Origin of the sequence: Butyricicoccus sp. AM27-36 (assembly GCF_003480945.1) — a bacterium.
In the GTDB taxonomy this organism is placed as follows: Bacteria; Bacillota; Clostridia; order Oscillospirales; family Butyricicoccaceae; genus Agathobaculum; species Agathobaculum butyriciproducens.
The window spans coordinates 1-93,334 of record NZ_QUJR01000011.1 but is presented as its reverse complement, the minus strand read 5'-3'; the positions used below and the strand labels follow the sequence as shown (position 1 = coordinate 93,334).

General features: G+C 55.5%; 78 protein-coding genes and 3 tRNA genes. 52 read left to right on the top strand and 29 right to left on the bottom strand.

The features are described 5' to 3' along the window. The 4 genes from DW724_RS13645 to prfA all read left to right on the top strand — a co-directional run. On the top strand, positions 1–709 hold a 709-nt coding region (locus DW724_RS13645), incomplete at its 5' end, for an HAD family hydrolase (protein WP_330426319.1). A gap of 159 nt (positions 710–868) precedes the next feature. After that, on the top strand, positions 869–2,797 hold the full coding sequence (gene abc-f, locus DW724_RS13640; protein ID WP_118761851.1) for a ribosomal protection-like ABC-F family protein: 1,929 nt from the start codon (positions 869–871) through the stop codon (positions 2,795–2,797). Continuing rightward, positions 2,794–3,549, top strand: coding sequence for a YdcF family protein (locus tag DW724_RS13635; protein ID WP_158580365.1), 756 nt, complete (start codon positions 2,794–2,796; stop codon positions 3,547–3,549). Before abc-f ends, DW724_RS13635 begins: the two co-directional genes overlap by 4 nt. Positions 3,550–3,598: 49 nt before the next feature. After that, on the top strand, positions 3,599–4,663 hold the full coding sequence (prfA, locus tag DW724_RS13630; RefSeq protein WP_118761849.1) for a peptide chain release factor 1: 1,065 nt from the start codon (positions 3,599–3,601) through the stop codon (positions 4,661–4,663). A 167-nt stretch (positions 4,664–4,830) separates the two neighbouring features. Here the strand turns inward: prfA and DW724_RS13625 are convergent, their stop codons facing one another. Beyond that, positions 4,831–5,223, bottom strand: a complete 393-nt coding sequence (locus tag DW724_RS13625) for an HIRAN domain-containing protein (RefSeq protein WP_118481051.1) — start codon at positions 5,221–5,223, stop codon at positions 4,831–4,833. Positions 5,224–5,334: 111 nt separating this feature from the next. On the opposite strand from DW724_RS13625, the gene DW724_RS13620 reads away from it, so the two are divergent. The 10 genes from DW724_RS13620 to DW724_RS13575 all read left to right on the top strand — a co-directional run bounded on the left by DW724_RS13620 (position 5,335) and on the right by DW724_RS13575 (position 12,438). Beyond that, the gene (locus DW724_RS13620) at positions 5,335–5,772 is read left to right on the top strand and encodes a hypothetical protein (protein WP_118761848.1); all 438 of its coding nucleotides are present in this window, start codon (positions 5,335–5,337) and stop codon (positions 5,770–5,772) included. A 24-nt stretch (positions 5,773–5,796) separates the two neighbouring features. Further along, positions 5,797–6,822 (top strand): L-threonylcarbamoyladenylate synthase, encoded by a 1,026-nt coding sequence (locus tag DW724_RS13615; RefSeq protein WP_118761847.1) that lies wholly within the window; start codon positions 5,797–5,799, stop codon positions 6,820–6,822. A 1-nt stretch (position 6,823) separates the two neighbouring features. Next, positions 6,824–7,756: a restriction endonuclease gene (locus tag DW724_RS13610; RefSeq protein ID WP_118761846.1), complete on the top strand. Its 933-nt coding sequence runs from the start codon at positions 6,824–6,826 to the stop codon at positions 7,754–7,756. A gap of 16 nt (positions 7,757–7,772) precedes the next feature. Then, positions 7,773–8,357, top strand: coding sequence for a dephospho-CoA kinase (gene coaE, locus DW724_RS13605; RefSeq protein WP_118761845.1), 585 nt, complete (start codon positions 7,773–7,775; stop codon positions 8,355–8,357). Positions 8,358–8,383: 26 nt separating this feature from the next. Next, positions 8,384–9,778 carry an aminopeptidase gene (locus DW724_RS13600; RefSeq protein ID WP_118761844.1) on the top strand — a complete coding sequence of 465 codons (1,395 nt, stop codon included), beginning with the start codon at positions 8,384–8,386 and terminating at the stop codon, positions 9,776–9,778. 24 nt (positions 9,779–9,802) lie between these two features. Beyond that, positions 9,803–11,068, top strand: coding sequence for a dihydroorotase (locus DW724_RS13595; RefSeq protein ID WP_118761843.1), 1,266 nt, complete (start codon positions 9,803–9,805; stop codon positions 11,066–11,068). Positions 11,069–11,233: 165 nt separating this feature from the next. Next, positions 11,234–11,309 (top strand) — tRNA-Asn (locus DW724_RS13590). 6 nt (positions 11,310–11,315) lie between these two features. Beyond that, positions 11,316–11,391, top strand: a tRNA-Trp gene (locus DW724_RS13585). Between the two features lie 2 nt (positions 11,392–11,393). Continuing rightward, positions 11,394–11,469: transfer RNA gene (locus DW724_RS13580), tRNA-Thr, on the top strand. A gap of 66 nt (positions 11,470–11,535) precedes the next feature. Beyond that, positions 11,536–12,438, top strand: coding sequence for a DMT family transporter (locus tag DW724_RS13575; RefSeq protein WP_118761842.1), 903 nt, complete (start codon positions 11,536–11,538; stop codon positions 12,436–12,438). Between the two features lie 268 nt (positions 12,439–12,706). On the opposite strand, the gene DW724_RS13570 is transcribed toward DW724_RS13575, so the two are convergent. Then, positions 12,707–13,405 carry a ClpP family protease gene (locus DW724_RS13570; RefSeq protein ID WP_118761841.1) on the bottom strand — a complete coding sequence of 233 codons (699 nt, stop codon included), beginning with the start codon at positions 13,403–13,405 and terminating at the stop codon, positions 12,707–12,709. 649 nt (positions 13,406–14,054) lie between these two features. Here DW724_RS13570 and DW724_RS13565 point away from each other — a divergent pair. The 9 genes from DW724_RS13565 to DW724_RS13525 all read left to right on the top strand — a co-directional run bounded on the left by DW724_RS13565 (position 14,055) and on the right by DW724_RS13525 (position 23,532). Beyond that, positions 14,055–14,573, top strand: a complete 519-nt coding sequence (locus DW724_RS13565; protein WP_110435791.1) for a peptidylprolyl isomerase — start codon at positions 14,055–14,057, stop codon at positions 14,571–14,573. Between the two features lie 19 nt (positions 14,574–14,592). Continuing rightward, complete coding sequence (locus DW724_RS13560; protein ID WP_118761840.1) at positions 14,593–15,327, top strand: hypothetical protein; 735 nt, start codon at positions 14,593–14,595, stop codon at positions 15,325–15,327. Positions 15,328–15,990: 663 nt separating this feature from the next. Next, positions 15,991–17,325: a hypothetical protein gene (locus tag DW724_RS13555; protein WP_118761839.1), complete on the top strand. Its 1,335-nt coding sequence runs from the start codon at positions 15,991–15,993 to the stop codon at positions 17,323–17,325. Positions 17,326–17,392: 67 nt separating this feature from the next. Continuing rightward, on the top strand, positions 17,393–18,082 hold the full coding sequence (locus tag DW724_RS13550) for a response regulator transcription factor (protein WP_110435794.1): 690 nt from the start codon (positions 17,393–17,395) through the stop codon (positions 18,080–18,082). A gap of 574 nt (positions 18,083–18,656) precedes the next feature. Beyond that, positions 18,657–20,207: an ATP-binding protein gene (locus DW724_RS13545; RefSeq protein WP_118761838.1), complete on the top strand. Its 1,551-nt coding sequence runs from the start codon at positions 18,657–18,659 to the stop codon at positions 20,205–20,207. Then, complete coding sequence (locus DW724_RS13540; RefSeq protein ID WP_118761837.1) at positions 20,204–21,139, top strand: DUF1385 domain-containing protein; 936 nt, start codon at positions 20,204–20,206, stop codon at positions 21,137–21,139. Before DW724_RS13545 ends, DW724_RS13540 begins: the two co-directional genes overlap by 4 nt. A gap of 5 nt (positions 21,140–21,144) precedes the next feature. Further along, the gene (locus DW724_RS13535; protein WP_118761836.1) at positions 21,145–22,110 is read left to right on the top strand and encodes a tRNA-dihydrouridine synthase family protein; all 966 of its coding nucleotides are present in this window, start codon (positions 21,145–21,147) and stop codon (positions 22,108–22,110) included. 19 nt (positions 22,111–22,129) lie between these two features. Further along, positions 22,130–23,017 (top strand): peptide chain release factor N(5)-glutamine methyltransferase, encoded by an 888-nt coding sequence (gene prmC, locus DW724_RS13530; RefSeq protein ID WP_118761835.1) that lies wholly within the window; start codon positions 22,130–22,132, stop codon positions 23,015–23,017. A gap of 38 nt (positions 23,018–23,055) precedes the next feature. After that, positions 23,056–23,532: a pyridoxamine 5'-phosphate oxidase family protein gene (locus DW724_RS13525; RefSeq protein WP_118360910.1), complete on the top strand. Its 477-nt coding sequence runs from the start codon at positions 23,056–23,058 to the stop codon at positions 23,530–23,532. Here DW724_RS13525 and DW724_RS16270 read toward each other — a convergent pair. The 7 genes from DW724_RS16270 to DW724_RS13490 form a co-directional block, all read right to left on the bottom strand. After that, a complete protein-coding gene (locus DW724_RS16270; RefSeq protein ID WP_256372148.1) occupies positions 23,504–23,629 on the bottom strand; it encodes a hypothetical protein in 126 nt (41 codons plus the stop codon). The genes DW724_RS13525 and DW724_RS16270 overlap by 29 nt on opposite strands. A gap of 201 nt (positions 23,630–23,830) precedes the next feature. Beyond that, a complete protein-coding gene (locus tag DW724_RS13515) occupies positions 23,831–25,600 on the bottom strand; it encodes a PHB depolymerase family esterase (protein WP_118761834.1) in 1,770 nt (589 codons plus the stop codon). A 17-nt stretch (positions 25,601–25,617) separates the two neighbouring features. After that, a complete protein-coding gene (locus DW724_RS13510; RefSeq protein WP_118761833.1) occupies positions 25,618–26,988 on the bottom strand; it encodes an MFS transporter in 1,371 nt (456 codons plus the stop codon). Between the two features lie 215 nt (positions 26,989–27,203). Next, positions 27,204–29,651 (bottom strand): GH39 family glycosyl hydrolase, encoded by a 2,448-nt coding sequence (locus tag DW724_RS13505; RefSeq protein WP_118761832.1) that lies wholly within the window; start codon positions 29,649–29,651, stop codon positions 27,204–27,206. Between the two features lie 303 nt (positions 29,652–29,954). Then, positions 29,955–39,314, bottom strand: coding sequence for an InlB B-repeat-containing protein (locus DW724_RS13500; RefSeq protein WP_118761831.1), 9,360 nt, complete (start codon positions 39,312–39,314; stop codon positions 29,955–29,957). Further along, entirely contained in the window at positions 39,311–39,709 is a 399-nt protein-coding gene (locus tag DW724_RS13495; RefSeq protein WP_118761830.1) for a hypothetical protein, read from the bottom strand. Before DW724_RS13495 ends, DW724_RS13500 begins: the two co-directional genes overlap by 4 nt. After that, the gene (locus DW724_RS13490) at positions 39,706–40,059 is read right to left on the bottom strand and encodes a response regulator transcription factor (RefSeq protein WP_118761829.1); all 354 of its coding nucleotides are present in this window, start codon (positions 40,057–40,059) and stop codon (positions 39,706–39,708) included. The genes DW724_RS13495 and DW724_RS13490 overlap by 4 nt, the downstream gene beginning before the upstream one ends. A gap of 237 nt (positions 40,060–40,296) precedes the next feature. On the opposite strand from DW724_RS13490, the gene DW724_RS13485 reads away from it, so the two are divergent. From DW724_RS13485 to DW724_RS13475, 3 genes are read left to right on the top strand one after another with little or no spacing between them, the layout of a single operon-like run. After that, positions 40,297–41,019: a LytR/AlgR family response regulator transcription factor gene (locus DW724_RS13485; protein ID WP_118761828.1), complete on the top strand. Its 723-nt coding sequence runs from the start codon at positions 40,297–40,299 to the stop codon at positions 41,017–41,019. Continuing rightward, positions 41,016–42,695, top strand: coding sequence for a hypothetical protein (locus tag DW724_RS13480; protein ID WP_118761827.1), 1,680 nt, complete (start codon positions 41,016–41,018; stop codon positions 42,693–42,695). The genes DW724_RS13485 and DW724_RS13480 overlap by 4 nt, the downstream gene beginning before the upstream one ends. After that, positions 42,692–44,608: a sensor histidine kinase gene (locus DW724_RS13475; RefSeq protein ID WP_118761826.1), complete on the top strand. Its 1,917-nt coding sequence runs from the start codon at positions 42,692–42,694 to the stop codon at positions 44,606–44,608. The genes DW724_RS13480 and DW724_RS13475 overlap by 4 nt, the downstream gene beginning before the upstream one ends. Before the next feature lie 124 nt (positions 44,609–44,732). Here DW724_RS13475 and DW724_RS13470 read toward each other — a convergent pair whose 3' ends face one another. Next, positions 44,733–45,209: a tetratricopeptide repeat protein gene (locus tag DW724_RS13470; protein ID WP_147358672.1), complete on the bottom strand. Its 477-nt coding sequence runs from the start codon at positions 45,207–45,209 to the stop codon at positions 44,733–44,735. Then, positions 45,154–45,462 (bottom strand): hypothetical protein, encoded by a 309-nt coding sequence (locus DW724_RS15480; RefSeq protein ID WP_147358671.1) that lies wholly within the window; start codon positions 45,460–45,462, stop codon positions 45,154–45,156. The genes DW724_RS13470 and DW724_RS15480 overlap by 56 nt, the downstream gene beginning before the upstream one ends. Positions 45,463–45,894: 432 nt before the next feature. Here DW724_RS15480 and DW724_RS13460 point away from each other — a divergent pair, with 432 nt between their 5' ends. From DW724_RS13460 to DW724_RS13430, 7 genes are all read left to right on the top strand, one after another. Continuing rightward, positions 45,895–47,388 (top strand): sugar ABC transporter ATP-binding protein, encoded by a 1,494-nt coding sequence (locus DW724_RS13460; RefSeq protein ID WP_118761823.1) that lies wholly within the window; start codon positions 45,895–45,897, stop codon positions 47,386–47,388. A 15-nt stretch (positions 47,389–47,403) separates the two neighbouring features. Beyond that, positions 47,404–48,348 carry an ABC transporter permease gene (locus tag DW724_RS13455; protein WP_118360888.1) on the top strand — a complete coding sequence of 315 codons (945 nt, stop codon included), beginning with the start codon at positions 47,404–47,406 and terminating at the stop codon, positions 48,346–48,348. Between the two features lie 92 nt (positions 48,349–48,440). Then, the gene (locus DW724_RS13450) at positions 48,441–49,406 is read left to right on the top strand and encodes a sugar ABC transporter substrate-binding protein (protein WP_118761822.1); all 966 of its coding nucleotides are present in this window, start codon (positions 48,441–48,443) and stop codon (positions 49,404–49,406) included. A gap of 137 nt (positions 49,407–49,543) precedes the next feature. Further along, positions 49,544–51,127, top strand: a complete 1,584-nt coding sequence (locus DW724_RS13445; protein ID WP_118761821.1) for a response regulator transcription factor — start codon at positions 49,544–49,546, stop codon at positions 51,125–51,127. Between the two features lie 9 nt (positions 51,128–51,136). Then, positions 51,137–51,955, top strand: coding sequence for a sensor histidine kinase (locus DW724_RS13440; RefSeq protein ID WP_118481024.1), 819 nt, complete (start codon positions 51,137–51,139; stop codon positions 51,953–51,955). Between the two features lies 1 nt (position 51,956). Further along, the gene (locus DW724_RS13435) at positions 51,957–53,390 is read left to right on the top strand and encodes a hypothetical protein (RefSeq protein ID WP_118761820.1); all 1,434 of its coding nucleotides are present in this window, start codon (positions 51,957–51,959) and stop codon (positions 53,388–53,390) included. A 195-nt stretch (positions 53,391–53,585) separates the two neighbouring features. Then, complete coding sequence (locus DW724_RS13430) at positions 53,586–54,563, top strand: TraX family protein (RefSeq protein ID WP_118761819.1); 978 nt, start codon at positions 53,586–53,588, stop codon at positions 54,561–54,563. A 247-nt stretch (positions 54,564–54,810) separates the two neighbouring features. Here DW724_RS13430 and DW724_RS13425 read toward each other — a convergent pair whose 3' ends face one another. The 3 genes from DW724_RS13425 to DW724_RS13415 are packed head-to-tail and all read right to left on the bottom strand — an operon-like array spanning position 54,811 to position 57,869. Then, complete coding sequence (locus tag DW724_RS13425) at positions 54,811–56,304, bottom strand: AAA family ATPase (protein ID WP_118761818.1); 1,494 nt, start codon at positions 56,302–56,304, stop codon at positions 54,811–54,813. A 12-nt stretch (positions 56,305–56,316) separates the two neighbouring features. Beyond that, a complete protein-coding gene (locus DW724_RS13420) occupies positions 56,317–57,117 on the bottom strand; it encodes a tRNA lysidine(34) synthetase (protein WP_118761817.1) in 801 nt (266 codons plus the stop codon). Beyond that, a complete protein-coding gene (locus tag DW724_RS13415) occupies positions 57,114–57,869 on the bottom strand; it encodes an SDR family NAD(P)-dependent oxidoreductase (RefSeq protein WP_117751914.1) in 756 nt (251 codons plus the stop codon). The genes DW724_RS13420 and DW724_RS13415 overlap by 4 nt, the downstream gene beginning before the upstream one ends. 213 nt (positions 57,870–58,082) lie before the next feature. Between DW724_RS13415 and rnr the strand changes: the two genes are divergently transcribed. Both rnr and aguB read left to right on the top strand, forming a co-directional pair. Continuing rightward, positions 58,083–60,353: a ribonuclease R gene (gene rnr / locus DW724_RS13410; protein WP_118481019.1), complete on the top strand. Its 2,271-nt coding sequence runs from the start codon at positions 58,083–58,085 to the stop codon at positions 60,351–60,353. A gap of 183 nt (positions 60,354–60,536) precedes the next feature. Then, positions 60,537–61,406 (top strand): N-carbamoylputrescine amidase, encoded by an 870-nt coding sequence (gene aguB / locus DW724_RS13405; protein WP_110435811.1) that lies wholly within the window; start codon positions 60,537–60,539, stop codon positions 61,404–61,406. Positions 61,407–61,477: 71 nt separating this feature from the next. Here the strand turns inward: aguB and DW724_RS13400 are convergent, their stop codons facing one another. The 9 genes from DW724_RS13400 to yedF all read right to left on the bottom strand — a co-directional run bounded on the left by DW724_RS13400 (position 61,478) and on the right by yedF (position 70,068). Continuing rightward, entirely contained in the window at positions 61,478–63,331 is a 1,854-nt protein-coding gene (locus tag DW724_RS13400) for a polysaccharide deacetylase family protein (RefSeq protein ID WP_158580363.1), read from the bottom strand. Between the two features lie 11 nt (positions 63,332–63,342). Next, positions 63,343–64,884 (bottom strand): MBOAT family O-acyltransferase, encoded by a 1,542-nt coding sequence (locus DW724_RS13395; RefSeq protein ID WP_118761853.1) that lies wholly within the window; start codon positions 64,882–64,884, stop codon positions 63,343–63,345. Beyond that, on the bottom strand, positions 64,884–65,111 hold the full coding sequence (locus tag DW724_RS13390) for an acyl carrier protein (protein ID WP_110435814.1): 228 nt from the start codon (positions 65,109–65,111) through the stop codon (positions 64,884–64,886). Before DW724_RS13390 ends, DW724_RS13395 begins: the two co-directional genes overlap by 1 nt. A gap of 14 nt (positions 65,112–65,125) precedes the next feature. Beyond that, entirely contained in the window at positions 65,126–65,902 is a 777-nt protein-coding gene (locus tag DW724_RS13385) for a GNAT family N-acetyltransferase (RefSeq protein WP_117751911.1), read from the bottom strand. Continuing rightward, the gene (locus DW724_RS13380; RefSeq protein ID WP_158580361.1) at positions 65,889–67,409 is read right to left on the bottom strand and encodes an amino acid adenylation domain-containing protein; all 1,521 of its coding nucleotides are present in this window, start codon (positions 67,407–67,409) and stop codon (positions 65,889–65,891) included. Before DW724_RS13380 ends, DW724_RS13385 begins: the two co-directional genes overlap by 14 nt. Positions 67,410–67,478: 69 nt before the next feature. Continuing rightward, on the bottom strand, positions 67,479–68,039 hold the full coding sequence (locus DW724_RS13375) for an alpha/beta hydrolase (protein WP_118761814.1): 561 nt from the start codon (positions 68,037–68,039) through the stop codon (positions 67,479–67,481). 30 nt (positions 68,040–68,069) lie between these two features. Then, the gene (locus DW724_RS13370; protein ID WP_118761813.1) at positions 68,070–69,203 is read right to left on the bottom strand and encodes an aminotransferase class V-fold PLP-dependent enzyme; all 1,134 of its coding nucleotides are present in this window, start codon (positions 69,201–69,203) and stop codon (positions 68,070–68,072) included. An 11-nt stretch (positions 69,204–69,214) separates the two neighbouring features. Then, on the bottom strand, positions 69,215–69,457 hold the full coding sequence (locus DW724_RS13365) for a DUF3343 domain-containing protein (RefSeq protein WP_118761812.1): 243 nt from the start codon (positions 69,455–69,457) through the stop codon (positions 69,215–69,217). Continuing rightward, on the bottom strand, positions 69,457–70,068 hold the full coding sequence (yedF, locus tag DW724_RS13360) for a sulfurtransferase-like selenium metabolism protein YedF (protein ID WP_118761811.1): 612 nt from the start codon (positions 70,066–70,068) through the stop codon (positions 69,457–69,459). The genes DW724_RS13365 and yedF overlap by 1 nt, the downstream gene beginning before the upstream one ends. A gap of 355 nt (positions 70,069–70,423) precedes the next feature. Between yedF and DW724_RS13355 the strand changes: the two genes are divergently transcribed. The 3 genes from DW724_RS13355 (at position 70,424) to DW724_RS13345 (ending at position 73,667) form a co-directional block, all read left to right on the top strand. Beyond that, positions 70,424–71,929 carry a Y-family DNA polymerase gene (locus DW724_RS13355; RefSeq protein WP_118761810.1) on the top strand — a complete coding sequence of 502 codons (1,506 nt, stop codon included), beginning with the start codon at positions 70,424–70,426 and terminating at the stop codon, positions 71,927–71,929. 203 nt (positions 71,930–72,132) lie between these two features. After that, positions 72,133–73,215, top strand: coding sequence for a GGDEF domain-containing protein (locus DW724_RS13350; protein WP_118761809.1), 1,083 nt, complete (start codon positions 72,133–72,135; stop codon positions 73,213–73,215). A gap of 17 nt (positions 73,216–73,232) precedes the next feature. Then, positions 73,233–73,667 carry a hypothetical protein gene (locus DW724_RS13345; protein ID WP_118761808.1) on the top strand — a complete coding sequence of 145 codons (435 nt, stop codon included), beginning with the start codon at positions 73,233–73,235 and terminating at the stop codon, positions 73,665–73,667. A 45-nt stretch (positions 73,668–73,712) separates the two neighbouring features. Here DW724_RS13345 and DW724_RS13340 read toward each other — a convergent pair whose 3' ends face one another. Then, on the bottom strand, positions 73,713–74,357 hold the full coding sequence (locus tag DW724_RS13340) for a CatA-like O-acetyltransferase (protein ID WP_118761807.1): 645 nt from the start codon (positions 74,355–74,357) through the stop codon (positions 73,713–73,715). A gap of 136 nt (positions 74,358–74,493) precedes the next feature. Next, positions 74,494–75,792: a sedoheptulokinase gene (locus DW724_RS13335; protein WP_118761806.1), complete on the bottom strand. Its 1,299-nt coding sequence runs from the start codon at positions 75,790–75,792 to the stop codon at positions 74,494–74,496. 175 nt (positions 75,793–75,967) lie between these two features. Here DW724_RS13335 and DW724_RS13330 point away from each other — a divergent pair, with 175 nt between their 5' ends. After that, positions 75,968–76,336, top strand: a complete 369-nt coding sequence (locus tag DW724_RS13330; protein WP_117751899.1) for a hypothetical protein — start codon at positions 75,968–75,970, stop codon at positions 76,334–76,336. Positions 76,337–76,726: 390 nt separating this feature from the next. Here the strand turns inward: DW724_RS13330 and DW724_RS13325 are convergent, their stop codons facing one another. Together DW724_RS13325 and ruvX are read right to left on the bottom strand one after the other, a co-directional pair. Next, positions 76,727–78,067 carry a Na+/H+ antiporter family protein gene (locus DW724_RS13325; RefSeq protein WP_118761805.1) on the bottom strand — a complete coding sequence of 447 codons (1,341 nt, stop codon included), beginning with the start codon at positions 78,065–78,067 and terminating at the stop codon, positions 76,727–76,729. A 199-nt stretch (positions 78,068–78,266) separates the two neighbouring features. Beyond that, positions 78,267–78,683 (bottom strand): Holliday junction resolvase RuvX, encoded by a 417-nt coding sequence (ruvX, locus tag DW724_RS13320; protein ID WP_118761804.1) that lies wholly within the window; start codon positions 78,681–78,683, stop codon positions 78,267–78,269. A 294-nt stretch (positions 78,684–78,977) separates the two neighbouring features. On the opposite strand from ruvX, the gene rpmG reads away from it, so the two are divergent. The 7 genes from rpmG to uraA all read left to right on the top strand — a co-directional run bounded on the left by rpmG (position 78,978) and on the right by uraA (position 83,584). Further along, a complete protein-coding gene (gene rpmG, locus DW724_RS13315) occupies positions 78,978–79,127 on the top strand; it encodes a 50S ribosomal protein L33 (RefSeq protein WP_110435831.1) in 150 nt (49 codons plus the stop codon). Between the two features lie 18 nt (positions 79,128–79,145). Next, on the top strand, positions 79,146–79,376 hold the full coding sequence (gene secE / locus DW724_RS13310; RefSeq protein ID WP_110435832.1) for a preprotein translocase subunit SecE: 231 nt from the start codon (positions 79,146–79,148) through the stop codon (positions 79,374–79,376). Between the two features lie 17 nt (positions 79,377–79,393). Continuing rightward, the gene (nusG, locus tag DW724_RS13305) at positions 79,394–79,930 is read left to right on the top strand and encodes a transcription termination/antitermination protein NusG (RefSeq protein ID WP_110435833.1); all 537 of its coding nucleotides are present in this window, start codon (positions 79,394–79,396) and stop codon (positions 79,928–79,930) included. 104 nt (positions 79,931–80,034) lie between these two features. After that, entirely contained in the window at positions 80,035–80,460 is a 426-nt protein-coding gene (gene rplK / locus DW724_RS13300; protein WP_118481005.1) for a 50S ribosomal protein L11, read from the top strand. A gap of 98 nt (positions 80,461–80,558) precedes the next feature. Continuing rightward, entirely contained in the window at positions 80,559–81,254 is a 696-nt protein-coding gene (gene rplA / locus DW724_RS13295; RefSeq protein WP_118360867.1) for a 50S ribosomal protein L1, read from the top strand. Positions 81,255–81,433: 179 nt separating this feature from the next. Further along, a complete protein-coding gene (locus DW724_RS13290; RefSeq protein ID WP_118761803.1) occupies positions 81,434–82,276 on the top strand; it encodes a patatin-like phospholipase family protein in 843 nt (280 codons plus the stop codon). A 45-nt stretch (positions 82,277–82,321) separates the two neighbouring features. Then, positions 82,322–83,584 carry a uracil permease gene (gene uraA / locus DW724_RS13285; protein ID WP_118761802.1) on the top strand — a complete coding sequence of 421 codons (1,263 nt, stop codon included), beginning with the start codon at positions 82,322–82,324 and terminating at the stop codon, positions 83,582–83,584. Positions 83,585–83,633: 49 nt separating this feature from the next. Here the strand turns inward: uraA and DW724_RS13280 are convergent, their stop codons facing one another. After that, positions 83,634–84,500, bottom strand: a complete 867-nt coding sequence (locus DW724_RS13280; protein ID WP_118761801.1) for a hypothetical protein — start codon at positions 84,498–84,500, stop codon at positions 83,634–83,636. A gap of 119 nt (positions 84,501–84,619) precedes the next feature. Between DW724_RS13280 and DW724_RS13275 the strand changes: the two genes are divergently transcribed. Both DW724_RS13275 and DW724_RS13270 read left to right on the top strand, forming a co-directional pair. Then, complete coding sequence (locus DW724_RS13275) at positions 84,620–84,922, top strand: helix-turn-helix domain-containing protein (protein WP_330426318.1); 303 nt, start codon at positions 84,620–84,622, stop codon at positions 84,920–84,922. 114 nt (positions 84,923–85,036) lie between these two features. Next, positions 85,037–86,014 (top strand): D-2-hydroxyacid dehydrogenase, encoded by a 978-nt coding sequence (locus DW724_RS13270; RefSeq protein WP_158580359.1) that lies wholly within the window; start codon positions 85,037–85,039, stop codon positions 86,012–86,014. A 74-nt stretch (positions 86,015–86,088) separates the two neighbouring features. Here DW724_RS13270 and DW724_RS13265 read toward each other — a convergent pair whose 3' ends face one another. Continuing rightward, positions 86,089–86,466 carry a hypothetical protein gene (locus DW724_RS13265; RefSeq protein ID WP_118761799.1) on the bottom strand — a complete coding sequence of 126 codons (378 nt, stop codon included), beginning with the start codon at positions 86,464–86,466 and terminating at the stop codon, positions 86,089–86,091. A 412-nt stretch (positions 86,467–86,878) separates the two neighbouring features. On the opposite strand from DW724_RS13265, the gene DW724_RS16125 reads away from it, so the two are divergent. From DW724_RS16125 to DW724_RS13245, 4 genes are all read left to right on the top strand, one after another. Continuing rightward, positions 86,879–90,181, top strand: a complete 3,303-nt coding sequence (locus DW724_RS16125) for an S-layer homology domain-containing protein (RefSeq protein ID WP_243105761.1) — start codon at positions 86,879–86,881, stop codon at positions 90,179–90,181. A 121-nt stretch (positions 90,182–90,302) separates the two neighbouring features. Continuing rightward, the gene (locus tag DW724_RS13255) at positions 90,303–90,998 is read left to right on the top strand and encodes a DUF554 domain-containing protein (RefSeq protein WP_110435842.1); all 696 of its coding nucleotides are present in this window, start codon (positions 90,303–90,305) and stop codon (positions 90,996–90,998) included. A gap of 103 nt (positions 90,999–91,101) precedes the next feature. After that, a complete protein-coding gene (locus DW724_RS13250) occupies positions 91,102–91,539 on the top strand; it encodes a MarR family transcriptional regulator (protein ID WP_118761798.1) in 438 nt (145 codons plus the stop codon). Further along, the gene (locus tag DW724_RS13245; RefSeq protein ID WP_118761797.1) at positions 91,526–92,860 is read left to right on the top strand and encodes an MATE family efflux transporter; all 1,335 of its coding nucleotides are present in this window, start codon (positions 91,526–91,528) and stop codon (positions 92,858–92,860) included. Before DW724_RS13250 ends, DW724_RS13245 begins: the two co-directional genes overlap by 14 nt. The last annotated feature ends 474 nt before the right edge of the window (positions 92,861–93,334 follow it).

The following is a 93,334-nucleotide window of genomic DNA, read 5'->3' as shown; positions in this document are numbered from 1 at the left end:
ACGCCTACATCTAAGCAGCAACGAAAGTTGCTGCTTTTTCTATACTACTGAGAGGAAAACGCCGATGTATCAGTATATTTTATTTGATTTAGACGGTACGCTCACCGATTCCCGCGAGGGCATCACCAAATCGGTGCAGTATGCGCTGGATAAAATGGGCATCCACGAGCCGGAGCTCAAGCCGCTGGAGCGCTTTATCGGTCCGCCACTGTACGACGAATTCCGCCGCAGCTACGGCTTCGATGACGCCGAGGCAAAGCAGGCAATCGAGTTCTACCGTGAGCGATTCGGCGTGATCGGTTGGAAGGAGAACATGCTCTACAACGGAATTCCGGAGTTGCTGAAGACCCTGACGGACGCCGGAAAGACTCTGTCTACCGCATCGTCCAAACCGGCGTTTTTCATTGATAAAATCGTCAAATACTTTGATATTGCGCAGTATTTCACCGTGGTTTCCGGTGCAACGCTGGATGGCACGATCGGCACAAAGGCACAGGTCACACAGCAGGCGCTCGACCGTTTGCAGGTGCAGGATCTGTCACAGGCTGTGCTGGTCGGTGACCGCCTGCACGATGTGGAAGGTGCGAAGCAATGCGGTATTGACTGCATCGGCGTGACGTTCGGCTTTGGCGGCCGAGAGGAGCTGGAGGACGCAGGCGCGAAGCATGTAGTCGACCGTGCGGAGGAACTGCTGCCGCTGCTGCTCTGAATTTCCATAAAAAGCTGTCTTTTGAGACAGCTTTTTTGCGTTTTCGGGCAGAGAAAACCGCGCAAAAATCTGCAAATTATGCAGGTTTTCTCTCCTATTATGGGGCACATTGTGCTATAATATAAGCTGAATAAAAGTGCATTGAAAGGAGTTCTCTCCGTGGCAGATATTACCGTACAAAACCTGACCAAATATTATGGTGACCGCCTGATCCTCAAGGACATCTCGTTCGACATTCAGCCGGGCGAAAAGGTTGCTATTTTAGGCGCAAACGGCGCCGGAAAGACCACTTTGCTTAATATTTTGACCGACCGGCTGTCGTATGACGGCGGACACGTTGCGTTCGGACAGGGACGAACCGCCGGTGTCATTGACCAGATGCCGGATTTTCCGCCGGAATCGACCGTGGAGGACATTCTCCGTCTGGCGTTCAAGGAGTCCGACGAAGTTGCGGCAGCAATGGACGCGCTGACCGATGAAATGACGCGCAAGCCGGATGACGCATCGCTGCTCAAGCGTTACGCACAGCTGGAAACGCGGCTGGAAATCCTCGGCGGCTACAACCGAGATTATGAGATCAACCGCGTGTGCAACGGTCTTGAAATCGCGCAGGAAATGCGCTCGCAGAAGTTTGACCTGCTCTCCGGCGGCGAAAAAACGCGTATCAACCTTGCCCGCATCATTCTCGAGCAGACCGACGTACTGCTGCTTGACGAGCCGACGAACCACCTCGACATGGACGCTGTGGACTGGTTGGGCAATTATTTGGAGAATTACCGCGGCACCGTGCTCATTATCTCGCATGACCGCTGGTTTATCGACCAGTGCTGCGACCGCGTGATTGAAATCCACGATTGCACCTGCGATTTCTACAACGGCAATTACTCGTACTATGCGGTCGAGCGTGAGCGTCGCCGTGAGGAGCAGCTTAAGCACCACGAGCACGAGCTGGCGGAGAAAAAGCGTCTGGAGGCGACTGCGCGTTCCATGCACGAGCACGGCACCGAGCATCTGGCAAAGCGTGCCGCGTCCATCGAGAAGCGCATTGCGCGTATGAAGGTCACTGACCGGCCCAAGACCGACAAAAAGATGACCGTCACGTTTGGTGACCCGAACTACGAGACCGAGGAAGTGCTCAAGGTCCGCGATATTACGAAAAGTTATGACGGACGAGAAATATTACACAATGTATCGTTCAACATCCGCAACCGCGAGCGTGTCGCGCTGCTTGGCGCAAATGGCGCCGGAAAGACCACTATGCTGAAAATCCTGCTTGGTGAGGAAGTGCCGGATGGCGGTGTAATCCGCAAGGGCGTTGGACTCAAGCCGGCGTACCTGCCGCAGCAGGTGTATTTTGCCAATCCGCACCGCAACCTCATCGACACGCTCATCTACGACAAGAACGTATCCATGCAGGTGGCGCGAAACCGGCTCGGTTCGTTCCAGTTTACCGGTGAAACCCAGCTGAAAACCGTAGATATGCTGTCCGGCGGTGAGAAAAGCCGTTTGCGCCTGTGTGAACTGATGTACGATCCGCTCAATCTGCTCATCCTCGACGAGCCGACCAACCACCTTGATCTTGCATCCCGTGAGTGGATTGAGGAGGCGGTTGAGGCGTTCGACGGCACGCTGCTGTTTGTTTCGCATGACCGCTACTTCGTCGAGCGCTTTGCAACCCGCGTGCTCTACCTCGAAAACGGTTACCTGACCGACTTTATCGGCTCGTACAGTGCGTTCCTTGACTGGCGAGCCAAGGGCGGCGGCGCACTGCCGGAAGCGGCTCCTGCACCGGCGCCCAAGAAGAAAAAGGCCGCTGTGCCGACGCTGGACGATGTGCCCAAGCCGCCTGAGAAGCCCAAGCGCACCGGCGGCACCAAGAATCTGCAGAAGCTGCTGAACACGCTCGAGCGCGAGATTTCGCAGCTGGAAACCCAGTCGTCCGACCTCGAACAGCAGATGGTGGACGCGGCATCGGATTCCGGCAAGCTGCTCGAGCTGATGACCGACAAGGAAGCCTGTGACGAAAAACTCGCCGCAAAAATGGACGAATGGGAAGCCGTTGCGGCCGAGCTGGAGGAACTGCAATGAAAGAAAAAAGGGTATGGATAGGGCTTGCGGTGCTGTTTGTTGTCATTGGCGTGCCGCAGCTGTTCTGGAAGCCGTCGCGGTTCGGCGGTATTTTTCTGCTGGCGCTCGCCATCGGCTGTATGGGGGAATGGCTGATGCTTTGCGGACGCGAAAAGCATAAGGCGTGCCGCATTTTGTCGCGCGTGGGACGCGTACTGTTTGCATTGTTCGTGCTGTCGTTTGCGGCGGTGCAGGTGTTTGTGATCGGCATAGCATTCGACGAGGATGACCCGTCAGCTGCGCCGCAGGCGGATTACTATCTGGTGCTGGGTGCGCTCGTCAATCCGAACGGACAGCCGTCGGCGGCTCTGGCGGCACGATGCGATACGGCGATCGCAGTGCTGAACGTCAATCCGGGCAGTTATGCCATCCTGTGCGGCGGTCAGGGCGGCGATGAGCCGCGCACCGAGGCCGAAGCCATGCAGGATTACATGGTCGCGCACGGCGCAGACGCAGAACGGCTGATCCTGGAGGACAAGTCGAGCACAACCATCCAGAATATCGCCAACGCAAAAAAGCTGCTGCCCGAGGGCGCAGCGGTTGCCGTAATTACAAATGATTATCATCTTGCCCGCGCACGCCGTCTGCTGGCGCATGCCGGTCTGGGCGATGCAGGCGTTCCCGCGAAAACGCCGTATCCGGGGCAGTGGATGGCGGTAAGGTGCCGCGAATACTGCTCCATCATGGGCTTGATGTTCACCGGACGCTGGTAAACGCAATTTTGATGAATTTTCCGTGCTTCACACGATTTGGAGATAGAATATGTTTGAAAAACTGAAAGTCTTAGCGGCGCGGCTGGACGAGCTGGAAATGCGGCTTTCCGCGCCGGATTTATACGACGACCCCGACCGGGCGGCCAAGCTGCTGCGCGAGCGCAACGAACTCGAGCCGATCGTCACCGCGTTCCGCGAATACGAGCAGGCACAGTGCACGCTTGCGGACGCGACCGAAATGCTGTCCGACCCGGACATGAAGGAGCTGGCGCAGGAGGAGCTGCAGCAGGCGAAAAGCGACATTGCCCGTATGGAGGACGAACTGAAAATCCTGCTGCTGCCCAAGGACCCGAACGACGAGAAGAATATCTACGTTGAGATTCGCGGCGGTGCAGGCGGCGAGGAAAGCGCGCTGTTTGCCGCTGACCTCTACCGCATGTATACGATGTACGCCGACAAGCGCGGCTGGCAGACCGAGGTCATGAACAAATCCGAGACCGAGCTGGGCGGCTACAAGGAAATCGTGTTCCGCGTGGCAGGCGATAAGGTGTACTCGCGGCTCAAATTCGAGAGCGGCGTACACCGCGTGCAGCGTGTGCCCGAAACCGAAAGTCAGGGCCGCGTTCACACCTCGACAACCACCGTGGCTGTCCTTCCCGAAGCGGAGGAACTCGACTTCTATATCGATCCGAAGGATTTACGCATCGACACGTTCCGCGCCTCCGGCGCGGGCGGTCAGCACATTAACAAGACCTCGTCCGCCATCCGCGTGACGCATATCCCGACCAACACGGTCGTCGAGTGTCAGGACGAGCGCAGCCAGCACAAGAACAAGGAGAAAGCGCTGTCCGTACTGCGTTCGCGGCTGTACGAGGCCGAGGTGGAAAAGCAGCGTGCGGCCATCGCCGCCGACCGAAAAAGCCAGGTCGGCACCGGTGACCGCTCGGAGCGCATCCGCACCTACAATTTCCCGGAGAATCGCGTGTCCGATCACCGCATCAAGCTGACCATCTACAAGCTGGATCAGTTCCTGAACGGCGAAATGGACGAGATTTTAGACGCGCTCATCGCGGCTGACACAGCGGAAAAGCTGAAGGAGCAGAGCGAAATGTAGCCTTGGGGCAACACCGCACAATTAAAGCTGCGGTGCTTTGCGGAAATTTTGTGTCCTGACTTTGTTGCAGTTTCACGGTAATACATCGAGTATTACCGCAAAACTGTGCCTCGCCAGTACGCAAAATTTACTCGCAAATCACTCTTGTTCAATTATGCGGTATTGCCTTAGAACTGGATTTCGTCATCCTCATCGTCCCAATCGTCCCACTTGTCCTCGGTCTGGCTCTCCAACTCAGCATTCAGATCGGACATATCGCCGAACTCTACGCGGCATATAATTTTCGTGCAGGTGGTGAACAGCACGCGGACGTAAAACCGCTTGGGCACGCGCTCGTAAATGCGCGATGCGCTTTCCGTGCCGCCGGCCTTGGTCTGCGGGCTGTTGGCAATGTAGCCGACCTTGCCGATGTACGGCAGAAACGCGCGGATGGCATCGCTGTCGTACGGATTGCTCGGCTCCTTGGCACAGCGGATGAGATTGCCGATCTGGAACGGCTCACGTCCGTAATAGTGCTGAAAACCGGTGATCGTGACGAAAATGTTCTTGTTCTTTGCCATGCGAAGCACTCCTTTCTTTTATAATTGGAGTATAGCATGGTGAATGTCCGATAAACCTCTCTTTGGTGGGAAACAAGGGTCATAGACCCTTATAATAAAAGGAGGATTTTCATGTTAAGAAGTGGTGTAATTTTACTTGTTCTGGGCATCGCCGTATTTCTTGCGGCGAGCGTGCAGCTGTTTCGGGGCAGGACGAAGAAAGCCCACTGGTGTATTTCGTGCGTGCTGGCGATGCTGCTTGTGGGAAACGGCATCTGGAACGCAAACCGTTATTTTGACCTCGGTATCGGCGTGCCAAAGACGTTTTCTGCGGAAAACTGGGCGAAAACCGCACCGGCACAGCGGCATTTCATGGACAGCGACCTGCAAAACAGCACCGAACTTGTCGGTATGAGCGCGGACGAGGTGCGTGAGCTGCTCGGTACGCCGGACTATGCGGACACCGATACCTGCCTTTCGTACCTCATTGCACAGCCGTTTGATGAGGTAACGCTCGACCTGACACTGGAAAACGGCATCGTTACCAAAGTGGAAGAAAAAGACCATTGATACCATAAATGGAAGTGTAAACTGATGAAAACAACTCTTTTGACACCGGAAACCGACGAAAACGCGGTAAAAACCGCCGCAGAACTCATTCGAGCGGGCGAGGTCGTCGGCATGCCGACCGAAACCGTGTACGGTCTTGCGGCGAATGCGCTGAACGGCGAGGCGGTAAAGAAAATTTTCCTCGCGAAAGGCCGTCCGCAGGATAACCCGCTGATCGTCCACATCGCGGATTTCGAGCAGATTTACGACCTGTGTCCGGCGGTTCCGCCGCAGGCAAAGCAGCTTGCAGACGCGTTCTGGCCGGGTCCGCTGACCATGATCGTGCCCAAAGGCGGTTGCATTCCGGACGAGGTTTCGTGCGGACTGGACACAGTGGGCATCCGCCTGCCGTCGCACCCGATGGCGCGTGCGCTGATTCGGGAGAGCGGCGTACCGCTGGCGGCTCCGTCCGCGAATACGTCCGGCAGACCGTCCACAACCACGGCGGCGCACGTCATGCATGATATGGACGGCAAGATTGCGGCTGTATTGGACGGCGGCGCGTGCGGCGTCGGCGTGGAGAGCACGGTAATCACACTCGCGCTCGAGCGTCCGCGTCTGCTGCGTCCGGGCGGCATCACGCTCGAGCAGCTTCGCTCGGTGCTCGGCGAGGTGGATGTTGACCGCGCGCTGTACGAGAAGATCGGGGATGACGTGAAGGTGTCGGCGCCCGGCATGAAATACCGGCATTACGCGCCGAAGGCGCCCGTAACGGTCGTGCGCGGCAACCCGCAGGACACGGCGAAGTACATTGCGGAGCGTATCGGTGACGCAACCGGTGTGCTGTGCTTTGATGAGTACAAGGATATGTTCCCGAACTGCATTGTGGAGTGCTTCGGCTCGAGGGACGATCTCGGCGCACAGGCGAGGGAAGTATTCGACCGCCTGCGGGCGTTCGATGATACCGAGGTAACGCAGATTTGGGCGCAGTGTCCGTCGGATGAAGGACTCGGTCTTGCAGTGGCGAACCGGATTAAGAAAGCGGCGGGATTCTCGGTAATTGAGGTGTAAAATGGCCATTCCGAAATATGACGAGATGTATGCGGATTTTTTGCGTGTATTAGCAGATAATCGAATACATAGCCTATCTGATATACAGGATGCGATTGCTAAAAAACGTCATCTGACAGGGGATGAATTGGCGGAGAGGGCACCTAACAAACCGGGAACTGTGTTCAGCAATAGAGTAGCTTGGACAAAGGCATATCTGATGAAAGCAGAGTTGATTTGTTCTGCGAAGCGTGGTTATTGCCGAATCACAACAGATGGGCAAAAACTCCTTTCCAAACGCTTGAAAAAGATAGATAATACGGTTTTAAGCCGCTATAAAGGATTTACAGAATATCTGAATTCTGAAAAAGTTCAAGATGAAAATGTTGAATTACGTTGTGAAAGTCCCCAAAGCGACGTACAACCTTTGATAGATGAAGCACCGGATGAACTGATTACAAAAGCAGTTGATACACTAAACAAATCGCTGGCCGATGAATTGCTTCAAGAGATTATGGAACAAACGCCGGCATTTTTTGAATGGTTGGTGCCATACTTGTTGGGTAAAATGGGATATGGCGTTTCAGAACGAGATCTCAGCAAAATAAGCCATCAATCGCGTGATGGTGGCATAGATGGCGTGATTCGGCAAGATAAATTGGGCTTTAGTAAAATCTATATTCAAGCGAAAAGATGGGACCCGCAGGTGGTAGTAGGCCGCCCGGAACTGCAAAAATTTTATGGTGCCTTACCGAGCGGGACTGCACACGGATTGTTTATCACAACAGCACGGTTTTCGGATGATGCGAAAAAATATGCTGAAAATAGAGGAAACATTGTTTTGGTGGATGGGATACGCTTGGTCAATCTGATGATTGAACATAATGTTGGCGTTTCGGTTGAGACACAATATGTGATAAAAAAGATAGATTCGGACTTCTTTAAGGGAGAATAATCAGGAAGTGAAACTAATGAAAATCATCGGCTTGACCGGCGGCAGCGGCACCGGCAAAGGCACGGTTGCCGCGCGTATGCGCGCTCTCGGTGCAGGCTGGGTGGACGCGGATGCCGTCTACCGCACGCTCTGCGCGGAGAACCGCGAAATGCTGTCCGCACTCGACGCCGCCTTTGGCATCGTGACTGATGCAAACGGTGCGCTTGACCGTCCGAAACTTGCGAAAATCGTGTTTTCCGACCCCGCAAAGCTGCAAACGCTCAACGAAATCACCACTCCGTATATCCGCAGGGCGTCTCTCGACGCGATTCACGCACAGAGCGAGTGCCCGGTCGTGCTGTACGATGCACCGACTCTGTTTGAAGCCGGTGCGGACGACTTCTGCGACAAAATCGTCGCTGTGCTCGCGCCGCACGACACGCGCGTTGCCCGTATCATCGAGCGGGACGGTCTGTCCGATGAAGCCGCACGCGCCCGCATTGACGCGCAGCCGAACGACGCGTTTTACCGCGAAAAATGCGATTTTATCATCGAAAACAACGGCGATCTCGATGCACTCTATCGGGACACCGATGCTTTATACAGTCAACTCATTAAGTGATTCGGATTAAAAAAGGAGAATGCAACATGACTTCCGAACAGCTTTTTTACGACAAAAAGACCGGCTTTGACCGTTTGACCGACGAGGACAAGCAGGGCATTCAGACCTACGCCGAGGGTTACAAAAAATTCCTTGACGAGAGCAAAACCGAGCGTGACGCCGTGCTGGAAATCGCCCGCATGGCTGAGAGCAAGGGCTTCCGTGCCTGGACGCGCGATGACACGCTTCGTCCGGGTGACAAGATTTACCGCATCAACCGCCACAAGGGCATTATGCTGGCTGTTATCGGCAATCAGAGTCTGGCCGAGGGCGTGCGTCTGACTGCTGCTCACCTCGATGCACCGCGCGTTGACATCCGCACCGTGCCTCTGTATGAGGACAACGGCATGGCGTTCTTCAAGACCCACTACTACGGCGGCATCAAGAAGTATCAGTGGACCGCAATTCCGCTCGAGCTGCGCGGCGTTGTCTGCGTCTGCGAGAACGGCGAGGTCAAGCGCGTACAGGTGCGCGTAGGCGACAAGCCGACCGACCCGAAGTTCGTTATCACCGACCTGCTGCCGCACCTTGCCACCGAGCAGATGACGCGCAAGGCGACCGAGGTGATCAAGGGCGAGAGTCTGAACATCCTCATTGGCTCGGTTCCGAGCGAAACCGTGGACGAAAAGTGCAGCGAGAAGATCAAACTCGCCATTATGGAGCACCTTAACCGCGAGTACGGCATGACCGAAGCGGATTTCCTGTCTGCAGAGCTGTGCTGCGTTCCGGCGTTCAATGCCTGCGATATCGGTTTTGACCGCTCGTTTGTCGGCGCGTACGGCCACGACGACCGCGTTTGCTCCTATCCGGCAGCAACCTCTCTGTTCGACCTGACCGAGACTCCGGCACATACCGGCGTCTGCCTGCTGGTGGACAAGGAGGAAATCGGCTCGGACGGCGTGACCGGCATGCAGTCCCGCACGTTCGACACCTTTATGGCTGACCTCTGCCGTGCGCAGGATGTGCTGCTCGACGAGTGCTTCGAGAACTCGGTCTGCCTGTCTGCCGATGTCTGCAACGCCTTTGACCCGAACTATCCGGAGGTCTCCGAGAAGCGCAACGATGCGCGCGCAAACTGCGGCTTTGCACTCGTCAAGTACACGGGCGCACGCGGCAAGTCCGGCACCTCGGATGCAACCGCTGAGCTGATGGCGCGCATCCGCTGCATTTTCGACAAGGCGGGTGTTATCTGGCAGACCGGTCAGCTTGGCAAGGTTGACCAGGGCGGCGGCGGCACGGTTGCCATGTACCTCGCAAACCGCAACATTGACACCGTAGACGCAGGCGTTCCGGTGCTCTCCATGCACGCACCGTTCGAGTGCATTGCCAAGCTGGATCTGTATATGGCATACAAGGGCTTTGGTGCGTTCTACCGCGATTAAACGAGATAAAACGGAGGTTTTACCATGCTGTTGATTCAAAACGGACGGGTTCTCGACCCGTATACGCAGATGGATGCGTTGTGTGATGTGCTGATCGGTGACGACGGCGTTATCGCGCAGGTGGCTGAGCACATCGACGCGCCCGCGGGCTGCACGGTGTATGACGCGAGCGGGCTGACGGTATCTCCCGGCTTTGTGGACGGCCATGTGCACTTCCGCGATCCGGGTCAGACCCAGAAAGAGGATGTGTTGACCGGTGCGGCGGCGGCAGCCGCGGGCGGCTACGCCACGGTAATCTGCATGGCGAACACCGTGCCGACCTGTGACACACCCGAGATCATCCGCTACGTTACCGACAAGGCGAAGGACTGTCCGGTGCAGGTTTTGCAGGCAGGCTCGGTCACCAAGGGCCTGAAAGGGCAGGAGCTGACCGACTTTGACGCACTGCTCGAAGCGGGTGCGCCGTGCCTGACCGACGACGGCATCAACCTGACGAGTGCGGCGCTGTGCCGCACCGCCATGGCGGAAGCCGCCAAGCGCGGCACGCTGCTCTCGTTTCACGAGGAGGAGCCGTCACTCGTGCCGTCTCCGGGTGTCAACTACGGCTCGGAGGCCGCCAAGCATTTCGGCGTACCGGGCGCAATGGCGAGCGCGGAATCTGCAATGATCGGCCGTGACATTGCGCTGGCGCTCGATACCGGTGCGCGCGTGCTGTTCCAGCACGTTTCGTCCGCGCAGTCGGTCGCGCTCATTCGAGCGGGCAAGGCGATGGGCGCGAAGATTTACGCCGAGGTTACGCCGCATCATCTGTCGCTGACCGAGGATGATGTGCCGGCACACGGCACTTATGCGCGCATGAATCCGCCGCTCCGCAAGGAGGCTGACCGTCAGGCGCTGATTGCGGCTCTGGCGGACGGCACCATCGACATGGTGGCAACCGACCATGCACCGCACACCGCGGAGGAGAAGGCCCGCGAGTTCGCAAAGGCGCCGTCCGGTATCACCGGCTTGGAAACCGCATTCTCGGTGTGCAATACTTACCTCGTTCAGACCGGCAAGCTCACGCCGATGCAGCTTGTTGACCGCATGAGCAAGACTCCTGCCGAGATTTACGGTTTGACCGACCGTGCCGTGCAGGCAGGCAATTTCGCCCGTCTGGTGCTGCTGGACTGGGATACTGAGAGGGTATACGAAACGTATAAATCAAAGGGAATCAACACACCGTATACCGGTAAAAAACTCACCGGTTCGCCGAAGGCGATCGTTACCGGCACGAAAGTTACCGAATAAAGCCTAAAAGGGACCCGAGAGGGTCCCTTTTTGACATTCTGCGCGGAAGCAAAAAACTTGCGAAAAAATTTTGCAAAATCTATTGACAAATAAGCTGTATCCGCGCTATAATATACAAGCTGATTGCGATAAACCATCCAAACAGCGTGTACCAGCATTTTATATTCCTCAATAGCTCAGTTGGTAGAGCATGCGGCTGTTAACCGCAGGGTCGTTGGTTCGAGTCCAACTTGAGGAGCCACTTTATAGGGGTATAGCTCAGCTGGTAGAGCATCGGTCTCCAAAACCGAGTGCCGTGGGTTCGATCCCTACTGCCCCTGCCAATGCTGCTATAGCTCAGTCGGTAGAGTGCATCCTTGGTAAGGATGAGGTCACCAGTTCAAATCTGGTTAGCAGCTCCATGAAGAACCGCTTATAGGCGGTTCTTTTTTTATGAAAAATTCTGCAAAATAAGGGAGAAAACAGGTATGAAGCTGCGAAACTCTTTGTTTCTGCTGCTGACGGCCACGATTTGGGGTGTGGCGTTCGTGGCGCAGAGCGTCGGCATGCAGTATGTCGGCCCGTTCACCTTTGTGTTCGCGCGCAACGTCATCGGCGGACTGGTCCTGCTGCCGGTCATCGCGGTGTTGGGCAAAAGCGGCGGCCCGCATCCGAAGCAAGCGCCCGAGGAGCACCGCAAAGCCCGCAAAACGCTCGTTATCGGCGGTATGTGCTGCGGCACGGCGCTGTGCGCGGGCAGCATCACCCAGCAGTTCGCGCTGCTGTATACGCCAGTCGGCAAGGCCGGATTCCTCACCGCGTGCTACATTCTGATCGTGCCGCTGCTCGGCATGCTGTTTGGCCGCAAGTGCGGACTCAAGCACTGGTGCGGTGTTGCGCTGGCGCTGCTCGGCATGTATTTCCTGTGCATGGCGGGCGGTAGCTTCGGTTTCGCGATGGGCGACCTCATCGGTCTGTCGTGTGCGCTGCTGTTCTCCATCCATATCACAGTCATTGACCATTTTTCACCGATGGTGGACGGCGTGAAGATGTCCTGCATCCAGTTTTTCTTCTGTGCGATCTTATCGGGCATCGGCATGCTGATTTTCGAGCAGCCGAGCTTCGCGAACATCCTTGCCGCGTGGAAGCCGATTCTGTATGCCGGTGCGATGTCGTCCGGCGTGGGCTATACCCTGCAGATTGTCGGTCAGAAGGGCATGAACCCGGCGGTAGCATCGCTTATCATGAGTCTGGAGTCGGTTATCTCGGTTATCGCAGGCTGGCTTATTCTCGGTCAGGCGCTGTCCGGCCGAGAAATTTTCGGCTGTGTGCTGATGTTTGGCGCTATCGTGCTGGCACAGCTGCCGGAACGGAAAAAACAGAGCGTATAATGCAAAAGACAGATTTCTATTTTGTGCTGCGTGCGACAGCACGCATAAAATAGAATTTGCGCAGCAAATTCATAAAAACCGGGGGCGTGGTCCAGACCACCCTCTCTTGCCGCTATGCGGCAATTCACCTTGTGTACCTCGGTTTTTATACAAGGGAAGAAAAAATGTGTCCGGAGGACGCGGTTTTTCTTCAGCATTCGATCGAAAGCGTGGTTTCGATCGAGAGGCTGCTCGAAAAACGATAGTTTTTCGACAGCCTCAGAGACGGTTATTTACCGTCTCTTTTTTGCGTTTTGTGCTCGCCAATCATCGTATAGAGCGCTTCCAGCGCATCCGAAAGCGTGCCGACCTCATCAATCAGTCCGAGTGCGGCGGCCTGATTGCCGGAGATCACGGTGCCGACATCGGCGGTCAGCTGACCGGTTTCGCGCATAAGCTGCTGCAGACGCTCGGCGGTGATATGTGAGTGCGAGGTGATGAAATCCACAATGCGCTCCTGAATTTTCGCCAGATACTCGAACGCCTGCGGCACAGCAATGATCGTGCCGTTCATCCGCACCGGATGAATGGTCATGGCGGCGGAAACGGCGATAAAGCTCTTTTTGGCGGCAACGGCCAGCGGTACGCCGATCGAATGCCCGCCGCCGAGCACGAGCGACACGGTCGGCTTTTTCATGCCCGCGATCAGCTCAGCGATGGCAAGTCCGGCTTCTACATCGCCGCCTACCGTGTTGAGCAGCACGAGCAGACCGTCGATTTCGTCGGCCTGCTCCACTGCCGCAATCTGCGGGATGAGGTGCTCGTACTTGGTGGTTTTGTTCTGTGCGGGCAGTTCCATGTGGCCCTCGATCTGGCCGACAATGGTGATGCAGTGTATCGTTCCGCGCGATGTTTTTGCCGTAATCGAGCCGGTTTCAGCGATGGCATTCTGTTCCGGTGCGGCAATGGACGGGGTTTCTTCGGACATAGATGATCCCTCCTGAAGTGGTGAATTTGCCCTGATCACAAGTTTTCCACAAGGTGCGGTGGATTATGCAGCGGTAGTTTTTCCACAGCCGATATTACAATGCGTAGTCGAAAAAACGAGATATACGGCGGCTTGCGAGGGTGTATACAAAAAGTTATCCACTTTATGCACAAGGTTATCCCCAGATACCCTGTGGAAAGTCCTGTGGATAAAGTGGATTACCAGTTTTTGTGACAGGTTTTTACAGCGGTATCCTGCGGAGCGGTCGCCGCTCTCTGATTTGCGCCAGACTATCTAACAAGGAAAAGGTCGGAGTTCAAAAAGGAAGGGCACTCATTTAATCCGCGCACGGCGCGGAAACAAGGTTTAGCAGCCTACGGGCAAACCGCAGGTGTCCCTTCCTTTTGTCCCCGCCGTGGACATGGCAATTCCCTGCTGAATTTCAGCGAAAAACACCATGCCTGGACAGGGTGAACCGCCTGCACGGTTCAAGTGCCCCAGTTGATCAGCGCAAAATAATGGACAGCTGCCGCTGTTCGACAAACACCACTTGCCGTTCTACTCCAAATTTGTTACAATAGAAATACATATATGTACAGCTCGGCTGTGTATATGCTGCAAAATGATAAAAATTATGGAGTTGATACCAATGAGCAATCCTATCGTTACGATTGAAATGGAAAATGGCGGCGTAATCCGCGCAGAGCTGTACCCGGAAGTTGCACCGAACACGGTTCGCAACTTTGTTTCTCTGGTGCAGAAGGGCTTTTATGACGGCACGATCTTCCATCGTGTCATCCCGGGCTTTATGATTCAGGGCGGTGACCCGGAAGGCACCGGCATGGGCGGCCCCGGTTATGAGATCCGCGGCGAGTTTACCGCAAACGGCTTCCAGAATGACCTGAACCACACCCGCGGTGTTCTGTCGATGGCGCGTACCGCTGCACCGGACTCCGCAGGCAGCCAGTTCTTTATTATGACCGAGGACGCACCGCATCTGGACGGTCAGTATGCTTCCTTCGGCATGGTTATCGACGGCATGGATATTGTTGATGCCATCGTCAACACCAAGCGCGACTGGCATGACCGTCCGCGCGAGGAGCAGAAGATGAAGTCCGTTACCGTGGATACGCAGGGCGTAGAGTACGAGGCTCCGGAGACCCTGTAACAGAGGGAGAGGATCGGTATTGTACTATACCAATAAGGAGACTTTTGTCCTGTCTGCGGACGGCTGCATGGATACCGAACGCGGCGGACTGGAATCCATTCTGGCCGGCAACGACGAGGGCGCAAAAGGCTGCTGTTTTTCGGTTGCCATGTCATCGGACGGTATTGCTGTGCTTTCGTCGGACGGCTGTGTTGCCGCGCCCGACGGCACGAGGCTGCCCGTCCGCGATTACAGCTACGCGGAGCTGCATCAGGCGGCGCCGCAGCTGACGCCGGTTAGTCAGGCGATCGAGCTGGCACGCACCTGTCAGGGCAAGATTGCCATCACCGTGCACGATCAGACCATGCTGCGGCAGCTGCGTATGACGCTGCGGTATGCGGATTGTCTGGATGACACGATCATCATCGGTCTGGGGCTGGTGGAAGCGGCTCGTGTAGCGTCTGCCAACCCGGATTTACATATCATGGGTGAGCTGCCCAATCTGCCGAGCGAGATTGACGCGCTGGTCAATGCCGCGCAGACAACCGGCCTGTTCGGTCTGCGGGCCGAGCCAAAGGATTTATCCGAGCGGCTGGTTTCGGCGTGCCGACAGGCGGGGCTGTTCACCATGAGCCGGTGCACGGACGATCCCAATACGCTTGCGGAACTCATCCGCAAAGGCGTAAACTTTATCGAAACACGCCGGCCGGACATCACGGCGGCGCTGCTGCCTGTCGGTGAGGCTGAACCGCACGGTATTCCGCTGAGATACTGATGAAATCCCGTAAAAGGACGCACATAGTGCGTCCTTTTCAGCTTGTCGAAAAAGTCAGATTTCTATTTTGTGCTTCGTACGACAGCACGCATAAAATAGAATTTGCGCAGCAAATTCATAAAAACCGGGGGCGTGTACCTCGGTTTTTATACAAGGGAAGAAAAAATGTGTCCGGAGGACGCGGTTTTTCTTCAGCATTCGATCGAAAGCGTGGTTTCGATCGAGAGGCTGCTCGAAAAACGATAGTTTTTCGACAGCCTCAAAGGACGCACATAGTGCGTCCTTTTAAAGTTAATTCGCGCGATAGCGCACATCAAATAGGATTTGCTGTGCAAATTCTAAAAATCCGGGGATATGTGCCACGCAGCGCGACCGAGAAGCCGCGCAAGGATAGCGTTCGGATTTTTGACTTATAGAGCGAGAAAATTTCGGCCGACAAGAGGAACGGTCTACGGTCCGTTCCTCTTGTCGGCAAAGCTGTAGTTTCGCGACAGCCTGAGGGCGGACCTTTGGTCCGTCCTTTTTCTATCCCTTTCTGCTTGAAATCCTGCAAAATTTGCGTAAATTTCAGTACCACACGCTGCTTGAATGTGCTATACTTAATATGTATAGGTGCCTGCACCTGTCAACCAATATTTGTATCATTTTAGGTAGGAGAGCTCCATGAGATCACTGCGAATTTTACCGGCGCTGCTGTTCCTTTTGCTGCTGGGCGGCTGTGTGTTTCCATCGGGCGATGAGCTGTTAGCCGCGCCCAAACCATCCAGCAATTACCAAAGTCTGCAGACTGAGCTGGAAAAGCAGCTTGCGCAGGGCGTATCCTACGCCTCGCCAAGCGAGGGTGAAAACCGTTCGTCTATTCAGCTTGCCGATCTGGACAACGACGGCGTAGAGGAGGCCATCACGTTTTTCCGCGGCGCCACCTCGGCGACGAGCAACAAATTTACGGTAGCTGTTTACCGCAAGCAGGGTGACAGCTACGTCTGCACCGGCACGATCGACGGCCGCGGAACGGCATTACGTTCGGTCGAATTTCCGGTACTTGAGCCGAGCGGCAAGCGCGGCATGGTTCTCACCTGGCGTCTGCCGGGCGACGGAACAGGTGCGCTTACCATGTGCGATTTTGACGAAAACTGCACGCCGGGTATCATTCTCGAAACCGAATATACCGCTATGGAGCTGACCGATCTGACCGACAACGGTGCAAAGGATCTGCTGCTGATCACGAGTGACACCTCCGGCAAGCGCGTGGCACGCCTGTACCAATATGACAGCGGCTCCATGCTGCCGGCCGGTGAGACGGCGACCAGTCAGGGGGCGGCTGCGGTTGAGCACATGCAGTCCGGCCGTGTGCAGGACAGCAAGACCGCTGTGTTTGCTGAGGAAAAGGTGGCGAATGGCGCCGGTCTGACGACGGATATTTTTGTCTACTCGAACGGCACGCTGCGCAATCTGGCACTGGACGGCGAGGATACCGCCAGCCACAGCACCTATCGTCCGGTGGCGGTCTACGCGAGCGACGTCAACGGCGACGGCATCACCGAGCTGCCGCGTGCAGTGCTGATGGCGGGCTATAAGGACACATCCTCGTCCGATGCGGTGTATATGCTCGACTGGTATGCCTACGGCATCGGCAAAGTTCCGACCAAGGTTGCAGCCACTTATCAGAACATTTCGGATGCGTGGAGCCTGTTGATCGACCAGAAATGGCATGACCGCATTACCGCGATCAAGGCAAACGACGGCGGACTCAGCTATGTGGAATTTTTTGAGTACCGCAAGGATAAAATGTCCATCCCGCTGTTTAACATTTACTGCGCGACCGGCTCCAACCGTGAATACTACGCCGAGCGCACCGATCTGATCCAGCTGGGACAGACCACGCAGGCCATCTACTTCGCCAAGCTGACAAACGAAGGCGAGCAGAGCGAGCTGGCGCTGACCGGAGACGAGATCAAAGCCCGATTCTCGCTGGTCAACCAGGCGTGGAACAATTAAGAATCATCAAACGCCGCAGAAACGCGGCAGTTACCAATAAGCGCTAAAAGTACAGGAGGATATTACAATGAAGCGCAAAATTCTGGTTTTGGAAGATGAAGAAAATATCCGCTCCTTTCTGGTTCTCAACCTGAAACGCAGCGGTTATGAGGTAATAGAGGCCGAAACTGGCGAAATAGCACTGGAAAAGTACCATGAAAATCAGGATATCGCGGTTGCGGTGCTGGATGTTATGCTGCCCGGCATTGACGGCTACGAGGTCTGCCGCGCCATGCGCGGCGCGGGCTATCAGGCGGGCGTTATCATGCTGACCGCCCGCACGCAGGAAGCGGACAAGGTAACCGGCCTGATGAACGGTGCGGACGATTATGTCACCAAGCCGTTTTCGGTTATTGAACTGGCGGCTCGTGTGGACGCGCTGTACCGCCGCGTATCCGGTTCGCCGTTCTCCGAGGACGACGTGATCAAGTCCGGTCCGTTCAAGCTCAATCTGCGTGCCCGCGAGGTGCTCAAGAACGGTGTGAAGATCGAGCTGACGCAGATCGAATACGGTCTGCTCAAGGCGTTCATGCAGAACATCGGCAAGGCGCTTTCGCGCGATGAGCTGCTCGAAATGGTCTGGGGACACCACTATGTGGGCGAGCTGAAGATTGTGGATGTGAATATCCGCCGTCTGCGGATTAAAATTGAGGATTCGCCGGCGGACCCGACCCATATTGTAACGGTCCGCGGCTACGGTTATATGTGGGAGGGCTGATATAGTCAATCGCCGCACCCGCGGCGGGGGAACGGCGGCGGTTTCGCTGCGGAAACCAAAAGGGTAGACACCTGCGGTTTCTACCCTCTTGGGACTCCCGTTTCCCTTTGTTTCATGGTCTGGCGCAGACCAGAGACCGGCGACCGCTCCGAAATAGGGGAACGGCAGAGGATTTTTTCCACCGTAGGGGAGCACGGAGTGCTCCCATGTCCCCAACGATACGCAGTGTCAGACAGCATACTGCTACACAGGCGGTTTACTCCACGCAGAGAGCGGCACAAGGTGAATTGCGTGGAGTAAACCGCATGTGTAGCAGTCAGAAAACAGCTTGAGCGGCTGAGGTTTCGTAATGGGCAGTCAACGGCCGCACCTACGGAAGATGAACAGTACGCCCGTTCCCCTATAGTCTCAGTTATGAATTATCGCCGTGCCCTCTAAGGGAAAGAGGAAGATTCACAAGAAGGAGGAAACCGTAGGTTGCTTCCTTCTTGTGCCCCGCCGGGTAGGCGAATTCCCGCGCGGCGTCAGCGCACATTCTGCCGCTTGGTAAGCGGCATCAGAAAGGTCATGTTCTATGACAAATCGCAAGCAAAAACGCAAACCGGAACCGCCTCCGAAGTCGGAGGTACCAAAGGTACAGCACTCGCCGGGCGGCATCAAGGGCCGCTGGCTGGTGAACTCTTTGTCCTTCGTGCTCGTTATTCTGGCCGTTGTGGTTATTTTGATCTCTGTCGGCGTTTCAGGGTATTACTATGCCACCGTGCGCGACAACCTCGCGTCACGCGCGGCGACCACGTCGGACACATTCCGCAAATACTTCACCGATACCTACGATCAGTTTTACACGCAGGCGGAGGCAACCGTCACCACATTTCAGGATCAGGACAAGTTTGAACAGCAGTTTCTGGACGCAAACGGCCGCATTCTGCTGTCCACCTCGGGATTATCCGGCGGCGGCGTTGCTTCGACCGAGGATGCGTCGCAGGCGCTTTCCGGTCGGAAAACCGCGGTTTTCACCGGCAGAGACCCGCTTTCCGGCGAGCGCGTGATGAGCGTCACAGCGCCGCTGCTGAGTGCGCGCGGCGATCTGGTCGGCGGCGTGCGGTATATCACCTCGCTGCGTATCGTCGAACGGCAGATCTGGATGATCGTCGGCTTCTCCCTGCTGGCGTGCCTGCTGTTCCTCATGCTGGTTGTGGCGTCGAACAGCTATTTTATCCGGTCGATCGTCGATCCGGTGCTCAAAATCAACACCATCGCCAAGGAGATCGCGGCCGGACGCTACGGCGTGCGCCTGCAGAAGACCTACGATGACGAGATCGGTGAGCTGTGCGATACCATCAATTATATGTCGGACGAGATCAGCCGCGCCGAACGCATGAAAAACGATTTCATTTCTTCGGTTTCACACGAGCTGCGTACACCGCTGACCGCCATCGGCGGCTGGAGTGAGACGTTGCTGGCCGGCGGCGGCGAGGACCCGGAGGAGGTTATGCAGGGCCTGACTATCATCCAGAAGGAGGCGGGCCGTCTGACCCGCATGGTCGAGGAGCTGTTGGACTTTGCGCGCATCGAATCCGGCCGCATGAAGTTGGAGATCGAGACGTTTGATATGTCCATCGAGCTGTATGAAGCGGTTTATATGTATGAAAACCTGCTCAAAAAGAGCGGAATCCGCCTGCTGTACGACGAAGATGTGGATGCAAACTACTACATCAACGGCGATCGCCACCGCATGAAGCAGGTGTTTTTGAATATTCTGGACAACGCCGCGAAATACGGCGGCGACGGCAAGCAGATTGATATTGACCTTAAACGTGACGGCGGCAACATCGTTGCGTCTGTGCGCGACTACGGTCAGGGTATTCCCGAAGCGGAGCTGCCGTTCGTCAAGGAGAAATTCTACAAGGGGTCATCCAAGCAGCGCGGCAGCGGCATCGGCCTTGCCGTGACGGAGGAAATCGTTTCCATGCACGGCGGTACGCTGGATATCGCGTCCGAGGTCGGCAAGGGAACGACGGTTACCGTCACTATGCCGTCCGCCAAGTCCGAGGAGGCGCTCGGCATTACCGGTGCCATTTCGAAGGCACCTGAAACCCCGTTTACCGAAGGAGAGCATTCATGACAACGCAAAAGAAAACCACCATCGGTGGTCAGGCAATCATCGAGGGTATTGTAATGAAGGGACCTAAGAAGTCCTGCACGGTCGTGCGTAAGGCGAACGGCGAGCTTGTCAGCAAGACCGAACCGACGCCGAGCCGTGCCCCGATTTGGGAAAAGCCGATTTTCCGCGGCGCGTATACGCTGTTCATCGCTATGAAGGAGGGCATGCAGGCCATCAACTACTCCGCGTCCTTCTTTGAGGACGAGGAAGCCGATGTGCCGCCGTCCAGGTTTGAACTCTGGCTGGAAAAGAAATTCGGCTCGGAGGGTCTGAACAAGGTTATCCTGAGCATTTCGACTGTCATCGGCATTGCCCTGCCGATTGGCCTGTTCATCCTGCTGCCGAGCTTTCTCGGCGGTTTTGTGCCGAAAACCTGGGGTGTGCTCGCGCGCAATGTGCTCGAGGGCTGCGTGCGCGTTGTGCTGTTCCTGCTGTTCATGTGGTCGGTGTCGCATATGAAGGATATTCGCCGCACGTTCGAGTACCACGGCGCAGAGCACAAGACCATTTTCTGCTACGAAGCAGGCGAAGAACTGACCGTTGAAAATGTTCGCAAACAGGGCAAATACCACCCGAGATGCGGCACCAGCTTCATGTTTGTGCTGATTATCATTGCGACTATCGTTTCGTCGATCGTCTTTTCCATCATCGACATTACCAATCCGTTCCTGCGTATGCTCGCGCATTTGATCCTGCTGCCGCTTGTTGTCGGCATAAGCTACGAGTTTAACCGCTACGCCGGCCGCTCGGAGAGCCTGCTCTCGCGTGCACTGCGCTGGCCGGGATTGATGGTGCAGCACCTGACTGTATTTGAGCCGGATGATTCCATGATCGAGGTTGCGATCACCGCGATGAAGGCGGTCATTCCGGACGACGGTTCGGACGAGTGGTAAGCGCCATGCACTATTATTTTGCGCCGATGGAAGGCGTGACCGGTGCGGTCTATCGCCGGACGCACCACGAATTTTTCTCAGGTGTGGACAAGTATTTCATGCCGTTTATCACACCGACCACGAATGAAAAGCTGACGCCGCGGCAAAAGCGCGATGTCCTGCCGGAGTACAACGAGGGCGTGCCTGCGGTTCCGCAGCTGCTCACCAAGTCTGCCGCGGACTGCATCTGGGCGGTGAATGCACTGCATGACCTCGGGTATCCTGAGGTCAATCTCAACCTTGGCTGTCCGTCCGGCACGGTAACGGCCAAGGGAAAGGGAGCCGGATTTCTCGCACATCCGGACGAGCTGGACCGGTTTTTTGACGAAGTTTTCGCAAAATGCGAGGGGATTTCGGTAAAAACCCGTCTCGGCGTGCATGAGGCAAGCGAGTTTGACAAGCTGCTCGAGATTTACAACCGCTATCCCATCACCGAGCTGACCATCCATCCGCGCGTACGGCAGGATTTCTACAAGGGAAGGGTCCGGGAGGCAGACTTTGCGGCGGCGCTGCCGCGCTGCAGCATGCCCGTATGCTACAACGGCGATCTCATCACCGAGCGGGATGTGAGCACCGTCAGCGAACGCTATCCCGATTTACCGGCGGTGATGATCGGCCGTGCGCTGATCGCCGATCCGTCTCTCGTGGCGCGCATGACCGGCGGCAAGGCCGCAGACGCAAAAATGCTCGAGACCTTCCACGATACATTGTTCGTGCGCTACTGCGAAGCCTTCGGTGACAGCCGGATTGCCATGCTCCGCATGAAGGAAATCTGGTTTTACCATCTGAATCTGTTTGAAAACAGCGAAAAAACGGGCAAAGCAATTAAAAAAGCCAAAAATGCCGCAGAATTTCAGGCAGCGGCCGCAGCCGTGTTCCGCGATTGCAGGGTGCGGGCGAACGCCGTGCCGCTGTGGTTCAAACCCGCGTAAATTTAGGAGTTGACCCTGTGTGACTAAGACTATCAACGATGTTTACATGCAGCTTTTCCGCCGCTTGAAAGAGGGCGGTGACCCGATGCCGCAGCTGACCGCGCGGGAGATCACTGCCTACGCCTGCAAAGCAGACAAAAAGCAGACTGCCGGCTGGTCCCATTTCTACGTTGAGGATACGACCGTGGATTACGCCAGTCTGCTGTGCGACCGCTGTCTGGACGGCGAGCCGCTGGCGTACATTATCGGCGAATGGGATTTTTACGGCCTGACCTTCAAGGTGGATCGTTCGGTGCTCATTCCGCGCTCGGATACCGAGCGCCTGTGCGAGCTGGTCATTGAGCAGGCCAAAGAGCGGGTTTCACCGCGTATTCTCGATTTGTGCTGCGGCTCGGGCTGTATCGGCATTGCGGCGGCGCACACGGTCGAGGATGCCCGCGTGACCGCGATCGACCTGTCGGACGGTGCGCTGCACATTACCCGCGAGAACGCCCGTGATCTGGGCGTGAGCAGCCGTTTGCTGACCATGAAGGCCGATGTCATGCACGCGCCTCCGCGCGGACTTGGGCAGTTTGATATTATCGTTTCCAATCCGCCGTACGTCACCGAGGACGAAATGCAGATGCTCGACCGCAGTGTAGCCGATTTTGAGCCGCATGAGGCGCTTTACGGCGGCGAGGACGGTCTGGATTTCTATCACGCCATCTGCGACAGCTGGGGAGAGCTGTTGGTGCCGAACGGCAGGCTGCTGTTCGAGTGCGGCTGGCAGCAGGCCGACGACGTGACCGGCATCATGCAGCGGCACGGCTACAAGGATGTCACTATCACCGAGGATTACAGCGGTGTCCCGCGCATCGTGTATGGCACGAATAACCGTCCGGATGTGGATTTGACGAGGGATGCGTAAATCGGGATTTGTATCAGCGTAAGAAGGAGAGCAATGTCATGTTCAGAACAATTCGTAAAAAGAAAAATGAAATCAGCATCGACACGGCAAAGGCTCTTTTGCAGTCCAGCCGACGTGGCGTTCTTGCCGTAAATGGAGATGACGGATATCCCTATGCAATTCCTATCAACTATATCTACGATGACGATGCGCAGAAAATTTATTTTCATGGAGCACGTGCAGGCCATAAAGTAGATGCACTGCGTGCCTGTGACAAAGTATGTTTCACGGTATATGGAAATGAAACCATCAAAGAAGAAGATTGGGCACCGTTTTTGCAGAGCGTTGTGGTATTCGGCAGATGTCACCTCGTAGAATCCGGTGCAAGAGCAACAACTCTGTTAAAACGATTTGCAATGAAATACTATCCCAGCGAACAGTTAGTTGATGAGGAAATTACCCACGCAGGAAAGGCTGTGCAAATTTTTGAAATAGAAGTGGAGTACCTCAGCGGTAAGGAAATACAGGAACGATAAATTCCAGCTCGGTTGCCGCTTCTGCAGACGGAAAGCAGGCGGCTTCTGTCGCGGCGATGGCAGCAATGTCTTTTTCTTCTGCATAGGTGATCTTCATTCTGTATTCCTTCTCAACGGATAGGGAGAATATCCGCTGCATGTTACTTTTCTCTCAGCATACCACGCTTTTGAGCGCGAAACAAGAAAAAATTACTATAAATTTCATCATGATCAACAAAGCGACCGCGCTTCAAACGAAAACTTGAAGCGCGGTCGCTTATCAATAAGGGATATGTAAAGGGGAGTAGTAGATGAAATATCAATCGCGGGAGAATTTACTGAAAAATTCTTCCCAAATGCGGAACGACATTTCCGGCATAGTAGCATGCGGCATGTAGTCCACCTGCGTGAACTGCACGGGAGCCGTGCCCTCACGGTCGAAGTAATGATCTTTGAAGCGACCATTGACCGTGTTGGCGCACTGTGCCCAATCGGCAGGGATCATATCAGCCTTACCATTGCGTTTGAGCCACAGCTCGACGGTCAGACCGGTTTCGTTCTCGTGGGTGGGTTCACACGGAATGAGCCATTCCTCATTCATGCCCCAGAACATCCAGATTGGAAGCTGTACGCCGTTTTCGGCGGCATACGGCAGGGAAGTCATTTTCTCATACGCACCGCCGAAGAATGCACCCGAGCAGGGGGCGACAGCGGCAAAGCGCTCGGTCAGTCCCAACGCCAGCATTTCGGTCATCAGCGAGCCCCACGAGTGACCGGTTGCGAACACGCGGTGCTCGTCCACCGGATACTCGGCAATCATCTTGTCCAGCAGGAACGAGAAGAATTTCAGTTCATCCGGGCGGTCGTCCTCAAGGAACACGTTCCATGCGTTGAGCGGCGCCCAGTCGGGCATAAGCCCCTGCTCAGGCATGTCAACCTTGGCGTGCAGTGCGGACGGAAACACAACAATGAATCCGTATTTTTCTGCGACATCGCACCAACCGCTGTTGCCGGCGTAGATTTCACCGGTACAGGTGTAGCCATGCATCGCGAGCACGAGCGGCACCTTCTTTTCGGGATTTTGCCGTACCGACTGCGGAATGTAAACATACCATTCTCGCATCCAGCCGTCAAATTCCTTGTAGTGGTACTCCATGCCGAGATCGCGGACCGGATCCTTTGTCACGCGCAGTTCACCGCCGGGACTGCTCATCCAGCGACGCTGACGATAGAGAAAGTCCTTCCAGATACGGCGCTGCAGGCGTTTGGCATACTGCTCGGATGCACCGGTAATACTGCTGTGGCAGACACGGTACGCTTCCTTCTCCTGATTAGGCGCGTAAGGTGTTTCCTTCACGCGGTAATACTCGTACTGATCGGGAGACAGCTGACGGCCTTCTTCGGCTTCACATGCATTGCGCCAGTAGGTGAGGATAGCGTCGCCAGTACCGATAGATACGGTCGGATCGTCGATAATCCACGCGGGCATCGGGATATCCTGCTTGTGAATGTCCTTGCGATGTTCCGGATCCTCAAAGCCGTCCAGATTGAGGGCATACGCCTGTCCGCAGTCGGTCAGATACTGCTCGGAAACTGCCGAGCCGCCGACCGAAGCCACACCTGCGAAGAACGCCGGATCGTAAGCCGCCGCCATATTGGCGAGCACGCCGCCTTCCTTACAGCCAACCAGATAGAACTTGGATTCGTGGACACAGAACAGCTTGCGGTCTGCGGCGGCAAGGGCTGCTGCGTTGATATACGCAACATCGCCATCCGGTGTGCCGTAGGCTTCGTTCGTGTTCCATGCGCCGTTTTCCGGCTCAAGGAAGAACACGATCAGACGTTCCTTGCACTCCTCGGTGTCCGCGATCTCACACCAGCCGCTGTGCTCGAGCAGATCATCGGCGGTCTGGCCGTTTTCTCCCAGCACAAGAATACCGGCGGTGGATTCGCGGATATCATGCGGTACATAGGCCAGCATGCGGCGCTTTTTGCCCGCGTATTCCACCGGCAGCTCAAACGTGCCGGAGAACTTGGGGGCGTAGGGATTTTTCGGGTCGCATATGTCTAAAATTTTATGGGTATACATGTTGTTCACGCTTTCTGTTACGCCGTACGGCCGGTGAGATCCTTCATAATGCCGTCGTATTCCTTATCCAGATGGTAAACCAGCATAAGGATGATAACCAAGGCCCATGCGATCATGTTGCCGTAAATGTAAAGGTTCTTGACCATGCTTATTGCGGAGGGAATCTCCACTTCCAGACCGGTAAAGCCGGAAACCTCCATCAGCTGACCAACAAGCCAGCCTGCAACGCCGCCGCCGAACTTCTGGCCGACGGTGAATGCGGAGAAGATGAGGGCCTGCACACGGATACCGGTCTTCCAGTGACCGTACTCGATAACATCAGCCAGCATGGTGAAGATGCAGCCGTAGAACGGGGCTTCGCCGATACCACGCATAACAGCAGCGGCCATAACCATGGTCATATTCTGCGGTGCAAACAGGACAACGACCTGACCGAGCACGCAGAGCACTGCGCCGAACAGAACCAGATTGCGCTTGCCGAACTTCTTGATGAATGGGGCAAGACAGATGATAGCAATAATCTTCGGAATGTTCTCGAAACTCTGCATAACGCCCATGACTTCGACGTTACCCAGCATATACTGTGCGTAGTAAGTAGCAACGGTGCCGTTTACGTTCTGGTACAGAGCAACGGCTATCATCGTGAGTGTAAGTACGATGAAATACTTGTTCTTCAGGGTAGCCTTCAGGCGCTGTGCGAACGGCATAGCCTCGGCTTCCTTGGCTGCATCAGTGTGGAAACGCTCCTGACAGCCCTTGTAGCAGAACAGCAGCATGAAGAAAGCAACGATGGAGTAAATCGCGCAGACCGTGATCCATGCCTGCTGACCGCCGCCGAGCATGTTGATGAACGGCAGGGTGAGTGCGGTAACGATCAGGTTACCGATCGGGGACATGGCCATGCGGAACAGATTGAGTTTAGCAAGGTCATCGTCATTGCGAGTCATCATCGGTGCCAGATTGGAATACGGCAGGTTGAGTGCGGTATATACGCCGGTGGTGCACAGGTTATAGGTGATGAATACATAGATCGCCTGCACCATCGTGCTTGAATGCGGCGGCACGCAGAACATCAGCACGGAGGCAATACCGTAAGGTGCGGCCATCCAGAGTATCCACGCACGAGCCTTGCCCTTCGGGGAGTTTACCTTGTCTACAATCTGGGCGATCAGCAGGTCGCTGATACCGTCAAATACACGAGATGCTAACAGAATCGTTCCGACAAGTGCCGCAGACATGCCGATTACGTTCGTGTAGAAGTATACGATCAGACTGGAGGTGATTGCAAATACGACGTTGCAGGCGGTGTCGCCCATGCCGTATGCGATTTTTTCCATCAGACTGGTTTTGAATGAGGTGTCATTCATTGAAAGCTGTTTTTTCGTCATTTTCCTTACCACCTTTTCGTTCAGAATCGGCTGCGCAGCGTTTCTGTTTGGGATTTGACTATAGTATAGTACGAAAAGAACGAAGAAAATACGGGATATTCATTTTGGACATAGCAATATATTTTGTATTTACTCGGAGGAGAAACCGTGCTTTTGTCGCATAATATGAAATGACAGATAGAAAAAGGTCAAAAAACAGATATTTTAGAAAAAGCTTATGTAAAATTCATCTTTCTGATGCGGAAAAGCCGTACCTCAAGCGGCTGCAGTGTTGTATCGAGCCGCAGAGCGGTATCCACCTGTTCGGTGGTCAGTGTGCGGTGTGCGGACGCGTGCTCGGCCAGATATTGCAGGAAGGCTCGGTCAGGGGACGGCGGTGCGCCGGCGGCAAGCCACAGGTCGAACGAGGAACCCGAGGTGCGGGTGATGTCCTGCTGCTCAATCTGGTACAGACCGCGTCTGAGAGCGGGAAATGTGATCTGAAACCGCACGACCTTGCCGCTCTCGAATACCGAATAGGCGTCTTCCGGATGCTCCAGACGGCGGTAGCGATAGCGGTAAATGTTATCGTAATGGGTGTAATTATATAGAATCAGCTGCCATTCCCGTTCACTTTGGGTGAAATACCAGCCGTCACCGGAGGCAATGCAGCAGTTGCCGAGCTGTCCGAGCAGGCGCAGTGCCTCATAGCCACTCTTCGGCACGCCGTTATAGGTGAACAGACCGTAGCCGCCGTGGTACATGGAATCGAAGTTCGCACGCTCGTCCATCAGATCGGAGATTGTCCAGTAGCCGAAGGCGGATACGGTATCCATATTTTCGCAGATGTTTTTGGTCAGCCAGACGGATTTGTAGCAGGTGTCGCTCGAAAGGTCGCGCTGCCATAGCGTGGAGTTCCATTCCTCGATGAAAATGTCCATGTCGGGCAATTCAAATTCGCGGCATATACCGTTAAGGTCATAGAGGAAGGTTTTAACGAAATTTGTATCCTTGGATAATACGGATGGGATAGACTGCTGACTGAGCGTATAGCTCATAAAATTTGCATCGGCGGACGAAGATTCATGCGGATAGCTTTGCACGGTCAGGAAATCCGGCAGACAGTCGTGGGCTGTGGCATACTGCAGAAAGACACGCATACCGCGCGGGTCCCATACCACACTGGACATGGCGCCCGGTCCGCCGAATTGCAGCCGTGTATCGACAGCTTTGACCGCATGGTACACGCAGTCATACAGTTCGAGATATTCATCCATGGTCATGCAGTCGAAGAACACATAGTTAATCTGAAAGGTAGAGAACTTCCACTGGGATACCTCGTCCCAGCCGTATCGGCAGATTGCATGCCGCAGAATAGCTTCAACCAGTGCGCCGAATGCTGTGCAGTCCGCACATGCAGCGGTGATCGAGCCGGTCTCGAAGATGCTGGTCGGTGCTTTCGCCAGTTCCCGGGGAATAAAGCTGAATTCCAGGAACGGGCGCAGCCCCTGCTCGAGCAGGAAGTCGATGACCATATCGAAGTAGGTGAAGCAGCACTTCACTTGGCCGTTTTCCATACCCTGATAGATGTGAAGCTCCTGATCGAGCATGCCGTGGAACCGCAGATAGCGGAAGCCGATCTCCTGCTGGATTTTGATAATCTGCTGTTGAACAGCGGCGGTCAGCAGATGCTTGGCGTATCCGGCGTTGAGCAGGGTTTTCCACGTATGACGAAGCCTGCGCGGCTGTACATTCTCATCAACCGTGATGTACCGCGTTTCGTGCGGCAGCTCGCGCTGCGGATCGGGCGGAACGGCAAACTGCAGCAGATAGGAAACGCCGTCCTGCAGTAAAGTTTCCTCGCCGGATGGGTCAGCGGCGGCTTTCTGGGTGGCATGCTGGCGGTATTGCCGCGGTGTCTGGCCGTGTTTCTGACGAAAATGTTCGATGAAAGCACTGGCGTTGTGAAATCCGCAGTCGTAGGCGATCTGAGTAATGGAGTGATCCGTGCTGCGCAGCTGCTTTTCGGCGTGTTCCAGACGCAGCCCCATGACATACTGGGAGTAGGTCATATCCAGATTCTGCTTGAGGAATCGGGACAGATAGCCTTCGGACAGAAACTCGCGTGCAGCAAGCTCGCGCAGGGAAATATCCTCATTCCAGTCGGACTGAATATGATCCATGATGCGCTTCATGCGGCGCATGGTTTCCTCGCGCTTGGTATTGTTTTGGGGCACAGCGGAAATGAGAAAATGCGCTGTCAGCAGATCAACGAGCTTGAGTACATTGGTGACAATACCGGAGGCGTTCTGCTCCGGGTTCTGAAAGAAATCCTGAAAAATCGTTGCAAATAATACGCGGATGGTCTGGTACTCCTGCTTTTCATTCTGGCTGGAGGCGTAGCAGAAGCAGACATTCTGTCTGCTCCAGTTGGCAAGCTGCAGCAGATTTTCGGGGATCTGCATGGCGATCATCTCGGCATTTTCCGAGCAGTTCACCTGATATAATTCAAACGGGTTGACAACCAGCAGCGCGCCTGCGGGCATGGAGTACTCGGCGGACTGGTATCGGATTGAGCTGTTTCCGTGCAGTCCGAAAAACAGCGTCAAACCGCTGCTGAACTCTGATCGGCAGATCTGGTCATGAAATGCCTGAAAGATAATCTGTTCCCGTTTGGTGCGCATGGCTGTTCCTGCTTTCTGTCGAATGTAGTGGTTTTATTGTAGCATACGGCTTCGGAAAAGTACAAGTGCGGCCTCGTGCGGAGCATAGAGACGGCACAAGTCTATTATAAAAAAGCTGCCCATGAGGTAGCTGTCTATAAAGCAGGTTTTGAGAAACAAATACTATGGCAATTGCCGGACAAGGGTTGCTGACAAAAGGGATATGTACCGTATGATATACTATCTAACAGATGGGGTGATTTTATATGCCAAAAGGAGCAGTCATAGACTGCTCCTTTTTCATGCTATCCGGCGTATTTGGTTTTACTTTTGAACGATTTTCTCGCACCAGCGCTGCATGATTGCGGCGATCTCGGCACGAGTTGCGGTGCCGGTCGGGGCAAGAAGGTTGCCGCTCTTGCCATTCAGCACGCCTGCGCCGACAGCCCACTGCAATGCGGGAATTGCGTACTCGCTTGCCTGCAGGGCATCCGCGTAGCTGAGAATGTTGGTGTCCTCGCCTGCGCTTACGTCAATGCCCTTGCTCTGTGCGTAGCGGTACAGGATTGCTGCCGCTTGTTCACGGGTGACGGCTGCATTCGGTCGGAACGTGCCGTCCGCGTAGCCGGTTACTACCTTGTTTGCCGCTGCCCAGCCGACCGCCTTGGCGTACCATGCGTCCGCCTTAACGTCGGAGAAGCTTGTCGAAGCGCTCTGCGGCTTGCCCTCCAGATTGAACAGAATCTGCACAAGCATACCGCGTGTCAGATTGCTGTTCGGTGCAAAGGAAGTGCCGGAAACGCCGTTCATTATGCTGTGCGTCAGCACATAGTCGATGGATACATGATACCACTTACCGGTGTCAACGTCCTTAAACGGTGCCGACGGACAATCCTTGCCACCGTCACACGGCTTGGTTTCGCCGGACGCGGCAAACGCCACATTGACCTTGGAGGACGGCATCTTGAAGGCGTATTTGCCGCTGCCGAGGTCGGTCAGCGCAACGGACTTGCCGTTCGCGTCCGTAACGGTCAGCGTACCCTCGCCGGAAACGGTCAGCGTTACAGTGTCGCCTGCCGCCGCCTTAGTCTTATCCGCCTTGACGATGTTCACCAGCGCAGACGGGATAACGATATCATAAGTGGTCGGCGCAACGGTACCGCCGCCGCCACCTGCACCGCCGCCGCCACCGGTGCCACCGGTGCCACCGCCGCCGCCGGAGGTACCGCCGGTGCTCTTAAAGCTTGCGCTGACGGAAACCGCTGCCGCATCGACCTTGTAAGTGCCGCCCGGCTGCTTGGTCGCGCCGGAAACGGTCAGCTTATCGAGCGTGTAGCCGGTTGCCGGATCTGCGGCAATGGTGAGTATATCGCCTGCCGCCAGCTTTGCGCCGTCTGTCAGAACGGTGTCGCCCAGCTTGACCGTCAGTGTGCCGTTTTGCGGTGCGGTAATGGTCAGAGGAACCATCGAATAGATGTCGGCCTTAAACGTAATAGTGCTGACAACCTTTTCCATGCGGATGCTCCAACTGCCGTCTGTCTGCAATGCGCAGCGCGTTACCGTACCGCCTTGGAAATCCAGATTGCGGATCAGATATCCATCTGCGGGGCGCATTGCAAATTCGATCGTGCCGCCTTTGCGAATCTGACGTTCCGTGCCGTAATCATTGGGTGTTCTGGAACTCGTGCGGAAGGTATACTTTGCGTTGTCGGCAGGCAGATCAAACAGCGTTACATTTTCAAAATCCACCTGCACCTTGCTGTTTTCGGTCGGAGTGAGCGTGAAAGTGTTGGAGAGCTCATCTGCTGCCGTGCCGTTTACCGTCCACGCCTGAACCATCTTACCGGAATCCGGTGCGGCGGTCAGCGTCAGCGGAGCACCCTTGGGTACCTGAATGCCGCCGGAGGCGTCAATGGTCGTGCCATCCGCGCGTTTAACGGTCAGCTTGCCGCCGTCACCGCAGACAGTCGTAAGCGTCACCATCTGGCTGACGCCGAATGCTGCGTCAATGATGTGGTCCTTCGTCACGTTGTTCAGGTTGAGTGTCAGCGCGTTGCCTTCTGCTGTGCCATCCAGCGTCCAGCCGGTCAGATACGCACCGCTGCTCGGCTGTGCGGTGAGAACAACCGCCGCATGGTGCGGAACGGTCAGCATGCCGCCAGTAATAGCAACGTCTGCACCATTTACCTTGGCGGAAACCGCGCCACTGCCGCTGATATTGACGGTGACGGTGTGTGTCGGAATCGGCACAAAGCGGACGTAAACCGAGGTGTTGCCGGTCAGCGGGTCAATGACATAGGTTGTGCTCTCCTCCGTACCGATGGCAGTGGTGCCTGCCGCGTCTGCGTACCAGTTTTCGACCATATAGCCCGTATCGGGCACTGCCGTAAACGCAACGCGTGTACCGGATTTTGCCTTGCCGTCTGCGTCCGGACCGGAAACCGTCAGCGTGCCGTTATCCGCGCCGCTGGTCGGGATCACGCCGTAGGTTACGGTGTATTCCGCGTCCGCGATTTCGTAGCACGCAATGATTTCGGTGTCCTCGGTGACGGTCAGGGTGTAGGTCGTTGCATCGGTTTTGTGTATCGTGCCGTTTACCTTCCAGCCGATGAAGGTGTAGCCGCTTGCCGGTGCGGACGCGGTGAACGTGATTTCGGTATCGCCCTTGACCGTATCGCCGCTTGTCAGCGATTTATCATTCGTAATGCCGCCGCCGGTCTGCGCCGAGAAGGTCACTTCGTAGGATTTGCGCTCAAGCTTTACGCGGATATCCGCGCCTTGTGTTGCCGAAACGTCACAAGCGAGGCTGTTGCCGGTATACGGCTTGCCGTTTTGCTCGTAAGCGGCGCCGTTCAGCGTCCAGCCTGCGATTTTGTAGCCGTCACCCAGATTTTCGACCGTTACGGTCAGCTTGCCCTCGGCGGTGACGTTGTTGCCGCTGGCAATGGCATCGGGTTGACTCATGCCGGCACGCAGGAAGGCGGCGGACAGGCTTGCACCATGACCGGTGTCGCTGTCTTCGGCAATGCCGAAGGTAACAGCACTGCTGATCTCGGTGAACTGCACCTTGACCTCGTGTGCGGTATCGCTATCCGTGATGTTGAGCGTCGGCGCGCCTGCCTGCTCCTTGCCGTCCAGATACCATCTCTGCACCTTGTAGCCCTGATTGGGCTGTGCGGTGAACGTGATTTTCGAGCCGCTGAGGACATGATTGCCGCTTGTCAGCACGGTATTCGTGCCGTTGCGGGTCGCTACAGCGGAAAGCGTACCGTTTTCGCCGGAATTGTCGTCCTCCGGTGTGGTATCCACAACCGAGAAAGTGATTTTCGCGGTCGGGATTTTCTCAAACGCAACGGAAACAGTCACATCCTCGGTGATTCCGTCGGCGTTCGGTGTATAGGTGTACGTCTGGTTATCCGAGTTTACAACCGCCGAACCGGAAACATCGTTGCCGTTTACCGTCCAGCCTGCAACGCGATAGCCGCTCTCCGGCTGCGCGGTGAAGGTCAGCGCGTCCTTGCTGCCGCAGGGCAGATAGAAGCTGCTGCCGGTATGCGAGTCGCAGGTCAGCGTGCCGTTTTCACCTGCCGAAAGCGTGATTTTCGGCTGCTGACGGAAGGTTACGACCAGAGCGGCGTTGCCGTTCAGCGAGGGGATTTGATAGGTACCGCTTGCGGTCGGCGTAACGGTGTTGCCGTTCAGCTTCCAGCCGGCAATCTCATAGCCGGTGTTCGCCTGGGCGGTGAACTGAATGGTCGAGCCTTGAAGCTGGCTTTCGCCGCTCGTCAGCGCACCTGCGCCCAGCTTGACCGCCGATACCGTACCTGCCGCATTGGTGATTGCGGAGCCGTCCGCCATCTTGCCCTGAAAGGCTACGGTATAGCGGTTGAGTGCGGTGCATTTTACAACGAAGGTGGTGTCCTGGCGCAGATCATGCAGCGCCATGACGCGGTTATCGGTGCTGAGCGTGCCTGCTGTGTCAGGTGTTGCCGTCCACGAATCCACCAGCAGACCGTCCGGCGGCGTTACGGTGATGACCGGATTTTCACCGGTGTGTGCCGTATAGGTGAATACACCGTTCATGCCGGTCAGCTCGGTGCCGCCGACCGAGACTTTTGCGCCGGTCAGCGGATTGCCGTCATTGTCCACCGGCTTAATGGTCACAACCGGCTGGCTGTTTGCGACAAAATATACGGTTACTGTCACATTCTCGGTGAATTTATCGAATGTATAAGTGCTGCCGGTGTAATTGTGCGTGCCGTCTGCGGTTTTGAGCGTTTCGCCGTTGACCTCCCAGCGATCGACCGCATAGCCGTCCTTGGGCTGCGCCGACACGCGGATAGTCTGACTGTAATTGACGTTTCCGCCCGAGATAAACGCACTGCCGAGTGCACCGTCCGTCAGGTAGTTAGCAGAAACCGTACCCATGGTATCGTTATTCGATTGATAGGTAAACGCGCTGGCTCCGGCGGTAAATTCTACGGAAACATCGGTATCTGCGCCCAAATTGCCAATAGTATAGCTGATATTGTTGTAATATGTGCTGCCGCTGTCTACAACATAATCCGTGCCGACCTTCCAGCGGCTGACGGTGTAGCCTGCCTTGGGCTGTGCGGTGAACGTCACCTTGCTGCCTTTGGGCAGGCTGCTGCCGCTGGAAACCGGAAGCACTGCGCTCGCGGCATCCGCCTGATAGGTGATGGAAACCGTGCCGTTGGTATCGCCCTTGGCGTTTACGGTGTAGCTTTCGCCGGAAAGCGTGTAAACCGCGTTTTTCAGCAGGATATTGTACTTCTCCTGCAAGGATTGAATCTTTTGCGAATCCTTTAGCGCGATATAGATGGGGTATTTACCCGGAAGGGCTGCGGTGGTGCCTTCGGAGGTCAGCGTGTAGTCCGTACCCGCCGTTAGGGTGTCGTTGTCCCATGCCGCAAGACCGGAAAGCACTGCGGCGTCAGGCGTGCGGGTGTCGTTCAGCGCCTTGCTCGTATCGGCAGCGGACAGCGTGAGCGTGCCCTTGCTTACGATAATAACCTTGGAATCGGTAAGATTCTGACGGGTTGCGGTAATGCGGTAGTTCGTCACCAGTTTGGGCGTAAATACGTCGTTTTCGAGGGTATAGTCTGTGGCGGATACTGCCGAAACGTACTTGCCGCTTACCAGCTTTTCCACCGTATAGGTAGCTGCGACATTCTGCGAAGTGCCCTTTTGACTGGTCAGCGTTGCGGCGAGATTTGCGCTCTCGCCGTAGGTGACGTTCGCGGGTGCGGTCAGCGACAGCACCGAGCGGTCTGTCTTGTTCAGCACGAAATAGACATTCACAGACGCGGTGCTCGGCGCGTAGACGTCATCGCCGGAGTACATGGCGGTGATGGTTGCCGCGCCTTCGCCCTTGGGGGCAAATTTATCGAGAAGTGCGGTGAACTTGTCCTGGCTTTCGCTGACAGGTACGGTAAGGGTCTGTCCCTCAATGCCCGCACCGGAAATGATAAAGGTGACGGTGCCGGTCATGCCGGTCGGCTTGCTGCCGTTTTCCAATACCGAGGCGGCAAGTGCGTAGGTCAAACCGGTGATATTTTCGGTTGTCGTGTTCGTGCCGGTGGTTTCGGTCGCCTGATAAACTGGTGCCAGCGTGTTGACGTCCGTTCCGTCGACAAGAGTGCTCGCATAGCGCAGCGTAAACGGCAGGTAGGTCGTGCCGCTGTCCTTGGTGTACAGATATGCGATTTCGCCGTTTCCGTTCGCCTCGTAGAAGGTGTAGCCGGAATACGCGCTGTCGGTCGGCTGGAATTTGTGTACAGCGGTGTACGATACGCCATTATAGGGAATAGAGGTGCTGTCACTGACCGGATTGCCGAGCGCCAGCGTTTTCGTATCGGTTTTGCCGTCTGCGTCCGTTTCGGTGATGATCGCCTGTGGTCCTTCGGATTGAATATCCAAAGCGCTGCCGATTTTGTCGACGGAAAGCGCCGTGTCCTTATCCAGCAGACCATTGCTCAGCGTCGGCGGGGTACCGTTATAGGCGTAATACGCCGCACCGTTAAACCAGAAAAATTGGTTGCCGCCAGAGAGCAGGGAATAGGTCTTATCACCGCTCGTCAGCGTTACCGCCTTCTGACCGGTGACAGTGGTTCCCTCACTGGTCGTCAGCGTGCCGCCGGACAGCCAAACGGTGCCGTTCTTCGGTGTGATTTGAATGCTGGTCGGCACGCGAGAAACGTCCAGTGCTGCAGATTTGGTGTACAGCGAACGGTTTTTCACATACACGCGGCAGCGGTATGCATAGCCGTTCATCTCCTCTGCAGCGGTGATGGTGAGCGCCGGGCCGTTCGCGCCGGAAACACCGGTGCTGTTTTTCAGTTCGCGCCACTGCGACTTGCTGTCGGTCGTTTTCACCTGCCACTGATAGCTGACCGGCTTGGCGCCGCTGTCATCGGTGAAGGTCGCGGCGGCGGTGAAGGTCGCAGTTTTACCTGCGGCAGTCGAGGTGTCCTTCGGGTGGGTGGTGATCTCAAAATTCGCCGTACCGTTCAGCGTAGTAGCGTAGGCGATTGGGCTGTCGATACTGCTGCCCTTGGTTGGACTGACCGCGCGTACGCTGAACCGGTAATCGGTGTTGGCATCGAGGTCGGTCACCTGATATTGTGTTACCGTATAGGGGACTGTTGCGATCTTGTTGTATTCGCCATGCTGGTCAATCATGCTGATCTCGTAATATGCTGCGCCGCCGCTGGATTCCCATTCCAAATCCACCGTGCTGGTGCTGACCTCGGTAACGGTCAGATTCTGGGGCATTCTGGGTGGCTGCGTGACGTTTATGACCTCGTAGCCAACGATCCAGACCGGTGTTCCGCCAAGCTGTGCATTGTTGACGATCAGCTTCCAGTCGAAGCCGTACTGCGTTGCCTCAGCAGGCAGGGAATCGACCGTACCGGAGAACGCCGTTCCTTCCGCGCTGGACTTGCTCCAGCCGCCGCCTGCGCCGGTGCTGCCGGTCACGCCGACATAGCCCTTGTTGCCGAACAGTGCGCCGCCGCCGCCAACCTTGTAGTTCAGCTCCAGATTAAAGGCGTGGCTGTGTTCTTTGCCGGTCGTCTTGGTGATCTCCTGCGTGGTATCGGCAGTGGTGCTGCTTGCGCCCGTGTGCGCATAGGCACCGTTAAAGGTAAACTCGCGCGTACCGGCGGGTTGATTAGCATAGGTTTCCGGTTCACCGGGCGTGGAGTAAAGCAGATTGCCGGAAATCGGCTCCAGCCCCTTGGTTTCCGCGGCGATCTCGTCATAGCTTTCCACATCGAGCACCGCAACGGTTGGATCGAGCGCTGCGGGCAGGATGGTAGTGCTCCACTGCTTACTGTCCGGGTCGTACATCTCATAAATATAGTACTGATACGGTATGGTGTACACAACAGCCATATCGCCGCCGCCTGCCTGCGCGTTGTAGGTGACGGAGTGCTCGATTTCGGTCGATTCTGCGTAGTCATAGCTGTAGCTTGCGGACAGCTCAACCTCGTATTCGCCGCCGGCGAGCGCCTGTACCTCGAGCGAGTGATATACGCCGAGCGCCTGCGAAACGCTTGCGGTTTTGGTGTCGCCGGTGGATTTGCTTGTGCCGTAGGCGGTGCCGCCGTTGCCGATGTAGTCATACGTTTCGTTGAGGTCGGCAAAGTATGGCGTCGCCTGCAGGACTGCGTATACCTCGGGATTGGTGTATACCGTATAGTCGGCAACGTAGCGCATGGTGATCGAGTCGTTGCCGAAATCCGGCAGTGCCAGACTGACGAACGTGCCCGTATTGTCGTTGCGGCGGCTGGATTCCGCGATAACGCCCTCCTGCGTGCTGTAGAATATGTGGTTTTTGGTGCTGTCTGATGCGCCGCTCTTTGCGCCGGTCAGATATGCCGCACCGAGGTCCATCCAGTAGTAATCATCGCTGCCGTTGACCGGCTCCTTGCGGTGTACGCCGGCAACATAAACGAAGGATTCGCGCCATTTGTTTTTCTGATCTACCGCACTGTTGCCGGATGGGTTGCTATCCACTACGCCCGCCTGCACATCGCTGATCCAGACCTGTTCCTTGGTCTTGTTCTTGCCGTTGATGTTGACCTGCGAGGTGCACACGCTGACGGACGAAAGCTGGGTCGTGATACCGCCGGTGGTGTCAAAATCGTAGATTTCTCCGCCGAGCAGTACCTCATCGTTGCTGTTGTTTGCACCGATGCCCTCCATATCCGCGCAGCCGAGCGCGATAGGCGCATGGACCGGACGGTAATAGCCCTTATTCGGGTCATCAATGTAGCTTTCCGCGATTTTCTTGCCGCTGTCGCCGAGTTCCTGTGTGCGGTACTCGGACAGCTTGAATTTTTTCGACTGCGGATCGTAGTAGGCAAAGCGGTACGCAGCGGTTTTGTATGCGCCGGAGGTGTGGTCGGAGGTTTTGCCATTGCTCTGATAGCCCGCCGCGATGAGCACCGTACCGGTGATACCGGTATCCGGCAGGGAGAACGTGCCGAACGTGCAGTTTGCGGATACCATCGCCTGTTCGCCATTGGCAAGCGATACGGTATTCAGACCGCTGACCGGCGTGAGCTTGCCGGATTTCTCGGTGAATACGGTCAGGTGCGCCGCCGAGGCCACATTGCTGTTGTCGGTCGGTGCGGATGCGGTAACGGCAATTTCCTCCTTGCCGTCGCGGTCAAGGTCGCCGCCGGCGAGTGTGACCACCGGAATCTTCTCAATCTGCCACTGCCACTGCGTTGCCTGCTGATACGAGGATGATTTACCGGCATTGATTTTTAACTCGTTAATGCGTTTCATGGAAGTGGTGTTGAATACATCCACATAGGCGTAGCGCATGCCGTTTTCGTCTTTCCAGCGTCCGGCGTAGACGAACAGCTCGTCCTTACCGTCGCCGTTTACATCTGCTGCGGCAACGTCCATAATGGCGTCCATTTCCTGCACATAACGGCGGGTGAAGTACGCCATGCCGTCGCCATAGGTCATTTCTGCGGTAGCGGTCGGGGACAGCGTATCGGCAGAGGAGCGCTTGCCGTTATCGTTTACCTTAAACAGTGCGAGTTCGAATTTACCGTCGTACTTTTTGCTGCCGATGGTGGTTTTTTCGCCGCGACCGTAAGCACGAAGCTCGGCAACGTAATTATCCTTGCCGTCGCCCTTGTTGAACGCGGTGCTGGTGGCATAAATGCCGGAAAAGTCGTTATTGTTGTAATCGGTCAGGTTGCTGCTGTTCGAGCTGAGCTTGCTGGCGTAGGTGTTGCCGTATTTGCCCAAGCCGAGCCCGTAGCCGTTGACGGCATAGCGGATATACGCGCCGTCCAGATTGCCCTTGACATCGCTTCCGCCGATTGCGGAATCGCGGTTGTTGGTCTCCATGCGGTCGAAGCCGTCCCGGATGAGGTAGCGGTTCGCTTGCGAACCGCTCGCCGCAACATAGACCTCGCTGGCGGTGAACGCCTGCGAAACGTGCTCCTTGCTGTACGGCGCTGTCAGAGACGCGCCCTTGTCCTCGGCATTGAGCGACAGACCGAGCGCCGCATAGGTGCTGCTGTCGATCTCGCGCTCCGGTATATTGGCTGCCGCTGCCTTTGGCAATACGATCTGCGGCAGCATTGACAGCAGCAGCGCCGCTGTCAATGTCAAGCTGATCCCTCTTTTGTATTTCATTCTGTTATGCCTCCTTTATTGTATTCCGGCTGCTGCCGCAGCAGGCGGATGAGCTCCTGTGTGATTTGATTGGGTGGGACGGTATCGGGCGGTCCCACGGGATAGAAGTGTACGCCGAGTCGTCGTGCTTCTGTGGAAAACTCGGGTCGGCGGCACAGCCACAGTATGCGCTCTCCGGGCAGATGGCTGCACAGAAAATCGCACGCGGTCAGTCCCGCCGCGCCTTGATAACCGACTACCGCCAGCCGGATCGGTACGCCGTCCCGCAGGGCATAGGCAAGCCGAACGTCGCCGCGCCGGTCGGGTGCATCGGCAAAATACAGCACCGGACAGCCACACGCCTGTTCTGCTGCGTGGAATTGCTCGCGGTCGATGCCGCAGCAGGCAATATTCATGCAGATTCCCTCCTCATGGTGTTGATCGCGCTGCGCAGTGCCGCGGTTGAAGCATCGCGCAGCAGGAATGCCGTCACGCGATATCGGAATGCGAACACCGCGTATTCCATCTCATCTGCAATCCAGAGGATAGGCAGCAGCGGCGCCCGCTGCCGCAGCTCGCGTACCGCTGTCAGACCGTCCGGACCATCCAGTGCCACAACTGCCGCATCGTAGGCGGCGGTGCAGCCGGAGAGCGCGGAAAGCGCGTTGAATTCATCAACCGGCAAAGGCTCTTCGGGAATAGCAGCGCACAGCCGCGCCTCCCACAAGTCACCGTCCAGATATCGTGCCAGCAGTGCCAGATGCATATGTTCTCCTCCTCATCAGTACGCAAAATTTACTCACAAATCGCTCTTGTTCAATTATGCGGGATTGCCATAAAAAGCCGGACTCCGTATCGAGTCTGGCTGATTATAGTAAACTACGCTGTCCCGCCCGCGGCAAGCGATTTTACCGAACGGCTGCTTTTAGCGACCAAACGGTTGCTCGACCGCGTTGTTTTTGTGCTATAATGAAACTGGAATAGTTTATTCAGGAGGCGTTGTATGCTGCGTATCGCAATTATAGATGATCTGTCCGCCGACCGCGCGGTTCTGCGGGAGGCGCTCGAGCGGGAGCTTGCACCGCGCAGCGCTGCGTTCACCATCGAGGAGTTTGCCTCCGGCGAGGAATTTACCGCCGCGTTCGTGCCCAGACGGTATGACGCCGCATTTATTGATATTTACATGGGCGAGGTCAGCGGCATGGAGGTCGCGCGGCTGCTGTATCACCGCGACCCGGCTTGCCGGATCATTTTCCTTACCACCAGCCAGGAATTTATGTTGGAAAGCTATGCGGTGCGCGCCACCTACTATTTGGTTAAGCCCTTTGCCGAGGAGCGCCTGCGGCAGGCGTTGGATTTCTGCTTTCCTGCGCCCGATCCGTCCGATCTTTTGACTGTACCCACCAAAAGCGGCGTGCAGATGCTTTCCCGGCGGGAGATTGTGTGCATCGAGTCGATCGCACGGCGTGGCGTGGTGCGCCTGTGTGAGTACAGCATTGAGAGTGCAGCGACCTTTGCCGAACTGACCGCGCCGCTGGAGACGGACAACCGTTTTCTCGGCATCGGGCGCGGTATTTTAATCCAACTCGGGCATGTAGCCGCGCAGGAGGGCAGTGATTTTATTATGGATAACGGACTTCGTCTGCCGATTGCGCGGCGCTGCCGCAGCGAGGTGCTGCGCAGCTTTCAGGCGTTTGCCCTGCGGGAAATGGAGAGGGGATTATGAGAGCATATGCGAAGCTGATTTTACCGCTGCTGTGCGCGGCAGCGTGTACCGGCGCGGCATTGGCGGACGAACAGCCGGATCTGCCGGAGCACGGCGCGGAGCAGCCGCCTGCCGTTGTGGAAAATCAGCCTGCCGATACGGAAACCATCGAGGAAACGCCGGAAGTATCGGACGAAAATGAGGAAAACGGCGCGATTCAGCCGGCAGAACCCGATATGGACAGCGGCTTTTGGATCGAGCCCGAACCGGAACCCGAACCGCCCGAATCCACGCCCGAACCGGAACCGGAAACCATCGTGCTGACGCGCTTCGACACACAGGTAAATGTTGACGTAGCCGCGATTGCCTGCGGAGATGCGGACGCGCTGCACGCCTTTTTCCGTGATGCGAGAGACGGCTTGTGCGGCTATGATGCGGATGGCACACCCTATGACTTTTTCACCGGAGCGTGGGAGCTGTCGGCGGTCGATTGGAATACGCCCGGCGTGTATGATGCTGTGGCGCCGCTGCTTTTGGTCGATGGGGAGGACAGAGCGTGCTTTTCGCTTGCCGAGGGCGTGGAAGCGCCGATGATTCGCTGTCGCGTGAGCGTACAGCAGACCGGAAAGCCGGAGATCGGTGAGTTCATCACGGCACGCGGTCAGATGATTTTTCCGTGGGTGCTGACCGAGGAGCAAAAGGCGCAGCGCGACCGGTTCACGGTATGGCTTAAGCGGGAAAACGGTGCATGGGAGGCGCTGACGCGCGGGATTTCAGTCGGGACGGACGCGCTGAAACTTTATCCGCAGACCTGCGGACTGACATCGGGAACGACCTGTGCATTGCAGGTGGAATATCCCGGAGGGCAGACCGGCATTCTGACCTTTACATACGACGTCGCTCCGCTCAAGCACGGCTACAGTGCGGGCAGCCGCGACGGCGGCGGTGAGGATACCTATCTGCCGGATATTATTCAGCCATCGCCCGGCGGCTCACATTCGGGCGGCTCGCATCATCGACCGAGTACCTCCGAACCGGCAGCGGACGAGCCGGAAACGCCGTCCGAAGATGCCGCTCAAGTACCCGAGCCTGACCTGCCCGCAGACGATGAATCGGAGACGCCCGCAGCACCGGAGAAGCCGGAAACGGCAGTCCCCACCGTTTCTTTCATTGCTGCGCCGTCAAGGCTTGAGAACGAGGCAACGATACCGATGCCGCCGGTGCTGCGCGGTCAGACCGAGAGCCGACAGCCGGTGCAGCGGCAACCCGCTGGCGCGCCGTCCGGCGAAGTCAAGCAGTCGGTTGCGGCGGAGCCGGCCGCGACTGTCCTTGAGCAGGACACCGCAGACGGTGCGGTGCTTTCCGGTACGCGCCTGCTGGCGCTGATCGAGCTGGACGAGCCGTTGACGCTGAATAAAAACGGTATTGCCTTTTCGCTTCCGGTCGATACGCTGCGGGCGCTGGAGCTGACCGATGCGGATACTCTTGCGGTTACGCTCACTCGATCGGCAGAGGGCAGGGCACAGGCAGAACTGCGGCTGAACGGAGAGAAGATCGACCTGCCGGACGGTATGACGCTGACGACCGATGAGGCAGAAGCACCTGCCGAACCGGAACAGAAGCTGCCGTTTGCGGCTGCAGGCGCGGCCGTGCTGGCGGCAGTTTTCGGTCTGATGTGGTGGAGGAAACACCTGTGAGCCGGTTCTTTCGCCGTTTGCTGACGGCTTTGCTGGTATTTACGGCGGCATCTGCGTTCTGCCTGCTGTTGTACCACTATGACAACAAATATACGCAGTCTGCGCCGCAGGCAATCGCCGGAACGCTGTTCGTTTCTGAGGACGATTTGGAGGCGTATCCGGTGCGCAGCCTGTGGAACGGCTGGAATTTCTATCCCGATGTGCTGCTTTCCCCGAAAACCTGCGAAAACCGCGATAAAAGCACCGTTCGTTCCGTGCAGATTGGCGCATACAGCAATTTTGCTTTCGGCAGAACGGAACGGACGCCGCATGGCTGCGGCACCTATATGCTGACGCTGCTGCTGCCCGAAGCGCCGCGGCGGTATTTGATCGAGCTGCCCGAGATCTTTTCCGCTTACCGGTTTTATATTGATGACGAACTGGTGCTCTCCGCGGGCGAGACGAACGCCGAGCAGTACCGCTCAGGGCTGCAAAACCGTGCGGTCAGCTTTGAGGGCAGCGGCACGGTGCGCCTGCTGCTGGCGGTGCGAGATGAAAGCTGGATATACAGCGGTATGACCTATCCGCCGGCGTTCGGCACAGCGCTGGGCGTGAATACCCAGCGTGCGGTGCGCGTGTGCATCTCCGCCGCTATGCTGACACTTATGCTGCTGTTTGCGTCCTTTGCACTGTGGCTGTGTCTCGGCTCCATGCGGTGCCCGCCCAATTCACGGCTGTTTCTGCTGCTGAGTCTGAGCGCGGCAGTGCTGCTGTCCGGTCCAGTCGTTCATGCGCTGAAGGCGCTGCCGGTGCAGCCTTGGTACACCATCGAGCTGGTCAGCGGCTACCTGACCACGCTGCTAATCGTTCTGCTGCATGGACGTATTTGTGCGCTGCCGAATGCCGTGCGCAAGGCGGCGGTTCTGGTCTGCGCCGGCATATGTGGTGCGGCGCTGCTGTGCGGTGCGTGTGCCGCGCACCTGTCCGAATGGAGTATCCGCGCATTTTCCAATCTGACGGTGCTGTTTCGGCTGGCGGTGACAGTCTATCTGCTCGGCTCGTCCCTCTATGCGGCGCGCCGACGGGAATGGCACGCCGGAGCGCTGTTCTGCGCGGATATTTTCTACGGCACGCTGTTTTTGTGGGACTGCCTGCTGCCTGCCTACGAGCCGATTCTCGGCAAATGGTTTTATGAATGGGGCTGCCTGCTGCTGGTGTGCGTGCTGGGCGCGGTGTTCTGGCAGGATATCGCACAGGGCTACCGACGCAGCCTGACCTTTACGGAGGAGCAGCGGCAGATGGCGCGGCAGCTTGCCATGCAGAAGGCGCATTTTGCGCAGATTTCGGAGAAGATTGAGGAAAGCCGCCGCCAGCGGCACGATTTCCGACAGCATCTGCGCACGATTGCGGGTATGGCGGGCGATTCGGAGGCGCAGCTCGCGTATATCAGCCGCATTACTGCGCTGTCCGAAGCGACCCGACCGGAAAGCTACTGCCACGATCCGGCGGTGGATGCGATGCTGTACTATTATGTCAGCTCTGCGCGGCGCACAGGAATTCGGGTGTCGGTTCGCGCCGAGCTGTCCGAGGATACTGCTGCGTTCAGCGTGCAGTTCTGCACCATACTGGGAAATCTGCTGGAAAATGCGCTGGAGGCGTGCTGGAGACTGCCCGAAAGCACGGAAAAGTCCATCTGCCTGCACATGAAGCAGCAGTTTCGGCGGCTGTATGTGGTGCTCGAAAACAGCTATGACGGCGAGGTGCACCGGCGCGGCGGTGCGTTCCTTTCGCGCAAGCATACGGGCAGCGGAATCGGAACCGCCTCGGTGCGCGAACTGACTCGCCGTCTTGGCGGAACGGTGGAGTTCGAGCCGCAGGAAAGCATATTCCGCGTGGTGCTCATCCTGCCGGAACGTGCGGATGAAGAAGAATAACGAGGAAAATACCTGCTTGGACGTAGCCCCATGTCCTATTTGTGAAACAGAACAAGAACCCGATACCGTGCTTTACACCGTATCGGGTTCTTGTCATCTTCGTTATTCGCTGCGGCTCTCGGACTTACTCCTCGTTTTTCGGCTTTTTCTTCTTCGAGGCAGTCTGCGTGCGCAGATATTGATATGCCCACTGGCTGAAATACGGCGTTGCATTGAACAGATAGGTCGGGTTCAAATACGCGTCTACCAGTTCTTCAATGGTGCCCGGCCGATAGCCGTACATTCCCTGTTCCATACGCAGGCTGTACCCATCGTGCTTCGCCTCCAGACGCATGAACTTCTTTGTGTCTCGGTTTACTTTAGCAAGGCGGTTCAAATAGTCTTTCGCCTTGTCGAACTGGTTCTGCTTGTAGTACAGAATGGCCAGCGGAAGCAGCATCTGCGTTTCCTCATATCCGCCGTACTTTTTGTGCAGCGCCAGCGCGTGCATTTCGTCCTCGGTATAGGCGTACAGGTGCATCAGCTGATAACGAACGCCGAGGCTATCACCCTCGGACAGCTTCAGAAGGCGTTCTCCCTCGTTGATTGCGCAGCGCATCATGCCGCACTCGATCAATGTTTGAAAATAGGTATAGCAGACCCGCATATACGGTCTGGTTTCTATAGCTCGCCAGCTCCAGATAATCGGATGCGTCTTCCGGCTCGGTCTGTTTCGGCTGCAACTGGCTGTTGTGCTGCGACATAAAGGCCATCGCCAGACGATGCATGCTGTCCTCATCGGTGATTTCGTCCTCATGCTCGCGCAGGAACTGCTGAAGCTCTCTTATCGTCTTTTCTGTATCTCTGCTGCTCATAAGCTGCACCTCATCTTTTCATTTTGCCGTTGGGTTCACTGTTTCTGCATCGAAACGGTGAAAACAGGTTATCCGCATATGGCTCTCCACACTGCCGTGATGTATAAGCTCTGCTCAGATGAGCGGTTTCTCACTCCGATGGAAATCTTCACTATAATTGAACAAGAGCGCTTTAATTGTGCGGTGTTTCCCAAGGTCTCTGCACAGGAAATGCACTGTGCAGGGACCTGCTGCTCTGCGTACATTTGAATCGGTGTACACAAAAGATATTGTCAATCTGCACAATTTGAAATACAGTGTTTTAAGCAAAGTGCCGTATTTGTAAAAAAACTAAAAATTATCACCCCTAATGTGAAGATTGTGTGTTTTCTAATTTCGGCGGCTTTGATAAAATTATCACAAAGAAATGACACATGAGGAGGGAAGAGCAGCATGGAGTATGTACTGGAAATGAAAGATATCAGCAAGTCTTTCCCGGGCGTAAAGGCGCTTGATCATGTGCAGCTTCAAGTGAAGCCGGGCGAGGTTCACGCGCTGATGGGCGAGAACGGTGCCGGTAAATCCACCCTGATGAAAATTCTGATGGGCATTTACACCAAGGACGAGGGCGGCGAGATCATCTTCAACGGTGAGCCATACCATGTGAACAACCCGAAAGAGGCCATGGACCACGGTGTTGCGATGATCCATCAGGAGCTCAATCCAATTCTGGATATGTCCGTGTATGAAAACATCTTCGTCGGCCGTGAACTCCGCAAAAACGGTCTGGTCGATGCAAAGGCCGAGATCGCAGAGGCCGAAAAGCTTATCAAGGAATGCGGCCTGCACGTTTCCCCGAAAGAAAAGCTGCGCAACCTCACCGTTGCACAGTGCCAACTGATCGAGATCATCAAGGCAATTTCCATCAACGCCAAGGTCATTGTCATGGATGAGCCGACCGCCGCTATCACCGATCGTGAGGTCGAGCTGCTGTTCGAGCATATCCGCAGCCTGACGGCAAAGGGCGTTGCGATTATCTACATTTCGCACCGCATGGACGAGATCTTCTCCATCTGCGACCGCGTCAGCGTTTACCGCGATGGTCAGTACATCGGCTCGGGCGATACTAAGGATTTGGACGAGTCGCAGCTCATCAAGATGATGGTTGGCCGCGAAATCACCGATGTATTCCCCAAGCTGGATGCGGAGATCGGCGATGTGATCTTTGAGGCAAAGAACATCGTTCGCGCCGACAACAAGGTAAAGGACGTCAGCCTTTCGGTTCGCCGCGGCGAGATTCTCGGCATCGGCGGTCTGGTAGGCGCAGGTCGAAGCGAACTGGTGGAAGGCATCTTCGGTATGCACGAGCTGTCGCAGGGTGAGATTTTTGTCAAGGGCAAAAAAATCAAGGTCCACTCTCCGAAGGATATCATCAAGGAGGGCGTGGCCCTTATTACCGAGGACCGTAAGGTCACCGGTTTGAACCTCAGCGGTTCGGTAAACGACAATATCGCCATGGTAGCGATCAAGAAGCTGCTCAGCCATGGCCTTTATAACAAGGGCAAGGCACGCGCCGCTTCCATGGAGTACATCAAAAAGCTGAATATCAAAACTCCTTCCGGCGACCAGATCGCGGGCAACCTGTCCGGCGGCAACCAGCAGAAGATTGTTATCGCCAAGTGGCTGCTGAACGATCCGGACGTCATCATTCTCGATGAGCCGACCCGAGGCATTGACGTCGGCGCTAAGCGCGATATTTATCTGCTGCTCGGCAAGCTGGTGCAGCAGGGCAAGGCGGTTATCATGATTTCGTCCGAGATCCCCGAACTGATGGGCGTCTGCGACCGCATCATGGTAATGTGCGAAGGCAATCTCTCCGGCGAGGTGAAGCGCAACGAGTTCTCGCAGGAACGCATCATGACGCTGGCATCCGCGCTTGAAGTATAAAGGAAGGGGAACAACATGAAACAGAAAAATCTTAAAGGACTGATCAGTGAATACTTCATCTTCCTGATCTTTATCGTACTGGTCGTTGCGCTGACCATTCTGAAGCCCAGCTTCATCAGCCCGAACAACCTCGTCAACATCCTGAAGCAGGCTTCCATCAACGGCATTCTGGCGTTCGGCATGATGTTCGTCATTATTGCGGGCGGATTTGATATGTCGGTCGGCTCCACCGTCGCATTCACCGGCATTCTGGCCGCGCTGCTCGGCAAGGGCGACCTGCCGCTGATCGTGCCGCTCGTTGTTGCGATGCTGGCCGGTCTGGCTGTCGGCATGGTAAACGGTATCGGCGTTGCCATCGGCGACCTGCCGCCGTTCATCATGACGCTCGGCTCGATGACGGCTGTGCGTGGTCTGGCGCTGCTGACCTCCAACGGCAAGCCGATCACCGGCATCAGCAAGGGCTACAAGGCGGTCGCTGCATCTTCTATCGCAGGCATTCCGATGCTGTCCATCTTTCTTGTAATCGTTATCATCATCTGTGCATTTGTTTTATCTAAAACGGTTTACGGACGACGTGTTTACGCTTGCGGCGGCAATCTGCAGGCAGCCCGCGTTTCCGGCATCAACACCACTGCCATCCGCATCTCCACATTTGCTATTGCAGGCCTGCTGGCTGGTCTGTGCGGCTTCCTGATGACCTCCCGCGTTACCATCGGTCAGCCGACCGCAGCCGAGAGCTACGAGATGGACGCCATCACCGCGTGCGTAGTCGGCGGTGTATCCATGACCGGCGGCGTAGGCAAGCCGTGGGGCGTTGTCATCGGCTGTCTGCTGATCACAGTTATCGCAAACGGTCTGGATATTATGGGCGTATCGTCCCACTGGCAGAAGATCGTCAAGGGCGTTATCATCGTGGTAGCCGTTCTGATCGACGTAAAGGGCAAGACCAAGAAAAACTGATTTCCATTGTTGACTGTGAGGACCGCAGGAGCGTGCGAACGCTCCTCTCTCCTCCTATCATAACCACAACTTCTCTAAGGAGGAAAAAGAAAATGAAAAAGAGACTTCTCGCTATGCTGCTTACCGGTGCCATGACTCTGAGTCTGGCTGCCTGCGGTGGTACTTCCACCGGTTCTGATGCAGGAACCGATTCCGGTGCTGATTCCGGCAGCGATTCCTACAAGATCGCCCTCATCCAGCAGCACCAGACCAACGCATTCCAGATTGCCGTATCCGAGGCTGCTGAGGCCAAGGCTGACGAGCTGGGCGTTGACCTGACCATTCTGAGTGCCGATCAGGACGCCGCTACCCAGATCAGCCAGATTGAGCAGTGCGTATCCGAGGGCTATGATGCCATCCTGTTCGAGCCTGTTGATCCGGACGGCCTTGCTGATGCTGCAAAGTCCGCAGCTGATTCCGGCGTTGTTATGATCAACATCATCTCTGCCTGCACCGACTGGCAGAACAACGGCATCTCCGCTGTTTCCTACGGCAACAACGTAAAGGCCGGCGAAACCGAGATGGAGCAGGTTGCAAAGCTCCTCAACGGCAAGGGCAACATCGCTATCCTGACCGGCCCGTCCGGCGATGCAGGCGGTCTGCAGCGCATGGAAGGCTATGAGAACATTCTGAAGAACTACCCCGAGATCAAGCAGGTCGTTGCTCCGGCTGACTGCCAGTGGGATACCGCAAGCGCACAGTCCACTGTTGAGAGCTGGCTGTCCGCTTACGATCTGGATGCTATCGTTTGTGAGAACGACGGCATGGCAGTAGGCGCCGGCAACGCGGCAGGTGCAAACTCCGGCATCGTTATCACAGGCGTTGACGGCACGCCGGACGGCTTTGAGGCTATTCAGGACGGCCGCATCACCGGTACCGTTTCTCAGAACGGCGGCGCTATGGCTGCAAACGGCATCGAGGCTGCTGTTAAGCTGCTCAAGGGTGAAACCCTCGACACCACCGAGATCGTAACCGACAACACCTGGATCGACTCCAGCAACGTTAAGGATTACGAGTAATTTCTTGAAAATACTTTGCAAATCCTTGCAAACAGTGTTATTATGAATAAGAAAAAGGGAAAACGGTTACGTTTTCCCTTTTTCCTATCAACAAGCAAAATCTGTTTTCCTAAAATTACCTTCAAAGGGGAATATGTATGTTAAGGGTCGTACTGGCAGATGATGAAAAAAAGGTCCTGCTGCTGATGCGCAAGCTGATTGACTGGGAAGGTCTTGGCTTTGAGATTGTCGGCATGGCGAGCGACGGTATAAGCGCACTCGATCAAGTGCGCGAAAAGAAGCCGCACTTGCTGGTGACCGATATCCGCATGCCCGGCTGCGACGGCATTGACCTCATTCGGCAGGCAAAGCAGATTCAGCCGGGACTGCATTTTATCATCGTCAGCGGCTACCGCCAGTTTGAATATGCGCAGAATGCGCTCAAATACGGCGTAGAAGGCTATCTGCTTAAGCCGCTCAAGCAGGAGGAAATGGTCGATCTGCTGATCAGCCTCAAGGAGAAGATGGGCGAGGAAGCAGCGATAGAGTACCGCTTGAAAAAGAGCAGCGAGCGCGAGCAGGAGCGCATCATCGACACCCTGATGACTGAGGTGCGCGGCGGTGTACGCACCTCGAGCACCGTGCGCTCGTTTGATCTGGAGCGCGGTCTGTCCGAAGGCGGCAGCTACTTTGCGGCTGTTATCAAGCCGAATATTCCGTCCGCGGCAGAAAATCAGGACGGCTTCCGTGCCATGCAGAAGCACGCGCTCGAGATCGTCCGGCAGGAGCTGGGACAGATGGACTGCGGCTTTGTGGCATCGGCACGCCGCGAGGGTATCGTGGCGGCCGTGTATACGCCGGAGTATCAGCCGGTCGAGGTCAAGCGGTGCTTCACCAAGATACGCAAGGAGATCGAAAAGCAGCGCGACCTGTTCTGGGGCATTCGCGCCGCCGTCTGCCTTGGCAGCCGGCAGAGCACCGCAGAAAAGCTGTCCGTTTCGCTGAAGGAGGCGCTTTGGCTGTGCATCGACGGTTTGTGCCACACACCAAACTGGCGGGACGCCGAAGCCGAAACACCGGATTTTTCCCTGCATTATACGCTGGACGGCGCGCAGAAGCGTCGCTTTCAGGAGGCTGCCGCATGTCTGAACACCGAGCAGTACGCCGAGGAGCTGGAGGACAGCTACCGCGCAGTTATGTCTATGCAGCCGCTCTGGGGACAAATGTTGGAGGACTGGTTCCGGCAGATACTAACTGCGGTGCGCTACGGCTTGCAGCAGGACGGCAGCGCCGATGAGCAGTTCTATCAGCGCATGGAGGACGGACTGTGGCAGTGTACCAACGCACAGGAGCTGCTTCGGCTGCTGCAGGACGGCGTCAGCGGTGAGCTGAACCGCCTGCGCCGGGAGCGCTCTCAGCGCGAAGCACGTCCCATTACGGACGCAAAGCACTTTATCCAGCAGCATTATCAGGAATCTCTGCGGCTCGAGGACGTCAGCAATGCGGTCGGCTTCAACGCGACCTACTTTTCCGCCATGTTCAAAAAGGAGACCGGACAGAATTTCATGGATTATCTGACCGAGCTGCGCATGAATAAGGCGAAGGAATTGCTGTGCGGCGATGAATGCTCGGTGCAGGACGTTGCCGAACAGGTTGGCTACCGTGACCTGAAATATTTCTCCCGCCTGTTCAAGAAAACCACCGGAATCAGTCCGTCGGACTATAAAAAGCTGTACAGGTAGGTGAAGGGCATGTGGCTGAAAACACAATGGAAGCTGCGCCGGGCGCTGCGCCGCTATCGGCGGGACGGCAATCTGGATGCGGTGCTGCACGAGGATTGGAGCCGCTGCCGCGATATTTTTGCCTTTTTCCACGAGATCGAGGATCGTCTGCACGGCGAGGAGATCACCCGCCTGCGGCAGAAGCAGGCGGAGTATCTGGCGCTGCAAAACCAGATCAATCCGCATTTTCTGTACAATGCGCTTGAGGCGATCCGTTCAGATGCGCTCTTGGCGGATTGCGAGGACATCGCGGAGACGACCGAGGCACTGGCGACTTTTTTTCGCTACACCATCTCCAATGTGCAGGAATATGTCACCTTTTCGGACGAGTTGGACAACGCCGAGAACTATTTCACCATCCAGCGCTGCCGATTCGGTGACAAGCTGGATATGGAACTGGAAATGGAAAACGAGGACTTGCTCGAGGCGCGTATGCCCAAGCTGATCCTGCAGCCGCTGGTGGAAAACGCCGTCGTGCATGGTCTGGAGGGCAAAATAGGGCAGGGAACCGTACATATTTCGGTGGAAAACAGCGAAAACACGCTGTTCCTGCGCGTCAAGGACGACGGAATCGGTATTTCCGAGGAGCAGGTGGAGCAGCTGAACGAGGAGTTTGCCCATGGCAGCGCGAACGCCGTCAGCCGCAAACGCGGCGGCATTGCGCTGCGCAATGTCAACAGCCGTATACGGCTGATGTTCGGAGAAAATTACGGTCTGCGGATATTCAGCGCGAAGGGAATCGGTACCGAATGCTGCGTTACACTGCCGCTGCTGCTGCAGGAGGAGTGACATGAAGGAAGAACTGATACGCATTGAGCATGGTGTATTTCGCAGCGATACCGGCGAATACCGGTTTGATATCTCGGTTTCCTGTGGCGAGTGCATCGGCGTATATGTGGATGAGTATTTGACCTCCGGTACTGCATATCTGGATCTTTTCAAGGGACGCCTTGCACTGACGGACGGACGCGCCTTCTGCTGCGGCAGCAAGACAGGCGCCGCAGTGATCGAGCACTGGATCCGGCAGAACACCATGCTGGTGGACAAATCCCGCTTTGCGGGCAGGGAGTTGACCATGCGCGATTTTGTGCTGGCGCTTGGCAGAACGACCTCGTACCGGCAGAAGAACCGCAGTGCGGCACGGCTGAAATCGCTTGCCGCGACCGATATGCTGCGGCAGCTTGGGCTGGAGCATTCGTGGGAGACGCGCCTTGCCGACCTTTCGGTGCTGGATTATTACCGACTTTCGGTGTTCCGCGCATGGTTCACCGGCTGTCGGCTGCTCGTCCTCGATCGGCTGACAGAGGCACTGCGCCGGCAGGATCAGGACCGGCTGATGCAGTGCGTACAGCTTCTGCTCGGGCATGGCATGGCGGTGCTCCTTTTCGATATGGATGAGATGTTCATGTTCCGCTATGCCGGCCGCATTGATGTGATTAAGGAGCGCCGCACCTTTTTCCGGCTGTATCCCGAGGAATACGGCCCGCGCCTGTTTGAGCTGCTCGGTTGGGAGCGTGCCAGCCGTCCGGCATGGATGGAGCGCACAGCGCCCGCAAAGGGCAAGACGGTGCTTTCCGTATTTGAACTGTCCCTGCCGCCACTGCCGCCGCTGTCCTTCGAGGTATGCGCCGGCGAGATCGCCTTTCTGCACGATGAGAATTACAGCACCGGACGCCGTCTGCACGACTGCTTTCTGGGGAATCAGGGCTGGCAGAACGGCATTTTCCGGCTGGACGGCAGAATTTACGACCACAGCGAGCTGAACCGTATCATCGGCACCGAGATCGGCATCCAGATTGAGCAGCCCGACCGACCGGGCGGCGTGCTGTTTGACAACATGACCGCGCTCGACAATCTGTGCACCTGTCTGATTCCTAAGGCAGACAAGCGGCTGATCCGCAAAAAGCTCGTCTCCAGTATTCTGGAGGAGGCGACTCGCTGGTTCCCGCGCGAAATGCTGCTGCGTCCGCTCAGCGCATGGTCACTGCCCGATCGTCTGCGGTTTTCGTATTATCGGTGGTATCTGCTCAATCCCAAGCTGCTGATCTGCTTTTTCCCGTTCGCGGGACAGGAATCGGCGCATCACAAGATGATCATTGATATGCTGGTGCTGTGCGCGCGGCGCGGCATGGCGGTCTGGATCATCTCCTCCGGCATTGACGCCATCTGCGAAAAAACCGATAACGAAGAGTTTCTGCGCCGTCTGCGCTACATCAAGGAATGATGTGTGCAGGCGGCGTTTTTCTTATCCAATCTGCACGACAACCGACCTCCGACCTTGTGGGAATTCCACATTGTGACAATCTTCGGAAACCGATATAATAGAACTGTAAAAGCATAGGAAACAAAGCGGCATTCGATCAGCGTCAATGCTCCTCCGGATGCCGCTTTCCGCAACAGTCGGAAAGGAGGGACTGTTATGACCGAACTGATGCTGAAGCTTGCCGCGTTCCTTGCGATGGTGATCGACCATGCGGCGGCGTGCCGTCTGGACAGGGTGTTTTTTCCGGGGTTTAGCAAGGTGTATATGATTTCCAGAGCAATCGGACGCATGGCGTTTCCGATTTATGCCTTCTGTCTGGTCGAAGGATTCCGCCACAGCCATGATCTCCGCCGATACGGCGGGCGTCTGCTGCTGCTCGGGGTCATCTCGCAGCTTCCGTATGCGTTTACGCTCAACCGCTGGTATCTCGAGCCCGCGTTCGGAGAGGTGTTTCCCATTAACCCGAGTCGGGCGTTCCGAAGCTTAAATATTCTGTTTACGCTGTTTATCGGGTTGGTTCTGCTGGTTTTCTTTCGTAAAAAGCCGCTGGCGCGGGTGATTCAGTCCAAAGGGCTTGCGGTGCTCCTGCTCGCCTGCGGCGGCTTCGCGGTCTATACGGCGGAGCCGGAGTTTGACTCGCGCTTCCGCCGGCTGTGCACCGTGCTGCTCCTTGCCTCGGCAATCGCGGTCGCGCTGCTGCACGTTTGGCGAAAGCACCTTGCCCTGCGGGATTGGCTCGCGCGGTTTGCGGTGCTCGTGTTTGTTGTGCTGCTGTTTGAGCGGTATCCGCTTGCGCATCTCCGGTGCAATATCGACTACGGTGTATGGGGAATTTTGCTGATTTTGTGCCTGTCGTATGCCGAGAGCCGATGGAGTCGCGCGCTTGTTGTTTTACTCTGGGGTGCGCTGTTTTATTCCTCGCTCGGTATGCCGGATTGGGGTTCGATCTGCGGCACGGCGGCGGCAGCGCTCCTTCTGCTGCTGTACAACGGCGAGCGCAGCCGGAAACCGCACCCGAAGCTGAACAAAGCCTTTTATGCGGCGTATCCGCTGCACCTCGCGGTGATCTGGGCGATGGTGATTGCAGCGGAAGGTCCGCTGACGCAGCTCAAGCTGTTGAAGTATTATTTGTAAATCGCAAAAAACAGACCGACAGAGTGAATGTCGGTCTGTTTTTTGCAGGCTTTAAGCGGAAATTTTGTATTCTGATTTTGGCTTCGGTTCCTTGCGTGAGTTCCGTCCGCGCCTTATCAGTATGCAAAATTTATTCGCAAATCGCTCTTGTTCAATTATACGGTATTGCTTTTACAATTTACCTTCTCTACATACGCCGGAAACCCGGCTGCAGCCTAATGCGCAACCGGGTTTCCGGATAAACTGTTCATGATTCTTCGTTTCTTGCGGATTCAATATCCTGCAGAAGCTGTTTCTGCGTATCATCGAACAGCAGGCGCTTGTTATGCGCGAAATACGCATCGCACCCGAAGTTCTGGATAAACCACGAGGTAAACCAGTTCGCGGTCAGTTCGGTAGCGAACAGCACCAGCTCCTGCGAGTCCGGAATGGCGGCATCGAGGAAGGCAAATGCGTTTGCCAGTTCGGCATCGGTCTTGTCTGCGGCGGCTGCGCGTGCGTCCACATCGGCGGAGAAAAGCGCCTTCAGACGGTCAAACTGCTGATCCTCGGGTACTTTTTCAAGCATGAGTGTCTGCCGGTAGGCATCCAGATGCTCCACCTCGCGGGAGGAGACATAGAGCGCGTCCTTGTCGGACGAGCCGCCGTTTCGCTTGTCTGCAAGCGCGGCACGCTTTTCATCCGGCAGGGAAGTGATGGCTTTTTCGCCTTCGCGGATGGCGAGCAGGTCGGCATGAAGTGCGTCGGTCAGCGCATCCAGACGGTACGCGTTACGGGCACCGTCTGCCAGCCGGCTCAGCAGCAGACCGAGTACGCCCAGCTTTTCGTCAAACGGCGCGTCTCGCAGTTCGGAAGCGCGAACCGGCTCCCAGGTGCCGGAAAGCAGCTCATCCACGCGGTAAACCTGCTTGTATTTGTCATAAAGCTGCAGATAATTCGCAAAATCACTTGCCACCTGCGGCAGCTGCAAATACTGCTCCACAACCTGACGATCAACCGGAATACCCAGCGACTCGTACACCTGCATCAGCTCAGATAAATCCTCCCAGCCGCGTGCGGTGACAAACTGCAGTCCGTCGGCGGTGGCCTCTACGCGGTAAAAATGCTCGCGCCGGATCTCGAGGTAGGACAGAATCGCGCCGTGGATGCCGCGTCGGTACGCGTACTCCTTCCACACACCAAAATCCTCTTCGATGTCGATTTTTTTGACGCGGTCGAGTGTTACCACGTCAAATTCCCGCACGGATTTGTTGTATTCCGGCGGATTTCCGGCTGCTACGACCACCCATCCGGCAGGCAGCTGCTGGTTGCCAAAGGTCTTGCACTGCAGAAACTGCAGCATCATCGGCGTGAGTGTCTCGGAAATGCAGTTGATCTCATCGAGGAACAGAATGCCCTCTTTTACGCCCGTGCGTTCCATTTCGCGGTACACCGAAGCGATAATCTCGCTCATTGTGTAGGCGGTGACGGTGCGTTCCTCGCCGCCGAGCATTACCTTGTCGATGAACGGCAGACCGAGCGCGGACTGGCGCGTGTGGTGCGTCAGCGTGTAGGAGACAAGACCGACGCCGGTCTCCTCGGCGATCTGCTGCATGATCTGCGTTTTGCCGATGCCCGGAGGTCCCATCAGCAGGATTGGCCGCTGCCGAATCGGCGGAATGCGGTACGCGCCGAATTCATCGGTCGTGAGATACGCCTTGAGCGCATTTTTGATTTCGTTTTTTGCTCGTTTGATGTTCATAACTGCGCCTCGTTAGTCAAATTGATCCAGAAAATTATGTTTGCCGTTCGCATCGCGCCAGCCGAGCAGCTTGGCGGTATCGACGTTCTTGACCGCGTTGAAGATATTCGCCTCAATCTGCGGGTTGTTTGCCGCAAGAGACGCGATCAGCTGCTTGATTTCCGCGCGCTTGGTGTCGCTTTCCAGCTTTTTCGCCGGACAGTCGCACGGCAGGAAGGTCAGACTGCAATATTCCGCCCAGTCGAGGACACTCTGCTCGCGCGTGAAATACAGCGGACGGATCAGCTCCATGCCCTCGTAATTCTTGGCCTTGACGCGCGGCAGCATGGCCTGCACCTGACCGCCGTAGATCAGTCCCATCAGCACGGTGCCGATGGCATCATCGTAGTGATGACCAAGCGCGATTTTATTGCAGCCGCGCTTGCGTGCTTCGGTGTACAGATAGCCGCGCCGCATTTTTGCGCACAGAAAGCAGGGGTGCTCGGCAGAGTGTACCCCTGCCACGCGCAGTACATCGGTATCGAAAATTTCAAGCGGAATGTCCATCCGTTTCGCGTTTTCCTCGAGGTGCCTGCGGCCCTCCGGCGCATAGCCCGGGTCCATTGCAAGGAACACGAGATCAAAATCCACTGTATGCTGTAAATCCTGCAGCAGCAGTGCCAGCAGCATGGAATCCTTGCCGCCGGAGATGCAGACCGCGACTTTATCGCCCGGTTTTACCAGTTCATATGTCTTTACCGCGTCTACGAACGGCTTGCGCAGTGTACGCACAAATTCGCTTTGCAGCGTTCTTTTTATCTCTTTTGCAGTCATTTTGCGCCCTTCTTATGCTGAAAATGATAGGTGATACGGGCAAGAATGCTGTCCGGCGCGAAATGCCGCGCCAGTGTCATGGCCTTCATGGCTGCACCCGGAACGACAACCGCCTTGCCCGCAAACAGGCCGTCAACAGCTTCGCGCGCCACACGCTCTGCCGACAGACCGGAGAGCGAAAACCGCACGCCTGCGACTTTGTTGAACTCGGTGTCCACCGGTCCCGGACAGAGGGCGCACACACGCACCGGAGAGCCGGCGCGGCGCAGCTCCTCGCGCAAGGCTTCGGTCAGGCGCAGAACATAGTTTTTGGTGGCGTAATAGGTCGCCATCAGCGGTCCCGGCAAAAATCCCGCCGAGGACGATACGTTGAGAATATAGCCGCGTCCGCGCTGCACAAAATCCCGCACAGCCAGCTTGGTGAGAATGTGCACGGCACGCACATTGGTGTCGATCATGCGCAGCTCCTCATCCAGATCGGCGGTGACAAACTCGCCGAACAGACCGAACCCCGCGTTGTTGATCACGACCTCCAGTTCCTCGCTCTGTACCGCCTCGTACAGCAGGCGGCATTCCTGCTCGTCCGACACGTCCGCCGCGATGACGCGGCACGGTACCGGCAGCTCTGCCGCCAGTTCGCGCAGGCGTTCCTCTCTGCGGGCGCACAGGATCAGCTCGTAGCCGCGTGCCGCCAGCAGGCGCGCCATTTCGCGTCCCAGTCCAGAGGACGCACCCGTGATGAGTGCTTTCATGCAAATTCCCTCCAAATCACTGTGATAACTTATTATATAGTACCATGCGGACTTGTCCGCGTCAATTCATGTTGTTCGTCACATTCTGTACAAATTTGCGGATGGTGATGGGTTTACTTGGTTTTGGCTTTTCAATAAGATTTGAGAATGGTATAATAACAATGAAATAGTGCATTGATTTTTCGCCAGAAGCCGAAGATTGGAGGGGCGAACATGAAAAATAAAGAAGCAGACACCGAATTGGAATCCAGACTGTTGGAAATTCTGGTGCACCCATGCCGCATTGAGGACATCCGGCGCGAGCTGCCGAATGCAGGCAAAAACAATCTCAAAAACGCGCTGGACGCGCTCATTGCGGACGGCAGGGTGATGAAAAATAAGAAAAATCGCTTTGCGGTCTCCGCGCACTACGGCTGTGCGGCCGGAACCTATCTGGCTACCGAGCGGGCATTCGCGTTTGTCGCGCCGGATTATCCGGAGGGCGAAGCCAAGCCGGATGATCTGTTCATCCCGCCGAATGCGTCCGGCGGTGCGTGGCACGGCGACCGCGTGCTCGTCAAGGTGAGTGAGCGCAAGAACAACCGCGGCCGCAAGGAAGCAACCGTTATTCGCGTGCTGGGACGCGCCGGCAAGGAGCTGACCGGCGAACTCGTGCAGCGCGGCAAGGCATTTTTTGTGCAGCCGACCTCGAAAAAGTATCCGGAGATCGCGGTGGACAAGCATGACCTCGGCGAAGCCGCCGTCGGTGACTGCGTGGCTGTTTCAATCTCGCACTACGGCGATGAGCAGTTTATGCCGCAGGGCGTTGTTCGCGTGGATTTGGGTGAAAGCGGTACAATGGAGGCCGCTATCGCGGCTGTTCTGCACGAAAACGGTGTGTACGATGTATTCCCGAACGAGGTGCTCGAGCAGGCGCTCGCCATTCCGCAGGAGGTCGATATGGGCACTGCCGGCAAGCGGCTTGACCTGCGCGACAAGCTGATCTTTACCATCGACGGCGATGACGCGAAGGACTTTGACGACGCGGTTTCGCTCGAAAAGCTGGAAAACGGACACTATCTGCTCGGCGTACACATCGCGGACGTGAGCCATTACGTCACGCCGGATTCGCCGCTTGACGCCGAGGCGTTCCGCCGCGGCACGTCGGTTTATTTCCCGGGACACGTTGTGCCGATGCTGCCGTTCGCGCTGTCCAACGGCATCTGCTCGCTCAACCCGAAGGTGGACCGTCTGGCGTTCTCCGCGCTGATGGAGGTCGATAAGGACGGCCGCCGGTATGGTGCGAAATTTGCCAAGTCGGTCATCTGCTCCAAGGCCCGCATGACCTACAACAAGGTCAACAAAATCCTCGCGGGTGACAAGGGGCTGCGCGAGGAATACGCCTTTCTGGTCGAGACTGCCGAGACGATGAACAATCTGGCGCACGCGCTGTACAAGCGCCGCATTGAGCGCGGCGCACTCGAGCTGGACATTCCGGAGGCGGAAATCCGCGTGGACGAGAACGGCAAGCCGGTTGAAATCCGGTTCCGTGAGCGCGGCGAGAGTGAAAAGCTGATTGAGGAATTCATGCTGCAGGCCAACGAAGCGGTTGCCGAGTATATGTGCAAGCGCGAGCTGCCGACCGTCTACCGTGTGCACGAGAATCCCGATCCGGACAAGCTGCGCGTGTTTGCGTCGTTTGCGCGTCCGTTCGGCTACCGCATCGACCCGTCTAAGCCGGAGGATACGGCGCAGTTCCAGACCGTGCTGCGCGGCGCAAAGAACGACCCGAAGCAGCGCGTGCTGCCGACGCTTCTGCTGCGCTCGCTGGCGCGTGCTCGCTACGCGGATGAGTGCATCGGCCATTACGGCCTGAAGGCGAAGTTCTACCTGCACTTTACCTCGCCAATCCGCCGTTATCCCGATCTGGTGGCGCACCGCATGCTGCAGAAGGCGCTGCTCGGTGAAGAATTTACCGCGGCAGACGAAACAATGTGCGAGGAAGCCGCAGACCAGTCCACCAATCGTGAGCAGGCTGCCGACAACTGCGAACGCGACATCGACAAGCTGTATATCGCGTCCTACATGCAGCAGTTTATCGGTGAGGAATTTGACGCGGAGGTTTCCGGCGTGCAGTCGTTCGGCGTGTTCGTTGCGCTGGAAAACGGCTGTGAGGGTCTGATTCGTGCAGAGCTGATGACCGGCGACTTCTACCAGTACGACGAGGAGCACATGGCGATGGTCGGCCGCCACACCGGCAAGCGGTTTACGATCGGCACGCCGATGCGTGTTAAGCTGCTTGCTGCAAGCGACACCACCGGTCAGATCGACTTTGCGCCGGCAGACGGCTCGCTTCCGGTTTCGGAAAAGCTGGATCGTCCGCGCCGTGAGGACACCGACCGTGCTCCGAGAGGCAATCGCGCGGAGCGCCGCCGTCACAGCGGTAAGGGGCGCGGCGGTAAGCCCGGAAAGGGCAAAAAACCGCCCACGCGCAAGAGAAGATAAGGCAATACCGCATAATTGAACAAGAGTGATTTGCAAGCAAATTTTGCGTTCTGCTTAGGCGCGGTTTTGCGGTAATACTTTGTGTATTGCCGTGAAATCGCAACGACAGCAGAGCACAAAATTTCCGCAAAGCACCGCAGCTTTAATTGTGTGGTGTTGCCGCTATAAAGGAGAGAATCTTTTATGTCCAATAAAGTAACCGTTGCTGCGATTCAGATGACCTATGGTCTGGAAGAAGCCTGTGAGAAGGTTCGCGAAGCGGCATCTCAGGGTGCGCAGATCATTTTGCTGCCCGAACTGTTTGAAAACTGGTATTTCTGCCAGGAAAAAAGCTATGAAAATTACCATTTAGCGACAACGCTCGAGGAAAATCCGGCGGTTCGCGAGATGCAGACCATTGCCCGTGATTTCAAGGTCGTCATTCCGGTCAGCTACTACGAGCGGGTCGGTGAGACCACGTTCAACACGGTGGCTGTCATTGACGCGGACGGCACGATCATGGGTCAGTACCGCAAGACCCACATTCCGGATGACCATTTCTATCAGGAAAAGTTCTATTTTACGCCCGGAAATACTGGATTCAAGGTCTGGGATACGGCTTATGCGAAAATCGGCGTCGGTATCTGCTGGGATCAGTGGTTCCCGGAGTCCGCGCGCTGCATGGCGCTGCAGGGCGCCGAGCTGCTGTTCTATCCGACGGCTATCGGCTCCGAGCCGATTCTCGACTGCGATTCCATGCCGCACTGGCGGCGCTGCATGCAGGGTCACGCGGCAGCGAACATTATGCCGCTGATCGCGGCAAACCGCATCGGCACCGAGACCGTCAAGCCGACCGAGGATAACCAGCACCAGTCGTCCTCGCTGACGTTTTACGGCTCGTCCTTCATCGCGGATGAAACCGGCGCGCTTGTCGAGCAGGCTGACCGTGAAAACGCAGGCGTGCTGACGCATACGTTCGATCTGGATGAAATCCGTGAGATGCGCCGTTCGTGGGGTGTCTACCGCGACCGGAGACCGGAAATGTATGGTGCAATGCGCGGCTACGGTTTATAAAATGGAAAATTCCATTCACAAAAAACGCAGACTGAGAATATTCTCAGTCTGCGTTTTCTATATCATAGATATTATTTTGCGAGTTCCGCCAGAAATTCATCCATGTTGGTGTCTTCCGTCATGGTGATGCGGTGCATGCTGTACAGCGTCTGCGGCAGACCCTGCACGACCGCATTCACGCCCGGCTGGGTGGTGAATGTCAGCTCGATGCCCTGGATGCGCAGCGCATCCATCGTCAGCGTGCCGTATGCGCCTTCCGGATAGGACAGCGCGTTGACCTTCTCACCGGTGATCGGCTCGATGGCCTGCTGGCTCTGCTGGATGTCAGCCCTGACAGCGGCCTCATAGTCCGCATCGCTTTCGCCGGGAAGCTGCGCGAGTGTTTCCCGAACACGGTCGTTTCCGTCCTCGAACGGCGGCCACTGGTGCATGTCATAGGTGTGGCTCTGGATGGAAATCAGGCCGGAATCCACCATTTCCTGCATCTCAGCCGCGCCGAAGTGCGGTGTCATGACGTGGTCGGTATCCTTGTAGGTGTCCTTGCCGATGGAAACGCCGATGGCGAAAATGGTCGCCTTCATGTTGTATTCCTTGAGAACAGGGAATGCATCCGCGTAGTTGCTCAGATAGCCGTCATCAAACGTGAGGACGATGGGTTTCTCGGGCAGCGGTGTACCATTGTAGACGTAATCGCGCAGCTGCTCGAGCGAAATCGCGTTGAAGCCGGCATCGGAAAGCGCCTGAATCTGTTTGCGGAACGCCTCCGGCGAAATGGTAGCCGAGCCGCTGACCTTCTCGGTCAACTGGTGCCACGTCAGCACCGGAACCTTAACGGCGGTATCGTTGTCCGTGCGCGGTGCAGGACGCTGCGTGAAATAGTCATGCGGCGTGTCAGGGGTCACATAAGTGCCGAAATCCGACGGAATTGCGGTGATAGCAGGCGTAAAGTCGGGATACTCCTTCTCGGCAATGCGGGTTGCCATCATCTCGCCAATGTTGTTGCGGAAGTGCGTGCTGTCGTAGAAGAAGCGTGGCTCGCTGCTGACAGACGAGGACGAAAAATCCCAGTAATCGGTCACTTTGGCAAGAGATTCGTAGAAATTCGTGATATCCTCGTCGTAAAAGTTCTTGTAATAGTCGGTGTACACCGGAGCGGTCAGCACAATGAGATTAACGCCGTTTTCCTCGCAAACCTTGCGGATTGCGGCCACCGACTGCATGCAGGCTTCGGTCTTGTACAGGTGCAGCGGATCGTGGTTGGGATAATTGGTGAATACCGGATAGGCGTTCAGATAATCCGCGGTAGAGCCGATCGGCTCTACATCACGCACGCGCTTGTCATACGCACCGGTCTGCTCGTCGAATACGTCGAACGACTGCGGCATGAGCGTGTCCTTGCTCTTATTCACCAGCTTCTGATAGCCGTACCGCGGATCTGCGAGGAGAAACCGCGAGTAATACGACAGCGCGGACATATCCGGGTCGGTTTTGTAGTGCAGGCTGTGGGTCAGCTTGTTGGACTCATCATCGTAGGTCAGGCCATTGTCCAGATACACATTCAGCACCAGATTTTTGACCGTGTAGTTGTCGATCAGGTAGTTTGCAATCTTTTCGCAGTCCTTCATATCCGCGCCGTACATGATCATGTTGTAGAATCTGGCGTTCAGCATCTCGTTAAACGACTCGGTCGGCAGCGAGCTGGTGGACGAGCAGCCGAGAAAATACGAGTCGTACTCGTCATGGTGCTGCTCGAGATAGGAGATCTTCGCCGCACGCGGATTGTTGGTCTCGTCATACGAAAACCACTGCATAAACCGGTCACCGAATGCGCCGAACGGGTCAGTGACGTAGTTGAATCCGGCCAGCAGAACGGCCAGAATCAGCGCGATAACGGGCAGAGAAAGCACCCATTTTTTTGCGTTCATGCTCTGCCTCCTTAAAATTGCTTGTAGATGAACTCGGACGAGATGTATCCGGCACGGAAAATGCCGAACAGCAGCAGGACCACGAGCGAAACGGTCAGCACGGTCAGCTGCACGAGCGCCGGGCGCTCGTTGAGCCATGCCTGCACATCCGTGCCGCGTTCCTCAAAGAACTCCACACCGTGGACGATGAGAATGCCGACAAAAATGATGATAAAGTCGGAAACACCCAGTCCAAGCGTCGGCACAACCGACGAAAACTCACTGAAATGCGGGTGCAGCACGGTTGTGCCGAGCAGCGCGAATACAGTCTTGAGACGCGGTGCGCGGGTGAAATAACGGCCGATAAACACCAGTCCGAACGTGCGGACGGTCATAAAAATACGCCAGCCGGTGGATTTATCGTTGATGTGCAGCTTTTCCTTCCACGAAAGGAAGCGGCGTTCCATCAGCAGGGAAGCGGTAATGAGGATACCGTTCCACAGGCCGAACGCAATGAAGCGGAAGTTGGCGCCGTGCCAGATGCCGATGATCAAATACACGATAAACGTAGCGGTCGAGGTGGCACAGATCTTGCCCATCATGCCCTTGAAATGCTTGCGCGCCCACTTGCCGAGCTTGCCGAACGGCTTGGAAAACGCCAGAGGATAGAACACATAGTCGCGCATCCACGCGCCGAGTGTGATGTGCCAGCGGCGCCAGTAGTCGGTGAGCGAGGTGGAAAACAGCGGTCGGCGGAAGTTGATGGTCATATCAATGCCGAACATGCGCGCGACGCCGCGTGTGATGTCGATGCCGCCGGAAAAATCGCAGTACAGCTGAATGCAGTAAAACAGAATACCGAGCGCAATGACAGCACCGCCGTACGGACAGTTCTCCATGATGACGTTGTTTACCAGAACAGCCGCGCGGTCAGCGATGACGATTTTTTTGAAGTACCCCCAGAGCGCCAGCTGAATGCCGATCTGCAGGTCATCCCAGCACAGCTTGCGCTCTGCGGTAAGCTGCGGCGCCAGCTGATCGAAACGGCTGATCGGTCCCTGCACCATCTGCGGGAAGAACGATACGAACAGACCGTAGCGCAGCGGATTGCGCTCGGGCGCATATTTGCCGCGGTACACGTCAATAACGTAGCTCATGGACTGGAAAATGAAAAACGACAGACCGAGCGGCACGACAAAATCCCATCGGGGAATGTGATTGCCGAGCGCGGACGGCAGCAGCTCGAGCGTGAAATTCCAGTATTTCATCGCGTAGAGCAAGCCAAAACAGCAGACCGCACAAATTACCGCGATCTGCCTCTTTTTGTGCTGTATTTGGGCCTTTTGCGCCTTGTCGGCAGGCTTGATGGCGTTATAGCGCCCGAGAATGAGTCCGGTTACCCAGGTCATTCCGGCCACCAGAACCACCCACGCAAACGCCTTGACCGAGCCGGCCATGTAAAACGCCGCACTCGCCAGCAGCAGGATGCACCACTGTGCCTTTTTCGGTACAATATAGTAGAGCAGCACGCTCGCAATGGTAAGTACGATAAACGAAGCGGAAGTAAAAGCCATTAGTCCTGCGCGTTCTCGATCAGTTCAACGATGGCGTCAACCGAGTTGAAGTTCTCCGGCGTCAGGTCGTTGACACCCAGCTGAACGTCAAACTCCTCCATCAGCTCGGAAATAACGGCTACGATGTCGAGGGAATCGATGATGCCGTCGTCGATGATGGCAGTTTCGTTCTCAAAGTCGTTGCCCGGGCAGATCTCATTCAGAATTTCGATAATTTTTTCTCTCATGGTCGATTTCTCCTTTAATTATATTGCAGCACGGCGGAAGTCCATCCGTCGGGCCGATAGCCGTGTTGTTCGTAAAAATGCTCGGCCGGAGCATTGCCGGTCCGCGCCCATACCTGACTTTTTACGCCGTCTGTCACACGCAGGTAGGCGGTGAGCAGTTCGCCTGCCAGTCCGCGTCCGCGGCAGTCCGCACGCACGGCAAGGTGCCGAATCTCGGTCGAGGCGCGGGAAACCGCAAAATGCAGCACACCGGAAACACCCTGTTCGTCCCGGGTGATAACGGTTTGACCGTTTGCGAGGTTTTCGCGTAAATCGCTCTCGGTCGGCAGACAGCCGGTGAGAGCGGAGAAGTGCTCGCTTAAAAAGCGGGAAATATCCTCGAAATCCTCCGGATTTGCAGGAACTGCGGTTGTTTCCACCGGAAATGCTTCCGGTTTGCGGGTGCGCCGTGTGCGGCGAAGCACCTCACGAAAACCGAGAGCGCAGAACTGCTCGGCGGCATTGGCCATCGCCTCCGCGTCCTTGGCGCGGCAGGACAGCTCGGTCACAACCGGCCTGTCCGTCTCCGGCAGGGAAAGCACCGCGTTCGGGTGCAGATAAAACGTCATCACAAGGTGGTCGCCGCGTTCGCGGAACAGCAGCAGTGCGCCGCCTGTCTCGTGGATGTACAGTCCGTTTGCGATTTCGCGCGTGTAGTCATCACCGCGCAGAAAGTTATTGGTGAGGACACCGCGCTTGAGCTGTGCGTTCAGCAGATCGGAAATCTGTGCGAAATTCTCAATCTTCCGCATGGATAAATTGCTCCTTCAGCTTGACACGGTCGATCTTGCCGTTGGCGTTCATCGGCAGTGCGTCCAGCTTTTCGTAGATGTTGGGCAGCATATACTTGGGCACCAGCCTGCGCATGGCACGCGCGAGTGCCGCGGCGTCCGGTTCGCCCTCGTAGATGCAGACAATGCGGTCGCGGCTGCGGTCGAACAGGCAGGCTGCGGCGGCGATGCCGTCCACGCTGTGCAGCGCGGTCTCGATTTCGCCAAGCTCGATGCGGTAGCCCATGTGCTTGATCTGGCCGTCCTGCCGCGACAGGAAATACAGCAGACCGTCGTCCTTCTTGACGGCGATATCGCCCGTGCGGTACAGAATATCGCGGAAATACGGGTTTGTCGGGTTCTGGATGAAGCATTCGTTCGTCTTTTCCCAGTTGCCGAAGTAGCCGCTGGCCAGTCCGCTGCCGCGCACGCAGATCTCACCGGCCTCGCCGTCCGGAACGGGATTGCCATCCTTGTCGAGCAGCATAATCTGCATGTTGCGGCAGGCTTTGCCGATCGGAATGGCTTCATCGTCGCGGTAGTCGCGGGTGAGATGGAATGCGGCACAGTCCACGGTGGTCTCGGTCGGTCCGTACATGTTGACAACCGCAAGACCCGGAATCGCGGCCTTCCACGCGTTCACATAGCGCGCCTGCAGCGCTTCACCGCCGAGAGCGGCTTTGCGCAGCGTGGGCGGCGCGCACTTGCTCAGTGCACCCGAGCTTGCTACAAAGTGGAACGCGCTGGTCGCCCAGTTGATGGCGGTCACGCCGACACGCTCCATCTCCTTGAGCAGCAGCATCGGGAAGGTAAACAGCTTTTTCGAGAAAATATGGCAGGTTGCACCGAGCGAAAGGGTCTGGTACAGATCCTTGCACGAAAGATCAAAGTAAAACGGCGCCTGATTGCCGAAAATATCATGCTCGGTGTAGCCGCAGAACTCGCTCATCCAGTCGGTGAAGTCGATGACCGCACGGTGCGGAATGACGATTCCCTTCGGCGCACCGGTCGAACCCGAGGTGAACAGCAGGTAAACCGGGTCAATATCCAGTACGCTCTCACGGATGGACTGCAGCAGGTTTGCGTCAGCCGGTGCTGCAAAGCCCTCGTCCATCGAGATGAGCGGCGCACAGTTGGCGAGCGGCTCGGCCTGCTTACGGTTGCCCTCAGCGTAGACGATAGCGGCGGGATGAACCTGCTCGAAAATACGGCGGATACGCGCTTCCGGCATGTGGTCATCGATCGGAACGTAGCAGCCGCCCGCATACAGCACACCCTGCATCGCGGCAACGCTTTCGGCCGTGCGGCCGATCAAAACCGCGACCGGCTTGTGCAGCGTATCGACGGTTTTGGCAAGGTGGGTGCCCAGACCCTGTGCGGCCTTCAGCAGCTCGCCGAAGGTGAACACGCGGTTCTCATCGCAGAACGCAGGCTTGTCCGCGTGCATTCGGGCAGAGGATTCCAAATATTCGAGTACATTTTTTCTCATAGACATACTTCCTCATTATGATAGTCTATTTTATCATAGAGGGCGGAAAAAGTAAACGGAAAACGGCGGTCACGTCGGAGAATCCATCCAGTGTGCGGTTTCATCCATAATATCGTGCAGAATAAAAATATCGTGCAAGGTATCGCCGGTTTCCATTGAGTGGTTGGCATTTTCGGTCAGATAGAGCGGAATGCCGATCTTCCGGCAGCCGTTTATGATCATCTCGGTGTCCGCCCACGGATCGGCGGTGCCGTGAAAGGCGATGCCGGTCGGGTCGAGATAGGGCAGCGCCTGTTCAATCGGCGTGTAGTATACCTGCCGCGGATGAATGTTGCGCTGAACAGCATACCGGGCGGCAATCGCAGTGCCGATGCTCTTCGAGAGGAAGAAAACGCGGTCGTAAGCGGTCCAGTCGATGGCGGTAAGCTGTTCCTCTGCGGCAGAAAGCGCAGTCTGCACAGCCTGTTCGATTTTTTCGGCGTGCCCCCGCAAACCGGTCGGCAGAGCCGGATACTGCACCGCGAGCAGGTCGCAGCCGCGTGCGCGTGCAAGTTTGGCGCTGTAATACAGCAGCGGTTTGTCGATATGGTAGCCGATGCCGGGGAACAGCACGGCAAGCTGGTTGCTCATAGGTAAGGCTCCTTTGGGGAAAATGCAGGATTACTCCGCCAGCTCCCGCACGGCGGCAATTGCGGTATCGACCTCATTTTTCGTGTTAAAATACGAAAAGCTGAAGCGAACCGCGCCCTGCTGCACGGTGCCGAGTGCCTCGTGCATGCGCGGCGCACAGTGTGCACCGGCGCGTGTGGCGATGTCATAATCGGCAAACAGCGCGTCCGCGACCTCGGCGGAGTCATAGTCGCGGATGTTAAGCGCGACAACAGCAGCGCGTTCCGACCGGGAGAAATCACCGTAGACGGTCACGCCGTCAAGGTCCTTCACACCGTCGTAAAACCGCCGCATGAGTGCGCGTTCGTGTGCTCTGATGGCCTGCACGGTCTGTTTTTCGATAAATTTCAGCGCGGCATGCAGTCCGGCGATGCCGTGCGTATTGAGCGTGCCCGCCTCGAGCCGTGCAGGATACGCCTGCGGCTGTTCGCGGTCGTAGGAGTGAATGCCGGTGCCGCCGCGGAGCAGCGGCCGAAGCTCTATGCCCGGCCGGATGCACAGGCCGCCGGTTCCCTGCGGACCCATCAGGCCCTTGTGGCCGGTGAAGCAGAGCACGTCAATGTTCATGCGCTGCATGTCGATCGGTACCGCACCTGCCGTCTGCGATGCATCGACAACCAGAAGGGCACCGTGTGCGTGCGCCATTGCACCGATTTTGGCGATATCGAGCAGGTTTCCGGTCAGATTGGATGCATGTGTGCAGACAACGGCCTTGGTTTTCGGTCGAAAGAGCGTTTCCATATCCTCATAGCGGATATTGCCCTGGCGGTCCGCCGGTACAAAATCCACCGATACGCCGCGCGTCTGCAGATCATACAGCGGACGGAGCACGGAATTATGCTCCAGATCAGTCGAAATGACGTGATCGCCGGACGAAAACAGACCGTAGAGTGCAATATTCAGCGCCTCGGTGGAGTTCGCGGTGAATACAACATGGTCCGCACGCGGACAGCCGAACAGCTTCGCCAGCTTGCTCCGCGTTTCGAACACCATGCGTGACGCGGAAAGCGACACGCCGTGTGCGCCGCGCGATGCATTTCCTGCGGTAAGAATGGCGTTTTTGACCGCCTCTGCGACTTCAGGCGGCTTGTGCAGCGTGGTCGCTGCGTTATCCAGATAAATCATGATTTCCTCCGTCAGTCGAACAGTTCGACGAGAGCGTGCGTCTCGAATCCGATGCCGGTTTCACACAGAGCGTCGAGGAGCACCTGTTCCTCACTTGTTTCGGTCTTCCATGCCAGTCCGCAGCCTGCGCTCACCTGAGAGGGAATCGGGATCATGCGTCCGGGCAGACCGCGCTGCGTGAACATGACTTCTGCCGCGAGTGCTTGCTCGGTGGACGCGAACGCGATGACCGCAAACGGTCGTTTGCGCCGCATCACGGGCGCAGAATGAGGTCAGCCTGCATCTGCTTCTCTGTGATGACATACATGTTGGTCACGTCACCAACTGCGAGCTTGTCGGTCAGGCCATAGTGGTTGAGACAGGTACCGCAGGTCAGAATCTCCACACCGAGCGATGCCAGGTTTTTCAGATCCTCGAGCGATGCCGAGTCTTCGCAGGTCAGGCGTGCGCCGCCGTTGTAGAACAGAATCGTGCTCGGCAGGTGCTCCTGCTGGGTGAGAGCAAAAATAAAGCCCTTGATGAGAATGCGGCCCAGCTCCTCATCGCCCTCGCCCATGTGGTCGGCGGAAATGACAACGACCGTCTTTTTCTGCGCCGCCGGTACGGTGCAGGCAATCTGCTCATCGGCTTCTGCCTTGCCGACGGTGTTTTCGGTCGTGATCGTCACGCAGAACTCCTTGTCCGAGCGTTTTTCGGTCGTGATCGAGCAGCCTTTGCTCTCCGCAAGGCGGGTCAGGTTCTGCACCGCAATTTCGTTATCTACCAGCGTCTGAACCGTGCCCGCACCGTTTAAATCCTGCAGCGCGTGCAGCGTTTTGATGACCGGAATCGGACATGCGTCACCGATCGCATTCACTTGTACCATAATAAAGTTCCTCCTTTTGGGGATGTTCTGTGGATAGTATAGCACAATAGAGCACGGAAGACCATAATTTATCCACAGGCTCGCGGAATACTGGGAGGAGAGGACGGTTTTTCTTGACGGTGTTCTCTTAAAAAGGGTAAAATTACAGTGTATTTTACAAATAATAAGGATAGATGAATTATGCGATAAACGATAATTAGCTATCCGTAACCTTATATAGAACACATTTACAAATATTACTTACTTATTTGAACTGTGTTACCGGAAAATTATCTATGGATAACCCGAATATCCAATATCTGATACAAAATCGTTATCTGATTGACTGACACGCTGAAAGGAGGCATAACCAACCATGCAATCCCGCACCTATCTTGCCATCGACCTGAAATCCTTTTATGCCTCCGTGGAGTGCCGGGAGCGCAGGCTGGATCCGCTCGACACGCACCTTGTTGTCGCGGACGAAACCCGCACGGACAAGACCATCTGTCTGGCAGTCACGCCGTCGCTGAAGAGCTACGGCATTTCCGGCCGCGGACGGCTGTTTGAGGTACGTCAGCGCGTTAAGCAGGTCAATGCCGAGCGGCAGCGCTGTGCGCCCGGGCATACATTCACCGGCGCGTCTTACTCTGCTGCGGAACTGCGGGAAAACCCGTCTCTTGCGATGGATTTCATCATCGCACCGCCGCATATGGCACATTATATGGCGTACAGCAGCCGGATTTATGCCATTTACATGAAATATGTCGCGCCAGAGGACATGGTTGTGTACTCCATTGACGAGGTGTTCATGGACGTGACCGGCTATCTGCAGACCTACGGCCTGACCGCGCGTGAGCTGGCACGGAAAATCATTCTCGATGTGCTGAACACCACCGGCATCACGGCCACAGCAGGCATCGGCACCAACCTGTTTCTTTGCAAGGTGGCGATGGATATTGTCGCTAAGCACGTTCCCGCCGACCGCGACGGCGTGCGTATCGCCGAGCTGGACGAGCGCAGATTCCGGCACGAGCTGTGGTCACATCAGCCGCTTACCGATTTCTGGCGCGTGGGACGCGGCACCGCGAAAAAGCTCGAGCAATACGGCATGTGCACCATGGGCGATATCGCGCTGTGCTCGGAGAAAAACGAGGATCTGCTGTATAAGCTGTTCGGCAAAAACGCGGAGCTGCTCATCGACCATGCGTGGGGATGGGAGCCGTGCACGGTCGCGGATATCAAAGCCTACAAGCCGAGCACCAACAGCATCAGCACCGGGCAGGTGCTTGCGTGTCCGTATACAGCGGACAAGGCACGTCTGGTTGTCCGCGAAATGGCGGATCAGCTGGTACTCGATCTGGTGAGCAAGGGCTTTGTCACCGACCGGCTTGTGCTGACCGTCGGGTACGATATTGATAACCTGAACGATCCGGCACGGCGGATTAACTACCACGGCAAGACCGAGACCGATCGCTACGGGCGCACGCTTCCAAAATCTGCACACGGCACGCAGAGTCTCGGAGAACTGACCTCGTCTACGCGAAAGCTCATGGACGCAGCGACCACGCTGTTCGACCGCATTATCGACCCGAATCTGCTCATCCGGCGCATGTATCTGGTGGCAGATCACATCCTTCCGGAATCTGACGCGCCCCAGCCGACTTGGTGTGAGCAGCTTGACCTGTTTACCGACTATGCTGCCGAGCAGGAGCGCCGGAGGGCAGAGCAGGCCGCACTCGAGCGGGAACGAAAGCTGCAGCAGGCGGCGCTTGCCATCAAGAGCAAATACGGCAAAAATGCGCTGCTCAAGGGCATGAACCTTGAGGAAGGTGCGACTGCCATCGAGCGAAACGGAAAAATCGGCGGGCATAACGCATAATCGGAAAAACATGCTAAGGCAATGTAAATGAATTGCCTGATTCTGCCTCTCCACTGACGTTCTATGTCGAAAATTCGACATTTCAGGCAGTCATCCTTGTATATGGCAATCAAAGGAAATATAATATATTCATAATAATATGAGAAATATATCTTTTCTGGAAGGATTGCGAAGCCGCAAGGCAGCTGTATACGGAGAAGCTAATGAAAATTATCTGCGAAAAAGGCTATCACGCCGGAAATGTCCTGCGTCTGGTAGCGGAATATTTGGAAAAACGATATCCGGATGATATGATTCTGGATGAAAATATGGAAATCACGCTTTCACTCAAGAACGGTGAGAACGGTCAGCCCATCGTGCTCGGTGAGGAGGAACTGCAGCTGTCGCACCATACAGCTGACCATTCCGAGGACTACTATAATCATGATGTGCTGACCCATTTGTACACGCGCTGCAAGTACGAGCACGACCTCAAGGTCTTTCAGCTGGCGAATTATGCGCGGCTGACCTGCATTTATATGGATGCCGTCGGCCTGCATGAGATCAACAACCACTTGGGACATGAGGCTGGAGACCACATGCTGTGCTCGATTGCGGACGGGATTCGAAAGTATTTCCCGGATGACTGCGCGTATCGTATCGGCGGTGACGAGTTTGTCCTGCTGTGTCCGGCGCGTCAGCCGGAGGAGCTTGCAGAAAGCCTTGCGGCGTTCCGTCACACAATCCGTGAGATGGGTTATGAGGTCTCGGTCGGCGTGTCTGAGAGCACGGACAGACAGACGCTGAACGAGACGGTCAATCGGGCTGAAACGGCCATGCGGCATGATAAGATGGAGTTTTACCGCAATAACGGCGGTATCCGTCAAATGCGCATCATAGATGACAAGCTGGAGCAGCTGCTCATCAAAAAGCAGGATGTTACCCGTTTTCTGCAGGCCATCGCACCGCTTTACAGGGGAGTGTACATGGTCAATGCCAAGCAGGATACCTGTCGGTATATCTATGTTCCGCCGTATTTTAAGACCATACTGGAGAATAATCATCATGCGTTTATGTCTTCCGTGCGTGAGTACTGCCGCGAACTGGTTCATCCGGAGTATTATGACGAATTTGCAAAGCTGCTGGATTACAGCTATATAGAGGAGCAGATTGCGGCGCATGGTTCGCTGGAGATGACCTATCAGATACGGGACGGCAGCCGGGTACATCTCAAAATCACCATGGCCGACCGGAGTTCCGCAGAGGCCCATGAGCTGCTGTGGATTTTTCTGGACGAAACGCAGTAGAAGAAAGCAGGTGAAGTATGTCCGCAATCGACAATCGAAAATACGCCGGGATTATGAATCTGCCGCATCATGTCTCCCCAACCCGTCCGCAGATGCCCATGAGCGACCGTGCGGCACAGTTTTCACCGTTTGCGGCGCTGACCGGGTATGCCGGTGTTATCCGTGAGACAGCGCGGCTGACCGACCGTAAAATCGAGCTGGATGAGACCATGCTGACCGCGCTCAACGAGCGGTATCAGCTGCTGCTTTCTGTGCTTGATGCAGAACCCGAGGTGGAGATCACCTATTTTGTGCCGGATGAACGCAAATCCGGCGGTGCATACCGCACAGTTTCCGGTGTGGTCAAAAAGGTGGATGAGTTCACGCGGCGGCTGATCCTGACAGACGGCACGGTGATTCCGATGGAGGATGTGCTGATGTTGGATGGGGCAATATTTGGACAGGATGAATGAGAAAATCCACGCTTTTCACAAAGAAAAGCGTGGATTTTTGTACATTCAGTGCAGAGCATCCAGTTCCTCCTGCAGATACCGGAAGAACAAACCGGCGTGGTATCCATCTGCCACCGCATGTGCAATGGTGATATTGACCGGCATATTGACCTTTTCGCCGCATTTTTCGTATCTGCCCATGACAACGATGGGAAAGTACGCCGGCTGTCCGTCCGCGACGCGGCTGCCGCAGCCGGTAAACGCCGTCCACGGCGTACAGGATATGCAGTAGAAATTCGCAGGCTGATTCGGCTTGGTCTTGATGCCCTTGACATCCTTATAGGTCTCCATATCTGCGGTAATGGCGTTGTAAAACGTGGGGAAATCCTCGGAAAAGTCCGTCCAACAGTCGGAAAACGTGCAGTCATCCGGATGAAAGAACGTGAAACTCGGTACGATTTTATCCCAGACACAGAGTTCGTTGTCCGCGTTTTTGAACATGCGGAAGTTCTCGATGCGGCCCAGCGCCTTGGTGACGCAGTAAATCGCCGCCGCGTAGAATTTACAGCCGTGTGCATGACAGAAACGGAGCAGGTTTTGCACATCCACCGGCGCCGTCATATTGAATTCAACCTTGAGAGCCTCGGTATAGTAGCGGTAGTGCTCACGGCGAGGCCAGCTTTCCATATCGACTTTTTTGAAGGCTTGCATAGCGTTCCATCCTTTCCGAATCCTGCAGGTACACGCCCTGACTTTTTGGCATTTGCAAAGCAAACGCTATTCATGCGCACTAACGCGCGAAATTCAAAATATTGATGATACGACTTGTTCAATAATCTTGCTGCTGTCAAATCTGCTGCTCCGCAGCGAACTGTGCCGCACCTGCGGCAGCTTCCTCGCGGCCGTCGGACAGCGTGAGCGGACAGCCGAAGGCAGACTCAAAGCGCTGCTGCAGATACCGGTTCTGCCGCAGACCGTTGCCCGAGCCGATTAGCCTTTTCGGCGTGCCGCCGGCCTGCCGGTACGCGGTGTACATTCGATTCAGCTCGTCGGCCATGCCGTCCATCACGCCGTAAATCAGGTGTAAAGGCGTGAAATTGTGCGTTGTAAGGCCGGAAATACTGCCGGTCAGGCTGCTGTCTGCGCGCGTGCCTTCAAACAGGGTGCAGACGGCAGGCACATCATCCGGACGCGGATTTTCATCCAGCAGACGCGCCATTGCGTCGTAGCAGCTGTTCGTTCCTGTGCCGAGCATGGACGCGGTGGAGCGGAAAAACTGCTCGAGCAGCGCGTAAGCGCGTCCGCCGCACAGCGAAGCACCTGCCAGAAGATAGCCGCTGCCCGGCATGGGGCGGGTCTCCAAGTCGTCTACCTGCAGATAGTGCGGCGTAAACACGGAAAACTGACTGCCGGTGCCGACATTCACGAGCATTTCAGCGGTTTTGTCGCGCACCGAGCGCAGAAAGCTGGCCTGATTATCGCCGATGGCGGCACAGACAGCCGCATTTTGGAAGTGCCCGATTACCGGCTCGGCAGCAAGCTGCGGGACAAAGTTCGGGTCGATACCGGCTTTTTGCAGAGCGTTTTGGTCGAAAGCACGGCGTTCCGCGTCGAAAAAGCCGATGCTTGCGGCATTGCTGGCATCCATGCGCGGCGCAGCCAATCCGCACAGCCGCATGGCAAGGTAGTCACCGATGGTGCAGCAGGTGACGGCGGCGGGCGGCACAAGTCCGGCGGCAAGGTTGTACGCGTGCGTTGCCAGACCGTAGCCTGCCGCGGCAAGGTATCCGGTCACGCGCGTGAGATACTGCACCCAGCTTTCGGTTTTGCTGTGCGGCAGGCTGCCGCGTGCATCCTGCCAGGTGTACAGCGGACTGACGGCGTTACCGTCCGCATCCACATACAGAATGCCGTGCATTTGCCCAGTCACGCCGATGGAATGAATATCCGGATAGCGTTCAAACAGCGTTTCGATAACAGAAAGTGCGGTTTGCGTGATCTTTTCCACGTCCTGCTCGCGTGCGCACGCCAGTGCAGACGGAATAAAGGCACCGTTTGCCCGCGTTTCGCTGGCGAGGAATTGCTCGTCCTCGAGCACAGCCGCGCTGATTGTTGTGGTGCCGATGTCAATGCCTAATGTTGTCATGCTGGGTCCCTCGGTTCGCCTGATGGTTCTGTCAGCAGTATAGCACAGCGGAGCGTGTATGAAAAGGAATTGCGCACAAATTTGTCCACAAGTTTGTGGATAATTTACCGACTTGAAAAACGAGTTGCACATGCTATAATAAAGTCGCAGAACAGAGAAAAGGGGAGCGAACAACATGGACCGAAATTTTCTCAAGCAGAGCATTCGGCGTGAGCTGGACTATTACAAGGACGGCCTGTTCAACGAGGATGAGGACGAATACTGGGAGCGTGCATGGGCGGCGCCGGACGATGATGACAGCATGGCGGAAAACGGCTTTCTCAATGTAGCGATGGCGCACCTGCAGGGCGATGAATGCGACGAAATCGTGCTGCTCGGCACGGAATACGGCTATCATGAGCCGGATTACGACAGTTATATCGACATCGGACACGCCTTTGTCAACGATATGGGCACCGGATTTCTGCAGACCGAGGGCACCGAGGATGATTGGGAACAGCTGGTTGACGATATTGCGGAAATTCTGGCTGGAAAGACGGAGTAGCTTTCCACCAAGTTATCCACATTGCTGTGGATAAAATAAAAAACGCTCGAGTAATCTCGAGCGTTTCAGTCTGTCGAAAAAGTCGTATGGTCAGCATTTTTCAGCATTTCGCGCGGCAGCGCGCATGAAACAGCATTAGCTCTGCAAATGCTCAAAAAGGGGGAGCATGTATCACCCTTTTTGAACTTCTGGAGGGAGAAAGTTTCTGTATAGGAACTTTCGGACGACTTTGGAACGGTCTACAATCCGTTCCTGCTTGTCGACGAAACTGTAGTTTCGCGACAGCCTCAAACGCTCGAGTAATCTCGAGCGTTTTTTATCGTTACGGCGGAGAAAAGGCGCAGCTGGAGGCCGCGCCTTAAACCTTAATATTATTGCAGGGGTGTTATTTTACAGCACCTGCGACATCAAAATCGCGCAGATCATAATCGGAATATTAAACGCAATAAACGTTGGGATACAGGTATCGCGGATATGGTCGTGCTGACCGTCGGCGTTGAGACCGGAGGTTGGGCCGAGCGTGGTATCGGACGCGGGCGAGCCTGCATCGCCAAGGGCAGCGGCGGCCGAAATGAGCAGGATGGTAGCCGGAGTGGAGAACCCAAGCGAGCTGCACATCGGCACGAACAGCACAGCGAGCACGGGCACAGTGCCGAACGAGGTGCCGATGCCCATCGTCACCAGCAGGCCGATGAGTGTAATGACAATCGCAGCGACAACCTTGCTGCCGCCTACGGCGGAAATACCGGCGTTTACGAGCGCGTCAATGCCGCCGGTGGCCTTGATGACCGAGGCGTAGCCGCCTGCCACCAGCATAATGATGGCAATCTGACCCATCAGACGGACACCGCCCTCGATCTGCTCGTCAATGTCACTCCATTTGATAGCGCGGAACACGATGATGATGATCAGGCCGCACAGCGCGGAAAGCGCCAGATCCTGACTGATAACCTGCACGACTGCGACAACAATCGCGGCGGCAAGCATGACATAATGGCGATACTCGAGCTTTTCCGAAATTACCTCGGCAGCGGAGGTGTCTGCTTCAATGTCGTGGTAGTCACGCGGCTTGCGGTACAGGACAAATACGGCGATGAACAGACCGATCAGCATGGCAACGCCAATGCTCCAGTTGGCGGCGGTAACGTCCTTGACCGTTACAGAAAGACCGTTTTCACTCAGATTATCCGCGATAACGCGCTGGAAAATCAATCCGAAACCAAACGGAATGGTGATATACGGCGCTTTATGGCCGAACGCCAGCGCACACGCAACGGCACGCCGGTCAAGCCGCATACGGTTCATCATGCGGAGCAGCGGCGGCACGAGAATCGGGATGTATGCGATATGCACCGGAATGAGGTTCTGCGACAGGCAGGCAACGAGCGTCAGCACACCAATGAGCGCCAGCTTGTGTCCGCCGAGCAGGCGCGACAGCTTTTTCGACAGAATATCGGCCAGACCGGTCGTGGCGATGCAGGTGGCAAACGTGCCGAGCAGGATGTACGCTAGCGCAGTCGTGGCGTTGCTGGCAAAGCCGCCGGTCAGCAGCTGCATAACGGTCTGCGTGCCCTCGGGCGCGTTCAGCAGCGGGATACCGCCGGCCACGCCGCCGATGATGCACGCGATGAGCATGGACAGCAGCACATTCAAACCGGTCAGGCACAGAACACAGAGCACCAGTACGGATATCGTGACCGGGTTTGTGAGCAGGCTGAAAAGAATAGACATGTATCATTCTCCTTAGAAACAAAAACCGCATGCAGCGGGACTTGCACACGGTAAAGTATTGAAGTTTTTCTTATTGTAGCAGAAAAAAGCCAAACCGTCAAGAAATGTTTCTTATCGAAAGAAGTTATTGGAAAAGCAAACGGCACCTGCGGGAAACAGGTGCCGAAAAAGGATACTATATAAATAGATATACCGGAAATCACAGGCGGCGCTTAAAATCCAGATAGCCCTGCAGGATAAGCGTTGCCGCGACTGCATCGACGTTCTGACGGTGTTTTTTCTCTTTTTTGCCGCTGCGGTGCAGGATTTCGTGTGCGGCGACCGTCGTGCGGCGCTCGTCCCACAGCACAACGTGCAGTCCGGTGCGCTCCTCCAGCTCCTTCGCCAGAGTCTCGCACTTCTCGGCACGAGGGCCAACTGTGCCGTCCATGTTCTTCGGGTGGCCGAGGACGATCTCCTCAATCTTGTTTTCCTGAATGAACGCCGCCAGCTTGTCCACCAGCTTGGCGTAATTCCACTCGTGGATCACGCTCGGCGAGCCGGCCAGAAAGCCGGAAGGATCGGAGATCGAAAGGCCGGTGCGGGCGTCTCCGTAATCAATGCCCAAAATACGCATAGTCATACTCCTGTTTCTTGGGCAGTTTTTCAAATCGGTGTTTTCTGCCCGTGTGATTACCCTGAGTATACCATAAAAAACGAAAATAATCAGCACTTTTTCAGAAAAAATGCTTGACCGCAAATCCCTCACATGCTATACTAAAAACACCTATGCAGGTTCTTTTTTTGCGCCTATTTTTCGTGTGTCTGAAAAGTTGACGTCGGAACGCTGACAGAGGGAGGCAATTAGCTTCAAGCCGTGTCACAGGGATACGGAAACGAAGCGATATATTAAAAGGAGGTGCCGTTATCTATGCGCGTAAAGATCACGCTGGCCTGCACCGAGTGCAAGCAGAGAAACTATGACACAATGAAGAACAAGAAGAATGATCCGGATCGTCTGGAAATGAACAAGTACTGCCGTTTCTGCCGGAAGCACACGCTTCACCGCGAAACGAAGTAAGGGAAAGGAAGTAGCTTAATGGCTGAAGAAACCAAAGCGAAAAAGCCCGGTCTCTTTGCTCGTATCGGCAAGTGGTTCCGCGAATTGAAGAGCGAATGCCGTAAGATCGTCTGGCCCACCCGTGAGCAGACGACGAACAACACGCTGGTCGTTATCGCCTGCGTAGTCATCATCGGTATTTTCATCTGGGTGCTTGACATCGTATTCGGTCTTGGTGTCCAGACGCTGCTTAAACATTTCGCCGCCTAACTTAAAAGGAGGCAACAATGTCAGACGCTGCAAAATGGTACGTTGTTCATACGTACTCCGGCTACGAAAACAAGGTAGCCTCTTCGATCGAAAAAGCGGTCGAAAACCGCAAGCTGCATGACCTGATCCAAGCCGTCAACATCCCGACCGAGAAGGTCGTTGAGGTAAAGGACGGCAAAAGCCGCGAGGTAGAGCGCAAGCTGTACCCGGGCTACGTGCTCGTTAAGATGATCATGACCGATGAAACCTGGTATCTGGTTCGCAATACGCGCGGCTGCACCGGTTTTCTGGGTCAGGACAAGTCCGGCGGCTCCAAGCCGATTCCGCTGACTGAGGAAGAGATCATCGCAATGGGCGTGGAAAAGCGCGAGATCGAGGTAAACTACGCCGCAGGCGACAGTGTTCGCGTTATCGACGGCGCGCTGGCAGGCTTTATCGGCGTTGTATCGTCGGTTGAGCCGGATAAGAACAAGGTAAACGTAACCGTTTCCATGTTCGGCCGCGAAACCCCTGTCGAGCTTGAGCTCGATCAGGTTGAAACTCTCGACGAGTGACAATGAGCGGAAGATAGATTTCCGCATTTACGGCAAGTGGGAGAGTTCCGTGCCAATTAGGAACTCGCCAGCCACCACATTTTTTGAAGGAGGAACCTTTCAACATGGCACAGAAAGTAGTAGGTTATATTAAGCTCCAGATTCCCGCAGGCAAGGCAACCCCGGCTCCCCCGGTAGGTCCGGCTCTCGGCCAGCACGGTGTAAACATCATGTCTTTCACCAAGGAATTCAACGAGCGCACCAAGAACGATGCCGGCATGATCATTCCGGTTATCATTACGGTTTATGCTGACCGTTCGTTCAGCTTCGTTACCAAGACGCCTCCGGCGCCGGTTCTGATCAAGAAGGCTTGCGGCATCGAGTCCGGTTCTGCTGTACCGAACAAGACCAAGGTTGCAAAGCTGTCCAAGGCTGACTGCCAGAAGATCGCAGAGACCAAGATGCCCGACCTGAACGCTGCTTCCCTGGAAGCTGCTATGAGCATGATCGCGGGTACCGCCCGTTCGATGGGTATCACCGTCGAGGAGTAATCTCCGGTTTTTATTTGTTGTACGAAGCTGCGGCTATCTGCCGCATACAGTGGGAGGGTTATTCAAGTTCCCGCTTAACCACTTAAGGAGGATTTATTGTGCATAAAGGTAAAAAGTATGTAGACAGCGCAAAGACGATCGACCGCACCAAGCAGTACGATCCGGCTGAAGCGCTTTCCACCGTTGTTTCCACCGCGAAGGCTAAGTTCGATGAGACCATCGAGCTGCACGTAAAGCTGGGCGTTGACTCCCGTCACGCTGACCAGCAGGTTCGCGGCGCTATCGTTCTGCCCCACGGCACCGGCAAGCAGGTTCGCGTTGCTGTATTCGCTAAGGGCGCAAAGGCTGACGAGGCTCTGGCTGCAGGCGCAGACATCGTTGGTGCAGAGGACCTGATGGAGCGCATCCAGAAGGAGAACTTTTTTGAGTTCGACGTAGTTATCGCTACCCCGGACATGATGGGCGTTGTAGGCCGTCTGGGCCGCGTGCTTGGTCCTAAGGGCCTGATGCCGAACCCGAAGGCTGGTACCGTATCTATGGACGTTACCAAGGCTGTTCAGGAGTCCAAGGCTGGTAAGATCGAGTACCGTCTCGACAAGACCAACATCATCCACTGCCCGATCGGCAAGGCTTCCTTCGGCGCTGAGAAGCTGCAGGACAACTTCGACGCTCTGATGGGTGCTATCATCAAGGCTAAGCCGGCTGCTGCAAAGGGTCAGTACGTTCGTTCCTGCGTTGTTGCTTCTACCATGGGCCCCGGCATCAAGGTAAGCACCGCAAAGATGATCGGCTAATTCAATAGCATTTTACTCGGCGGTTTTCCGCTGAGAGTCAGAAAGACAGACCGATGATTTCGATTGTTGGTCTGTCTTTTTGTAAAATAGCGTGGATTTTCACTGCACCAGACAGCGTGTGCCGAAAAATACGAAAACTCTCTCGATTTCAGAAAAATAGCAGGAAAGGCAGGTTAATTATGCCCGGTTTAGTCTTAGAAGGCGGAACCTTCCGCCCGGTATTCTCCTGCGGCGTGATGGATGCGCTGCTCGATAATGACATCATGTTCGATTACGTCATCGGCGTGTCCGCCGGCATTACCTATGCGGCGTCGTATCTCTCACGGCAGCGTGAGCGCAACATTAACATACTGCGGCAGTATCGTGGCGACAAGCGCTATTTCGGCGCGCGCAACCTGCTGCACGACCACTCCATTTTCGGCACGGATTTCGTATTCGACACCATCCCGAACCGGCTTGTGCCGTTTGACTGGGACGAATTTCACAAATATCAGGGTAAATATTTGGTGGGTGTCACCAATGCAAAGACAGGCAAAGCCGAATACCTCGACGGCATGCGCATGGACCGTCCGTGCACAATGCTGCGAGCGACCTGCGCCATCCCGATCTACTTCCCACCGGTGCAGATGGACGGCGAGACGTATTACGACGGCGGTCTGGCCGACCCGATCCCGATTCTGCGCAGCCTGCACGACGGCAACGAGCGCAATCTGATTGTGCTCACGCAGCCGGAAAGCTACCGCAAGACGCTGACGCGCGGCGTGGAGCTGACCGCAAAGTGGCTGAAGCGCAAATATCCGGCGATGCCCAAGGTGCTGCTTGAGCGTGCCAAGCACTACAACGAGACAGTCTGCTTCTGTCACCGTCTTGCGGAGAACAAACCGCAGGACACCGTGCTCCTTCAGCCCGAAAAATCGCTGAACAGCTTTGAAAAAGACGTGAAAAAGCTGGAATGGGGGTACGAAATGGGGTATAATATGACATGTGCCCGGATGGAGCAGATCAAAAATCTGTTCCGCTGACGGGTTTTGGTAAAAGAGAAATATTTTAGGGGGAATGAAAAAACGATGCAAAGCAACAGAATCATTCAGGTAGAGGAAAAGGTGCCGCCGCGCCTGCTCGTGCCGCTGTCCATCCAGCATATGTTTGCGATGTTCGGCGCGTCCGTGCTCGTGCCGTTCATCTTCCATATGAACCCGGCGATCGTGCTGTTTATGAACGGTATCGGCACGCTGCTGTTCATCCTCATCACCAAGGGCAAGGCGCCCGCATACCTCGGCTCGTCGTTCGCATTTATCGCTCCGGCGACCATCGTAATCCAGAACTGGGGCTATCAGTACGCGCTCGGCGGCTTTGTTGTCGTAGGTGCGTGCGGCTGTGTGCTCGCGTTCATTATCTATAAGTGTGGCACGGACTGGATCAACGTCGTTCTGCCGCCCGCAGCCATGGGCCCGGTCGTTGCGCTGATCGGCTTGGAGCTGGCAGGCTCTGCGGCTTCTACCGGCTGCATTGTCGGTGACAGCGTCACCACCGGAACGGTTGTCACCTTCCTTGTAACGCTGGCCGTTGCGGTATTCGGCAGCGTGCTGTTCCGCGGCTTCTTCTCGACTATCCCGATTCTGATCGCCATTATCTGCGGCTATATTGCGGGTGTGTTCACCGGTGTTATCAAAACCCAGACCATCATTGATGCGCTGCACACCAGCTTTATCTCCATTCCGAATTTCCAGACCCCGAAGTTTGACATCAACGCGATCCTGATCATTCTTCCGGTCCTTCTGGTTATCGCAAACGAGCATATCGGTCATCAGCTCGTCACCGGCAAGGTCATCGGCCGTGATCTGCTCAAGGATCCCGGCCTGCACCGTTCGCTGTTCGCGGATAACTTCTCGACCATGATCTCCGGCTTTATCGGCTCGGTGCCGACCACTACCTACGGCGAAAACATCGGCGTTATGGCGATCACCAAGGTGTACTCCGTGCGCGTGATCGGCGGCGCGGCTGTGCTGAGTATCATCTGTTCGTTCGTTGGTCCGCTGGCGGCGCTTATCCAGACCATTCCGGGTCCGGTCATCGGCGGTATCTCGTTCCTGCTGTACGGCATGATCGGCACCTCCGGTCTGCGTATTCTGGTTGATAATCATGTGGATTACAGCAAGAACCGCAACATGATCCTGACCTCGGTCATTTTCGTTACCGGCCTGTCCGGCGTGACGCTGGCGCTGGGCGATGTATCGCTCTCCGGTATGACCCTCGCCGCTATCGTCGGCATGATCATGAGCCTTGTGTTCTATGCGTTCGATAAGTTCCATCTGTCGAATGATGCGTAAACGAATCGAAAAAGCGTCTGCGTGAGCAGACGCTTTTTTATTATGAAAATCATGAAACAGGTGCGGAATCGGACGGATCAGCTTGTGCAATCGCTTCCAGATGGAGCAGGGTTTGATTTAACATATTTAACTGTGCCGGTCCGATCGACGTCAGAGCAAATGGAAGCGATGGAATAGCAGAGAAACGCTTCCGAATCTTGATATCGGTATCGCAGCCTGCATATGAAATGCTGAATTTAGTCTCGGTTTCAAAGATATTTCCTAATATGCCGGAGGTCTGAAGGTTTTTCCACAGTTCAGATACCGCAGTATGATTAGAAAAGTCTAATTCTATATATGGATGATTGGGATTCTTGATTTGAATAACGATTGCTAATTTGTCATAGACCGTTTGCCCGGCGGCATGCTGTTCGGCGGTGCCTTGAGAAATGCCGCCTTTCGGTTTCCTCTGCGTATAGGCGTGCGCGGAAGTAATGAGCTGTGCCTGGAGAATATCGGAGTAGGGGAGAGAAAAACACTCAAATGCTTCTAACGGGTGGGCATTTGTGCATTGAAGGGCATGTAATTCCGGCAAATCCTTTGTTTTATAATAGAGTAATTGCTGATTGGCACTGTCCAGAATAATACCTTGCGAACCGGAAAAATTGATACGGCATCGATCAATAACAGCATGGGAGGGGCATGTAATTTCTATGCTCCAGTCACATTTGCTGCCCTGTGTCTGCAAATGCTGGTATAAGGCGGTATAAGCTGCTTCTAACCATTTAGGTAAGTCTCGATTAAACAGATGTACAACATCCTGTCGTGCCTCGTCATGAAGCCACTTGTTGGATAGTATGGAACGAAGGGCAGCATAGATTCCCCGGAGTATGAGAGCTATGATCAGACATACTAAGAGCGTTAGTAAGATTACCATGTACAGTCCTCCTATTATCTTCTTTAGTATAGCTGGAAGAAATATGTATGTCAATTAAAAATATCATAATGATATCGTAATATCATCGTGATTAGCATACCCTATAATAAGGTGATAGCATGCTGATTATAGGGGAACGAATTAAAATGCTGCGGGAGAGCCACAACATCTCACAGGCCGCGCTGGCAAAGCGGCTGGGCATCACACGGTCGAGCGTAAATGCGTGGGAATTGGGCCTGAATGTACCGAGTACGCAGTATATTATCGAATTATCCGAGATTTTCAAGGTATCGACAGACTATCTGCTGTGTGTTGCAAAAACGCAGACACTGGATTTAACAGGTCTGGACGAGGAGGATATCGCCGTTCTGTATGCGCTGGCGACCCATCTGCGCAGAAAGAACCGCGAAATGAAATTATAAAAATAATTTGAAAAGTGTCTGCTCATGCAGATGCTTTTTATTATCCCATTGTTGAAAACCGGAAATCCGTACTATATAATTGTAAATATTCTGACAGATAACGGAGAAAACACAATGCAGAACGAAAAAACATCCGTTTTGGTGCTCGCACAGTGCGATTTGACCATGCGTGAGACGTTAAATACCCGATTCGGTACGCGGTGCGCGTTCACGTTCGCGGAGAACGGCGAACACCCGACCGCCGAGCAGCTTCGCGCGGCTGCGGTTATTTTCGGCGAGCCGAGTGAAGCCCAGCTGGCGCAGACCGAAAACCTGCGTCTGCTGCAGCTGACCTGGGCGGGCGCGGACAAGTACACGCGCATGGAAAATCTGCCGCGGAGCGTGGTGCTGGCGAATGCATCCGGTGCGTTCGGCACGATCATCGCGGAGTACGCGATTGGCAGTCTGGTGGCGCTGTACCGCTCGTTTGGACGGTACTGGAGCAACAAACAGGCGCATATCTGGCAAAAATACGACCATGCGGAGACGATTTCCGGCAAGACCGCACTTGTACTCGGCATGGGCGACATCGGCGCGAATGTGGCCCGCCGATTGAAAGTTTTCGGCGCAGCTGTGCTTGGCGTGAAGCGCACAGCGGTTTCGGCTGTACCGGCAGACTTCGACGAAGCGCATACACTCGATGCGTTAGACGCTCTGCTCCCGCGGGCGGACATCGTCATTGGCTGTCTTCCGAATACGCACGAGACCGCGGGTCTGCTGACTGCGGAGCGTCTGCACGCGATGAAAGCAGGCGCGGTGCTGGTCAATGTCGGACGCGGCAGTCTGGCGGGGACGGACGATCTGGTGTCGGCTTTGCAGGACGGCCACCTCGGCGGCGCCGCACTCGATGTGTTCGAGACCGAACCGCTTCCGGCGGACTGTCCGCTGTGGGACATGGAGAACGTGCTGCTCACGCCGCATATCGCAGGCCCGAGCTTCGGCGGCAGCGCGGACGTGCAGAACACGATCTGGCATATCTGCATGGACAATCTGGAGCGGTATTTGACCGGAAACCCGCTGAAAAATGTTGTAAACCGGTCGGAGGGATACTGATACGCGTTTCCCGCAGGTATAGCAACAGAGAAAAAACGAGCCGAAAGCCATGCTGTCGGCTCGTTTTTTGGTGCTCAGCAGTTTTTGAAAAGCCAGATGATAAAGTTGATAACCTCTATGCCGAGGAAAATCAGGGCAACCACGCAGATGACAGCCGTTGCCGCCATAAACTGGATGGATGGTTCGCCCAGGCTTTCAATAATCACGCAGGTCAGCGCAATAAACAAGCTGATCATGCACGCCGTATGCAGCGGATGCTGCAGGATCCACTTGCTGATCTGACCGGATTCGTCGGATTTCGGTGCAGGCTCGGTTGTTTTCTGCTCTACGGAGACAGGCCGACGGCCGCCGGACGCATTCGGTGCATTGCGCGCCGCTTCCTGCATGCCCTGCCGGTAGTGCACATAGCCGTCAAGGCCCTTGCCGTAGAAGCCGTAATCGTCTTTTTTCATATGCCATGCCTCCTTTTCATGCTTTGAGTATCGCATATCGGGTGTCCGATAAAACGGACTCAGAAGTGGTTGAACACAAATTTTCCAAATTACTGCTTTTACCATAGCATAACCGGGCGCAAAACACAAGCGGTGAAAATATGTATAAATGCTGGCAATTCCAATTGTGCAAAAGCAATGAAAAAGTTATAAATACACAAAACCGACACCAAATCGACAAAATTTTGTGATAAATATCATTGCAAAAAATGTAAAACAGTGATATGATGTAGGCAAATAAAGTGGCACAAGGGTACCCTTGTGTCTGAGGTACTCGCCCTCAGACACAAAACCTTCCTAAGTACAAATTTTGCGAAGGAAAGGCGAAACGGCACCACTTTTGCCGGAAAAAATAATTTTGAGGAGGATAAACATGAAAAGAAGATTGTTATCGGCTTTTCTCGCTGTGATGATGGTGCTGACCATGGCGCCGGTGGCATTTGCGGCGGATGAAACGAATACAACAAGTGTTGGTTCGTATGAAGATCTGGTCAATGCAATCGCTTCGGCAGAGAATGGCGCTACAATTACGCTGTCGAGCGATATCAATGTAACACAGACAATTGCTGTTAAGGATAAGGCAATTACGCTGAATTTGAACGGCAAGAAACTCTACAATGAAGAGGATTTGTGGGATAAGCCGGATAAAAAGGCAAATAATTGGTCACTGATTTCTGTTCGTGGTACTGGTAATTTGACGATTACCGGCAATGGCACATTGTCTGCGAAGGAAAATGATTGCTATGATGTAGATGTGCAGGATGCAGATGCTTCTGTAACGATTGAAAACGGTACATTTGTAGGTAATATTCATACTGTATATGTAGAACATGGTACTGCTTATATTAAAGGTGGTTCATACTCTATTCAGCAGACATATTATCCAGATGAAACTAAGTCTTATGAATTTGTGCTGAACTGTCTGGATGAGGCACGTCAAGATTACGAAGCTAAGATTTATGTTTCCGGCGGTAGCTTTGAAAAGTTTAACCCGGCAGACTGCAAGGCAGAGGGTGAAGGCACCAATTTCTGCGAAGAGGGTTACACCACGACTCAGAATGGTGACACTTATACTGTTGTTGCAGGTGAGAACGCTGCTGTCGCAAACGCAGGTGCAAATTATAACACGGTAGCAGATGCAATTCGTGAGGCTGGAAATGGCGGCGCGGTTACTCTGCTGAAAGACGTAACAGAAAATGTTGTTATTCCGACTGGCAAGACTGTTACGCTTGACCTGAATGGCAAGAACATCAAGCCGGCAACTGGCTGTGCGATTGTCAATAAGGGCAATTTGACGGTTACGGGCAGTGGTGAAGTACTGGCAAGCCAAACCGAAATGGCGGCTGTTGCCAACTTCCCGGATGCAGTTATTAACTTGAATGGCGGTACTTATCTGTCCAAGTATTGGTATGTACTGAAGAATATGGGAAGTATGACCATTGACGGCGCGGTAACTGTGAAGCCTGCTGACAGCGGTAATGTTTCGAGCCTGATTGATAACGGTTGGTATTATCCTACGGATAAAGTTGCTGGTGAGAGCGTTCCCGCACAGGCGGACAAGGCTTCGCTGACGATTAAGAATGGCGATTTCTCGGGTAAATCCGGTGAAAAAAGTTGTTCGGTCGTTAAAAACGATGACTATGGTGTTCTGAATATTTCCGGTGGTACTTTTGACAGTACTACGAATACCAATGCAACGAATGCGGCAACAATTCTGAATTGGAATATTGCAACGATTTCGGGCGGTATTTTCAAGGGTCAGTATCCGATTTCCAATGGCGCATTTGCGAATGCTGCGGACAAGGGCGAAATTACGATCTCTGGCGGTACGTTCACTGGTAGCAAAACTTTGTTTGGCTATGGTAAAGACGGCAATGGTGTTGGTAAAATTACCATTACTTATGGTAATTTTGCAGCACCAGCGTTTGGTGATTGGGGTAGCGCATATACGATGGAAATCTCCGGCGGCTACTTCACCGTTGACCCGTCCGCTTACTGCGTAACCGGCAAGACTGGCGTTAAAAGCGACAAGGACGGCTATAAGTACAAGGTTGGCACCATCGAAGTCAAGGACGAAAACAAAATCCAGACCGGTGCCAAGGTTGGTGATACTAAGGCTGATGCAAGTGCAATCGCTGAAGATAAGCGCCCGGCTGCAAAGGCTGTCGGTGCAAGCGTAACGTCGACCACGCTGACGGACACCACTCCGATTACGGCAGACGACAAGGCGCAGGCTCTGACTGAACTTGTAAAGAACAAAAAGGTTATTCTGGAGTCGGACGGCACGATTCCGAAGAATACTACCGTTACCGTTGTAAAGAAAACCTATCTGGATGTTACCGTAACTGCATATGATACCACGAGCGATACGGTTTCTATGGACATTGTTCCGAAGTATGACCTGATTGCAGTTGCAAAGAACAGTAATAGTGCGGCAGAGCAGATTGTTCTGAAATCTGCACAGGATGCAAAGGTTGGCTCGACTGAGGTTGAGGTAACTCTGCCGAATAAGTTCAAGGGCAGAAAGGTTTATATCAACCACAATAACGGTGCAAACCTGTATGTTGCAACTGCTAATGAAACCACCGGTAAGGTTAAGTTCACCACCAACGGTTTCAGCCCGTTCACTTTCGCACTGTCCAACCCGAATGTTGTTGCTGAGGTAAACGGCAATGCGTACACCTCTTTCGCTGATGCTGTAAGCGCAGTTCCGGCAAACGGCACTATCGAGATTACCGGCGGTACTTCTCCGTACACCGGCACGGCAAACAAGACGTTTACTGTTAAAAACAGCACATCTGCTGATATTACTGTAAACGGCCAGACGATTAAGCCGACCAAGTCGTATACCTTTAAGTATACTCACTCCTCCGGCAGCTCCTCCGGCGGCTCCTCCTCCGGCAAGACGACCTACAAGGTAACCACCTCGGCGGTCAACAACGGCGGCGTAAACGCTTCTCCGTCCAACGCGGAAAAGGGCGCTACCATTACCATTACCCTGTCCCCGGACAAGGGCTACAAGCTGGATAAGCTGACCGTTACCGACGGCTCCGGCAAGTCCGTTTCCACCGTTAAGAAGAGCGACACCGTTTACACCTTCACCATGCCTGCTTCCGCCGTTACCGTTGGCGTAAGCTACGCAAAGGCGGACGAAACCCCGTCTAAGACCACGTTTAACGACGTTTCCGCGAACGACTGGTTCGCTTCCGCGGTTGATTATGTAACCGGCAAGGGCATGATGAACGGCACCGCAGCGAATACCTTCTCTCCGAAGGCTAATACCACCCGCGGCATGCTGATGACGGTTCTGGCACGCCATGCCGGCGAGGACACCACCGGCGGCTCGGTCTGGTACGAAAAGGGCATGAACTGGGCTAAGGCGAACGGCGTATCCGACGGCACCAACCCGCAGGTGAACATCACCCGCGAGCAGCTGGCAGCTATGCTGTACCGTTACGCACAGAACAAGAAGTATGACGTTTCCGGCGCGAAGAGCCTCGACGGCTATACGGACGCGCAGAGCGTAAGCAGCTATGCTGTTCCGGCGCTCCAGTGGGCGAATGCGGCTGGCGTTGTTAACGGCAAGTCCGGCAGCAAGCTGGACCCGAAGGGCTACGCGACCCGCGCGGAAGTAGCGGCAATGCTCATGCGTTTCTGCGAAAACGTGGAAAAGTAAGCGAAAATGCAATAAAAACCGCACAGCTTCGGCTGTGCGGTTTTCTTTTGCTTGCCAAAGACGCTTTTCTACTGTAAAATGGGAAATAGAGGAGAAGGGGAAAGAGAAAGAAGGAAATCCTATGCCAATCGGAGTAATTGTCAACTGTATCTCGGTGCTGGCCGGCGGCGTGATCGGTTCCGCACTGGGACACGTCCTGCCGAACAGCCTGAAAGAGCATCTGCCGACGCTGTTCGGCATGTGTTCGATCGCTATCGGTATCAATTCCATCATCAAGGCGGTCAGCATGACAGCGGTCGTGCTGGCGATTCTGGTGGGGTTTACCATCGGGCACCTGCTGCACCTTGAGGATTGGGCAAGCCGGTTTTTTCATCGGCTGGTCAAAACCATGCACCTCGGCGGGGATAATATTGATATGGAGTTTTACATCACGGCGGTCGCGCTGTTCTGCTGCTCGGGCTTCGGCTGGTACAGCACGCTGACTGAGGGCATCGCGGGCGATCCGAATCTGCTGTTTGCAAAGTCCGTGCTGGACTTCTTCACTGCGATGATCTTCGCGTCTACGCTCGGCAAGGCCATCTGTGCCATCCCGCTGCCGCAGTGCGTGATTCTCCTGTGCGTGTTTACCGCAGGACGGCTGCTGTCCGGTGCGCTCACACCGGAAATGTTCGCGGATTTGTCCGCGTGCGGCGGCGTGCTGACTATGTCGGCCGGTTTTCGTGTCTCCAAGATCAAATCCGTGCCGCTGGTCGATCTCATGCCCGCGCTGATACTCGTTATGCCGTTCAGCGCACTCTGGACTATGTTGATGGGGTAAATTTGAAGCGGACTCTTTTACGGGTCTGCTTTTCTTTTCCTTGACAATAGTCCTAAATCATACTATAATAGCGTGATACGATTTAGGACTATTGAGGTGCATTATGGATTTTCGCAGACAAATGAACGACTTGTGCGCATGTATTTTTCGACAGGATGAGCTGTACGATATCTGGGCGAAGCACAGCGGCATGAAACCCAGTACAGTAACGGTGCTGTATATGTTAGATCAGTTTTCAGAGATGACACAAGGAGGAATCGCGCAGATGTGTCTGCTGCCCAAGCAGACAATTCATACGGTGGTGCAGGAGCTGGAGCAGGCCGGTTATCTGGAAAAGGTGAGCGTATCCGGCCGCAAGGAAAAGCCGCTGCGCCTGACCGAATCCGGCAAACGCTACACAGCGGATAAGCTGGGCGGTCTGTATCGCGCAGAGGAACGCGCCGCCGCTGCCATGGGCGCTGAGCAGTTCGCCATGATGGTGGAAATGACCCGAAAATTTACCGATTCTTTTGAAAAGGAGATTCGCAATGGAGCAGAATAACGCGCTTGCGCGCAAATTCAACGCCGCATCGCTGCTCCGATTCGCACTGCCGAACATTGCAATGATGATGCTGCTGTCGATGTACACCATCGTGGACGGCATGTTTATTTCGCGGTTTGCCGGCACAACCGCGCTTTCCGCAATCAATATGTCGTATCCGCTCAACTGCCTGCAGATGGCTACCGGCATTATGCTCGGCACGGGCGGCAGCGCTATTATCGCCCGCCGGCAGGGGGAGGGACGCACAGACGAGGCGCGCCGCAACTTCACCATGCTGATTGCAGTTGCGCTGGGTATCGGCCTGATTTTCGCCGTGTTTGGCAATCTGTTTCTGAACCCCATCCTGCGTCTGCTTGGCACGAGTGAGCTGCAGTGGGCAGACTGCCGTATTTACACACGCATTCAGCTGGTGTTTGCACCCATGCTGTTTCTGCAGACTGCCTTCCAGACATTGTTCGTCACCGCAGGCAAGCCGGGCTTGGGTCTGCTGACCTCGGTGGGCGGCGGCATTACAAACGTGGTGCTTGACTGGCTGTTCATGGGCCCGATGAACATGGGCGTTGCCGGTGCGGCGATTGCCACCTGCCTCGGCTATTGCGTGCCGTCCATCGTTGGTTTGGTGTATTTCACTAAAAACCGCACCGGAAGCTTGTACTTTGTGCCCTTCAAATTCGACGGACAGACTCTGCTTGCCGCGTGCGGCAATGGCTCGTCCGAGATGGTCAGCAACATTGCGAACGCCATCACCACATTCGTGTTCAATACGCTGTTCATGCGCTACCGCGGCGAGGACGGCGTAGCCGCCATCACGATTGCAATGTACTTCCAGTTTGTGTTTACGGCGGTGTATTTCGGCTTTTCGATGGGCGTTGCACCGGTTATCAGCTATAAATTCGGCGAGAAAAATATCCCGCAGCTGAGGCATATCTTCCGCATCTGCATAACGTTCGTGCTGGCGTGCTCGCTCGGCACATATTTGCTCTCGTGGCTGACGCTCGAGCCGGCGCTGACCCTGTTTACGCCGCGCGGCAGCAGTGTGTATGGGATTGCCATGCACGGCTTTCCGATTTATGCGGTCAGCTTCCTGCTCATGGGCACGAGTATTTTCGCGTCCTCGCTGTTTACCGCGCTCTCGGATGGTCTCGTGTCTGCGATCATCTCGTTTTCGCGCACGCTTGTGTTCCTCGTGGCGATGCTGCTGCTCCTGCCGCTGATTTTGCAGGAAACCGGCATCTGGCTGGCTGTTCCGGTAGCAGAGGCGCTCGGCGTGATGGTTTCGGTGTTTTTTCTCGTCAAGGGACGGAAAAAGTATCAGTATTAAGGGAAAGAGTGCTGTTGAGGGAACAGCACTCTTTTGTTATATATAGGTGAAATATAACGAATTGTATATAGGATGAAGGTGTAGAGTAAAGGAAAAGCGCGCAAACGGCGGAGCGCTAAGGTCGGCGAACCCTGCGGTGAAGTCTAACATCAGAACACTTCAAACAGGAACGCATTGCATATCTGTACTACAGCAACCGCAGAATCAAGGCAAAGCGAAAGGGCCTGCCGCCTGTAATTCACAGGCAGCAAGCCCTTTCGGTCGCTTGAACAATTTTTGTCTGACTTTTAGAGGTCACTTCAAAAAATGCCTTGCTGTTGTATTTGAGGGAATGAAAAGCATTTGGAGCTGCTTTTCTAATTTAGAATAGAGAGAGGAGAAAGAAATTCTAAGAAGAATTACTCGCCGACCTTGACGAACACGCCGCCAGCCTGGCAGGACTCGGTAGCAGCCTTAGCCATGAGAACCGGACGC

Excerpts from the sequence above, each read along its gene's own strand:
- DW724_RS13485 (WP_118761828.1), top strand. The coding sequence starts at position 40,297 with ATGCTGCGTATCGCAATTATAGATGATCTGTCCGCCGACCGCGCGGTT.
- DW724_RS13380 (WP_158580361.1), bottom strand. The coding sequence starts at position 67,409 with ATGAGAAAAAATGTACTCGAATATTTGGAATCCTCTGCCCGAATGCAC.
- DW724_RS13620 (WP_118761848.1), top strand. The coding sequence starts at position 5,335 with ATGTTAAGAAGTGGTGTAATTTTACTTGTTCTGGGCATCGCCGTATTT.
- rplK (WP_118481005.1), top strand. The coding sequence starts at position 80,035 with ATGGCACAGAAAGTAGTAGGTTATATTAAGCTCCAGATTCCCGCAGGC.
- DW724_RS13545 (WP_118761838.1), top strand. The coding sequence starts at position 18,657 with ATGACAAATCGCAAGCAAAAACGCAAACCGGAACCGCCTCCGAAGTCG.
- DW724_RS13245 (WP_118761797.1), top strand. The coding sequence starts at position 91,526 with ATGGAGCAGAATAACGCGCTTGCGCGCAAATTCAACGCCGCATCGCTG.
- DW724_RS13445 (WP_118761821.1), top strand. The coding sequence starts at position 49,544 with ATGTTAAGGGTCGTACTGGCAGATGATGAAAAAAAGGTCCTGCTGCTG.
- uraA (WP_118761802.1), top strand. The coding sequence starts at position 82,322 with ATGCAAAGCAACAGAATCATTCAGGTAGAGGAAAAGGTGCCGCCGCGC.
- DW724_RS13275 (WP_330426318.1), top strand. The coding sequence starts at position 84,620 with ATGCTGATTATAGGGGAACGAATTAAAATGCTGCGGGAGAGCCACAAC.
- DW724_RS13470 (WP_147358672.1), bottom strand. The coding sequence starts at position 45,209 with ATGATGCGCTGCGCAATCAACGAGGGAGAACGCCTTCTGAAGCTGTCC.
- DW724_RS13635 (WP_158580365.1), top strand. The coding sequence starts at position 2,794 with ATGAAAGAAAAAAGGGTATGGATAGGGCTTGCGGTGCTGTTTGTTGTC.
- DW724_RS13555 (WP_118761839.1), top strand. The coding sequence starts at position 15,991 with ATGAGATCACTGCGAATTTTACCGGCGCTGCTGTTCCTTTTGCTGCTG.
- DW724_RS13355 (WP_118761810.1), top strand. The coding sequence starts at position 70,424 with ATGCAATCCCGCACCTATCTTGCCATCGACCTGAAATCCTTTTATGCC.
- DW724_RS13535 (WP_118761836.1), top strand. The coding sequence starts at position 21,145 with ATGCACTATTATTTTGCGCCGATGGAAGGCGTGACCGGTGCGGTCTAT.
- DW724_RS13345 (WP_118761808.1), top strand. The coding sequence starts at position 73,233 with ATGTCCGCAATCGACAATCGAAAATACGCCGGGATTATGAATCTGCCG.
- DW724_RS13565 (WP_110435791.1), top strand. The coding sequence starts at position 14,055 with ATGAGCAATCCTATCGTTACGATTGAAATGGAAAATGGCGGCGTAATC.
- coaE (WP_118761845.1), top strand. The coding sequence starts at position 7,773 with ATGAAAATCATCGGCTTGACCGGCGGCAGCGGCACCGGCAAAGGCACG.
- DW724_RS13330 (WP_117751899.1), top strand. The coding sequence starts at position 75,968 with ATGGACCGAAATTTTCTCAAGCAGAGCATTCGGCGTGAGCTGGACTAT.
- DW724_RS13385 (WP_117751911.1), bottom strand. The coding sequence starts at position 65,902 with ATGCGGAAGATTGAGAATTTCGCACAGATTTCCGATCTGCTGAACGCA.
- DW724_RS13480 (WP_118761827.1), top strand. The coding sequence starts at position 41,016 with ATGAGAGCATATGCGAAGCTGATTTTACCGCTGCTGTGCGCGGCAGCG.
- DW724_RS13595 (WP_118761843.1), top strand. The coding sequence starts at position 9,803 with ATGCTGTTGATTCAAAACGGACGGGTTCTCGACCCGTATACGCAGATG.
- DW724_RS13515 (WP_118761834.1), bottom strand. The coding sequence starts at position 25,600 with ATGTATACCCATAAAATTTTAGACATATGCGACCCGAAAAATCCCTAC.
- DW724_RS13420 (WP_118761817.1), bottom strand. The coding sequence starts at position 57,117 with ATGACTGCAAAAGAGATAAAAAGAACGCTGCAAAGCGAATTTGTGCGT.
- DW724_RS13365 (WP_118761812.1), bottom strand. The coding sequence starts at position 69,457 with ATGCGGCGCAAACGACCGTTTGCGGTCATCGCGTTCGCGTCCACCGAG.
- DW724_RS15480 (WP_147358671.1), bottom strand. The coding sequence starts at position 45,462 with ATGAGCAGCAGAGATACAGAAAAGACGATAAGAGAGCTTCAGCAGTTC.
- DW724_RS13250 (WP_118761798.1), top strand. The coding sequence starts at position 91,102 with ATGGATTTTCGCAGACAAATGAACGACTTGTGCGCATGTATTTTTCGA.
- DW724_RS13255 (WP_110435842.1), top strand. The coding sequence starts at position 90,303 with ATGCCAATCGGAGTAATTGTCAACTGTATCTCGGTGCTGGCCGGCGGC.
- secE (WP_110435832.1), top strand. The coding sequence starts at position 79,146 with ATGGCTGAAGAAACCAAAGCGAAAAAGCCCGGTCTCTTTGCTCGTATC.
- DW724_RS13610 (WP_118761846.1), top strand. The coding sequence starts at position 6,824 with ATGGCCATTCCGAAATATGACGAGATGTATGCGGATTTTTTGCGTGTA.
- DW724_RS13550 (WP_110435794.1), top strand. The coding sequence starts at position 17,393 with ATGAAGCGCAAAATTCTGGTTTTGGAAGATGAAGAAAATATCCGCTCC.
- DW724_RS13450 (WP_118761822.1), top strand. The coding sequence starts at position 48,441 with ATGAAAAAGAGACTTCTCGCTATGCTGCTTACCGGTGCCATGACTCTG.
- DW724_RS13395 (WP_118761853.1), bottom strand. The coding sequence starts at position 64,884 with ATGGCTTTTACTTCCGCTTCGTTTATCGTACTTACCATTGCGAGCGTG.
- DW724_RS13495 (WP_118761830.1), bottom strand. The coding sequence starts at position 39,709 with ATGAATATTGCCTGCTGCGGCATCGACCGCGAGCAATTCCACGCAGCA.
- DW724_RS13510 (WP_118761833.1), bottom strand. The coding sequence starts at position 26,988 with ATGACGAAAAAACAGCTTTCAATGAATGACACCTCATTCAAAACCAGT.
- DW724_RS13625 (WP_118481051.1), bottom strand. The coding sequence starts at position 5,223 with ATGGCAAAGAACAAGAACATTTTCGTCACGATCACCGGTTTTCAGCAC.
- DW724_RS13540 (WP_118761837.1), top strand. The coding sequence starts at position 20,204 with ATGACAACGCAAAAGAAAACCACCATCGGTGGTCAGGCAATCATCGAG.
- prfA (WP_118761849.1), top strand. The coding sequence starts at position 3,599 with ATGTTTGAAAAACTGAAAGTCTTAGCGGCGCGGCTGGACGAGCTGGAA.
- DW724_RS13350 (WP_118761809.1), top strand. The coding sequence starts at position 72,133 with ATGAAAATTATCTGCGAAAAAGGCTATCACGCCGGAAATGTCCTGCGT.
- DW724_RS13500 (WP_118761831.1), bottom strand. The coding sequence starts at position 39,314 with ATGAAATACAAAAGAGGGATCAGCTTGACATTGACAGCGGCGCTGCTG.
- yedF (WP_118761811.1), bottom strand. The coding sequence starts at position 70,068 with ATGGTACAAGTGAATGCGATCGGTGACGCATGTCCGATTCCGGTCATC.
- DW724_RS13390 (WP_110435814.1), bottom strand. The coding sequence starts at position 65,111 with ATGAGAGAAAAAATTATCGAAATTCTGAATGAGATCTGCCCGGGCAAC.
- DW724_RS13575 (WP_118761842.1), top strand. The coding sequence starts at position 11,536 with ATGAAGCTGCGAAACTCTTTGTTTCTGCTGCTGACGGCCACGATTTGG.
- DW724_RS13490 (WP_118761829.1), bottom strand. The coding sequence starts at position 40,059 with ATGCATCTGGCACTGCTGGCACGATATCTGGACGGTGACTTGTGGGAG.
- DW724_RS13425 (WP_118761818.1), bottom strand. The coding sequence starts at position 56,304 with ATGAACATCAAACGAGCAAAAAACGAAATCAAAAATGCGCTCAAGGCG.
- DW724_RS13505 (WP_118761832.1), bottom strand. The coding sequence starts at position 29,651 with ATGCGCACCAAACGGGAACAGATTATCTTTCAGGCATTTCATGACCAG.
- DW724_RS13370 (WP_118761813.1), bottom strand. The coding sequence starts at position 69,203 with ATGATTTATCTGGATAACGCAGCGACCACGCTGCACAAGCCGCCTGAA.
- DW724_RS13375 (WP_118761814.1), bottom strand. The coding sequence starts at position 68,039 with ATGAGCAACCAGCTTGCCGTGCTGTTCCCCGGCATCGGCTACCATATC.
- DW724_RS13340 (WP_118761807.1), bottom strand. The coding sequence starts at position 74,357 with ATGCAAGCCTTCAAAAAAGTCGATATGGAAAGCTGGCCTCGCCGTGAG.
- DW724_RS13270 (WP_158580359.1), top strand. The coding sequence starts at position 85,037 with ATGCAGAACGAAAAAACATCCGTTTTGGTGCTCGCACAGTGCGATTTG.
- DW724_RS13325 (WP_118761805.1), bottom strand. The coding sequence starts at position 78,067 with ATGTCTATTCTTTTCAGCCTGCTCACAAACCCGGTCACGATATCCGTA.
- DW724_RS13265 (WP_118761799.1), bottom strand. The coding sequence starts at position 86,466 with ATGAAAAAAGACGATTACGGCTTCTACGGCAAGGGCCTTGACGGCTAT.
- rnr (WP_118481019.1), top strand. The coding sequence starts at position 58,083 with ATGAAAAATAAAGAAGCAGACACCGAATTGGAATCCAGACTGTTGGAA.
- DW724_RS13335 (WP_118761806.1), bottom strand. The coding sequence starts at position 75,792 with ATGACAACATTAGGCATTGACATCGGCACCACAACAATCAGCGCGGCT.
- DW724_RS13435 (WP_118761820.1), top strand. The coding sequence starts at position 51,957 with ATGAAGGAAGAACTGATACGCATTGAGCATGGTGTATTTCGCAGCGAT.
- DW724_RS13440 (WP_118481024.1), top strand. The coding sequence starts at position 51,137 with ATGTGGCTGAAAACACAATGGAAGCTGCGCCGGGCGCTGCGCCGCTAT.
- aguB (WP_110435811.1), top strand. The coding sequence starts at position 60,537 with ATGTCCAATAAAGTAACCGTTGCTGCGATTCAGATGACCTATGGTCTG.
- DW724_RS13570 (WP_118761841.1), bottom strand. The coding sequence starts at position 13,405 with ATGTCCGAAGAAACCCCGTCCATTGCCGCACCGGAACAGAATGCCATC.
- nusG (WP_110435833.1), top strand. The coding sequence starts at position 79,394 with ATGTCAGACGCTGCAAAATGGTACGTTGTTCATACGTACTCCGGCTAC.
- DW724_RS16270 (WP_256372148.1), bottom strand. The coding sequence starts at position 23,629 with ATGAAGATCACCTATGCAGAAGAAAAAGACATTGCTGCCATCGCCGCG.
- ruvX (WP_118761804.1), bottom strand. The coding sequence starts at position 78,683 with ATGCGTATTTTGGGCATTGATTACGGAGACGCCCGCACCGGCCTTTCG.
- DW724_RS13455 (WP_118360888.1), top strand. The coding sequence starts at position 47,404 with ATGAAACAGAAAAATCTTAAAGGACTGATCAGTGAATACTTCATCTTC.
- DW724_RS13415 (WP_117751914.1), bottom strand. The coding sequence starts at position 57,869 with ATGAAAGCACTCATCACGGGTGCGTCCTCTGGACTGGGACGCGAAATG.
- DW724_RS13280 (WP_118761801.1), bottom strand. The coding sequence starts at position 84,500 with ATGGTAATCTTACTAACGCTCTTAGTATGTCTGATCATAGCTCTCATA.
- DW724_RS16125 (WP_243105761.1), top strand. The coding sequence starts at position 86,879 with ATGAAAAGAAGATTGTTATCGGCTTTTCTCGCTGTGATGATGGTGCTG.
- DW724_RS13460 (WP_118761823.1), top strand. The coding sequence starts at position 45,895 with ATGGAGTATGTACTGGAAATGAAAGATATCAGCAAGTCTTTCCCGGGC.
- DW724_RS13400 (WP_158580363.1), bottom strand. The coding sequence starts at position 63,331 with ATGAACGCAAAAAAATGGGTGCTTTCTCTGCCCGTTATCGCGCTGATT.
- DW724_RS13525 (WP_118360910.1), top strand. The coding sequence starts at position 23,056 with ATGTTCAGAACAATTCGTAAAAAGAAAAATGAAATCAGCATCGACACG.
- DW724_RS13290 (WP_118761803.1), top strand. The coding sequence starts at position 81,434 with ATGCCCGGTTTAGTCTTAGAAGGCGGAACCTTCCGCCCGGTATTCTCC.
- rpmG (WP_110435831.1), top strand. The coding sequence starts at position 78,978 with ATGCGCGTAAAGATCACGCTGGCCTGCACCGAGTGCAAGCAGAGAAAC.
- DW724_RS13600 (WP_118761844.1), top strand. The coding sequence starts at position 8,384 with ATGACTTCCGAACAGCTTTTTTACGACAAAAAGACCGGCTTTGACCGT.
- DW724_RS13615 (WP_118761847.1), top strand. The coding sequence starts at position 5,797 with ATGAAAACAACTCTTTTGACACCGGAAACCGACGAAAACGCGGTAAAA.
- DW724_RS13430 (WP_118761819.1), top strand. The coding sequence starts at position 53,586 with ATGACCGAACTGATGCTGAAGCTTGCCGCGTTCCTTGCGATGGTGATC.